Annotated in this window: 101 protein-coding genes and 2 tRNA genes (2 of these 103 cut by a window edge); 65 read left to right on the top strand and 38 right to left on the bottom strand. The window is 67.4% G+C overall.

The features are described 5' to 3' along the window. A protein-coding gene (locus tag F1C10_RS00300; protein WP_185207771.1) for a site-specific DNA-methyltransferase crosses the window boundary here: on the bottom strand, window positions 1-188 show its beginning. Its footprint begins 2527 nt before the window's first position; the window shows 188 of its 2715 coding nt (coding positions 1-188); it begins with the start codon at window positions 186-188; its stop codon lies off the left edge, out of view. Between the two features lie 210 nt (window positions 189-398). Here F1C10_RS00300 and F1C10_RS00305 point away from each other — a divergent pair, with 210 nt between their 5' ends. Continuing rightward, a complete protein-coding gene (locus F1C10_RS00305) occupies window positions 399-1013 on the top strand; it encodes a recombinase family protein (RefSeq protein ID WP_185207773.1) in 615 nt (204 codons plus the stop codon). Here the strand turns inward: F1C10_RS00305 and F1C10_RS00310 are convergent. Beyond that, window positions 970-2199 carry a hypothetical protein gene (locus F1C10_RS00310; protein WP_185207775.1) on the bottom strand — a complete coding sequence of 410 codons (1230 nt, stop codon included), beginning with the start codon at window positions 2197-2199 and terminating at the stop codon, window positions 970-972. The two genes, F1C10_RS00305 and F1C10_RS00310, sit on opposite strands and share 44 nt — an antisense overlap. Before the next feature lie 44 nt (window positions 2200-2243). Beyond that, window positions 2244-3872 carry a hypothetical protein gene (locus F1C10_RS00315; protein ID WP_185207777.1) on the bottom strand — a complete coding sequence of 543 codons (1629 nt, stop codon included), beginning with the start codon at window positions 3870-3872 and terminating at the stop codon, window positions 2244-2246. A gap of 813 nt (window positions 3873-4685) precedes the next feature. Between F1C10_RS00315 and F1C10_RS00320 the strand changes: the two genes are divergently transcribed. Next, entirely contained in the window at window positions 4686-5162 is a 477-nt protein-coding gene (locus F1C10_RS00320; protein WP_185207779.1) for a vgr related protein, read from the top strand. Here F1C10_RS00320 and F1C10_RS00325 read toward each other — a convergent pair. Together F1C10_RS00325 and F1C10_RS00330 are read right to left on the bottom strand one after the other, a co-directional pair. Further along, window positions 5149-5439 (bottom strand): hypothetical protein, encoded by a 291-nt coding sequence (locus F1C10_RS00325; protein WP_185207781.1) that lies wholly within the window; start codon window positions 5437-5439, stop codon window positions 5149-5151. The genes F1C10_RS00320 and F1C10_RS00325 overlap by 14 nt on opposite strands. Window positions 5440-5448: 9 nt before the next feature. Further along, the gene (locus F1C10_RS00330) at window positions 5449-5898 is read right to left on the bottom strand and encodes a copper chaperone PCu(A)C (protein WP_185207782.1); all 450 of its coding nucleotides are present in this window, start codon (window positions 5896-5898) and stop codon (window positions 5449-5451) included. A gap of 223 nt (window positions 5899-6121) precedes the next feature. Here F1C10_RS00330 and dnaK point away from each other — a divergent pair, with 223 nt between their 5' ends. The 5 genes from dnaK (at window position 6122) to F1C10_RS00355 (ending at window position 10634) form a co-directional block, all read left to right on the top strand. Beyond that, on the top strand, window positions 6122-8029 hold the full coding sequence (dnaK, locus tag F1C10_RS00335; protein ID WP_185207792.1) for a molecular chaperone DnaK: 1908 nt from the start codon (window positions 6122-6124) through the stop codon (window positions 8027-8029). Between the two features lie 189 nt (window positions 8030-8218). Then, a complete protein-coding gene (gene dnaJ, locus F1C10_RS00340; RefSeq protein WP_185207794.1) occupies window positions 8219-9340 on the top strand; it encodes a molecular chaperone DnaJ in 1122 nt (373 codons plus the stop codon). Between the two features lie 35 nt (window positions 9341-9375). Continuing rightward, complete coding sequence (locus F1C10_RS00345) at window positions 9376-9747, top strand: hypothetical protein (protein WP_185207796.1); 372 nt, start codon at window positions 9376-9378, stop codon at window positions 9745-9747. Window positions 9748-9803: 56 nt separating this feature from the next. Then, window positions 9804-9880 (top strand) — tRNA-Arg (locus F1C10_RS00350). 163 nt (window positions 9881-10043) lie between these two features. Next, window positions 10044-10634 carry an NADPH-dependent FMN reductase gene (locus F1C10_RS00355; protein ID WP_185207798.1) on the top strand — a complete coding sequence of 197 codons (591 nt, stop codon included), beginning with the start codon at window positions 10044-10046 and terminating at the stop codon, window positions 10632-10634. Window positions 10635-10761: 127 nt separating this feature from the next. On the opposite strand, the gene F1C10_RS00360 is transcribed toward F1C10_RS00355, so the two are convergent. Further along, window positions 10762-10835, bottom strand: a tRNA-Cys gene (locus F1C10_RS00360). 142 nt (window positions 10836-10977) lie between these two features. Between F1C10_RS00360 and F1C10_RS00365 the strand changes: the two genes are divergently transcribed. The 6 genes from F1C10_RS00365 to F1C10_RS00390 all read left to right on the top strand — a co-directional run bounded on the left by F1C10_RS00365 (window position 10978) and on the right by F1C10_RS00390 (window position 20696). Continuing rightward, complete coding sequence (locus tag F1C10_RS00365) at window positions 10978-11646, top strand: protein-L-isoaspartate O-methyltransferase (protein ID WP_185207800.1); 669 nt, start codon at window positions 10978-10980, stop codon at window positions 11644-11646. 37 nt (window positions 11647-11683) lie between these two features. Then, window positions 11684-13189, top strand: a complete 1506-nt coding sequence (locus F1C10_RS00370; RefSeq protein ID WP_185207802.1) for a TolC family outer membrane protein — start codon at window positions 11684-11686, stop codon at window positions 13187-13189. 39 nt (window positions 13190-13228) lie between these two features. After that, a complete protein-coding gene (locus F1C10_RS00375) occupies window positions 13229-13744 on the top strand; it encodes a DUF2497 domain-containing protein (protein WP_185207804.1) in 516 nt (171 codons plus the stop codon). A 68-nt stretch (window positions 13745-13812) separates the two neighbouring features. After that, window positions 13813-15876, top strand: coding sequence for a S9 family peptidase (locus F1C10_RS00380; RefSeq protein WP_185207806.1), 2064 nt, complete (start codon window positions 13813-13815; stop codon window positions 15874-15876). A 145-nt stretch (window positions 15877-16021) separates the two neighbouring features. Then, on the top strand, window positions 16022-18865 hold the full coding sequence (locus tag F1C10_RS00385) for a valine--tRNA ligase (RefSeq protein WP_185207814.1): 2844 nt from the start codon (window positions 16022-16024) through the stop codon (window positions 18863-18865). A gap of 373 nt (window positions 18866-19238) precedes the next feature. Continuing rightward, window positions 19239-20696, top strand: coding sequence for an MATE family efflux transporter (locus F1C10_RS00390; RefSeq protein WP_185207816.1), 1458 nt, complete (start codon window positions 19239-19241; stop codon window positions 20694-20696). Here F1C10_RS00390 and F1C10_RS00395 read toward each other — a convergent pair. Continuing rightward, the gene (locus F1C10_RS00395) at window positions 20693-21586 is read right to left on the bottom strand and encodes a diacylglycerol kinase family protein (RefSeq protein WP_185207823.1); all 894 of its coding nucleotides are present in this window, start codon (window positions 21584-21586) and stop codon (window positions 20693-20695) included. The two genes, F1C10_RS00390 and F1C10_RS00395, sit on opposite strands and share 4 nt — an antisense overlap. A gap of 76 nt (window positions 21587-21662) precedes the next feature. Between F1C10_RS00395 and hemB the strand changes: the two genes are divergently transcribed. Genes hemB through F1C10_RS00415 form a run of 4 tightly spaced genes read left to right on the top strand, consistent with a single transcriptional unit; the run spans window position 21663 to window position 25943 of the window. Continuing rightward, window positions 21663-22655 carry a porphobilinogen synthase gene (hemB, locus tag F1C10_RS00400; RefSeq protein WP_185207825.1) on the top strand — a complete coding sequence of 331 codons (993 nt, stop codon included), beginning with the start codon at window positions 21663-21665 and terminating at the stop codon, window positions 22653-22655. Window positions 22656-22702: 47 nt separating this feature from the next. Further along, window positions 22703-23218: a GNAT family N-acetyltransferase gene (locus F1C10_RS00405; RefSeq protein WP_258042983.1), complete on the top strand. Its 516-nt coding sequence runs from the start codon at window positions 22703-22705 to the stop codon at window positions 23216-23218. Next, complete coding sequence (locus F1C10_RS00410) at window positions 23215-23760, top strand: GNAT family N-acetyltransferase (RefSeq protein WP_258042984.1); 546 nt, start codon at window positions 23215-23217, stop codon at window positions 23758-23760. The genes F1C10_RS00405 and F1C10_RS00410 overlap by 4 nt, the downstream gene beginning before the upstream one ends. Continuing rightward, window positions 23757-25943: a fused MFS/spermidine synthase gene (locus F1C10_RS00415; RefSeq protein ID WP_185207829.1), complete on the top strand. Its 2187-nt coding sequence runs from the start codon at window positions 23757-23759 to the stop codon at window positions 25941-25943. The genes F1C10_RS00410 and F1C10_RS00415 overlap by 4 nt, the downstream gene beginning before the upstream one ends. 3 nt (window positions 25944-25946) lie before the next feature. Here the strand turns inward: F1C10_RS00415 and F1C10_RS00420 are convergent, their stop codons facing one another. The 5 genes from F1C10_RS00420 to F1C10_RS00440 form a co-directional block, all read right to left on the bottom strand. Further along, window positions 25947-28082, bottom strand: coding sequence for a TonB-dependent receptor domain-containing protein (locus tag F1C10_RS00420; RefSeq protein WP_185207831.1), 2136 nt, complete (start codon window positions 28080-28082; stop codon window positions 25947-25949). 93 nt (window positions 28083-28175) lie between these two features. Next, window positions 28176-28391, bottom strand: coding sequence for a hypothetical protein (locus F1C10_RS00425; protein ID WP_185207833.1), 216 nt, complete (start codon window positions 28389-28391; stop codon window positions 28176-28178). A gap of 65 nt (window positions 28392-28456) precedes the next feature. Beyond that, the gene (locus F1C10_RS00430) at window positions 28457-29710 is read right to left on the bottom strand and encodes an N-succinylarginine dihydrolase (RefSeq protein ID WP_258042985.1); all 1254 of its coding nucleotides are present in this window, start codon (window positions 29708-29710) and stop codon (window positions 28457-28459) included. A gap of 34 nt (window positions 29711-29744) precedes the next feature. Further along, window positions 29745-30761 carry an arginine N-succinyltransferase gene (locus F1C10_RS00435; RefSeq protein ID WP_185209978.1) on the bottom strand — a complete coding sequence of 339 codons (1017 nt, stop codon included), beginning with the start codon at window positions 30759-30761 and terminating at the stop codon, window positions 29745-29747. Window positions 30762-30772: 11 nt separating this feature from the next. Further along, a complete protein-coding gene (locus F1C10_RS00440; RefSeq protein WP_185207837.1) occupies window positions 30773-31987 on the bottom strand; it encodes a hydrolase in 1215 nt (404 codons plus the stop codon). 144 nt (window positions 31988-32131) lie between these two features. On the opposite strand from F1C10_RS00440, the gene ndhC reads away from it, so the two are divergent. The 20 genes from ndhC (at window position 32132) to F1C10_RS00535 (ending at window position 50765) form a co-directional block, all read left to right on the top strand. Then, window positions 32132-32506, top strand: coding sequence for an NADH-quinone oxidoreductase subunit A (gene ndhC, locus F1C10_RS00445; protein ID WP_085811068.1), 375 nt, complete (start codon window positions 32132-32134; stop codon window positions 32504-32506). Between the two features lie 2 nt (window positions 32507-32508). Further along, a complete protein-coding gene (locus F1C10_RS00450; RefSeq protein ID WP_258042986.1) occupies window positions 32509-33093 on the top strand; it encodes an NADH-quinone oxidoreductase subunit B family protein in 585 nt (194 codons plus the stop codon). Further along, window positions 33090-33935 carry an NADH-quinone oxidoreductase subunit C gene (locus F1C10_RS00455; protein ID WP_185207839.1) on the top strand — a complete coding sequence of 282 codons (846 nt, stop codon included), beginning with the start codon at window positions 33090-33092 and terminating at the stop codon, window positions 33933-33935. Before F1C10_RS00450 ends, F1C10_RS00455 begins: the two co-directional genes overlap by 4 nt. Beyond that, the gene (locus F1C10_RS00460; protein WP_258042987.1) at window positions 33932-35209 is read left to right on the top strand and encodes an NADH-quinone oxidoreductase subunit D; all 1278 of its coding nucleotides are present in this window, start codon (window positions 33932-33934) and stop codon (window positions 35207-35209) included. Before F1C10_RS00455 ends, F1C10_RS00460 begins: the two co-directional genes overlap by 4 nt. Beyond that, complete coding sequence (locus tag F1C10_RS00465) at window positions 35206-35385, top strand: hypothetical protein (protein WP_185207841.1); 180 nt, start codon at window positions 35206-35208, stop codon at window positions 35383-35385. The genes F1C10_RS00460 and F1C10_RS00465 overlap by 4 nt, the downstream gene beginning before the upstream one ends. Continuing rightward, window positions 35378-36073, top strand: coding sequence for an NAD(P)H-dependent oxidoreductase subunit E (locus F1C10_RS00470; protein WP_185207843.1), 696 nt, complete (start codon window positions 35378-35380; stop codon window positions 36071-36073). The genes F1C10_RS00465 and F1C10_RS00470 overlap by 8 nt, the downstream gene beginning before the upstream one ends. Then, entirely contained in the window at window positions 36070-37389 is a 1320-nt protein-coding gene (gene nuoF, locus F1C10_RS00475) for an NADH-quinone oxidoreductase subunit NuoF (protein ID WP_185207845.1), read from the top strand. The genes F1C10_RS00470 and nuoF overlap by 4 nt, the downstream gene beginning before the upstream one ends. After that, on the top strand, window positions 37389-39389 hold the full coding sequence (gene nuoG, locus F1C10_RS00480; RefSeq protein ID WP_185207847.1) for an NADH-quinone oxidoreductase subunit NuoG: 2001 nt from the start codon (window positions 37389-37391) through the stop codon (window positions 39387-39389). The genes nuoF and nuoG overlap by 1 nt, the downstream gene beginning before the upstream one ends. A gap of 1 nt (window position 39390) precedes the next feature. After that, window positions 39391-40440 (top strand): NADH-quinone oxidoreductase subunit NuoH, encoded by a 1050-nt coding sequence (nuoH, locus tag F1C10_RS00485; RefSeq protein ID WP_185207849.1) that lies wholly within the window; start codon window positions 39391-39393, stop codon window positions 40438-40440. Window position 40441: 1 nt separating this feature from the next. Further along, window positions 40442-40927, top strand: a complete 486-nt coding sequence (nuoI, locus tag F1C10_RS00490; RefSeq protein ID WP_185207851.1) for an NADH-quinone oxidoreductase subunit NuoI — start codon at window positions 40442-40444, stop codon at window positions 40925-40927. Window positions 40928-40966: 39 nt separating this feature from the next. Further along, window positions 40967-41578, top strand: coding sequence for an NADH-quinone oxidoreductase subunit J (locus F1C10_RS00495; RefSeq protein WP_085811060.1), 612 nt, complete (start codon window positions 40967-40969; stop codon window positions 41576-41578). 53 nt (window positions 41579-41631) lie between these two features. Next, entirely contained in the window at window positions 41632-41889 is a 258-nt protein-coding gene (nuoK, locus tag F1C10_RS00500) for an NADH-quinone oxidoreductase subunit NuoK (protein WP_066781550.1), read from the top strand. A gap of 7 nt (window positions 41890-41896) precedes the next feature. Further along, the gene (gene nuoL / locus F1C10_RS00505) at window positions 41897-43987 is read left to right on the top strand and encodes an NADH-quinone oxidoreductase subunit L (protein ID WP_185207853.1); all 2091 of its coding nucleotides are present in this window, start codon (window positions 41897-41899) and stop codon (window positions 43985-43987) included. Then, the gene (locus tag F1C10_RS16595) at window positions 43984-44115 is read left to right on the top strand and encodes a hypothetical protein (RefSeq protein ID WP_258042988.1); all 132 of its coding nucleotides are present in this window, start codon (window positions 43984-43986) and stop codon (window positions 44113-44115) included. The genes nuoL and F1C10_RS16595 overlap by 4 nt, the downstream gene beginning before the upstream one ends. Next, window positions 44112-45665 (top strand): NADH-quinone oxidoreductase subunit M, encoded by a 1554-nt coding sequence (locus F1C10_RS00510; RefSeq protein WP_185207855.1) that lies wholly within the window; start codon window positions 44112-44114, stop codon window positions 45663-45665. Before F1C10_RS16595 ends, F1C10_RS00510 begins: the two co-directional genes overlap by 4 nt. Then, complete coding sequence (gene nuoN, locus F1C10_RS00515; protein ID WP_185207857.1) at window positions 45665-47125, top strand: NADH-quinone oxidoreductase subunit NuoN; 1461 nt, start codon at window positions 45665-45667, stop codon at window positions 47123-47125. Before F1C10_RS00510 ends, nuoN begins: the two co-directional genes overlap by 1 nt. Window positions 47126-47187: 62 nt before the next feature. Further along, entirely contained in the window at window positions 47188-47841 is a 654-nt protein-coding gene (locus F1C10_RS00520; protein ID WP_258042989.1) for a biotin--[acetyl-CoA-carboxylase] ligase, read from the top strand. Window positions 47842-47852: 11 nt separating this feature from the next. Next, window positions 47853-48638, top strand: a complete 786-nt coding sequence (locus F1C10_RS00525) for a type III pantothenate kinase (protein WP_185207859.1) — start codon at window positions 47853-47855, stop codon at window positions 48636-48638. 276 nt (window positions 48639-48914) lie between these two features. Beyond that, on the top strand, window positions 48915-50495 hold the full coding sequence (locus tag F1C10_RS00530) for a ribonuclease J (RefSeq protein WP_258042990.1): 1581 nt from the start codon (window positions 48915-48917) through the stop codon (window positions 50493-50495). A 6-nt stretch (window positions 50496-50501) separates the two neighbouring features. After that, entirely contained in the window at window positions 50502-50765 is a 264-nt protein-coding gene (locus tag F1C10_RS00535; protein ID WP_185207861.1) for a DUF1467 family protein, read from the top strand. Window positions 50766-50817: 52 nt separating this feature from the next. Here F1C10_RS00535 and F1C10_RS00540 read toward each other — a convergent pair whose 3' ends face one another. Continuing rightward, window positions 50818-53121, bottom strand: a complete 2304-nt coding sequence (locus tag F1C10_RS00540; protein WP_185207863.1) for a hypothetical protein — start codon at window positions 53119-53121, stop codon at window positions 50818-50820. An 85-nt stretch (window positions 53122-53206) separates the two neighbouring features. On the opposite strand from F1C10_RS00540, the gene F1C10_RS00545 reads away from it, so the two are divergent. The 4 genes from F1C10_RS00545 to F1C10_RS00560 are packed head-to-tail and all read left to right on the top strand — an operon-like array spanning window position 53207 to window position 57188. Further along, window positions 53207-53500, top strand: coding sequence for an Hpt domain-containing protein (locus F1C10_RS00545; protein WP_185207864.1), 294 nt, complete (start codon window positions 53207-53209; stop codon window positions 53498-53500). A 58-nt stretch (window positions 53501-53558) separates the two neighbouring features. Next, window positions 53559-54749: a hypothetical protein gene (locus F1C10_RS00550; protein WP_185207866.1), complete on the top strand. Its 1191-nt coding sequence runs from the start codon at window positions 53559-53561 to the stop codon at window positions 54747-54749. A gap of 25 nt (window positions 54750-54774) precedes the next feature. After that, a complete protein-coding gene (locus tag F1C10_RS00555) occupies window positions 54775-55851 on the top strand; it encodes a DUF2336 domain-containing protein (protein ID WP_185207868.1) in 1077 nt (358 codons plus the stop codon). 2 nt (window positions 55852-55853) lie between these two features. Then, window positions 55854-57188, top strand: a complete 1335-nt coding sequence (locus tag F1C10_RS00560; protein ID WP_185209982.1) for a HAMP domain-containing sensor histidine kinase — start codon at window positions 55854-55856, stop codon at window positions 57186-57188. On the opposite strand, the gene F1C10_RS00565 is transcribed toward F1C10_RS00560, so the two are convergent. Further along, complete coding sequence (locus F1C10_RS00565) at window positions 57185-58981, bottom strand: AcrB/AcrD/AcrF family protein (protein ID WP_258042991.1); 1797 nt, start codon at window positions 58979-58981, stop codon at window positions 57185-57187. The two genes, F1C10_RS00560 and F1C10_RS00565, sit on opposite strands and share 4 nt — an antisense overlap. Window positions 58982-59093: 112 nt before the next feature. Between F1C10_RS00565 and F1C10_RS00570 the strand changes: the two genes are divergently transcribed. Beyond that, window positions 59094-59516: a GtrA family protein gene (locus F1C10_RS00570; protein WP_258042992.1), complete on the top strand. Its 423-nt coding sequence runs from the start codon at window positions 59094-59096 to the stop codon at window positions 59514-59516. A gap of 1 nt (window position 59517) precedes the next feature. Next, window positions 59518-60246, top strand: a complete 729-nt coding sequence (locus F1C10_RS00575; protein ID WP_185207869.1) for a bifunctional 2-polyprenyl-6-hydroxyphenol methylase/3-demethylubiquinol 3-O-methyltransferase UbiG — start codon at window positions 59518-59520, stop codon at window positions 60244-60246. Between the two features lie 4 nt (window positions 60247-60250). On the opposite strand, the gene F1C10_RS00580 is transcribed toward F1C10_RS00575, so the two are convergent. The 4 genes from F1C10_RS00580 to F1C10_RS00595 form a co-directional block, all read right to left on the bottom strand. Continuing rightward, entirely contained in the window at window positions 60251-61267 is a 1017-nt protein-coding gene (locus F1C10_RS00580) for a glycosyltransferase family 2 protein (protein WP_185207871.1), read from the bottom strand. A 67-nt stretch (window positions 61268-61334) separates the two neighbouring features. Next, entirely contained in the window at window positions 61335-63170 is a 1836-nt protein-coding gene (locus F1C10_RS00585; protein WP_185207873.1) for a DUF885 family protein, read from the bottom strand. A 127-nt stretch (window positions 63171-63297) separates the two neighbouring features. Continuing rightward, window positions 63298-65403 (bottom strand): bifunctional (p)ppGpp synthetase/guanosine-3',5'-bis(diphosphate) 3'-pyrophosphohydrolase, encoded by a 2106-nt coding sequence (locus F1C10_RS00590; RefSeq protein ID WP_185209985.1) that lies wholly within the window; start codon window positions 65401-65403, stop codon window positions 63298-63300. A gap of 103 nt (window positions 65404-65506) precedes the next feature. Next, window positions 65507-65869: a hypothetical protein gene (locus F1C10_RS00595; protein ID WP_185207875.1), complete on the bottom strand. Its 363-nt coding sequence runs from the start codon at window positions 65867-65869 to the stop codon at window positions 65507-65509. Window positions 65870-66044: 175 nt separating this feature from the next. Between F1C10_RS00595 and F1C10_RS00600 the strand changes: the two genes are divergently transcribed. After that, window positions 66045-66521 (top strand): helix-turn-helix domain-containing protein, encoded by a 477-nt coding sequence (locus F1C10_RS00600; protein ID WP_185207877.1) that lies wholly within the window; start codon window positions 66045-66047, stop codon window positions 66519-66521. A 23-nt stretch (window positions 66522-66544) separates the two neighbouring features. Here F1C10_RS00600 and F1C10_RS00605 read toward each other — a convergent pair whose 3' ends face one another. After that, entirely contained in the window at window positions 66545-67270 is a 726-nt protein-coding gene (locus F1C10_RS00605; protein WP_185207878.1) for a dienelactone hydrolase family protein, read from the bottom strand. 115 nt (window positions 67271-67385) lie between these two features. Here F1C10_RS00605 and gpmA point away from each other — a divergent pair, with 115 nt between their 5' ends. Together gpmA and rarD are read left to right on the top strand one after the other, a co-directional pair. Beyond that, complete coding sequence (gpmA, locus tag F1C10_RS00610) at window positions 67386-68072, top strand: 2,3-diphosphoglycerate-dependent phosphoglycerate mutase (RefSeq protein WP_185207880.1); 687 nt, start codon at window positions 67386-67388, stop codon at window positions 68070-68072. 19 nt (window positions 68073-68091) lie between these two features. Next, window positions 68092-69003, top strand: coding sequence for an EamA family transporter RarD (rarD, locus tag F1C10_RS00615; protein ID WP_185207882.1), 912 nt, complete (start codon window positions 68092-68094; stop codon window positions 69001-69003). A gap of 6 nt (window positions 69004-69009) precedes the next feature. Here rarD and F1C10_RS00620 read toward each other — a convergent pair whose 3' ends face one another. Continuing rightward, window positions 69010-70257: a putative DNA modification/repair radical SAM protein gene (locus tag F1C10_RS00620; protein WP_185207884.1), complete on the bottom strand. Its 1248-nt coding sequence runs from the start codon at window positions 70255-70257 to the stop codon at window positions 69010-69012. 66 nt (window positions 70258-70323) lie between these two features. On the opposite strand from F1C10_RS00620, the gene F1C10_RS00625 reads away from it, so the two are divergent. After that, window positions 70324-71562: a glycosyltransferase 87 family protein gene (locus F1C10_RS00625; RefSeq protein ID WP_185207892.1), complete on the top strand. Its 1239-nt coding sequence runs from the start codon at window positions 70324-70326 to the stop codon at window positions 71560-71562. Here the strand turns inward: F1C10_RS00625 and smc are convergent. From smc to F1C10_RS00645, 4 genes are read right to left on the bottom strand one after another with little or no spacing between them, the layout of a single operon-like run. Next, window positions 71504-74920, bottom strand: a complete 3417-nt coding sequence (gene smc / locus F1C10_RS00630) for a chromosome segregation protein SMC (RefSeq protein ID WP_185207901.1) — start codon at window positions 74918-74920, stop codon at window positions 71504-71506. The genes F1C10_RS00625 and smc overlap by 59 nt on opposite strands. A 44-nt stretch (window positions 74921-74964) precedes the next feature. Continuing rightward, on the bottom strand, window positions 74965-75696 hold the full coding sequence (locus F1C10_RS00635; protein ID WP_185207903.1) for a thioredoxin domain-containing protein: 732 nt from the start codon (window positions 75694-75696) through the stop codon (window positions 74965-74967). A 40-nt stretch (window positions 75697-75736) separates the two neighbouring features. Continuing rightward, a complete protein-coding gene (locus F1C10_RS00640) occupies window positions 75737-76411 on the bottom strand; it encodes a thioredoxin domain-containing protein (RefSeq protein ID WP_185207905.1) in 675 nt (224 codons plus the stop codon). Next, on the bottom strand, window positions 76408-76932 hold the full coding sequence (locus F1C10_RS00645) for a DUF721 domain-containing protein (RefSeq protein ID WP_185210306.1): 525 nt from the start codon (window positions 76930-76932) through the stop codon (window positions 76408-76410). The genes F1C10_RS00640 and F1C10_RS00645 overlap by 4 nt, the downstream gene beginning before the upstream one ends. Window positions 76933-76958: 26 nt before the next feature. Between F1C10_RS00645 and F1C10_RS00650 the strand changes: the two genes are divergently transcribed. Genes F1C10_RS00650 through F1C10_RS00665 form a run of 4 tightly spaced genes read left to right on the top strand, consistent with a single transcriptional unit; the run spans window position 76959 to window position 81068 of the window. Further along, on the top strand, window positions 76959-78029 hold the full coding sequence (locus F1C10_RS00650) for an A/G-specific adenine glycosylase (protein ID WP_258042993.1): 1071 nt from the start codon (window positions 76959-76961) through the stop codon (window positions 78027-78029). After that, window positions 78020-79375 (top strand): serine hydrolase, encoded by a 1356-nt coding sequence (locus tag F1C10_RS00655; RefSeq protein WP_258042994.1) that lies wholly within the window; start codon window positions 78020-78022, stop codon window positions 79373-79375. Before F1C10_RS00650 ends, F1C10_RS00655 begins: the two co-directional genes overlap by 10 nt. After that, window positions 79372-80238 (top strand): NAD(+) diphosphatase, encoded by an 867-nt coding sequence (gene nudC, locus F1C10_RS00660; RefSeq protein ID WP_185207909.1) that lies wholly within the window; start codon window positions 79372-79374, stop codon window positions 80236-80238. Before F1C10_RS00655 ends, nudC begins: the two co-directional genes overlap by 4 nt. After that, window positions 80235-81068: an enoyl-CoA hydratase gene (locus tag F1C10_RS00665; RefSeq protein WP_185207911.1), complete on the top strand. Its 834-nt coding sequence runs from the start codon at window positions 80235-80237 to the stop codon at window positions 81066-81068. Before nudC ends, F1C10_RS00665 begins: the two co-directional genes overlap by 4 nt. A gap of 188 nt (window positions 81069-81256) precedes the next feature. Here F1C10_RS00665 and F1C10_RS00670 read toward each other — a convergent pair whose 3' ends face one another. Beyond that, entirely contained in the window at window positions 81257-83380 is a 2124-nt protein-coding gene (locus F1C10_RS00670) for a S9 family peptidase (protein ID WP_258042995.1), read from the bottom strand. 118 nt (window positions 83381-83498) lie between these two features. Continuing rightward, the gene (locus F1C10_RS00675) at window positions 83499-84389 is read right to left on the bottom strand and encodes a prephenate dehydratase (protein WP_185207913.1); all 891 of its coding nucleotides are present in this window, start codon (window positions 84387-84389) and stop codon (window positions 83499-83501) included. A 108-nt stretch (window positions 84390-84497) separates the two neighbouring features. Here F1C10_RS00675 and F1C10_RS00680 point away from each other — a divergent pair, with 108 nt between their 5' ends. After that, entirely contained in the window at window positions 84498-85220 is a 723-nt protein-coding gene (locus tag F1C10_RS00680) for a cytochrome c family protein (RefSeq protein WP_185207915.1), read from the top strand. Between the two features lie 90 nt (window positions 85221-85310). On the opposite strand, the gene F1C10_RS00685 is transcribed toward F1C10_RS00680, so the two are convergent. Beyond that, on the bottom strand, window positions 85311-86195 hold the full coding sequence (locus tag F1C10_RS00685; protein ID WP_185207917.1) for an LOG family protein: 885 nt from the start codon (window positions 86193-86195) through the stop codon (window positions 85311-85313). 11 nt (window positions 86196-86206) lie between these two features. Beyond that, the gene (locus F1C10_RS00690; RefSeq protein ID WP_258042996.1) at window positions 86207-86854 is read right to left on the bottom strand and encodes an extensin family protein; all 648 of its coding nucleotides are present in this window, start codon (window positions 86852-86854) and stop codon (window positions 86207-86209) included. A gap of 257 nt (window positions 86855-87111) precedes the next feature. Here F1C10_RS00690 and F1C10_RS00695 point away from each other — a divergent pair, with 257 nt between their 5' ends. The 6 genes from F1C10_RS00695 to F1C10_RS00720 all read left to right on the top strand — a co-directional run bounded on the left by F1C10_RS00695 (window position 87112) and on the right by F1C10_RS00720 (window position 95535). After that, window positions 87112-88263, top strand: a complete 1152-nt coding sequence (locus tag F1C10_RS00695) for a phosphoserine transaminase (RefSeq protein WP_185207919.1) — start codon at window positions 87112-87114, stop codon at window positions 88261-88263. Window positions 88264-88356: 93 nt separating this feature from the next. Beyond that, on the top strand, window positions 88357-89934 hold the full coding sequence (gene serA / locus F1C10_RS00700; RefSeq protein ID WP_185207921.1) for a phosphoglycerate dehydrogenase: 1578 nt from the start codon (window positions 88357-88359) through the stop codon (window positions 89932-89934). Between the two features lie 109 nt (window positions 89935-90043). Continuing rightward, window positions 90044-91066: a VacJ family lipoprotein gene (locus tag F1C10_RS00705; protein ID WP_185207922.1), complete on the top strand. Its 1023-nt coding sequence runs from the start codon at window positions 90044-90046 to the stop codon at window positions 91064-91066. 63 nt (window positions 91067-91129) lie between these two features. Next, entirely contained in the window at window positions 91130-92233 is a 1104-nt protein-coding gene (locus F1C10_RS00710) for an ATP phosphoribosyltransferase regulatory subunit (protein WP_185207924.1), read from the top strand. A 112-nt stretch (window positions 92234-92345) separates the two neighbouring features. After that, entirely contained in the window at window positions 92346-93635 is a 1290-nt protein-coding gene (locus F1C10_RS00715; RefSeq protein ID WP_185207926.1) for an adenylosuccinate synthase, read from the top strand. A 94-nt stretch (window positions 93636-93729) separates the two neighbouring features. After that, a complete protein-coding gene (locus F1C10_RS00720) occupies window positions 93730-95535 on the top strand; it encodes an acyclic terpene utilization AtuA family protein (protein ID WP_219729769.1) in 1806 nt (601 codons plus the stop codon). 16 nt (window positions 95536-95551) lie between these two features. Here F1C10_RS00720 and rpoN read toward each other — a convergent pair whose 3' ends face one another. The 5 genes from rpoN to F1C10_RS00745 form a co-directional block, all read right to left on the bottom strand. Beyond that, complete coding sequence (gene rpoN, locus F1C10_RS00725) at window positions 95552-97042, bottom strand: RNA polymerase factor sigma-54 (protein WP_185207929.1); 1491 nt, start codon at window positions 97040-97042, stop codon at window positions 95552-95554. A 65-nt stretch (window positions 97043-97107) separates the two neighbouring features. Then, window positions 97108-97884 (bottom strand): LPS export ABC transporter ATP-binding protein, encoded by a 777-nt coding sequence (gene lptB / locus F1C10_RS00730; RefSeq protein ID WP_185207931.1) that lies wholly within the window; start codon window positions 97882-97884, stop codon window positions 97108-97110. 100 nt (window positions 97885-97984) lie between these two features. Further along, window positions 97985-98515, bottom strand: coding sequence for an LptA/OstA family protein (locus tag F1C10_RS00735; RefSeq protein ID WP_185207933.1), 531 nt, complete (start codon window positions 98513-98515; stop codon window positions 97985-97987). Window positions 98516-98521: 6 nt separating this feature from the next. Next, window positions 98522-99160: an LPS export ABC transporter periplasmic protein LptC gene (gene lptC, locus F1C10_RS00740; protein ID WP_185207934.1), complete on the bottom strand. Its 639-nt coding sequence runs from the start codon at window positions 99158-99160 to the stop codon at window positions 98522-98524. After that, window positions 99153-99773 (bottom strand): ribonuclease D, encoded by a 621-nt coding sequence (locus F1C10_RS00745; RefSeq protein ID WP_185207936.1) that lies wholly within the window; start codon window positions 99771-99773, stop codon window positions 99153-99155. The genes lptC and F1C10_RS00745 overlap by 8 nt, the downstream gene beginning before the upstream one ends. 287 nt (window positions 99774-100060) lie before the next feature. On the opposite strand from F1C10_RS00745, the gene F1C10_RS16850 reads away from it, so the two are divergent. Further along, a complete protein-coding gene (locus F1C10_RS16850; protein ID WP_185207938.1) occupies window positions 100061-100897 on the top strand; it encodes a cold-shock protein in 837 nt (278 codons plus the stop codon). A 165-nt stretch (window positions 100898-101062) separates the two neighbouring features. On the opposite strand, the gene F1C10_RS00755 is transcribed toward F1C10_RS16850, so the two are convergent. From F1C10_RS00755 to F1C10_RS00765, 3 genes are all read right to left on the bottom strand, one after another. Further along, window positions 101063-101779, bottom strand: coding sequence for a DsbA family protein (locus tag F1C10_RS00755; RefSeq protein ID WP_185207940.1), 717 nt, complete (start codon window positions 101777-101779; stop codon window positions 101063-101065). Then, entirely contained in the window at window positions 101776-103128 is a 1353-nt protein-coding gene (locus F1C10_RS00760) for a M48 family metalloprotease (RefSeq protein ID WP_185207942.1), read from the bottom strand. The genes F1C10_RS00755 and F1C10_RS00760 overlap by 4 nt, the downstream gene beginning before the upstream one ends. Before the next feature lie 105 nt (window positions 103129-103233). Further along, window positions 103234-106002 carry a ribonuclease E/G gene (locus tag F1C10_RS00765; protein ID WP_185209989.1) on the bottom strand — a complete coding sequence of 923 codons (2769 nt, stop codon included), beginning with the start codon at window positions 106000-106002 and terminating at the stop codon, window positions 103234-103236. A 466-nt stretch (window positions 106003-106468) separates the two neighbouring features. Here F1C10_RS00765 and F1C10_RS00770 point away from each other — a divergent pair, with 466 nt between their 5' ends. The 4 genes from F1C10_RS00770 to F1C10_RS00785 all read left to right on the top strand — a co-directional run bounded on the left by F1C10_RS00770 (window position 106469) and on the right by F1C10_RS00785 (window position 112433). Continuing rightward, a complete protein-coding gene (locus F1C10_RS00770; protein ID WP_185207943.1) occupies window positions 106469-107713 on the top strand; it encodes an N-acetylmuramoyl-L-alanine amidase in 1245 nt (414 codons plus the stop codon). A gap of 88 nt (window positions 107714-107801) precedes the next feature. Beyond that, window positions 107802-110315 carry a penicillin-binding protein 1A gene (locus F1C10_RS00775; RefSeq protein WP_185207952.1) on the top strand — a complete coding sequence of 838 codons (2514 nt, stop codon included), beginning with the start codon at window positions 107802-107804 and terminating at the stop codon, window positions 110313-110315. 149 nt (window positions 110316-110464) lie between these two features. Beyond that, window positions 110465-111592, top strand: coding sequence for a peptide chain release factor 2 (prfB, locus tag F1C10_RS00780; protein ID WP_185207954.1), 1128 nt, complete (start codon window positions 110465-110467; stop codon window positions 111590-111592). Window positions 111593-111596: 4 nt separating this feature from the next. Further along, window positions 111597-112433, top strand: a complete 837-nt coding sequence (locus tag F1C10_RS00785) for a class I SAM-dependent methyltransferase (RefSeq protein ID WP_185207956.1) — start codon at window positions 111597-111599, stop codon at window positions 112431-112433. Here the strand turns inward: F1C10_RS00785 and F1C10_RS00790 are convergent. After that, a complete protein-coding gene (locus F1C10_RS00790; protein ID WP_219729770.1) occupies window positions 112356-112757 on the bottom strand; it encodes a JAB domain-containing protein in 402 nt (133 codons plus the stop codon). The two genes, F1C10_RS00785 and F1C10_RS00790, sit on opposite strands and share 78 nt — an antisense overlap. A gap of 146 nt (window positions 112758-112903) precedes the next feature. Here F1C10_RS00790 and thyA point away from each other — a divergent pair, with 146 nt between their 5' ends. Continuing rightward, window positions 112904-113797, top strand: coding sequence for a thymidylate synthase (gene thyA, locus F1C10_RS00795; RefSeq protein ID WP_258042998.1), 894 nt, complete (start codon window positions 112904-112906; stop codon window positions 113795-113797). A gap of 10 nt (window positions 113798-113807) precedes the next feature. On the opposite strand, the gene F1C10_RS00800 is transcribed toward thyA, so the two are convergent. Continuing rightward, on the bottom strand, window positions 113808-114686 hold the full coding sequence (locus F1C10_RS00800; protein ID WP_185207960.1) for a LysR family transcriptional regulator: 879 nt from the start codon (window positions 114684-114686) through the stop codon (window positions 113808-113810). A gap of 122 nt (window positions 114687-114808) precedes the next feature. On the opposite strand from F1C10_RS00800, the gene F1C10_RS00805 reads away from it, so the two are divergent. After that, window positions 114809-115343 carry the 5' portion of an acyl-CoA dehydrogenase family protein gene (locus tag F1C10_RS00805; protein ID WP_185209991.1) on the top strand. Its footprint extends 605 nt past the window's final position, so the window shows 535 of its 1140 coding nt (coding positions 1-535); it begins with the start codon at window positions 114809-114811; its stop codon lies beyond the right edge, outside the window.

The following is a 115343-nucleotide window of genomic DNA, read 5'->3' on the forward strand; positions in this document are numbered from 1 at the left end:
AACCATTCCGCAAAAGCACGCTCACCATTCTCATCCCATGCCAATTCCGGCGCCAGGCTGGAATCATAGCGATAAGTTTTCGGAGCCTTCTTGTTCGAAAACTGCGCTTCCAATCCGACGTCTGGGCGCTGAACGGCTTCTTTCTCGTGCTTGTAGATCGATGCCGTCTTCCCCTTGTCGGTCGCCATATGTTCCCTACTGCGTTCGATTCATGTTCGGCTGTCAGTCTAGCGAGCAAGATAAGATGAAGGTAGCGAAACTGACGGAGATGGTATCGTTTTTGGGTTTACCCGCCCGAGACGCGGAGCCGAGACGCTACCGGCGTCTCCTTTCGGTTGACGCAGGGCTTCCGAGACACTTGGCCGAGCGGGTCAAACCCATTCGAGACAGGAGATGCCATGATCGTCGGCTACGCGCGCGTCAGTTCCAGCAGCCAGAGCCTTGAGGCCCAGCACGAGCAGCTTGCCGCCGCCGGCTGCGACAAGGTCTTTTCCGAAAAGCGCAGCGGTCGGACGACCGATGGGCGTGACGCGCTGACCGACGCGATCGATTTCGTGCGCGAGGGCGATGTGTTGGCCGTGACCCGGCTCGACCGGCTCGCCCGATCGGTTGTGGACCTGCATCGTCTAATCGAACGCCTGACCGCCAAGCGCTGCGGCTTCCGCGTCCTCCAGCAATCCGGGATCGACACCACCACCAGCACCGGCAAACTGACCCTTTCGATCCTCGGCGCGGTCGCCGAATTCGAGGCCGACATTCGCCGTGACCGTCAGCGTGACGGTATTGAGCGCGCTAAGGCCAAAGGCGTCTATGCGGGCCGCAAGCCCAACATTGACACCGCTCGAATCGAAACACTGATGGCGGCGGGGATGAATCCCACCGCCATAGCCCGCGAGATGGGCATCGGTCGCGCCAGCGTCTATCGGCTGATCCGAGGAACCAATCTCGGAAAAGCGCATATCGCCGTCGCTATATTTTCAGCACATCAGCCATTGCCGGCCTCAGATAGCTAAGCGGATCGTCGGCGAGGCAAGCATTATATAATGCCTGATAGGCGTTGATGACCCAAGCCGGTGCGAGGTCCGTGGCATCCGTCGGATGGAGTTCGACAACGCTGTTTGCGGCATCGATCGCAAAAAATAGCGCCTCGGTATTGTGATGAACTATCAGTTCTTCGCTCAGCTCGTCCCATGCCGTTCGAGCTAGAGACCCGGTTTTCCGGACACATAGATCACCCATCCGCAGGCGGGAACCTATGGCGGTGTGCCGGGCCGGGAACGGAGCATTCACGCGCTCCGGTCTTAGGATGGTCTGTGGACCAAAGCCGGTCGAACGAAACTCAGCTTTCGACAGGTAAGGCAGGCCGTAAGCCTGCCGGTTAGCGGCAATCTTACTCGCCGATGATACATCAAAGGTGATCAGCAGGTCATCGTCGTTGAGCCGTTTTCGCATCCCGCGCTGGATTGCAGAAAGCGCGACGGCGGCGGTCAAGTCCGCCATCCCGAGCACATGAATGCGATTGCGCGCTGGCACGAGCATGTTCTGGTTCGCCAACTTCACGAGCACATCGACAAGATGGGCAAAGTTTTCCCGCATCTTGCCCCCGAACGCCCATCCGCCAGAATCAAACCATTTTACTGCATTGAGCCACCTCAACGCATCGTCGCGGGTTTCACCCTGAAGGACATTGAGAAATCTGGTGCGCCCAACGCGATGCCGGTCGAAATACCGCAGGTTATCAACCGTGATTTGCAGAGCATGATCGAAAGTAGGCCAAGGCGTTCCGGCCGCAATCCCCCGGCTCGGTATATCAAGCGTCATGGCTTCGTCGGTGTGATGCTCAAGCGCGGTCAGAACCCAATGGCGAGTGGCGTCCCCGCGCCAAAGCGCCGGATTGGTGAGAAGTTGAAATCCGCCGCTATCGCCGAGGATCGTTACGCCTTGCCGTGGGCTAAACATGCCTTGCGGCACCGAACCATGAATGTCGTGGCCGATGGAGAACAGCGCACGATCGGTAAAGAAGAACGGATTGTTATGGTCGAGGTAGTCGAGCGCCTTTGGCGTGGGCAGCCAACGGGGCAGCGAGCCGCCTCGAATGGATTGCGGAGACTTCGAAACGAACTTATGGCTCCGTGGTTGGCCCGCGCTGACGAACGTAGCCCGGTCGCGATGCGGCCGACCCGCATATTGCTTGGTCATCTCAATTTCCCGGATAGCCCCGGCCTGAGCCGGGGCGCTGATGTTCAAGCGAGAGCGGACGCGGTCTGTTCGACCTCATCGGATTGCGCGGCAGCGTCTTTTCGCGGACGTTCGATCCGCTCGAACTGCGCCGGGGAACGCGCGCCCCCATCGAGTAACGTGGGCACAAATATGCGGTAGTCCGCCACTCGGGTCTGGCACGCAAATTCAACGGCACCGCCTTTATCGATGCTGATCGTGAGCGCGGTCGGCCGGAGATCGCCTACCGCCCGAATTACCCGGTAAAGATCGATGCTCGCGATAATCGCCGACGCCGTTCGTTCACCGCTTGATGGGACAGAAATGCCTTGGGCCTCGCTCCCCTGTGCCAGCGACAATTCACCCTTTGTGATATTCACCACAGTCGGGTGCCTGCCGGCGGCGGCCTTGACTGCAAACTTCTCCAGCACGTTCGGCAGCCTACCGGGCTCCATCTCGACACGTGACGCGCACGCTGACGCGAAGCCGCGAACGTCGATTGTCCATTGGCTCGAAAACCGCGAGGAGCCGAACGCGGAAATCGGCAAGGTTCTTACCGAAAAAGGTTTGATCCGAGTTGTGCGCGTTGTGAATGACAGCTTCTGCGTATTCCTATCGTAAGATGCGCCGTTGAAGCTCGCTCGCGATACGCCGCCTCCCATATTTGCAAGTAGCATTTTCGTGGCAGTGCCGTTCAGGTGATGCTCCCAAGCGACGTCGGCGGGCAAAACTGTATCCACCTTCGCCGACACATGCGTGACAATGCCGGCAGTGACACGGGACGAAGCGACCGCAAACTCTCTGGAGCTTTTGATCCTTACGATCGGGAGGCTCCGCAGTCGGGAGCTTCCGGCGTGCCGCTCTTCGTTAGGTCGGGCCAGTTCCGAGCTATCGTGCCGCTCATGCATGAGGCAAAGGGTCGCCACATTTGCCCAGAAACGAACCTCATCTGGCAGCTTCGCGTCAAGTGCCGGCAGATACGGTGCAAGCTGCCCAATCAACGCTGTCGGCACGGCGGGCAAGGCCATAAGCTTGATCTCGCCAGTATCAGTCATGCGGCTTATCGCAAGTGTCAGATCCGCAGCGAAAGGCTCATCGGAGGCTGCTGTGATGGCATTCGCTTCAAGCGCGTTTTCGACTTCGGTAAGATCGACTTCATCGACCTCGTCCTCGTCGTCGCCGGCGATCTCTTCTTTGAAGCGTTTGATGACCCCGTCCAGACCGCCATTCGCTTCCACCCAGTCTGTCAGCTCGATTTCGTAGCCGGGAATCTGGCCTTCAAAATGCTGGAACGCGCGATATAGCTTTGCGCCGCGGTCCACGAGATTGCGCGCCTTCTTCTTGGCGTCCTTTTCGGCGATCGTCTCGATGACATAACCCAAGACAAGCTGCGAGCAGTGGTTAAAGGCATCCACTTTGTTCTTGATGTTACGCTGAGCGAGAAGACCTTTGATCGCGTCGCAAACCTCGAAGATGGGGTCGCCGTCCTGTTCGCCAGTCTTAGCTAAGCCTCCCAAGGTCTGAAGGTGCAACCACCCCGCCGATTGAACTAGCAGCTTATCGCGTTCGCTTTTCTCGCCGGCGCGGACGGCGTCCCCGAAACGGTCGTTGAGTTCCAGAAAGGTGCCGAGGGTGGAGTCGTTTGAATTGGTCACGTTGATTACCTCCGAAGCGCGTCGAGCCGACCTCGATACGGAGGAGGTGTCGGAGACGAGCGTGTGCAGAGGCATAGCGCGGGCGTCCCCGGCACCTCATCGGTGTCGAGAAGCCCGCCTCGCGTTCCTGGCGGTTCGCCTAGGCCCGTTTACCTAGGGGCGATCCTTCAGCTTTCGCTGGCCACCAGATATGGCGGCGGTCGGATCAGAGCAAAAACGGCTTCCGCCGCTTCACCAACGCCCCTATCCTTTGGCAGCTTTCGCCCATGCCTTCAACAGCTTCGTTGTCTTAGGCTAAGACCCGGTGTCTCAGCTAAGACGTGGACGCATGATCGGGCGCGGTGGTCGTGTCCGAGTGTGAGATTTTAAATTTTACCGCCAATTTTGGTTCGGAAAATTCGATAAGGATGCGGGGCATCGGAATTAGGCCCTCGCGGTCGGAGAATTCACCGCCAACTCTGACATGATTTCGGTCACATTTGGATAGCCAGCGGAACACAGGTGTTTGCCTAAAAGCATCGATCGTATTCCGCGCTATTTCTCCCCGCGTGGCAGCAGCCGCTTCCTCCCCCGACGCGCCCGCCGCGATACGTGACTTCACTCCAACCAGGAGGCTGTGGCATATGGTAGTCCGGTCGAGCGGCTCCGCGAAAAAATGCAGGCGATTCTCGGGGTTCTTATTAACTCGGAATTCCATTTGGCCACTTCTCGCACGTCACACTTTGTAGTGGTGGTATCGATCATCGGTTAACGAATCCGGCCGTTTGCGAAATCGGTTGGGCACCCGTTCACCGCGAGCGCTATACTGAGTTGATGGATTCGCTCGTTCCCCTTCAGTCCCGCCCGCTAACGGACGCCGAAGAGGTAATAGCGCGGGGGATGTTCGGTGAGGCATTGGACTATTCCGTCATCCAGATATTTCGCCGTAAATGGGCGTTCTTCCAGCCTCGAAAAGTCACGATGGCGCCACGCGGCAACATCCATTTCCATCCCGACGGCGACGCCTACTGCGACTGCTTCGCCAGCAACAGCCGGCACTGGCAAGGGCATCTGATCCACGAGCTGGTTCACGTTTGGCAGCATCAGCAGGGCGTGAACCTCGTTCTGCGCCGGCATCCGTTCTGCCGCTACAGCTATTCAATCAAGCCCGGCTGGACGCTCGATCGCTATGGGATCGAGCAGCAGGCCGAGATCGTGCGGCACACCTTCCTGCTTCGTCACGGTATCACGGTGCCGGGTGCGCCTCCGCTGCCGACGCTGGAAAGCATTCTGCCGTTCAAAACCGCGTAATTCCGAGATTTCCGCCTGTGTGTGCTACTTTATGATAGACGCACATCTCGTGGATGAACAGGCCCTGCTCGCCGAGCGGGGCGGCGGCGAAATCGTCGCTGTAGAGATCGCCGTGCGGATGGAAATGGATCCGCCCGCGCGGCGCCATAACAACGTGGCGCGGCTGGAAGAACGCCCATTTATGGTCGCACAGCTCGACACGCCCATAGTCGATCGTGTCGCCATAGACGGTGCGGGCGAGCGCCACCTCGCCCGCGGTGAGAGGCCGCGCGCCCACTTGATCAGGTTACTTGGTGGCGGGCGGGGGATCGCCGGCGGCGACAACGCGTGCGTCCTGCTGGATCCGCGTCGCATCGGCGAAGGTAAAGGTGAAGGTAATCGTGCCGCCGGGCTTCACCGCCGGATTGAGATCGAACACCATGACGTGCTTGCCGCCCGGCGCGAAGGCGACCTTTGCCTTGGCGGGCACGGGCACCTGGGGAACCGCGTTCATCGTCATGGCGCCGTTCGCAGTCGCCATCGATTCGTGGATCTCGGTACGGATCGCGACATCGGTGCTGACGCTGACCAGCGTCGCGTCGGTCGGCCCGCCGTGGATCGTGAAATACCCCGCTGCCGGCCGCCCCTCGACCGCGGCGAGCCGTACCCACGCATCGCTGACGTAGAGCTGCTTCTCCTGCGCGCAGCCCGCCAGCGCGATTCCGGTGGCGAGAAGCGCGGTGGTGGCGCGGAACATGGAACTCTCCTGAAAGCGCTGGAACAGCCGCCACGCTACGCCCGCGCCGGGTGTGCGACAAGATGCGCCCGGGGTGTCCGCCCAAGGGACGACGCGCGCTTCGGCACGTGTCTTGCGGCACGCCAAGCGCCACCTATATCGCGCTTCGTCAACGCTGTTGCGTCGCCGTAACGGGACGCGGCGGCACAGTTTTTTTGTTCAAGCAGGGGCTAGAAGAGCACTCATGGCAAAAGTTATCGGTATCGATCTGGGCACCACCAACAGCTGCGTCGCAGTGATGGAAGGCGGCAAGCCCAAGGTGATCGAGAATGCGGAAGGCGCGCGCACCACGCCGTCGATCGTCGCCTTCGCCAAGGACGGCGAGCGGCTGGTCGGCCAGCCGGCGAAGCGCCAGGCGGTGACGAACGGCGACAACACGATCTTCGCGGTGAAGCGCCTGATCGGCCGCCGGTTCGACGATCCGATCACCAAGAAGGACACCGAGCTGGTCCCCTATCACATCGTGAAGGGCGGCAACGGCGACGCGTGGGTGCAGGCCGGCGGCAAGGATTATTCGCCGTCGCAGATCAGCGCCTTCACGCTGCAGAAGATGAAGGAAACCGCCGAGAGCTATCTTGGCGAGACGGTGACGCAGGCCGTCATCACCGTGCCGGCATACTTCAACGACGCGCAGCGCCAGGCGACCAAGGACGCCGGCCTGATCGCGGGCCTCGAAGTGCTGCGCATCATCAATGAGCCGACCGCGGCGGCGCTGGCCTATGGTCTGGAGAAGCAGGACGGCAAGACGATCGCGGTCTACGACCTTGGCGGCGGCACCTTCGACGTCTCGATCCTCGAGATCGGCGACGGCGTGTTCGAGGTGAAGTCGACCAACGGCGACACGTTCCTGGGCGGTGAGGACTTCGACAACAAGGTCGTCGAATATCTCGCCGAGGGCTTCAAGAAGGACGAGGGCATCGACCTCGCCAAGGACAAGCTTGCACTGCAGCGCCTGAAGGAAGCGGCCGAGAAGGCGAAGATCGAGCTGTCGTCGGCGGCCTCGACCGAGGTGAACCTGCCGTTCATCACCGCCGACCAGAACGGGCCGAAGCACCTCGTCCGCACGATCACCCGCACCGATCTCGAAAAGCTGGTCGACAGCCTGATCCAGCGCACGATCGAGCCGATGAAGAAGGCGCTCGCCGATGCCGGCGTCAAGGCCAGCGACATCAGCGAAGTGGTGCTGGTGGGCGGCATGACGCGCATGCCCAAGGTGCGCGAGGCGGTGAAGAACTTCTTCGGCAAGGATCCGCACACCGGCGTGAACCCCGACGAGGTGGTCGCGATGGGCGCGGCGATCCAGGCGGGCGTGCTGCAGGGCGACGTCAAGGACGTGCTGCTGCTCGACGTGACGCCGCTGTCGCTCGGCATCGAGACTCTCGGTGGCGTGTTCACCCGCATGATCGATCGCAACACCACGATTCCGACCAAGAAGTCGCAGACCTACTCCACCGCTGACGACAATCAGGGTGCGGTGACGATCCGCGTCTTCCAGGGCGAGCGTGAGATGGCGGCTGACAACAAGATGCTCGGTCAGTTCGATCTCGTCGGCATCCCGCCGGCGCCGCGTGGCGTGCCGCAGATCGAGGTGACGTTCGACATCGACGCCAACGGCATCGTCAACGTTTCGGCGAAGGACAAGGGCACCGGCAAGGAGCAGCAGATTCGCATCCAGGCGTCGGGCGGTCTGTCGGACGCGGACATCGACAAGATGGTGCGCGAGGCCGAGCAGTTCGCCGAGGAGGACAAGAAGCGCAAGGCAGGCGCCGAGGCGAAGAACAACGCCGAGAGCCTGATCCATACCACCGAGCGCCAGCTTGCCGACAATGGCGACAAGGTCGACGAGGCGTTGAAGGGTGAGATCCAGACCGCGATCGACGCTGCCAAGGCGGCGGTCGAGGGTGGCGATCCCGATGCGATGAACGAGAAGAGCCAGGCGCTTGCGCAGGTCGCGATGAAGCTTGGCCAGGCGATCTACGAGAAGCAGCAGCAGGCAGAGGCGTCCCCGGATGCCGACGCCGGCGACGCGCCGAAGCAGGACGATGTGGTCGACGCCGAGTTCTCCGAAGTCGACGACAATCAGAAGGCGTGAGGCGTTCGCCCCTTCCCTTGGAGGGAGGGGGCGGCCGACCGAAGTGAAGGCGTAAGCGATGCATAAGTCCGTCCGTCCCGCGCTTGTCGCAGCACCGGACCTGTCTTTACCGGGTTCGCCGGTGATGACCGGAACGACCGCTGGGCAGGCGTGGGGCGGGCGGCTGCTCGTATCTGCGGGGGCGGATCAGTGACCGAAGTCGATTTCTACGAACTGCTCGAAGTCGAGCGGACCGCGGATGCGGGCACGATCAAGTCGTCGTACCGCAAGCTCGCGATGAAATACCATCCGGACAAGAACGCCGGGTGCAAGGATTCCGAGGCGAAGTTCAAGGCGGTGAGCGAGGCGTACGACTGCCTCAAGGATCCGCAGAAGCGCGCTGCCTACGACCGCTTCGGCCATGCCGCGTTCCGCAACGGCGGCGGCGGTGGTGGCGGCCAGGGCCAAGACTTCTCGGGCTTCTCTGACATCTTCGAGAGCGTGTTCGGCGAGTTCATGGGCGGCCGCGCCGGCGGCCGCAGCCAGGTCCGCCGCGGCGCCGACCTGCGCTACGACATGGAGATCACGCTCGAGGAGGCGTATCACGGCAAGTCGGCGGAGATCACCGTCGACGTTACTGCCGCATGCGACACGTGCCACGGATCGGGCGCGCGCGCCGGCAGCCGTCCGCACGCCTGCAATACCTGCGGCGGGCACGGCAAGGTGCGTGCGCAGCAGGGCTTCTTCGTCGTCGAGCGTGCCTGCCCGGTGTGCAACGGATCGGGCCAGGTGATCGATGATCCGTGCCCTGACTGCCGCGGCGACGGGCGCGTCGAGCGGACCAAGACGCTGACGGTCGAAATCCCGCCGGGCGTCGACGAGGGGACGCGCGTGCGGATGACGGGCGAGGGCGAGGCGGGTGCGCGCGGCGCGCCGCCGGGCGACCTCTACATCTTCCTCCACGTCAAGCGGCACGCGCTGTTCGAGCGTGAGGGGACGACGCTGTTTGCGCGCGCGCCTATCAGCTTCACCACCGCGGCGCTCGGCGGATCGCTGACGATCCCCGGGCTCGACGGGCGCAACCACGAGGTGCGCATCCCCGTCGGCATCCAGTCGGGCAAGCAACTGCGTCAGCGCGGCGCGGGCATGCCTGTGCTGCAGGGCCGCGGCCATGGCGATCTGGTGATCCAGATCGAGGTCGAGACGCCGACCAAGCTGTCGACGCGGCAGCGCGCGCTGCTCGAGGAATTCCGCGAGACCGAGACCGGCGACGAATGCCCTGCATCGCAAGGCTTTTTCGCGCGTTTGAAGAATGCGTTCGCCGGCGAATAGCGTCGATCAGGGCAGGGCGCGAAGGAGTTGGACCGATGCGCACGCTGTTCCCTCTCGCGATCGCCGTCGCGATCATCGCCGCACCCGGCGCCGCGCGGGATCGTAACGCGATCCCCGCGGCGACGCCGGTCGGCAAGCCGCAGAACTGCATCCCGATCCGCAGCATTCGCGAGAGCCTGGTGCGCAGCGACCGGATCATCGATTTCCGCATGAACGGCAATCGCTACTATCGCGTCACGCTCGATCGCGGATGCCCGCAGCTCGGCTTCGAACGGCGTTTCAGCTATTCGACGTCGCTCAGCCAGCTCTGCGCGCAGGATATCATCACCGTGCTGCAGACGACGCCGGTGATGGCGGGGCCAAGCTGCGGCCTTGCGCCATTCCAGCCGGTGATGCTCGCCAAGTAACGCTGTCCGAAAACCGGCTGGCGCGCACGCATTGCGCCTGCTAGGCGAAACGCCACGCACCCGTAGCTCAGCTGGATAGAGCGCTGCCCTCCGAAGGCAGAGGCCACAGGTTCGAATCCTGTCGGGTGCGCCAAGGCTTTCATATCATCCCGTCAGCTGCGGGATTGCGATACGTCGCAGCGGCGCTGTTACACAAGTTGCGCCAAGGCGGATTGGCTGGGCGGCATTGGTCGGTAAGGTGTTCGCTTGGCGCTCCGTGCCAGCGTCGTACCCCGTCAATTGAAGCGCGAGATCCGATGAGCGACCAGATCCTGATCTTTTACGGTTCGTATCGATCCGATCGGCAGGGGATTAAGCTCGCCCGTTGGTTGGTCGAGGCGTTCGCCGCGCGCGGGGCGAGCGCCGAGCTGATCGACGCGAAGGCGATCGACCTGCCGCTGCTCGACCGCATGTACAAGGAATATCCCAGCGGCGAGGCGCCGGCGAAACTCGAAGCGCTGGCGGGAAAGATCAAGGCGGCCGACGCGTTCGTCTTCGTTGCCGGCGAGTATAATTGGGGCGTCCAGCCCGGGCTCAAGAATCTCACCGATCACTTTTTGGAAGAGTGGTTCTGGCGCCCCGCGGCGATCGCCAGCTACTCGGCGGGGAGGTTCGCCGGCGCGCGCGTCGGGTTGCAGTGGCACGGCACGCTATCCGAAATGGGTATGGTGGTGATATCGAGCGCGCTCGCGGTGGGCGGGATCGGCCATGCCTTTGACGCGGACGGCAAGCCGGCCGGCGAGGGCGGTGCGTCGCTGGCCCGTGCCTTTCCGCGCTTCGCCGACGATCTCGCGTGGTGGACCGAGGCCGCACGCGCGCAGCGCGCCCGGCGCGATCCGCCATATTGACACGGCGCGCGACTGCGGCGGAAGCGTCGCTGCGCGGAATGAGATCGATTGTCCCCGCCGATCATCCGCCGGTTATCAACGGGCGGCTTCGACCGCGAAGCGTCGCCAATCGCGCCTGGTAAGAAGATGGAGGCCCGACCGGGAATCGAACCCGGGTGCAAGGATTTGCAGTCCTCTGCGTCACCACTCCGCCATCGGGCCTCGATGCGAGCGAGGGCGGGCTGATGCGGCGCGCGCGCTTCGCTGTCAAGCGCGCCATTGGCGCAACGCTGCCGCCGCGATAAAGCACGCCCTCCGATGACGTGTATTGCCATGATAAAACAGCTGTGCGACAGGTGAACCGATGACGACGACGATCGAACGCCCCGAAGATTTCGCTGCGATGCGCATCGCGATGGTGGCCAGCCAGTTGCGCCCCAATGCCGTGTCCGACCCGCGTGTGGTCGCTGCAATGGCGGACGTGCCGCGCGAGCGCTTCGTGCCCGAAGCGCAGGCGAGCGTCGCTTATCGCGACGCGCTGCTGCCGTTGGGGCAGGGGCGGACGGCCAACCTTCCGATCGCGACAGGCCGGCTGCTGACCGAGGCGCGGCTGCAGCCCGGCGATCGCGTGCTGCTGATCGGTGCGGCGAGCGGCTATACCGCCGCGGTGCTGGCGCGGCTCGTCGCGCACGTTGTGGCGGTCGAGGTCGATCCCGCGCTCGCCGGGGTCGCGCAGCGGACGCTGGCCGGGGAACATCGCGTCACCGTCATCGAGGGGCCGCTCGAGCGCGGCCACGCCGCCGACGGGCCGTACGACGTGCTTGTCATCGACGGCGCGGTCGAGGCGATCCCATCGACGCTGGTGACGCAGGTGGTGCCGGGCGGCCGGATCGTCGGCGGGTTGATCGAGCGCGGCGTGACCCGCCTCGCTGCCGGTCGGCGCAGCGAGGGAGGCTTCGCGATGATCGACTTCGCCGATATCGATTGTGCGATCCTGCCCGGCTTCGCCGCCCCGCCCAAGTTCACCTTCTGACGTCGATCCCCCGTCGATTGCCCGCGTAAGGACCGAAATGAAGCGCGCCGTTCCTCTTGCTGCCCTGCTCTCGCTTGCCGCGACGCCCGCCGCCGCCGACACGCTGCGCGAGGCGCTCGCGCGTGCCTATAAAGACAATCCGACGCTGACCGGCAGCCGCGCGCAGCAGCGCGCGACCGATGAGACGGTGCCGATCGCACGCGCCGCCGGCATCCCGACGCTCGGCACGAACGCGGGCTATAACGAGAATTTCCTGCAGACCGGCAATTCGCTGACCAACCCGGCGCGCCAGCTGACCGCGTTCGCGGGCGTGACCGTTCCCGTCTACCAGGGCGGGGCAGTGAAAAATTCGGTGCGCGCTGCGGAGACGCGAGTCGAGGCGGGGCAGGCGGGGCTGCGCAGCACGGAGGCGACCACCTTCACCGATGTCGTCGCGGCCTATAACAACGTGCTCCGCGACGAGGCGATCGTCGGCCTCAACACGCAGAACGTGCGCGTGCTCGGCACCAATTTGCGCGCCAGCCGCGATCGGTTCCAGGTCGGCGATCTGACGCGAACCGACGTCGCCCAGTCCGAAGCGCGGCTGAGCCTGGCGCGCGCGCAATTGCAAACCGCGCAGGCGAATCTCGTGTCGAGCCGCGAAAATTACGTGCGGCTCGTCGGCCAGGCGCCGGGCGTGCTCGAGCCGCCGCCGCCGCTCCCGAATCTGCCGAACTCCCCCGACGCGGCGGTCGACGTGGCGATGCAGAACAATCCCGCGCTGCTCGCCGCGCAGAAGACGCGCGACGCCACCGCCTATGACGTGCGCGTGGCGCAGGCCGGGCGGCTGCCGCAGGTGGGCGTGACGGTCGGCGAGCAATACAACAATTTCCTCGGCTCGCTGGGGGCGGGGCAGGGGTTCACCACGATCCAGTCGGGTGCGGCGACAACCGTCGGGCTGCAGCTGCAGCTGCCGATCTTTCAGGGCGGGCGCGTCTCGGCGCAGATCCGTCAAGCGCGTGCGCTGCGCGGGCAAGCGATCGAGAATGCGACCGCGACCGAGCGGCAGGTGATCGCCTCGGCCCGTTCGGCGTATGCGATCTGGCGTTCGTCGCTCGAGGTGATCGCCTCGAGTGAGACCGCCGTCAACGCGAACAAGCTCAGCCTCGAAGGCGTGCGCGCCGAGAACAGCGTCGGCAACCGCACCATCCTCGACATCCTCAACGCCGAGCAGGAGCTGCTCAACAGTCAGGTGACGCTCGTTACCGCGCGGCGCGACGCCTATGTCGCTGGCTTCGCCCTGCTCGCTGCGATGGGTGAGGCGGAGGCGCGCGACCTCGGGCTCGACGGCGGGCCGCTGTACGACCCGACGGTGAACTACCGCAACGTCCGTCGCAGCATCTCCGACTTCCGCGACGGTCCGCAGCCGCAGGCGGAAGCGCCCGGTACGCGCAACATCCCGGCGCAGAACGCAACGGTCACCCGCCCGCTCGATCCGGCGCTCAAGAGCGATGTTGACAGGAGCCCGGCGTTGACGACAGGTGAGAACGCACCGAACCGCTGATCGTCGGCGGCTTCGCGGGACCTGGGGTGGATTGCGCGCATGGGGGATGTCAGCGCCGAGCCGTCGATGGAGGACATCCTGTCCTCGATCAAACGCATCATCGCCGAGGACGGCGACGATCGGCCCGCGCGCCCGCGCCGCCAGGCGCCGCCGCGCGGGACCGCGCTTCATGCTGTCGACGACGAGGCGGAGGAGGTGCTCGAGCTGAGCGATCCGATGCCGCCGAGCCCACCGCCCGCGCGCACTGAACCCCGTGCCGCCGCTTCGCCGACGCGCGAGCCCGCGTTGCGCGAGGCGCCGACGCCATCACCTGCCGTCGCCGCGAGCCCCGAACCGACGATCGTGTCCGAGCAGACCGCGCAGGCGACGCGCAGCACGCTCGATTCGCTATCGCGCCTGCTGGTGAAGCCCGAGGCGCCGAGCGACGGCACGCTCGAGGGGCTGGTGCGCGAGATGCTTCGCCCGATGCTGCGCGAGTGGCTCGACGCGAACCTGCCGGCGCTGGTCGAGACGCTGGTCGCGCGCGAGATCACCAAAATCACGCGCGGCCAGTAAGCTCCGGCGCAAGGGCCGCGTCGATCGGCGATTGTCGCGTCCGATACGATCTGCTCTAGTCGCGCGCCATGAGAATGCTCCTTTGCGCGAGCCTGATCGCGCTCGCCGCCGCCCCGCTTGCTGCCCAGACGACAGGCGTGACTCAACCACGCCCGGCCGGTCGCCCGCTCACGATCGAGGACGTGACGATGCTGAGCCGCATCGGTGCGCCGACCGTCTCGAAGGACGGGCGCTGGATGGTGTGGGCACAGCGCGAGACCGACATCGACGCCGATCGCGGCCGCTACGATCTGTGGCGCCTCGATCTGTCGCGCGCCGGCGCGGCCCCGCAGAAGCTGCTGGCGGACCCGCAGAAGGACGAGAACGATCCGCAGATCGTCGACGCGACGGTATACTTCACGATGGACGATGCGATCTGGTCGATCCCCGTCACGGGCGGTACGCCGCGCAAGCTGACGAGCTTCGTCGGCGGGTTCAACGGCTTCAAGGTCGCGCCGACGGGTGACCGGATCGTCGTGTGGGCGGATCGCCTGCCGGGCGCGCCGAGCCTCGAGCAGCCGATGGTCAAGAAGCGTGCCGATGCCGGCGTGGGTCGCACCTATGACAAGCTGTTCGTGCGCCACTGGGATACGTGGGCGGACGGCACGCGCCAGCAGCTCTTCGTCCTGCCGCTGACCGCGGCGGGCGCGCGGGGCAACGGCAAGGCAGTCGTCGGCGCACTTGTCGGCGATACGCCGTCCAAGCCGTTCGGCGGGGCGGAGGAAGTCGCGTGGAGCCCCGATGGCCGCACGCTCTACTTCGCGCTGCGCGAGGCGGGGCGGATCGAGCCGACCTCGACCAACCTCGATATCTTCGCAGTGCCGGCGGACGGCAGCGCTGCGCCGGTCAATCTGACCGATGCGAACGACGCGACCGACAATCTGCCGACCGTGTCGCCCGATGGTCGCAAGCTCGCCTATTTCGCGATGCGTCGACCGGGGTACGAGGCTGACCGCCAGGTGCTGACGGTGCGCGATCTCGCCACGGGGCAGGTCACCTCGCTGACCGAGCGCTGGGATCGCTCGGTTGGCTCGATCGCCTGGGCACCTGATTCGCGTAGCCTCTACGTCACGGCCGACGATACCCAGGAAACACCGCTGTTCCGCGTCGATGCGGCCACCGGCGAGGTCACGCGGCTGACGCAGCAGGGGCATGTGTCGGCAGTGGCAGTGACGCCGGCTGGGCCAGTGGTGGCGATCGATTCGCTCACTGCCCCGGCCGATTTCTACCGCGTCGTGGGCACCGCCGCGCCGCAGCGGCTCACCAGCGTCAACGCCGCGAGGCTCGCCGGCATCGCGATGCCGATGGTCGAGCGGTTCAGTTTCACCGGGGCGAACAACGACACCGTCTGGGGCTATGCGGTGAAGCCCGCGAATAGCACCGGCAAGGTGCCGATCGCTTACATGGTCCACGGCGGGCCGCAGGGATCAAGCAACAACAGCTGGTCTTATCGCTGGAATCCGGCGGTGTTCGCGGGTGCCGGCTACGGCCTCGTCGCGGTCGATTTCCACGGCTCGACCGGCTACGGCCAGGCCTTCACCGACGCGATCCGCAACAATTGGGGCGGCTGGCCGCTGGAGGATCTCAAGAAGGGGCTCGCCGCCGCGACCAGCAAGTTCAGCTGGCTCGATGGCGACAAGGCCTGCGCGCTCGGCGCCTCCTACGGTGGCTATATGATGAACTGGATCGAGGGGCAGTGGCCCGATCGCTTCAAGTGCATCGTCCAGCACGACGGCGTGTTCGACGCCCGCGCCATGGCGTACGAGACCGAGGAATTGTGGTTCGACGAGTGGGAGCACGGCGGCAAGACCTATTACGAGGATCCGCAGGCGTTCGAGAAGTGGAATCCGGTGAACCATGTCGCGAAATGGAAGACGCCGCAGCTCGTCATCACCAGCGAGAAGGACTTCCGCATCCCCTACACGCAGGGGCTGGCGGCGTTCACCGCGCTCCAGCGGCGCGAGATCCCGTCGCGGCTGCTGGTGTTTCCGAACGAGAACCACTGGGTGCTCAAGCCGAAGAACTCGCGGCAATGGTATCGTGAGGTGATCGGCTGGATGGACACGTGGACCGGGAAGGCGTCGGCCAACTGAGCCGCCCGTCTTCCGGGTCTCCGGACTGAGATCGCGCTGCTTTTCTACTGCGATCGCATGGCAGCGCGGTTCGTGACGTTCGGGGCGGCGTGATGGTGGGGCGGGGACTTGGGTTCCCCCCACCGCCCCGCTATGGCCTCGCGGCATGAGCGAGCTGCCCAAGACCTTCGACCCCGCCGCGATCGAATCCCGCTGGTACAGCCATTGGGAGGAAAACGGCCTGTTCCGTCCCGAGCGTCCCGGCGCTGAGCCGTGGACGATCGTCAATCCGCCGCCCAACGTCACCGGCTCGCTCCACATCGGCCACGCGCTCGACAACACGCTGCAGGACATCCTGACGCGTCACGCGCGGCTGAAGGGCAAGGACGCGCTTTGGGTCGTCGGCACCGATCACGCCGGCATCGCCACCCAAATGGTGGTCGAGCGGCAGATGGCGCTCCGCCAGCAGAAGCGCACCGACTTCACCCGTGACGAATTCGTCGCCAAGGTGTGGGAATGGAAGGCGGAGAGCGGCGGCCAGATCACCGGCCAGCTGCGCCGCCTGGGCTGCTCGATGGACTGGGCCAACGAGCGGTTCACGATGGACGAGGGCTTCTCGAAGGCCGTGCTCAAGGTCTTCGTCGAGCTTCACCGCCAGGGCCTGCTCTATCGTGACAAGCGGCTGGTGAACTGGGATCCGGGCCTCGGCACTGCGATCAGCGATCTCGAGGTCGAGACGCGCGAGGTGAAGGGCCAATTTTGGCGGCTGGGCTACCCGTTGGAAGATGGCTCGGGTTTCATCGAGGTTGCGACGACGCGCCCCGAGACGATGCTCGCCGACATGGCGGTGGCGGTCCACCCGACGGACGAGCGCTACACTGCGCTGATCGGTAAGAACGTGCGCCTGCCGATCACTGGCCGCCTGATCCCGATCGTCGCCGACGAACACGCTGATCCCGAGTTGGGCAGCGGTGCGGTGAAGATCACCCCAGGGCACGACTTCAATGACTTCGAGGTGGGCAAGCGCGCAGGCATGAAGGCCGGCGAGATGCTCAACATGCTCGATGCCAAGGCGAACATCGTTCAGGTCGCCGACGGGCTGATCCCCGCCGAGCTGCTCGGGCTGTCAACCGCGGAGGCGCGCAAGGCAGTGGTTGCGCGATTGAAGGCCGAGGGCGTTCTCGTGCCTTATGTCGACAAGGACGGCGCGGAGCACGATGCCGAGCCGCGCACGATCCAGACGCCGTTCGGCGATCGCTCCGGCGTCGTCATCGAGCCGTGGCTGACGGACCAATGGTATGTCGACGCCAAGACGCTGGCGCAGCCCGCGATCGAGGCGGTGAAGTCCGGCGCGATCCGCCTCGTCCCCAAGACGTGGGAGAAGACCTACTTCAACTGGATGGAGAACATCCAACCGTGGTGCGTCTCGCGTCAGCTGTGGTGGGGCCATCATATCCCGGCGTGGTTTGGGCCCTCCAAGAGCGACCTTGGCCTAGAGGTTGTGCATACCGAAGCGCAGGGTCTCAGCCGCCCTAGCTTTGTTGGTATGAGCTTCGAGGAGGTTAGAGCAGAGGCTGCTAAGTACTACGGCGTCCAGCCGGAGCGGATCGTCGAAGCAGCGGATTCGCAGCAGGCGGCGGGATTTGCGCCCGGTTCGGAAGTTCCGGAGCACGTTCTGGCCGAAGGAATACCATCAATCGGTCCGATCTCGTTGTGGCGCGATCCCGACGTGCTCGACACCTGGTTCTCCTCCGCGCTCTGGCCCTTCGCCACGATGGGCTGGCCGGAGAATAGCGATCCCACGCTCGGCGGGCGCTATCCCAACGACGTGCTGATCTCGGGCTTCGACATCCTGTTCTTCTGGGATGCGCGCATGATGATGCAGGGCATGCACTTCATGAAGGATGTGCCCTTCAAGACGCTCTACCTGCATGGCCTGGTCCGCGCGGCGGACGGCGCTAAGATGTCCAAGTCCAAGGGCAATACGGTCGATCCGCTCGGCCTGATCGACAAGTACGGCGCAGACGCACTGCGCTTCTTCATGGCGGCGATGGAAAGCCAGGGCCGCGACATCAAGATGGATGAGAAGCGGGTCGAGGGCTATCGCAACTTCGCGACCAAGCTGTGGAATGCAAGTCGCTTCTGCCAGGCGAACGGCATCGGCGGATCGACCACGCTGGAGCCGCCGGCGGCAACCTCCGCGGTCAACAAATGGATCGTCGGCGAGGCGATCAAGGCGATCCAGTCGGTCGACCTCGCGCTCGGCGAATATCGCTTCGATGCCGCGGCGAACGCCATCTACCAGTTCGTGTGGAGCCAGTTCTGCGACTGGTATCTCGAACTCATCAAGCCTGTCCTGAGCAAAGCCGAAGGAGGTTCGATCGACGAGGAGACGAAGGCGGTCGCCGGCTGGGTGCTCGACCAGATCCTGATCGTGCTCCACCCCTTCATGCCGTTCATCACCGAGGAGCTGTGGCACGCGCTCAGCGACCGCGATCATGACCTGATCGTCGCGCACTGGCCGATGGCCGATGCGCGCGCGATCGATCCGGCGGCGGCGCAGGAGATCGACTGGCTGATCCGTCTCGTCAGTGAAGTCCGCTCCAGCCGCACCGAGCTGAACGTGCCGCCGGGCGCGCGACTTCCCTATGCGGTGACGGATGCGAACGCCGAGACGCAGGCGCGCCTCGATCGCAACGCCGCAACGATCGCGCGCCTTGCGCGGGTTAATCCGGGCGAAGTCGCAGGCGGGACGGCGCAGGTGGTGGTGGAGGAAGCCACGTTCCGCCTCGCGCTGGGCGACGTGATCGATCTCGCCGCCGAACGCGCGCGCCTCGCCAAGGCGATCGCCGCGGCGGAGAAGGAGCGCGACGGGCTCGCCGGCCGGCTCGGCAATGCGAGCTTCGTCGAGCGCGCGAAGCCCGAGGCGGTCGAGAAGGCGCGTGCCGATCACGCCGAGAAGGCAGCGGAGGCTGAGCGGTTGGCGGCGGCGCTTTCCCGCCTGGGGTAAGCTCGCGGACGTCGTTCCTGCCGAATGCACGACGCCGGTGGGCGAGCAGCGCTGTCGTGCCTCGCGCGCGCGGTGGCGCATTGCCGGGCGTTGCCCCGGTCCAGCGTCGACTAGATCGGTATCGGCCGTACAACGCTGCGGGCGCCCGGCCGGTCGGTAGCCGATCCGCGTAGGCCGCGCGGCCTTGGTGTCGCCCTCGACACCACAGCGGCTCGACGCAACCGCGCGCCTGAAGCTGTGGCACGAGCTCTCGGGGCTACGCCGGCGTTCCTGCCTGCCGCCGCGATCCAGTTGCGGCTTGTCGTGCCCGCGCACGTGCCGCAAGGTGGATCGTGACCGGAACAATGCCGGCGCCGGGGATTAGGGGAGCGTGATGGAAGAACCGGTCCCCCAGTTGCGCCCCGGCCAGCGCGATCTCACCACCGGGCCGATCGGATCGGCGCTGCTGATGTTCGCGCTGCCGACACTCGCCTCGAACGTGCTGCAATCGGCGAACGGATCGATCAATGCGATCTGGGTCGGGCGCTTTCTGGGCGAAGGGGCGCTGGCGGCCACCTCGAACGCCAACATCATCATGTTTCTGATGTTCGGCGCGGTGTTCGGCTTCGGCATGGCGGCGACGATCATCGTCGGGCAGAGCTGGGGACGGCGCGACATCGAGGCGGCGCGGCGTGCGTTCGGTTCGGCGATCGGCCTCGTGCTTGCGGGATCGGTGATCGTCGGGGCGCTTGGCTGGGTATTCGCGCCGCAGATCCTCACCGCGCTCGCCACCCCGGCCGATGCCTTTACCCCAGCACTCGATTACCTCCGCGTCATCTTTCTCGCGTTGCCGGCCTCGATGCTGCTGGTGCTGATGTTCATGGGGCTGCGCGGCACGGGTGATTCGGTGACGCCCTTGTGGTTTATGGGGCTCGCCGTGGTGATCGATGCGGGGATGAACCCGCTGCTGATCGCCGGCATGGGGCCGTTTCCGCGGATGGGCATCGCGGGCTCTGCCACCGCGACGCTGATCGCCAACATCGTCGCGCTCGGCGCGCTGGTCGGCTGGATTGCGTGGCGCGATCTGCCCCTGCGGCTGAAGGGGGCGGAGATCCGCTACATCCTGCCTGAACGCACGCTGGTGCGCACGATCGTCGGCAAGGGGCTGCCGATCGGTGCGCAGATGCTGGTGCTGTCGACCAGCGCGCTGGCGATGGTGGGCCTCGTCAACCGCAACGGCATCGATACCGTCGCCGCCTACGGCATCGTCCAGCAATTGTGGGGTTATGTGCAGATGCCGGCGATGGCGATCGGCGCGGCGGTATCGGCGATGGCGGCGCAGAATATCGGCGCGGGGCGGTGGGATCGCGTCGCGCGGATCACGCGATCCGGCCTTTTCTACAACATCGGGCTGACCGGCGTGACGGTCGCGCTGGTGCTGTTCTTCGATACGACGATCATCGGGCTGTTCATCCCCGGCGGCAGCCCGGCGCTGCCGATCGCGCAGCATATCAATCTGCTCGCCACCTGGGGGTTCATCATGTTCGGCGGCACGATGGTGCTGTTCGGCGTCGTGCGCGCGAACGGCGCGGTGTGGGGCCCGCTCGCGATCCTGACGATCGCGATGTTCCCGGTGCGGCTCGGCGTTGCGTTCGCGCTTCAGCCGCTGCTCGGGCCTGATGCGCTGTGGTGGAGCTTCCCGATCGGATCGGCGGCGAACGTCGCGCTCGCCGCGCTATATTATCGCTACGGCGGCTGGCGCGAAGGCGGGCTGCTGGTGCCGGAGGACCATTGCGAGGAACGCAGCCACGCCGATATCGAGCCGGCCGGCCAGTTGAAGCCGGTGAGCTAGGCGGCTTCGGCGGGCGCGGGGACCATCACGCGGATCACCCCGGCGGCGATCTTCGCGCGGATCGGGGTATGCGCCAGCACCTCGCCGTCGATCGATATCGGCAAGCTCGGCCGCGTGTCGACCTTCAAGTCGCAGCCGGTGAACGTCACCGTATCCTGGTGCCGCGACTCCATCCCGAAGAAGCTCGCGAACCAGTTCTTGAACAAGGTGCGCTTGTAGCGTGCAGTGACCGCCTGGACGACGATCTTGCCCGAATCGACGTGCGCCTCGTCCACCAGCCAGGTGCCGCCGTGATACGGCCCGTTCGAGATGCGCACCTCGACCACGCGCATGCGCTGCTCGCCCGTCCCATCGTCGACGGTTAGCATGAAGGGGCGGAACTTGGCGAACTGTAGACCCGCCCAGCCGAGATAGCCGACGCGTCCCAGAACCTTCTTCAGATTGTGCGGCACCGTCTCGGCGATTTGCGGCGAAAGGCCCATCGCCGCGCAATTGGCAAAGTAGTCGTCGTCGATCATGCCCAGATCGATGCGTCGCGGCACGCCGGTGCGGAAGACGTCGATCGCCCCGTCGATGCCGAGCGGCAGGCCTAGCGTGCGCGCGAAGCTGTTGGCGGTGCCGAGCGGGAGGACGCCGAGGATCACGTCGTGCCCGACGAGCAGATCGACCAGCCCGCTGATCGTCCCGTCGCCGCCGCCGAGGATAACGAGATCGGGCTTCTTCTCCAGCGCACGGCGCACCGTGCGTTCGAGATGCTCGGGGTTCTTCACCGCGTGTGCGTCGACCGGAAAGGGCAGGTCGCGCATGCGGGCGCAAGCACGCTTGAAAAGCTTTTGCCCTTTGCGAGACTTGGCGTTGACGATCAGCGCGGCGGACTTGATCTCATTCATGCCCGCCAAACGCGCGAGCGGCAGTTTCGCCCCCGTAACGCTTGCGATGGCGAACGCTGCGGCGCAAGGCGGACGCATGCACGCCCCGTTCCCCGCGCTACGCCTGCGCCGCACCCGGTCCGCCGCGTGGAGCCGCCGCCTCCACCGCGAAACGACGCTGACCCCGGCGGATTTCATCTGGCCGCTGTTCATCGCAGAGGGCGAGGGCGTGGAAGAGCCGATCGCCAGCCTGCCCGGCGTGTCGCGCTGGTCGGTCGACGGCATCGTCGCTCGTGCGCGCGAAGCGCGGGCGCTGGGCATTCCGTGCCTCGCCTTCTTCCCCAACACGCCGGCCCATCTGCGTAGCGAGGACGGGCGCGAGGCGCTCAATCCCGACAATCTGATGTGCCGCGCGATCCGCGCGGTGAAGGATGCGGTACCCGATATCGGCATCCTCACCGACGTCGCGCTCGATCCCTATACCGCGCACGGACACGACGGGTTGGTCGACACGGCGGGCTATGTCGTCAACGACGCGACGGTCGAGATCCTCGTCGGCCAGTCGCTCAACCAGGCGGCGGCAGGGGCGGACATCATCGCGCCGTCGGACATGATGGACGGACGCGTCGGCACGATCCGCGCGGCGCTGGAGGCGGAGGGCCACGCCAACGTCCAGATCATGGCCTATGCCGCAAAATACGCCAGCGCCTTCTACGGCCCGTTCCGCGACGCGGTCGGCAGTCGCGGGCTGTTGAAAGGCGACAAGGCGACGTACCAGATGGATCACGGCAACGCCGAGGAAGCGCTGCGCGAGGTCGCGCTCGACCTCGCCGAGGGGGCCGACAGCGTGATGGTGAAGCCGGGGCTGCCGTATCTTGATATCGTCGCGCGGGTGAAGCAGCGTTTCGAGGTGCCCGTCTTTGCCTATCAGGTGTCGGGCGAATATGCGATGATCGAAGCGGCCGTCGCCGCCGGCGCCGCGGATCGCGACGCGATCGTGCTCGAGACGCTGACGGCGTTCAAGCGTGCAGGTTGCTCGGGCGTGCTGACGTATCACGCGGTTCATGCCGCGCGTCTGCTCGGAGCGTGAGCGGGGCGCGGCTCCGCACGATATCGCCGTTCGACGATGCCCCGATCGTGACGGAGCGGCTAATTCTTCGCGTGCCGCAATCGCGTGATCGCGCCGCGGTGCACGCGATGTGGGCCGACCCGCGGGTGATGGCGGACCTAGGCCCGGTAAAGTCGGCGGCCGAGAGCGACGCCGCGCTGGCCCGCCATGCCGCCTACGCGCCGCTTGGCTTCCGCGTGATCGAACTGCGCGATGGCGGCGCGGCGATCGGCTTCTGCGGGCTCAAGCCCGGTGCGTCCGACACGCCGATCGCCGGCATGATCGAGATCGGCTGGATGCTCGCGACGGATTATTGGGGGCAGGGCTATGCCCGCGAGGCCGCCGACGCGACGCTCGACTGGGGCTGGGCCGTGCGCGACGCCGCGGCGATCGTCGCGATCACGGCGGAGCGCAACGTCAAGAGTCGCGGGTTGATGGAGCGGCTGGGCATGCGGCACGATCTGGCGATGACGTTCGATCATCCGCTGTTCGCGCTCGACGATCCGCGCCGGCGCACCGTCACCTATCGGATCGATCGCCCGTGACCGAGGCGATTGCGATGGAGACGCCGCGCCTTGTGCTCCGCCGCTGGCGCGACACCGATGTCGCGCCGTTCCACGCGATGGGTCAGGACGCGGCGGTGATGCGCTATCTGGGGCCGCCGATGGATTTGGCCGCCTGCGTTGCCACCGTGGCACGCATGAACGCACTGGCGGGCGCTTCGGGGGATTGCTTCTGGGCGATCGAGCGCCGCATTGATGGCGCGTTCATCGGCTTCTGCGGCATCGAACCCGGACCGGCGGGCACGCCGATCGCCGACGCGCCGGAGATTGGCTGGCGGCTGGCGCGCGATGCTTGGGGGCAGGGGTTCGCGCGCGAGGCGGCCGCCGCGTGCCTGCAACGCGCATGGGATCGCTGCACGGCACGGGTTCACGCAATCACCGTCGCCGCGAACGAGCGGAGCTGGGGGCTGATGATCCGACTTTGCATGCGCCGCGTCACCGACGGGGATTTCGATCATCCCGCGCTCGCCGAAGGCGATCCGCTGCGCCGGCACGTCCACTATACGATCGATCGCCTGCGATGATCGCGCGGTCGAGCCGCGGGCTGTTCGTCGCGACGATCCTGACCGGATCGTTCCTGCTGTTCCTCGTCCAGCCGATGGTCGCGCGCATCGCGCTGCCGCGGATCGGCGGTGCGCCGGCGGTGTGGAATTCGGCGATGCTGGTGTACCAGGCGCTGCTCCTCGCAGGCTACGGCTATGCGCACGGCCTGGGGCGGCTCGCCGTTCGGCGGCAGGCGGGCGTTCACCTCGCGCTGCTCCTGCTGGCGATGCTGTGGCTGCCGATCGGCGTGCTCGCCTGGCCGATGCCCGACGGAATTGCGCCCGAATGGTGGGTGCCATGGCTGCTTGCCGCTTCGATCGGGCCACTGTTCGTGATCGTCTCGGCGCAGGCGCCGCTGATGCAGCGCTGGTTCGCCGCCGCCCGCCCCGACGAGGATCCCTATCGGCTCTACGCCGCGTCGAACCTGGGCAGCTTCGCCGGGCTGATCGCCTATCCGCTCGCGGTCGAGCCGCTGCTGCCCGTCGCGGGGCAGCGCTGGCTGTGGAGCGCGGGCTATGTCCTGCTCGTCGCGCTCGTTGCGGTGATCGCGACCGGCCTGCCGCGCACCCGCGCCGCCGCCGCGGAGCCGGCTACGCAGGTCGATGCCAACCCTGCCGGACCGCGCCGCATCGCGCACTGGATCGCGCTCGCCGCCGTGCCCTCGGGGCTGATGCTCGCGACGTCGACCTATATCACCACCGATATCGTCGCGATGCCGCTTTTGTGGGTGATCCCGCTTGGCATCTATCTGCTCAGCTTCACGATCGCCTTCGCCGACGATAGAAGCGTCGCCGATCTGATCGTGCGCATCGCGCCGGTGACGATCCTGCTGTTCGGCGGGGTGATGATCGGCGGCTTCTCGGTCCAGCCGTTCTTCGGGCTCGCACTGGCGATCGTGCTTCTGTTCATGGCGTCGGTTGCGCTCCACACCGCGCTCTACCGGTTGCGCCCCGCGCCCGAGCGGTTGACGGGCTTCTATCTCGCAATGTCGGTCGGGGGTGCGATTGGTGGGCTGTTCGCCGGGCTCGTCGCGCCGGCGCTGTTCGACTGGACCTGGGAATATCCAATCCTGATCCTCGCCGCCGGCGCATTGGTGCCGCAGGTGTTCCTCGCGCATCCGGTCCGCGCATTGTGGAACCGCGGCGCTGGAATGCCGGGGCTGATCGGCGTGGCCGTCGCGCTGGCTGCGCTACTTGCGTTACGGCAATGGGGTCCGGACGCGCTGTTCGGCGAGGATCATCCCGGTACTGTCTTCGCCGCTATCGCGATCGTCGGGCTACTGACCGTGGGGGCGCGTCGCGCGTACCTGATGGTGCTTGGCACGGCGCTGCTGCTGTTCGGCGGGATGGCCGCGATCAAGATCTCGCTTGACGGTACCATTCGCACACGCAGCTATTTCGGGGTCTACAGCGTCGACGAACAGCCACGTAAACGCACGCTGGCGCACGGCACCACCTTGCACGGCGTCCAGCTGCTCGGCAGCCCGGCGCGCGAGCAGACGCCGACGACCTATTACGTGCCCTCATCGGGCGTCGGCCGCGCGATGACGCTCGCGCCCGCATTCTACGGACCGGAAAGCCGCATCGGCGTCGTCGGGCTGGGGACGGGGACGCTCGCCTGCTATGCCTGGCCGGGGCAGCGCTGGACGTTCTTCGAGATCGACCCGACGATGGTCGATCTGGCGCGGACGCGCTTCTCGTTCGTCCGCACCTGCGCGCCCGATGCCACGATCACGCTCGGCGACGCGCGGCTGTCGATCGCGCGGACGCCGCGCGGCGCGTTCGACCTCCTCGCGCTCGATGCCTTCTCGTCGGATGCGGTACCGATCCACCTACTGACGCGCGAGGCGTTCGCCGATTACGGCCGCGCGCTTCAGCCCAAGGGGCTGCTGCTGGTGCACATCTCCAACCGCTATCTCGACCTTTCACCGGTGATCGCCGCTGCAGCGGGGGCGGGCGGATGGCACGCGATCCAGCTCGTCGACCGACCCGCGATGCGCGAGGAGGGCGGATCGATATCGCACTGGATCGCCCTGTCGCGCGATCCCGTCGCGATCCGTCAGCTACGCGGTATCGGCACCGGGTGGGTCGACTTTCCGCACTATCCGGACTTCAGCGGCTGGAGCGACGATTACGCGTCGATCCTGCCGCTGCTGCATCCGTGACGATCAGATCGCGAGCCGCAGGCTGACGCGGATGTCGCGGCCCGCGAGCGGCGCGAAATCCTTGAGCACGCTGGCGTGGCGCCGCGCGTCGACGTCGAACAGATTGTTGGCGCTGACGAGGATCGCGGTGCGCGGATGGTCGGTGAACGGCCGGAACGAGAGCGAGGCGTTGACCATCGTGAACCCGTCGGTCGGCGTCTCGAACGCGGCGATGCGATCCTGCTTGAAGACGCGTTCCACCTCGACGCGTCCGGTCGCACGATCCCCCTGCGCTTCGATTCCGCCGAGCAGTCTCAGCGGCGGGATGCGCGGGGCGGGGCCGGTGCCGATGATCGTCGCGCGGACGTAATCGCCGACGACATCGGCGCTGATCGCATAGCCGCCGATCGTTGCCAGCCGCGCCGAGGCATCGACTTCGAACCCCCAGTAGCGCGCCTTCGACTGCGCATAGGCGAAGCATGGCAGGACCTCGTCGGCGTCGGGGCCGGCCGCCGCCTCGCACACGCCCTGCGGCACCTGGCCCTCGTAAATGAAGTCGTCGAACCAATTATGGTACGCCGATGCATCGAGGCTGAAGCGGTCCGAGTGCGCGTGGAACGTCGCTTCGAGCCCCCAGCTCTTCTCGGTGCGAAAATCGGCGTTGCCGAGTTCGTACGATTGCGTGCCGGCATGATTGCCGTTGGAGAACAGCTCTTCCGCCGATGGCGCGCGCTCGGTGCGCGAGGCGTTGAGCCCGATCCGCGTCTCCTCGCCGATTGCATAGGAGGCGCCGAGAGAGCCGGAGAAGGCGTCGAACCGCTTCTTGGTGCGCGGATAGCGGTCGTCGCCGAACGGCGGACGCGAGTCGAGTCCGGTCCGCTCGTAGCGCGCGCCGCCCTCGGCGCGGAAGCGGCCGAGCGTCAGCTGCTGCAGCGTGAAGACGCCGAACTGCTGCGTCTCGACGGGCGGCAGGAACGCCTCCTCGCCGATCGCGCGCAGCTTGCGATCGAGGTACTGGACGCCGCTCGCGCCCGACCAGCCACCCTTGTCGGCCTGCACCAGTTCGAGCCGGCCCTCGGTGCCCTTGTTGAGGAACGTCGTGCCGATCTCGCCGTCAGGCTCCAGCTCGTAGTGGCGATAGTCGGCATGGCCGAGCCGCAGCCGGATCGCATCGAGGAAGCCGCCGCCGGTCTTCACCTCGCCGCGCAGATCGACGCGGTCCTGCGCAACGTCGATCCGCGGCGCCTCGACCTCCTGGCCGACCGTCGTCGCGTAGCGCAGCGGGATGCCGTACAGGCTGTCATAGTGGCTGTAGGCGACGCCGAGCGATCCGCCGTCGGTGATCAGCGCGCCGCCGATCCCGGCGTTCCACGTCTCGATCGCGCTGTTCGGCAGCCGGCCGCGCAGTTGCGTCGGGCCGACGTAATCGATCGGCTCCTCGACGCCCGCCTGGTCGCCGGCCTCCGCACCCGCGGCCAGCGCCGCCTCGCGTGCGCGGCGCGACAGGACGCGCCCGCCAATGCGCAGATCGTCCGCCTTGAGATACGACCCGTTGACGTTGACGACGAACTGCGAACCCAATGCGACGTCGGCCGATCCGGCGACGTTGCGCTGATCCGCAGCCGAGCCGTAGCCGGCGATCGCGTTGAGCCGGTATCCCTCCGCTGGCACGGTGCGCGGAATGCGCGCGTCGAGCACGTTGACGACGCCGCCGACCGCTGAGGAACCGTACAGCAGCGCTACGGGGCCGCGCAGCACCTCGACGCGGTCGGCGAGGAGCGGGTCGATCACCACCGCGTGATCGACCGAGCTGTTGGCGGCATCGAACGAGCCGATCCCGTCGGTCAGCACACGCACCCGGTCGCCCTGGAAGCCGCGCAGGACGGGGCGTGAGGCACCCGGGCCGAACGATGTCGCCGACACACCGGGCAGCCGCGCGAGCGTCTCGCCGATCGTCGGGCGCAGTTCGCGGTCGAGCTTTTCGCCGTCGAGCACCGACGTGCCCTGCAGGACGTCGCGCTCGCTCTGCCGCACCGGTGCGGTGATGATGATGTCGCGTCCGACCGGGCGATCGGCGTCGGGGGCGGCGTCGTCCGCGGCAATGGTCGCGGCACTGGCTGCCAGCGTCATCGCGGCGAGATTGGCGGTGAGAAGAAGCATCGAGATCTCCGGCAGGAACATGAGCCGGGTAGGCAGGATGTTACATCGTATCAAGCCTCTTTCGTCGAACCGCGGTCGGGCCTCGCAATTCGGCTATTGCCCGTTGCGCTCGACCGACTCGAGGATCCGCGCACCCGCCATGAAGACGGCGAGGGGGCAGACGGCGAACAGCATCCAGCCGCCGACGCCGGGGTAGTCGCGAAGATAGTGGGCTCCACGCTCGGTCGCACCAAGCCCAAGCCCGTAGATCACCATAAAGGCTTCGAACTTGGTGGTGATGGTGAATAGTCGGGCGATACGATCGAACATGCCAAAATATACGCAAATCCTGCGCCAACGGCGGATTTGCGCCATTCCGGCGTTACCATTCATGGTTACCTGTCAATTAACTCGACAAGATTGAGCGCGGTGAGCAGCGCGCGCCGCGCCGCGATCACCTGATCGATCAGCGCCGCATCGCCGATCGCGCCCGCCTCGATCCGCTCGGGCCAGTGCGCCTCGACCACGGCGGCGATGGCGTCGAGCTTCACGTCGTCGACCAGGAAGCGTGGATCGACCAGCGCGGGATCGCAGGCGACGCGCAGCCGCAGGCAAGCCGGGCCGCCGCCATTGGCCATCGATTCGCGCACGTCGACCACCTCGACCGCGCGGATCGGCCGGTTGCCGCGCAGGTGATCCTGCAACCACGACCAGACGGCGGCGTTGGCGCGCGCCTCGGCGGGAACGATCAGCGTCTGCGTGCCCGACGCCGCAGTGACGAGCTGCGCGTTGAACAGGTAGGAGCGGATCGCGTCGTCGAGACTGACGCGTTCCGCCGGAACCTCGACGATCTCCACCCCCGGCATCCGCGCGCGCAGCGCCGCGTATAAGCCGTCATGATCCGCAAAAGCCTGTTCGTGGGCGAACAGCGTCCGCTCGTTCGCGACCGCGACGACATCGTTGTGGAACGCACCCGCGGCGATCGCCTCGGGCGATTGTTGGGCGAACAGCACATGCGCGGGATCGAGCCGGTGCGCGCGCGCGACCGCCTCGCAGGCTTCGCGATGCTGCCGGGCGGGGAAGCGCCCGCCGCTCTCGCCGTAGACGAAGATTTCGATGCCCGGCGCATCGTGCGACGCGGCGAGGCGCATGTGGTTCGCTGCCCCCTCGTCCCCGAAGGATGCGGGCACGGGCGGATGCACCGCGAAGCCCGGATGCGCGAAGGCGAGGCGGAGCTGCGCGAGCGTTTCGGGCCATTCGTGGCTGCGGTGCGGCATCGTCACGAGGTTCGCGACGGTAAGGTGGCAGCGGCCGTCCGCAGTATCGGGCGCGGGCGACACCGTCGCTGCATTGGCCGCCCACATCGGCGAGGCGGAGAAGCTGCGCGCCTTGAGGTGCACCGGGGCGGCGGCATAATCGGTGTGCAGCGCCGCGAGCCAGCGATCGTCGGGGCGCGCATGCGGCGGCAGGATGCCCTGGACAAGCCCGAGCGCGAGGTTCGCACGCATCTTCGCGATTCCCTGCAACGCCGCCGCGCGCGGCCGGGCGGTCGCGCCGGCATTGTGCGTCGCCGCCAAATTGCCGGGGCTGAGCCCGGCGTAATTGTGGCTCGGCCCGATGATGCCGTCGAAGTTAATCTCGCGGATCACGCCACTCTCTCCCGCATGTGCTGGCCGAACCCGTTCACAGGCGGGGAATGTGTAGGACCGCGGCATCCTCCGCGGCGCCGGTTAGCGCGGCGCAGCCCGGATCGAGGACGATCGTCTCGTCGCCGACCTCGCGGACCGTGCCGTAGGCGCAGCGGAAATCGGACAGACTGCCGTGCGCGACCAGCGCCTCGCCGCCGCCGTCGTAGTCGAGCGCGACGATCCGCCGCGCGCGCGCGTCACGGATGGTGCGCACCTGATCGATCCGCGCGGTCATCGTCGGCCCGCCGTCGAAGATGTCGACGTATTTCTCGAACGCGAACCCCTCGTTCTCCAGCATGCGCATCGCCGCGCGCCCGGAGGGGTGGGGGAGGCCGATCGCGGCGCGCGCACTGTCCGACAGCATCGCGGTATAGATCGGGTGCTTGGGCATCAGATCGGCGATGAACTGGTGGCCGTGGATGGCGTTGAAGGCGTCGGCATCCTGGAAGTTCATGCCGAAGAACCGCCCGGCGAGCCCGTCCCAGAATGGCGATCCACCCGCCTCGTCGATCACGCCGCGCAATTCTGCGAGAATTCGTTCGCCGAAGCGCGCGCGATGCGCCTTAATGAAAAGGTACCGGCTGCGCGCGAGCAGCAGCCCTAGCCCGCCCGCGCGCTCGCCGGGATGAAGGAACAGGCCGCCGACCTCGCTCGACCCTTCGAGATCGGTGGTCAGCGACAGCATTTCCGCGCGGAAGGTGCGGTCGAGCGCGCTGCTGTGCTGCGTCAGCGTGCTGATGCGATAGCTGTAGAACGGGTGGCGCTGGCCGACCTGGGTAAAGATCTGGCAGGTGCCGCGCACCTCGCCGGTGGCGACGTTCTCGAGGATCAGGACGAACAATTCGTCCTCGACGCTGTCGGCATCGCGCGCGAAGGCGGCGTGGCTGCGATCGAGCTTGGCTTTCAACGCGCGGCGGTCGGGCGGCAGATTGGTGAACCCGCCACCGGTCAGCTTCGCCATCTCGTAGAGGTGCGCCAGATCCTCGTCGCGCGCCGCGCGGACGACGAACATGCTCGGGGCCGTCACAAACCGTTCTCCGCCAGCCGCAGGATGGTGATCGCAGACAGCGCAGCGCGCTCGGCCAGGCTGTCGACGATCAGGAATTCGTCCGACGAGTGGATCGCGCCGCCGCGCACGCCCATCGTGTCGATAACCGGCGTGCCGGCGGCGGCGATATTGTTGCCGTCGCACACGCCGCCGGTGTCGCGCCACGCGATCGCGAGGCCGAGGTCCGCCCCCGCAGCGCGAACCGTGTCGAACAGGCGGGCGGCGCCGGGATCGATCGGCTTGGGGGGGCGATTGAACCCGCCGTGCACCGTGATCCGCACGTCGCGCGTTGCCGCGATCTCGGCGACGGCGGCGTCGATCGCGCCGCGCGCGCGGGCGATCTCGGCGGCATCCTTCGGGCGGAAGTTGACGCGCAATACCGCTAGGTCGGGGACGACGTTGTTCGGCCCGCCGCCGTCGATCCGCGCCGGATTGACGGCGAGCCGCGGGCCTTTCGCCTGTTCGAGCATCACCGCCAGCGCGGCGGCGGCAGTGATCGCGTTGCGGCCGTCCTCCGGGTTGCGTCCGGCGTGCGCCGCGCGGCCCCTGACGACGATCGAGAAATTGCCGGTTCCGCCACGCGCGCCGGCGAGCGTGCCGTCGGGCAGCGCGGGCTCATAGGTCAGCGCGGCGAGCTTCCCCCGCGCCGCGTCCTCGATCAGTGCGGAGGAGGAGAAGGAGCCCGTTTCCTCGTCCGAGTTGATCACGACGTCATAGCCGATCGCGCAGCCCGCCGCCTCGATCGCCTCCAATGCAGCGAGCATGACGGCGAGTCCGCCCTTCATGTCGGCCGTGCCGGGGCCGTTGATCGTGCCGTCGCCGCGCTCGGTAATGGCCTGGAACGGATGATCGACCGGGTAGACGGTATCCATATGGCCGGTCAGCAGGAGCCGCCGCGTCGCGTCGGGTCGCACCGACAAATGGAGGTGGTGGCCATGATCGAGCGCCGCGACCGTGCCGTCTTCCCTGACGCGCTCCGCCGGCGCCGGCGGCACCAGGCGAACCTCGCCGGGTAGGGCGGAGAAGGCGTCGGCGAGTTGCCCGGCGACCGTCGACAGGCCGGCAAGATTGCCCGTGCCGCTGTTCATCGCCGCCCAGCGGCATATTCTCTCGAGCGAGGGCGCGGCGGCGGTTCGCTCGACCGCAGCTCTCTCCGCGCCGCGCAATCCAGTTTCAGGCGATACGACCATGAATGTTGCTAGCGCACCCATGCGGAGACGGCCAGCCCGCACGTCTGCGAATGATTCTCAACCCTCCTGCGCCTTGCCGTCATGGCGCTCGGAGCCTAAAGCGCCCCGCATCCGTTCGCACCTGCGAGAAACCCGAAAGCGCCCATGGTCGATCTGTCGCAATACCTGCCGATCCTGATGTTCCTGGGCGTCGCGCTGCTGCTGTCGGGCACCTTCGTGTTCCTGCCGATGGCGGTCGCGCGGCTCACCGGGGCGCATAAGCCAACGGTGGAGAAGCTGTCCGAATACGAGTGCGGTTTCCCCGCGTTCGAGGACAGTCGCGCGCAATTTGACGTGCGATTTTATCTAGTTGCGATCCTGTTCATCATCTTCGATCTCGAAGCCGCGTTCCTATATCCATGGGCGGTAAGCGTGTTCGAACTCGGCTGGACGGCCTGGATCAGCATGATGATCTTCATCGGTGAACTCGCGCTCGGCCTGGCCTATGCCTGGAAGAAGGGCGCGTTGGATTGGGAATGACCATGAACTCCGGCCTCATCAATTCCGGCCTGCCGACGTCCGGCCCCGTCGAGCTGCCGCGCGATGCGAGCGCGTCGAGCGTCATCGCGCCTGACCAGGGTTTCTTCAACGATCTGAACGGCGAGCTGACCGACAAGGGTTTCCTCGTTACCTCGACCGAGGAACTGTTCCAGTGGGCGCGCACCGGCTCGCTGTGGTGGATGACGTTCGGGCTCGCCTGCTGCGCGGTGGAGATGATCCACGTCAACATGCCGCGCTATGATCTGGAACGCTTCGGCGCCGCGCCGCGCGCCTCGCCGCGCCAGTCGGACGTGATGATCGTCGCGGGCACGCTGTGCAACAAGATGGCGCCAGCGCTGCGCCGCGTGTACGATCAAATGTCCGAGCCCAAATACGTCATCTCGATGGGCTCGTGCGCCAACGGCGGTGGCTATTACCATTACAGCTACAGCGTCGTGCGCGGCTGCGACCGGATCGTGCCGGTCGACATCTACGTGCCCGGCTGCCCGCCGACCGCGGAGGCGTTGCTCTACGGCATCATGCAGCTGCAGCGTAAGATCCGCCGTTCTGGGAGCATCGAGCGTTGAGGGCGCCCGCACCCGCTTTCGCCGCCGACCTCAACGACGCGACGATCGAGGCGGCGCGCGCGGCGATCCCCGCGGGGCTGGTCGATGCGTTCGCGCAGGTCGGCGAGGTGCAGCTGCACGTCCATCGCGACCATCTGGTGCCCGCGCTGACCGCGCTGCGTGACACGCCGGGGCTCGAATACCAGCAGTTGATGGAGATCGCCGGGGTCGACTATCCCTCGCGGCCCGAGCGGTTCGACGTCGTCTACTGCCTGTTGTCGGTGACGCGTAATCACCGGCTCCACGTCCATGTCGCGGCGAGCGAGGACACGCCGGTACCGTCGGTAACCGATCTGTGGCCGGTTGCCGGATGGCTCGAGCGCGAGGTGTACGACATGTTCGGCGTGCTGTTCGCAGGCAACCGCGACCTGCGCCGTATCCTCACCGACTATGGCTTTCGCGGCCATCCGTTCCGCAAGGACTTCCCGCTCACCGGGCACGTCGAGATGCGCTATTCCGAAGAAGCGAAGCGCGTGATGTATGAGCCCGTCTCGCTCGCGCAGGACTTCCGCACCTTCGATTTCACCAGCCCGTGGGAAGGCGCCGAATACGTCCTGCCGGGCGACGAGAAGGGCGCGCTACCGCAGCAGAAGGGCGCGCAGACGCCGGTGACGGCGGACCAGATCCAGAAGGCGGACGCGAGCGAGAGCAAGGCGAAGGCGCCCGCCGCGTCGAGCGAGCCTTATGCCAAGGCCGACGCGAAGAGCACCGCCGAGACCGGCGCCGGTAAGCCGCATCCGGAGGGCACGCCCAAGCCTGCCGATCCCGATGTCGTCCCCGGCAAGGGAGGACAGAACCAGTGACCGACACGGTGATGACCGATAGCGCGCTGAACGATCGGATCGACCCCGCGGTCGAGCGCATCGCGCACATCGACGCGGACGGGCGTCCGACCGACGACGAAGTCGCGATCCAGAACTACACGATCAACTTCGGGCCGCAGCATCCCGCCGCGCACGGCGTGCTCCGGCTGGTGATGGAGCTCGACGGCGAAATCGTCGACCGGATCGACCCGCACGTCGGGCTGCTGCATCGCGGCACCGAGAAGCTGATCGAGTATAAGACGTATCAGCAGGCGATCCCATATTTCGACCGCCTCGATTACTGCTCGCCGATGTGCATGGAGCATACGTTCGTGCTCGCGATCGAGAAGCTGCTCGATCTCGAGGTGCCGCTGCGGGCGCAGTACCTGCGCGTCTTCTTCGCCGAATTGACGCGCATCATGAACCACATGCTCAACCTGGGCAGCCACGTTATGGACGTCGGCGCGATGACGCCGAACCTGTGGCTGTTCGAGCTGCGCGAAGACCTGATGGGCTTCTACGAGCGCGCATCCGGCGCGCGGATGCATGCCAATTACTTCCGCGTCGGCGGCGTCCACCAGGACGTGCCGCTCAAGCTGCTGACCGACATCGCCGACTGGCTCGACAACCGCCTGCCGGTGTTGTTCGAGGATGCGATCAGCCTCGTTGCGGACAACCGCATCTTCAAGCAGCGCAATGTCGATATCGGCATCGTCTCGCGCGACGATGCGCTGCGCTGGGGCTTCTCCGGCCCGATGATCCGCGCGGCGGGCATTCCGTGGGATCTGCGCAAGCAGCAGCCGTACGACGTCTACGCCCGGATGGACTTCGAGGTGCCGGTCGGCACGCGCGGCGATTGCTACGACCGCTTCATGGTGCGCGTGGAAGAGGTCCGCCAGTCGGCGCGGATCATGAAACAGTGTCTGGCGGAAATGCCCGAGGGGCCGATCGCCAGCCTCGATCGCAAGGTCGTGCCGCCCAAGCGCGGCGAGATGAAGCAGTCGATGGAAGCGCTGATCCATCACTTCAAGCTATATACCGAAGGCTATCACGTGCCCGCGGGCGAGGTGTATGTCGCGACGGAGAGCCCCAAGGGCGAGTTCGGCGTCTATCTGGTCAGCGACGGCACCAACAAGCCGTACCGCTGCAAGATCCGGCCGACCGCGTTCAGCCATCTCCAGGCGATGGACTTCATGAGCCGCGGACACATGCTCGCCGATACCACCGCGATCCTCGGTGCAATGGACATCGTGTTCGGGGAATGCGACCGGTGAATTTTACCTTTCATGGGCCGGCAAAGGCATGCTGGATCATGGGGCTGGTGCTGATCATGATCAGTGCGGTGAATGATGTTCTGGGCGGCCGGCAGAGCCTGATCGCCTTTGTCTTGTTGGGCGCCGTCTCGATCGGCTGCGCCTTCTTCCTCAGGAGCCGTTCGTACCGTGGCTGACGCCCCCCAGATCCCCGACGAGGCCGAAGTCCGTGCCCGCTGGAACGGGTTCCAGTGGTCCGAGGAAAGCATCGCTAAGCGTAACGCGATCCTCGCGCGCTATCCGGCCGGGCGCGAGCAATCCGCCTCGATCCCGCTGCTCGATCTCGCGCAGCGGCAGGTGGGCGCGGAAACGCAGACGCAGGGCTGGCTGCCGGTGCCGGTGATTGAATTCGTCGCGCGCGAGATCGGCGTGCCGTACATGCGCGTCTACGAAGTCGCGACCTTCTACACGATGTTCAATCTCGCCCCCGTCGGCCGCTTCCACGTGCAGGTCTGCGGTACCACGCCGTGTATGTTGCGCGGGTCGGACGACGTGCTGGCGGCGTGCAAGAACAAGGGGCTAATCAAGGGCAAGACGACGCCCGATGGCCTGTTCACGCTGACGGAGGTCGAGTGCATGGGCAATTGTGCCTCAGCGCCGATGGTCCAAATCAACGACGACAATTTCGAGGACCTCGATTACGATCGCACGATCGCGATCCTCGATGCGCTGGCGCGCGGCGAGCAGCCGAAGGCAGGCACGCAGGAGCCCGGCCGCCACACCGTCGAGCCGCTGGGCGGGCCGACGACGCTGACCGCAATGGTGAGCGAGAACCACGATTATCGTTCCGAATGGAACACGCCTGCCGTGGGAGCGAGCGCATGAGCGTCATCACATCCCTGACGGACAAGGACCGCATCTTCACCAATCTCTACGGCTATCAGCCGTGGACGCTGCAGGCCGCACGCGGCCGCGGCGATTGGGACAATACCAAGGCGCTGCTCGATCTCGGGCAGGACAAGATCATCGACGTGATCAAGGCGTCGGGCCTGCGCGGGCGCGGTGGCGCGGGTTTCCCGACCGGCACCAAATGGTCGTTCATGCCCAAGACGCCGAGCCCCGAACGGCCGAGCTTCCTGGTCATCAACGCCGACGAATCCGAGCCCGGTTCGTGCAAGGACCGCGAGATCATCCGCCACGATCCGCACAAGCTGATCGAGGGTGCGCTGGTTGCCGGCTTCGCAATGCGCGCGCGCGCGGCGTACATCTACATCCGCGGCGAATATATCCGCGAGGCGGAGACGCTCTTCGCGGCGGTGCAGGAGGCGTATGACGCTGGCCTCGTCGGCAAGAACGCCTGCGGCTCGGGCTACGACTTCGACGTCTTCGTTCACCGCGGCGCTGGTGCGTACATCTGCGGCGAAGAGACCGCGATGATCGAGAGCCTGGAGGGCAAGAAGGGCCAGCCGCGCCTCAAGCCGCCGTTCCCGGCCGGTGCCGGCCTCTACGGCTGCCCGACGACGGTCAACAACGTCGAGAGCATCGCGGTTGCACCGACGATCCTGCGGCGCGGCGCGGAATGGTTCGCGAGCTTCGGCGCGGAGAATAACCGCGGCACAAAGCTGTTCCAGATCAGCGGACACGTGGAAAAGCCCTGCGTGGTCGAGGAAGCGATGAGCATCCCGTTCCGCGAACTGATCGAGAAGCATTGCGGCGGCATCCGCGGCGGGTGGGACAACCTCCTTGCGGTGATCCCCGGCGGCTCATCGGTGCCGCTGGTGCCGGCGAAGGACATCATGGACGCGCCGATGGACTTCGACGGCCTGAAGGCGGTCGGCTCGGGGCTTGGCACCGCGGCGATCATCGTCATGGACAAGTCGACCGACGTCGTCCGCGCGATCAGCCGCATCTCGTATTTCTACAAGCACGAGAGCTGCGGCCAGTGCACGCCGTGCCGCGAGGGCACCGGCTGGATGTGGCGCGTGATGGAGCGGCTGCGCACCGGCGACGCCGAAATCGGTGAGATCGACATGCTCCAGCAAGTGACCAAGCAGGTCGAGGGCCATTCGATCTGCGCGCTGGGCGACGCGGCGGCGTGGCCGATCCAGGGCCTGATCAAGCATTTCCGCCCCGAGCTAGAGCGCCGTATCATCGAACGTCAGGGCGGCGGCCTCGCCCCCATGCAGGAAGCTGCAGAATAATGCCCAAGCTGAAGGTAGACGGGATCGAAGTGGAGGTGCCGCAGGGCGCCACCGTGCTGCAGGCGTGCGAGATCGCCGGCAAGGAAATCCCGCGTTTCTGTTATCACGAGCGGCTGTCGATCGCCGGCAACTGCCGCATGTGCCTGGTCGAGGTGAAGCCCGGGCCGCCCAAGCCGCAGGCGTCGTGCGCGCTGCCCGCGGCGGACAATCAGGAGGTCTTCACCACCTCGCCGATGGTCAAGCATGCCCGTGAGGGCATCATGGAATTCCTGCTGATCAACCACCCGCTCGATTGTCCGATCTGCGACCAGGGCGGCGAGTGCGATCTCCAGGATCAAGCGATGGCCTATGGCCGCGGCCACAGCCGCTTCCAGGAGAACAAGCGCGCCGTCACCGAGAAGTATATGGGGCCGATCGTCAAGACGATCATGACCCGCTGCATCCAGTGCACGCGCTGCGTCCGCTTCGCCGAGGAAGTCGCTGGCGTTGAGGAGATCGGCGCGATTTATCGCGGCGAGAACATGCAGATCACGTCGTATCTCGAAGAGGCGGTGACGAGCGAGCTCAGCGGCAACGTCGTCGATCTGTGCCCGGTCGGCGCGCTGACCAGCAAGCCCTACGCTTTCGAGGCACGGCCGTGGGAGCTGAACAAGACGCTGACGATCGACGTGATGGACGCGGTCGGCACCAACATCCGGCTCGACAGCCGCGGGCGGCAGGTGCTGCGCGCGCTGCCGCGGGTGAACGACGAGGTCAACGAGGAGTGGGCGACCGACAAGACGCGTCACGCGGTCGACGGCCTCGTCCGTCGGCGGCTCGATCGGCCCTATGTGCGGCGTGACGGCAAGCTCGTCCCGGCAACCTGGGACGAGGCGTTCGCGGTGATCGCCGATGTCGCGAAGGGAGCCGGTGACAGTGTTGCCGCCATCGCAGGCGATCTGGTCGATTGCGAGACGATGTTCGCCGCCAAGGCGCTGCTTCGCGACATGGGCTCGTCGCTGCTCGAAGGGCGGCAGACGGGCATGGACTATGACACGTCCAGCCTCGCCGCGGTCAATTTCAACACGACGATCGCCGGGGTGGAGCGCGCCGACGCGATCCTGTTGGTCGGCACCAACCTCCGGTGGGAAGCGAGCCTCGTCAACACGCGGATCCGCAAGGCGATCAAGCGCGGCGCGAAGGTGTGGGCGATCGGCCCGGAGACCGACCTTACCTACAAGGCGACCTGGCTCGGCAACGATCTCGCGGTGCTCGGCGACCTGCCGGATGCCCTGACCGAGGCGTTCGGCAAGGCCGAGCGGCCGATGGTGATCGTCGGCGGCGGCGCGCTCAAGGGGGCGCACGGCGCGGCGCTCTCGCTCGTCGACACGCTCGGCCTCGTCAAGGACGGATGGAACGGGTTCAACGTCGTTCACATGGCCGCGAGCCGGATGGGCGGGCTGATGCTCGGCTACGCACAAAAGTCCGGCATCTCGGCGCTTTGTGATGCGAAGCTCGCGTTCTTCCTCGGCGCCGATGAGTGCGATTTCACGCGCTTCGCCGGCTTCAAGGTGTATGTCGGTCATCATGGCGACAAGGGCGCAGCGGCGGCGGACGTCGTGCTGCCGGGTTCGACCTATGCCGAGAAGTCGGGCACCTGGGTCAATCTCGAAGGGCGCGTGCAGCGCGGTAACCGTGCGGTGTTTGCGCCCGGCGACGCACGCGAGGACTGGACGATCTTCCGCGCGCTGTCCGAAACGCTTGGCCGCCCGCTGCCGTTCGACACGCTCGGAGAGCTTCGCGCAGCGATGGCGCTCGACTGTCCCGATCTCGCCAACGAAGGCCTGGTGACCTTTGCGTGGAACCCGCCGTCCTTGTCGGCCACTGCGCAGGGCGTGCTCGATAGCTACCCGATCAAGGACTTTTACTTGACCAACGCGATCTGCCGCGCCTCGCCGACGATGCAGCGCTGCTCGGCCGAACTCGTCCACGGCGAGACCTTCGCGGAGGCGGCGGAATAACATGACGCAGTTCTTCAACGCGACGCTCGGGCTGCCCTACGGCTGGGCCTGGTTTCTCGCCACGCTGATTGGCATTCTCGTCATCGCGCTGCCGCTGATGCTGGCGGTGGCTATGATTATCTATGCCGACCGCAAGATCTGGGCGGCGATGGCGCTGCGCCGCGGCCCCAACGTCGTCGGCCCGTTCGGACTGCTGCAGTCGTTTGCCGACGGGCTGAAGGTGTTCCTGCAGGAAACGATCGTTCCGACGGCGGCGAACCGCGGGCTGTTCCTGCTCGCGCCGATCATCACCTTCACCGTCGCACTGATCGTGTGGGCGGTGGTGCCGTTCGATGTCGGCGTCGTGCTGGCGGACATCAACGTTGGCCTGCTCTACATTCTCGCCGCCTCGTCGCTCGGCGTCTACGGCATCATCCTCGCCGGCTGGTCGTCGAACTCCAAATATCCGTTCTTCTCGGCGATCCGCGCCGCGGCGCAGATGGTCAGCTACGAAGTCGCGATTGGCTTCGTGCTCATCTCGGTGATCATGTGGGCAGGCACGTTCAACCTGACGGGAATCGTCGAGGCGCAGCGCAGCGTGCTGGGGACGCCGATCAACGGCTTCTTCCTTAACCCGCTGCTGTTCCCGATGGCGGTGATGTTCTTCATCTCCTCGCTTGCCGAGACGCAGCGCGCGCCGTTCGATCTGACCGAGGCGGAATCGGAGCTCGTCGCGGGGTATCAGACCGAATATTCGTCGATGAGCTTCGCGCTCTACTGGCTGGGCGAATATGCCAACGTGCTGCTGATGTGCACGCTCAATGCGACGCTGTTCTGGGGTGGCTACCTACCGCCGCTCGACTGGGCGCCGCTCTACTGGGTGCCGGGGATCATCTGGCTGTTCGCCAAGATCCTGTTCTTCTTTTTCCTGTTCAGCTGGGTGAAGGCGACGGTGCCGCGCTATCGCTACGATCAGTTGATGCGGCTGGGCTGGAAGGTGTTCCTGCCGGTGTCACTGTTCTGGGTGTTCCTCGTGTCCGGCGTGCTGATGCTGAACCGGGTTGGGATCTGATATGGGTATCGCTTCGACGATCAAGGCCTTCACCCTCTGGGAGTTCGTGAAGGCGCACGCGTTGACCTTGAAGTATTTCTTCAAGCCCAAGGCAACGATCAACTATCCGTTCGAGCGTAATCCGCTCTCGCCACGGTTCCGTGGCGAGCACGCGCTGCGCCGCTATCCCAACGGCGAGGAACGCTGCATCGCGTGTAAGCTGTGCGAGGCGGTGTGCCCGGCGCTGGCGATCACGATCGAGGCCGAGCCGCGCGACGACGGCAGCCGCCGCACGACGCGCTACGACATCGACATGACGAAGTGCATCTTCTGCGGCCTGTGCCAGGAAGCCTGCCCGGTTGATGCGATCGTCGAGGGGCCGAACCTCGATTATTCGACCGAGACGCGCGAGGAGTTGATCTACGACAAGGCGAAGCTGCTCGATAACGGCGACCGCTGGGAGCGGACGCTCGCAGCGAACATTGCCGCCGACGCGGCATATCGGTAGGCGACGCGCGATGATTCACCGCACCCCCGTGGTGATGGCATGATCCAGGCCATCGCCTTCTATCTCTTCGCCGTCGTCGTGCTCGTGTCGGGCGCGATGACGATCGGCTCGCGCAACCCGGTGCACAGCGTGCTGTGGCTGATCCTGGCGTTCTTCAACGCCGCCGGGCTGATGGTGCTCGTGGGGGCTGAGTTCATCGCGATGCTGCTTGTCATCGTCTATGTCGGGGCGGTGGCGGTGCTGTTTCTCTTCGTCGTCATGATGCTCGATATCGACTTCGCCGAGCTACGCGCTGGTTTCGTTCGCTATTTCGGGCTTGGCCTGGTGCTCGCGGTAGCGCTGGTGTGCGAGATCCTGATCGGCGTGGGCGCGTGGAGCGCGGGCGGGGTCGATCTCGCGCGGCGCGCGGCGCCGACCGATGCGACGCTGCCCAACATCCAGGCGATCGGTAACCTCCTCTACACGCGCTATCTGTTCGTGTTCGAGGGTGCGGGGCTTGTGCTGCTCGTCGCGATGATTGGCGCGATCGTGCTGACGCACCGCCAGCGCCACGGCGTGCGCCCGCAGAACATCGCCGCGCAGATCGCGCGCCGCCCGCAGGATGCGACGCGCAACATGCGGCCGGAGATCGGGCAGGGGGTGCAGCTGTGAACGGGGCGATCGGCCTGATCCACTATCTCGTCGTGGCGGCGCTGCTGTTCACGATGGGCGTGCTGGGGATCTTCCTGAACCGAAAGAACATCATCGTCATCCTGATGGCGATCGAGCTGATCCTGCTCGCGGTGAACATCAATCTCGTCGCCTTCTCCGCGGCGCTGAACGATCTCGTCGGGCAGGTCTTCGCGATGTTCGTTCTGACCGTCGCTGCCGGCGAGGCAGCGATCGGGCTCGCCATTCTCGTCATCTTCTTCCGCGGTCGGGGCTCGATCTCGGTCGACGATCCCAGCCGGATGAAGGGCTGAACGACCCGTGACCTCGATCCTCTTCATCGTCTTCCTGCCGCTGCTCGCGGCGGCGATCGCCGGGCTCGGCAATCGTGCGATCGGCAACGTCGCTGCGAAGGGCGTGACGACCGCCGCGTTGTTCATCGCCTGCGCGCTGTCGTGGCCGATCTTCATCGGCTTCATGACGGGCAGCCTCTCTGCCACCGTCACGCCGGTGCTCCACTTCATCACCTCGGGCAGCTTCGACGTGTCGTGGGCGCTGCGCGTCGATGCGCTGACCAGCGTCATGCTGGTCGTCATCACCAGCGTCTCCGCACTCGTCCACCTCTACAGCTGGGGTTATATGGAGGAGGATCCGGATCAGCCGCGATTCTTCGCCTATCTGTCGCTGTTCACCTTCGCGATGCTGATGCTGGTGACGGCGGACAACCTCATTCAGATGTTCTTCGGCTGGGAAGGCGTCGGGCTCGCGAGCTACCTGCTGATCGGTTTCTGGTTCAAGAAGCCGAGCGCCAGCGCCGCGGCGATCAAGGCGTTCGTCGTCAATCGCGTCGGTGATCTGGGCTTCATGCTCGGCATCTTCGGCACCTATCTCGTGTTCGACACGGTCTCGATCCCCGCAATCCTCGAGGCCGCGCCCGGCATGGCGGGATCGACGATCGGCTTCCTCGGCTACCGCTTCGATACGATGACGGTGCTCTGCCTGCTGCTGTTCGTCGGGGCCATGGGCAAGTCGGCACAGCTCGGCCTGCACACCTGGCTGCCCGACGCGATGGAAGGCCCGACCCCGGTGTCGGCGCTGATCCACGCCGCGACGATGGTCACCGCGGGCGTGTTCATGGTCTGCCGCCTGTCGCCGATGTTCGAAACGTCGCAGACGGCGCTCCACGTCGTCACCGCGATCGGTGCCGCGACGTGCATCTTCGCCGCGACGATCGGCACGACGCAGACCGACATCAAGCGCGTGATCGCCTATTCGACGTGCTCGCAGCTCGGCTATATGTTCTTCGCCGCGGGCGTCGGCGCCTATGGCGCGGCGATGTTCCACCTGTTCACGCACGCTTTCTTCAAGGCGCTCCTGTTCCTTGGTGCGGGCTCGGTGATCCATGCCATGCATCACGAGCAGGACATGCGCTTCTACGGCGGCCTGCGCCGGCACATCCCGATCACCTTCTGGGCGATGCTGCTCGGCACGCTGGCGATCACCGGCGTCGGCATCTACGGCGTCGGCGGTTTCGCCGGCTACCATTCGAAGGACGCGATCCTCGAGGTCGCCTGGGCGTCGGGCCGCGGGCAGGGCGCGTTCTGGGTCGGCACGATCGCCGCACTGCTGACGAGCTTCTATTCTTGGCGGCTGATGTTCCTCACCTTCTGGGGCGCACCGCGCTGGGCCGGGTCCGAGCATATCCAGCACGCCGTCCACGATGCGCATGGTCACGGCCATGATGCGCACGGCCACGGGACGCACGGGCATGACGATCCCGCCGCAGAAGACGCAGGCCACGCGCCGCATGCACATGGCCGCGACGCCGAGACCGTGCCGACGGGCACCGCGGGCTATCATCCGCACGAGAGCCCAGTGACGATGCTGGTGCCGCTCGTCGTGCTTTCGCTCGGCGCGGTGTTCGCCGGCTATGTCTGTAATGGCTGGTTCATCGAGCCCGAGGCAGGCGAGCGGTTCTGGCGCGGCAGCCTAGCGTTCAACGAACATCTGATGCACGAAATGCACGCCGTGCCGCTGCTGGTGAAGCTCGCCGCGACGATCGTCATGCTGATCGGTCTGTTCGGCGCGTGGATGGCGTACATTCGTCGTACAGATTGGCCACGGCGCTTCACGACGACGTTCGACGCGCTGTACGATTTCATCGCGCACAAATGGTATTTCGACGAGCTCTACAATCTGCTCTTCGTCCGGCCGGCGTTCGCGATCGGCCGCCTGTTGTGGCACAAGGGCGACGAGGGCACGATCGACCGCTTCGGCCCGAACGGCGCGGCTTGGGTGACGCAGGTGACCAGCCGGGTCGCCGGCCGGGTGCAGACGGGCTATGTCTACACCTACGCTTTCGTCATGCTGATCGGGCTTACCGCCGCGGCGACGTGGGTGATCGCAGGATGATCCGCGCGGACACCATTGCGCGCGTCCTGGCCGCTCGCGCCGCGACGCTTGATCTCATCGCCCCGCTGTTCGGGGAAGGGCGTGGCGCATCGGCGCGTTGCCCGAACGGCCTGCTGGGGGCGAAGTGACCGGTTTTCCCATCCTATCGCTGATGCTTGCGATCCCGGCGCTCGCCGCGATCGCCTGCCTCTTCCTGTCGGCACAGAGCGCGCGCTGGCTCGCGCTGGCGGCGACGCTCGCCGATCTGGCGCTCGGCGTCATCCTGTGGCTCAGCTTCGACGTCGGCGGGGCGCAGTGGCAGTTCGTCGAATACGCGCCGCTGTTCGGCCGCTTCGCCTGGGCGCTGGGGATCGATGGCTATGCGCTGCTGCTGATCGCGCTCAGCGTGTTCCTGATGCCGATCTGCATCGGCGCATCGTGGGACGCGATCGAGAAGCGCGTTCCCGAATATATGGCAGCGTTCCTGCTGTCCGAAGTGCTGATGATCGGCACGTTCGCGGCGCAGGATGTCTTTCTGTTCTACATCTTCTTCGAAGCCGGTCTGATCCCGATGTTCCTGATTATCGGTATCTGGGGCGGCGCGAACCGCATCTATGCGTCGTACAAGTTCTTCCTGTACACGCTGCTCGGCTCGCTGCTGATGTTCATCGCGATGCTCTACATGAGCATCACTGCGGACACGACGTCGATCCCGGCGCTGATGGCGTATGATTTCCCGCCAGACGTGCAGACCTGGCTGTGGCTCGCGTTCTTCGCCTCCTTCGCGGTGAAGATGCCGATGTGGCCGGTCCACACTTGGCTGCCCGATGCGCACGTTCAGGCGCCGACTGCGGGATCGGTGATCCTCGCGGGCGTGCTGTTGAAGCTCGGTGGCTACGGTTTTCTGCGCTTCAGCATTCCGATGTTCCCGGAGGCGTCGTCGCAGCTCGTCTGGCTCGTCTTCGGGCTCAGCGCCGTGGCGGTGATCTACACCAGCCTCGTCGCGCTGGTGCAGTCCGACATGAAGAAGCTGATCGCCTATTCGTCGGTCGCGCACATGGCGATCGTGACGATCGGCTTGTTCGCGTTCAACGCGCAGGGGATCGAGGGCGCGATGATGGTGATGCTCGGCCACGGGCTTGTCTCTGGCGCGCTGTTCCTATGCGTCGGCGTGATCTACGATCGCCTGCACACCCGCGAGATCGCGCGCTACGGCGGGCTTGCCAGCAACATGCCGCGTTACGCCGTCTTCTTCCTGCTCTTCACGATGGCGTCGATCGGTCTGCCGGGGACGAGCAACTTCGTCGGCGAGCTGCTGGCGCTGATGGGCACCTACAAGGTGTCGACGACGATTGCGCTGCTGTGCACCACCGGCATCATCCTCGGCGCGGCCTACATGCTCTATCTCTACCGCCGCGTGGTGTTTGGGGAGATCAAGTCGGAAGAGGTCCGCGCGATGTCCGATCTGTCGCGTCGCGAGCTCTGGCTGCTCGCGCCGATCGCAGCCGTCGTGCTGTGGATGGGCGTCTATCCCGAGAGCTTCCTCGCGCCGATGCGCGCTGACACCGCGCGGCTGCTCGCGCGTATCGAGCGTGCGCAGCCCGCCGGTGACTCGCAGCCGACGCCCGGCACCGGCATCGTTCCCGCAGCGCATGCAGAAGGCGCCGCGCACGCCACCGCCCCCGGAAAGGCGCACTGATGGACTACGCATCGCAGGTCGCGATGACCCTTCCCGAAGTCGTGCTGGCGCTCGGCGCGTTGGCGCTGATGATGGTGTCCGCCTGGGCGCCTGCCACGGCGACGCGCGCCATCTCGTGGACCGCGGTGGCGGTACTCGGCGGCGCGTGCCTCGCACTGATCGGGCCCGCGACGAGCGGCGCCGCCGCGTTCGACGGCATGTACCGCGCGGATGCCTTCGCGGGCTTCGGCAAGGTGCTGATCTACATCGCCTCGGCGATCGCCATCGTCCTCGCACCGAGCTTCTTCGAACGTACGGCGGGTGACGATCTGCGGCCCGAATATCCTGTGCTGATCCTGCTGTCGGCGATCGGCATGGGGATCATGGTCTCCGCCGGCGATCTGCTGACGCTCTATATTGGCCTCGAGCTGCAGAGCCTCGCGGCGTACGTCCTCGCCAGCTTCATGCGGCAGGACGCGCGTTCGGCGGAGGCGGGGCTCAAGTATTTCGTGCTCGGCGCGCTCGCCAGCGGCATCCTCCTCTACGGCATCAGCCTCGTCTACGGCTTCACCGGTTCGACGATGTTCGGCGAGATCGCCGGCGCGTACGGCGCGGCGACGCTGACGGGCGAGGCGAAGTCGATTGGCCTCATGTTCGGGCTCGTCTTCGTCTTTGCCGGTATCGCCTTCAAGATCAGCGCAGTGCCGTTCCACATGTGGACGCCTGACGTCTACGAAGGCGCGCCGACGCCGGTGACGGCGTTCTTCGCTTCCGCGCCGAAGGTGGCGGCGATGGGGCTTGCCGCACGCGTCGCGATCGAGGCGATGGGCCCGGCATCGGACCAGTGGCGCCAGATCGTCATTTTTGCTGCGCTGGCATCGATCATCCTCGGCGCGGTTGCCGCGATCGGTCAGAGCAACATCAAGCGCCTGCTCGCCTATTCGTCGATCAACAACGTCGGCTTCGCGCTGATCGGTCTCGCGGCTGCAACGCCCGAGGGCGTCGCGTCGGTGCTCACCTACATGGCGATCTACATCACGACGACGCTCGGCGCGTTCCTCGTCGTGCTGCAGATGCGCGACGAAGCGGGGCAGCCGATCGAGTCGATCGCGTCGCTGTCGGGCCTGTCGCGCAGCCGGCCCGGCCTTGCCGCGGCACTGGCGATCTTCATGTTCAGCCTTGCCGGCATCCCGCCGCTGTTCGGCTTCTGGGCGAAGTTCGCGGTGTTCGATGCCGCCGTGCGCGCGGGGCTGTTCCCGCTCGCCGTCGTCGGCATCGCGGCAAGCACGATCGGCGCCTATTACTATCTGCGCGTCGTCAAGACGATGTACTTCGACGAGCCGTCTGCGGCGTTCGGCGCGGGTGATCGGCTTGAAGGCGGGCTGATCGCGGTTGCCGCGGTTGCGGTGTCGCCGCTCGGCTATCTCGCCATCCCGGTGCTCGGCGGCTGGACGATGGCGGCGGCGCAGGCGCTGTTCTGAGCCGAGCAGCACTGCCGGCGATCCTGACGGTCGCGGAGACCGGCTCGACCAACGCCGATCTATTGGCGCTCGCCTCCGATGGCGCCCCCGAGGGCAGCTGGCTGCGCGCCGAGCGGCAGACGGCAGGACGCGGGCGCCAGGGCCGCACTTGGGCGTCGCCGAACGGCAACCTCTACGCCAGCACGCTGGTTCGCATCGCGCCAACCGATCCGCCCGCAGCGTCGCTCGCGCTCGTCTCCGCGGTCGCGCTTGCCGATACGATCGCGACACTCGGTTGCCCCGCGGTGACGATCAAATGGCCCAACGATCTGCTGCTCGACGGCGCGAAGCTTGCTGGCATCCTGCTGGAGCGCAGCGGCGGCGCGGTCATCGCCGGCTTCGGCGTCAACCTCGCGACGCACCCCACGATCAAGGGGCGCAAGACAGCAAGTCTTGCCGGTCGCCTGTGGATCCACTCCGCAGCCGAGCTCTTCGATCACCTGGTAAGCGATTTCGCGCGCTGGCTCGGCATGTGGCGCCGCGACGGGCTCGCGCCGGTCATCGCACGGTGGGCGGGGCAAGCGCACCCGATTGGCACGCCGCTCGTCGCCAATCTGTCGGACGGCTCGTCTGTTGCCGGCACGTTCGACGGCCTCGCTAGCGACGGGGCGCTGCGGCTGCGCTTGGCGGATGGCGCGGTCCGTGTCATCCACGCCGCCGACGTGTTCGTGGTTTAGGGGGGAAGATCATGCTGCTCGCGGTCGATGCGGGGAACACCAACATCGTCTTCGCGCTCGTCGACGGGCGCGAGATCAAGACGCGCTGGCGCATCGCCACCGATCCACGCCGCACCGCGGACGAATATGCCGTGTGGCTGAGCCAGCTGCTCGCGCTCGAAGGGTATCAGCGCAGCGATGTTGACGCGGTGGTCGTCTCCACCGTCGTCCCGCGCGCGCTGCACAATCTGCAGGTGCTCTCGTCGAAATACTTCGGTTCCGACGCATTGGTCGCCGGGCGCGCGCCGCTCGAATGGGGCGTCGCGCTTGACGTCGACGAGCCGCAGAACCTTGGCGCGGATCGTGCGGTGAACACGATCGCGGCGCACGCGCTGCACGCCGGCGACCTGATCGTGATCGACTTCGGCACCGCGACGACGCTCGACGTGTCCGACTTCAACGGCGCCTACAAGGGCGGAATCATCGCGCCGGGCATCAACCTATCGCTCGACGCGCTGGTTAACGCCGCGGCCAAGCTGCCGCGTATCGCGATCGAGGCCCCCAAGAACAACCTGTCGGTGATCGGCCGCAACACCGTGGATCAGATGAACATCGGCATCTACTGGGGCTATCTTGCGATGATCGAGGGGTTGGTCGCGCGGATGAAGGCGGAGATCGGGCGTCCGGCAAAGGTAATCGCCACCGGCGGCCTCGCCACGCTGTTCGAACAGCATACGGGCGTATTCGACGCGATCGAGCCCGATCTGGCGATCCAGGGGCTGGCGATCATGGCCGAGCGCGCCCATATCATCGCATGAAGGATTTCACCGCCGCATCCGCCGAACCGTTGCTGAAAAGCGCCGTCGCTGGCGCGTAGCAACGACCGCTCGCGACGCGGCGGGCTGACCGCCCGGCCAACCGGCTTGGCGACGAGATTGGGGCATGGGCTTCCCCCAAATATTGAAGCCTTGATCATGAGGCGCCCCGGCGCCCGCACTGCCGCCACATCGCGGCGGTGTTGCTGAAGGACGAATACGATTTCCAAGAACGACGAACTTCTCTTCTGCGCCCTCGGCGGCTCGGGCGAGATCGGCATGAACGTCAATCTCTATGGCGCGCAGGGCCGCTGGGTAATGGTCGACTGCGGCGTCACCTTTGCCGATCATCAATATCCCGGCATCGATCTGGTGCTACCCGACCTCGCGTTCATCGAGGAGCGGCTCGATACGCTCGACGGCATCGTGATCACGCACGGGCATGAAGATCATATCGGCGCGCTGCCGTATCTCGCCGACGATCTCGGCGTGCCGATCTATGCGACGCCGTTCACCGCCGGCCTCATCCGCCACAAGCTGGAGGAGGAGCGGATCGCCGACCGCATCGACCTGCGCGTGATCGAACCGGGGAAGACGTTTCGCGTCGGCCCGTTCGGGTTCGAGTTCGTGCCGATGTCGCACTCGATTCCCGAGGCGAACGCGCTTCTCATCGACACACCCCAGGGGCGCGTGTTCCACACCGGCGACTGGAAGCTCGATCCCGATCCGGTGATCGGCAAGCCCGCGCGCGCGGAAGAGCTGAAGGCGATCGGCGATCGCGGCATCGACGTGCTGGTGTGCGATTCGACCAACGTGTTCAACGACACCGCGTCCGGCTCCGAGAGCGACGTGCGCGGCGGGCTGATGGAGGCGATCGGCAAGGCGAAGGGGCGCGTGCTTGTCACCACCTTCGCCTCCAACGCCGCGCGGCTGCAGACACTTGGTGAAGTCGCGCGTGAGACCGGGCGCACCCTGTGCGTCACCGGCCGCTCGCTCGACCGCATCATCAAGGTCGCGCGCAGCTGCGGCTATCTGCGCGACTTCCCGGCGACGGTATCGCCCGACGAGGCGATGCGCCTGCCGCGCGACAAGGTGCTGATCGTCGCCACGGGCGGGCAGGGCGAGCCACGCGCCGCGCTCGCCCGCGTCGCGGAGGGCCAGCATCCGATCAAGCTCGACGCCGGCGATACCGTCGTCTTCTCGTCGAAGCAGATCCCCGGCAACGAGGTGGCGATCGGGCGCATCCAGAACATCCTCGCCGGTCGCGGCGTCGCGATGGTGACGGAGAAGCAGGCGCACGTCCATGTCTCCGGCCACCCCGGTCGGCCCGAGCTCGAGCAGCTCTACGGCTGGCTACGCCCACGCGTCCTCGTGCCCGTCCACGGCGAGATGCGGCATTTGATGGAGCAGGCGCGCTTCGGGCTCGCGCGCGGCATCCCGCGCACGCTGGTGCAAACCGACGGCGATCTGGTGCGCCTCGCGCCCGGTGATCCGGCCAAGATCGGTCACGCGCCCGTCGGTCGCCTCGTCCTCGACGGCGATGTGATCCTGCCGGCGGACGGCGGGACGATCAACGAGCGCCGGCGCCTGGGCGTCAACGGCCAGATCTCGGTTGCGTTCGCACTGGCGCAGGACGGCCGGCTCGCCGGCACGCCGCAAGTGCGGCTGCAAGGCATCCCGGTCGAGGAAGAGCGCGACGCGTTCATCGCCGAAGCTGAGGACGCGGCGGCGGAGGCGGCGCGCGGCCGCAATCGCGATCGTAATCGCGTACGCGAGGACGTGCGTCTCGCGGTGCGCCGCTGCGCGACGCGCTGGACCGGCAAGAAGCCGGTCGTCGACGTCCTGATGATCGAGGTGTGACGCGCCATGCGCTGGTCGTCCGCGCTCGCGATCTACATTTTGTTCTGGTCGTTCAGCGTCTTCCTGGTGCTGCCCTTCGGCGTCCGCACCACGGAAGAGGCTGGCGGCGACCGGATCCGCGGCCAGGCGGATAGCGCGCCGCACGAATTCTCGCTGAAGCGATTGATCGTGCGCGTGACGATCGTCGCGACGATCCTGTTCGGCCTGTTCTACGCCAATTATGTGTTCGACTGGATTACGCCGGCGATGGTCGACCTCACCAAATACTGAGGCACCGCCGGCGGCGAGCGGCAGGCGGCGGTGGCCGCTGCCCGCCACGTCGCTAGCGCAGCCGCTCGATCGCCTGCGCCAGTGCGACGTACAATTTGCCCATGTCCGACGACAGCAGCGTGACGCCGAGTGGCGAGCCGTCGCGCTGCGTCAGGATCGTGCGCAGCATCGCCTCGAAATCGTGGATGTAGCGGTTGACCTGGTCGCGGAAGCCGAGATCGTCGTCGTACAGGCGCGCGATCTCGCGCTGCTCGACGCCATCGAGCAGCCGCACCGCGCGCCGCGTGAAGACGCCGCGGTCGCCCTTCAGATACGCTGCCCAGGCACTGTCTGCGACGTCGGGCGCGAAGCTGCGCGTAATGTCGATCGCGGCCGAGTTGAGCGCCTCGATCAGCAGCGACGCGCGGCGGGCGAAGCTCTCCTGACTCGCTTCCTCCTGTTCGGCGCGCGCCACCTCGAGCCGCGTATCGACCGAGGCTGCCGCCGCGTCGATCGCCTTGATCTGCTCGTCGAGCCGCAGTGCGGCGCGGTTGGCTGCCTCCACTGCCGTCTCCGCACTGACGGCGATCTGCGCGATCTGACCGTCGAGCCCGGCGTCGACCGCGCGGCGCAATGCCGCCGCGCCCGATTGCTCCAGCGCCTCCGCCGCTTCGGGAATGACGCGCGCCAGCACCTCGCGCGCGTGATCCGCCGCCTGTGTCGCGGTGTCGCGGACGCGCAGCAGCGCCTCGAGCAGACGCGGCGCGGCTTCCTCGGCGAAGCGGTTCGCGCGGTCTGCCGCCTCGTCGACCATCTGCCCCATCGCATCGGCCTTGGCGCGGCCGGTCGACAGCGTCTCGAGCAGCGTACCGCTCAACGTGTCGACGTTGCTGCGCTGGTCCGCCACCACCTGCGCCACCGCCTCGATCGCGCTGTGTGTGCTCTCTGCCGCAGTGACGAGCGCGAGCAGTTCGGGTTTCGCCGCCACGACCACCGCCTTCGCCGCGATCACCCGCGCGTCGAGCCGGTCGACCGCGGCCGGCAGCGTCTCGTCGATCTCACGCGCAGCCGCGTCGAGCGCGAGCAGCAGCGATTCGGTGGTCGCGATCGCCTTGGTCGCCATCATGTCGCCGGCGACGAGCGCCTCGGTCATCGCGCCCGCCGAGCCGCCCAGCGCGCTGATCGACGCGGCGAGATGCTGCGACCGCTCGACGCCGAGCCGGTGCAGTTCGTCCAGCTCGCTTCCGACGCGTGCGATCCCCACTTCGAGGTCACCGACCAGGCCGTCCGCGTTCGACCGCTGCGCATCGAGCCGCGCGGTGATGCGGTCAATGACGATCTCGATCACCCCGATCCGCTCGGCGAGCGATTCGGCGCTCTCGCGCGCCGCGGCATCCAGCGCGGCCTGATTCGCGCCGACCATCGCGAGCATCGCGTCGCCCTGCGCGGCGATCCCCTTGCGCGATTCGTCGACCGCATCGGCGGTGCGCGACAGCAGGGCGTCGACCGCACCCGTCATCTCCGCCGTGACGGCCTCCAGCCGGACGCCCGCGGTCTCGCTGGTTGCCTCCATCCGCGCGATATGCGCGGCAAGCTTCTGTGCCGCGCCGCCGGCCATTGCTTCTGCCTCGCGCCCGCGATCGGCGAGGGCGACGATCTGCGCGTCGAGCGCTGCCGCCTGCTCGCCTGCGGCCAACCCGGCGCGCTCGATCTTGCCCGCCATCGTATCGGCCTCGGCCTGCGCGCGCGGCATCGTGGCGAGCAGCACCGACAGATTGTTCTGCGCATTGCCTGCCGCCTCGGCGAGCGAACGTGCGTGGACGTCGGCCTGGTCGATTTCTTCCGACAGGCCGCGACCAATCGCCGACAGCCGCGCAGTGGCCGCATCGCCGATCGTGCCCAACTGTTGCACCTGTTCCGCCAGCCGCAGGCGATTGTCCTCCAGCGCGGCGGCGAGCGCCCCTACCGTTTGCTCTAGCGCGGCGGCTTCGCCACGCATCGCCCGCGCGGTGGCGGCGAAGCGCATCGCCTCCGCCCGGCTCGTCCGCAGTGCGACCAACCACACCACGCCGGCCAGGACAGGTACCGCGACGAGCGCTGCGGCGAATTGCGCCACCGCCAAAGCCGTCATCGCCGCGAACTGCCCGCGCGCCAGCCAGATCAGCGCGACGACCCAGCCCAGCGATACCGCAGCAAGCGCGATCGGCCCGATATTGCGGAGCAGGGAGGGCGCGACATAGCCGTCCTCGACCTCTTCCGCAGGCTGGTCGAAGGCGAAATGCTCCGCCAGGGCGACGGGCGCCTCGGCCTCGGTCGGCTGCGGCTGATCGCTTGCGTCACGCGAGCGAAAATCGATCACTGATGGCCCCCCGGTCATGCCGCCGGGTGTATCACGATTCGATCGCGCCGAAAGCGAATAGCGGAAACTTGCGATTAAGCGTTGCCTGCTAGCGACTTGCTCCATGGCCTATGATCCCGGAGCTATCGATGCGACGCTCGCTGCGGCCGTGGGGGACGATCCGGCGTTGATCGCCGAGCTTCGCGCCTCCTTCGTCGAGAGCGCCAAGCGTGGGTTCGAGGCGCTCGCCGCCGCGTCGGACGACGAGGCGTGGCGGGCGGCGGCGTGGCGGCTGAAGGGGCTGGCCGCGAGTTTCGGCGCGGTGCGGCTGATGGCACTCGCGACCCAGGCGACCGCGCTCTCGCCGCAGGACGCCGCGATGCTGCGCAAGCTGCGCCGCGCGATCGACCGGCTGTAGCCGTATCGCTTGACGGGCGGCGTTGCCCAAGGGCGGGACAGCGCCTAAGCGCGCGGCAATGCTCGCCGGGCTAATCTTTGCCGTACAGGATGCCGAGGACCGGCCCGGCGCGCTTGCCGCCACCCTGCCGTTCGCCGGCATGACGGTGATCGAATATCAGGCACGGCTGCTGATCGAGGCGGGCGCGTCGCAGATCGTCGTCGTCGTTGCGCGATTGACGCCCGAATTGCTCGGCGCGGTCGCGCGGATCGGGCGGCGCGGCGTGACGATCGATACGGTACGCAGCGCGGCTGAGGCGTCCGCGCGACTGCACCCGCTGTCGCACCTGCTGGTTCTCGCCGACGGACTCGTCACGACGCAGGCGGTGTTGGCGCCGGTGGTGCGTACCCCGGGCGACGTCATGCTCGTCGTTGCAGAGAGTGAGGCTACCGCCGGCTACGAGCGTGTCGGCGGCGGCGATGCATGGGCCGGCCTTGCGCGGCTCGACGGGCGGCGTCTCGCCGAAGTGGCGGCGATGCCGCGCGATTATGACGTGCAATCCGCGTTGCTCCACGCCGCCGCGCAGGCAGGCGCGCGCCGGCTGGTGCTGCCGGATGACGAGGCGCAAGCCGGGCACGGCATCGAGCGGCGCCGCGATGCGCTGGAGGCACGCAGCCAAGCTGTGGTGTCCGCCACGCTGGCCGCGCGGACCGGCTGGTTTGATCGCTGGATCGTGAAGCCGCTCGCCCGGCTTGCTTTGCCGCCGCTGATGCGCCGCCACGTGCCGACGCCGGCGCTGGCGGGCGCCGCCGCGCTCGTCACGCTCGGCGGGCTCGGCGCCTTGTGGGCGGGGCAGATGACCGCGGGGCTGCTTGCCGCGCTGGCTGGCGTGGCAACCGCCGCGCTTGCTTCCAGCTTCGCCTGGCTGCGCGACGAGACCGCGCTGGCGCGGTGGCTCGGCTGGCTGAGTCTCGGCACCCCTGCCGCCGCCGCGCTGCTGCTCGGCCACATCCTCGACGCCGAGACCGGAGAGCGGACCGCAACGGTGCTCGCGCTTGCGCTGATCGTCGCGGGCGGGCTGGGGACGCGCGCGATCGGTGAGGCCCGCGAGCCGTGGTGGGGCGATCCGCCGGGCTACCTGCTGCTCCTTGCCGCTGCGACGATCCTCGGCCTGCCGCTGCTCGGGCTCGCACTTACCGGCGTTTATGCCGCCGTGACGCTTGGCCATGCGATCGAGCGGCTTCGTGCGCGAGGCTTAGCAGCGCTTTAACGCAACGCTTGCTAGAGCCGCCACCATGTCGGCCGATCCCAACGACGCCTTGCGCGCGCCCCAGGTGACCGTCGCGCCGCTCGTCGCGCGCGCGGCGGTGGCCGATCGTCGTGCCGATCGGCGGTTGCAGACCGCGATCGAGGACTTCTTCCTGGCCGAGAACGATCGCCTCGACGATCGCACCCGCGCCGCGATCGGCACGCTGCTTACCGATGCGATCGGCGCGATCGCGGGTGAGATCGTGGGTCATGCGGCGCGGCAACTCTCGGGCCAATGGCCGCGGCCCGGCGGGGCAGGGCTCGTCAGTCGGCTGAGCGCGTCGGGCCTTCTGCGCGACGCGGGATTGATGAGCGAGCTGCTCGGACAGACCCGGCAGGATCTTCTCGCCGATGCTCTGCGCAGCAATCGTGCGCCCGGCGCGCAGCCTGTGCTGCTGGCGCAGCTCGCCGGCTGTGGTGACGGGGTGATCGCCGCCGCCGCCCGGCTGTATCTTCAGACGGAGAACCGGCGTCGAACCGTGGGCGGCGCGCATGGCAGCGATTTTCCCGCTCACCTGCATCGCCAGCTGATCTGGTGGACCGCGGCGGCGGTACGCGAGCAGCTGATCGCCGCAGGCGGACGACTTGACCGGCTCGATCGCGCGCTCGTTGCCGGGGCGCAGCGCAGCATCGCCGCGCACGACGACGATGATCGGCTCGACGCCGTCGCGCTGCGGCTCGCCGCCGCGATCGACGCGCGGCCGGAGGAACTGCCGGATCTGCTCGCCGGTGCGCTTGACGAGGGATATCCGGCCCTGTTTTGTGCGATCCTCGCACACGCACTCGGCATCGATTTCGGCGAGGCGCGCGCGCTGGTGCTAGATCCTGAGGGCGACGTGCTGTGGTTTGCCCTGCGTGCGCATCACGCAGATCGCGCGTCGATCGCGCGGGTCGGGCTGGCGCTCGCCGACGCCGATCCGCGCCGCGACATCGAGGCGTTCGCCGACGATCTCGACGCGATCGCCGCGATAACCCCCGATGATGCGCGCGTCGCGCTCGCCACGCTGTCGCTGCCGGCAGATTTCCGCGCCGCGGTGCGCGCGCTCGGGCGGATCGGCGCGTGATGATGATCGATCCACCGATCGTGTCGGCGAAGCTCGACGCCGCCGATCGCCTGATCGACGCTGATCCCGCCTTCCTCGCGCTCAACGAGCGTGCGGGTGGCGCGATCGGCGCAACGCTGGCGACGCCGCAGCTCGCCACGATGGTGCGGCTCGCCCGGCGGCTGCGCATCCTCGTCTCGCGCGCCGTCACGATCGCCGACGCCGACCTCGATCTCGACTGCTGGGTGCGCGCGACGCCGACCGACCAGGGCGTGTCGCTGGCAATCTCGCCGACGCGTGAACGGCCCGCGTGGCGGTCACCCAGCGCGAGCGGCGCGGTGCCGCCGCCCGCCGATGCCGATTGGATCTGGGAAACCGATGCCGGCCTGCGCCTGCAGCGCATCGCACCCGATGCCGGCGCCCGCTTTGGCTTCGATGCCGACGCAGCGCTCGGGAAGCCGTTGACCCGCCTGTTCGCGCTCGAAGGCGGCGACGACGGCGTGCTGACGCTGCTCGAGGCGGTGGCGGCGGTCGAGGATTTCGACGGCCAGCCCGCCGTGCTGCGCGAGAGCGGCGCGGCGGTGACGCTAGCCGGGCACGTCCGCCGCGACGGCAGCGGGGCGTTCGCCGGGTTCGTGGGTGGCACGTTCCACGAATGCGTTTCGTCCGCGCGGGAGGTGGAGGCGCTCGGTGACACGTTCAATCGGCGGCTCGACACGATCCTGCGCGGCCCGCTAGGACGGATCGTCGCCAATGCCGACAGCATCAATGCCGGCACCGAGGGCCCGATCGATCCGCATTACGCCGATTATGCCGCGGATATCGCCAGCGCCGCGCGTCACCTGATGGGACTGATCGACGATCTGGCCGACATGCAGGCGATCGAGCGCGACGACTTCACCGTCGAGGACGAGGGCATCGACCTTGCCGACGTGACACGGCGCGCCGCGGGTCTGCTCGCGGTGCGTGCCGCGCACGGCGACGTCACGATCGACCGCGGCGATCTCGATACGCCGCTCGCCGCGCACGGCGAGTTCCGCCGCACGCTGCAGATCATGGTCAATCTGATCGGCAACGCGGTGCGCTACTCGCCGCGCGGCGCCACGATCTGGCTCAAGCTGCAGCGCGACGGGGACCGCGCGATCGCGATCGTCGCCGATCAGGGCAAGGGGATCGCGCCCGAGGATCACGAGCGTATCTTCGGCAAGTTCGAGCGCGTCGATCCCGCCGAAGCCGGCGGCAACGGCCTCGGCCTCTACATCGCGCGCCGCTTGGCGCGCGCGATGGGCGGGGACCTGACGGTGGACAGCGCCCCGGACGCCGGCGCGCGCTTCGTGCTGACGCTGCCCGCCGCCTAGCGGATCCGGTACAGCCGCAGCGGCGACCCCTTCGGCATCGGTACCGACTGGAGCCAGTCGAACGTCTCGCCATGCGCCAGCCGATCGTAGAAGCCCCCGGGCGCGCGATCGCGATAGACGGTCGACTCGGCCATGTTCGGGCAAACCAGCATCAGCGTCGCGCCATGCCGCTTCATGATCGCGCGCGCCTCCGCCGGTGAGCGCTTGAAGGCGTGCTGCACGTCGAGGATCGCGTCGCCGTTGCGGTGATACGGCCCGGCGATGGCATTGTGATGTGTGAGGGTGATCAACCGCGGCCCGAGATCGACGAAGGTGAAGATCGTCTGCCGCGGCAGGCGGTTGAGCGGGTCCATCGCCGGCAGCGTCAGGCACCGCCCGGTCGCCCGGTTGACGCGCTGGACGTACGGTTTGGGACGATCGATCGGGAACCACTGGAGCGCCAGCCCGGCGAACAGGCCGGAGATCGCGATGAATACCGCGACGGTGCCGAACACGCGCACGAACAGCGATCGGTGCCGCAGCAGCCACGGCAGGATCAGCCAGCCGAGCGCGGTGACGCCTGGGATCGCGAGGACCTGTGCCGCCGGCCCTGCGCGCACCTGCCACAGCAGCATCGCGATGGCGAAGACAGCGAACAGCGTGACGCACGCCCAGCCGAGTGCGCTGGGCGTACGTCGCGCGCGCCACGTCGCGATCAGCGCGCCGATCAGCCCCATCGTCGGCAGCGCCATCAGCGGCAGCCCGACGCGAAGCGGGTGGCGATAGATCGGCTTCGCCTCACGCACGTTGCCCAGCCAATTGTTGTAGAGCTCGTCGGACACCTGCTCGGGCCGGCCGAGGCATTGCGGGAAGAGCAGGGCGAAGCCGATGACGATGATCGCGCCCGCCGCCACGGCCAGCGCCAACCGCACGCTGCGACGGCGCGGCGAGGCCATCGCCAGCAGCGCGAGCAGCGCCCCCGCCGCGACGAAGACACTGAGCCAGATCGGGGTCAGCGCGTCGCAGCGCATCACGCGGTTCGCTTCGGACGCGAAGATCGCGAAGCCCGCCGCGCACCCGCCGCCGAGCGCCAGCGCGTAGGTAAGCAGCCGCTGCCGCTCGGCCGCGTCCCATACCCGGCGCAACGCGATGATCGCGCCCGCCATCGCGCAATAGGGTAGCATCTCGAGCCCGATCGTCAGCGATACGGCGCTCGCCAGGCCGACCATCGCACCGCCGCGCGGGCCCCTGGGATCGCACAAGCCGGCTACCGTCAGGCTCAGCATCGCCAGCTGCCAGCCGTGATGATCGATGCGATCGGGCATGAACATCAGCAGCGCGACGGTTGATCCCATCATGAAGACGATCGCGAGCGGCCAGGCGGTCGGCGCGACCAGCCGCCGCACCGTCGCGCCGATGCCAAGCAGCGTCACCGCGAGCGGGATCAGCGGGGCGATGCCGCAGGCCAGCTTCTCCGCCTCCGCGTTGCCGACGAACGGCCGCAGCAGCAGGATCAGGCCTGCGATCGGCAGATCGACGATGCGCGACCAGTGGATGTCGAACCCGCCCGGCGGATTGAGGCGATAGTTGCGCAGATCGTACCAGCCCTGGCCGCCGAGCAGCGCGCGCACCTGCATCAGCCGCATATTGTCGTCGGTATCGCCCAGCGACAGCCAGTGGATCGCGCTCCAGCGCTGCCACACGTAGAAGATCGCGACGACGACCCAGGCGATCAGCGTCAGACGGATCCAATGACGGTCGAGTTCGGCGGCGAGCGCCGGGGGCAGGGCGGGTGCGCCCTTCGTATCGTTCAAAACTCTTCCCTCGATCCGCCGCGCACTTTAGGAGCCCCGCCACCACCCGTTTCCCTGGCCAGGCCGGAAAGCGGTGCATCGCCTCTAATCCGGGGGGCACAAAGGGCAAGGCGTGGACGCGGTTCGCAACAAGTTCCTGACGGCGCAGAACCGGGAGACGTTCTGGCAGATCGTCCGCTTCGGGATCGCCGGCGGGCTCGCCACCATCTGCTATGCCGCGGTCTATTCGCCGCTCGCGGCGTTCAAGATCACGTCGGAACAGGTCGCCAATATCGCCGGCTACCTTGTCGCGATGCTGTCGGGCTACGTCCTCCACAGCAAGTGGAGTTTCCGCGGCCACAATGCTTCCGCCAGATCGTCGGCGCCGAAGTTCTTCGCCGTCTCGCTCGTCAGCTACGCGGTCAACACCTTCTGGGTGTGGCTGTTCACCGACGATGCGATGCTGGCCGGGCCGTGGTGGTGGCCGCTGATCCCGATCGTGCTCGTCACGCCGCTCGTCACCTTTGCACTCAATCGTCTGTGGGTATTCGCCTGATATGGATCGCCGCGTCTACGATCGCATGGCCGAGCACGATTCCACCCATTGGTGGTATCGCGCGCGCCGCGACATCCTGGCCGATTATCTGACGCGTGAGGGGCGGCTGCCGGCAAAGGCACGCATCCTCGAGATCGGCTGCGGCACGGGGCACAATTTGCCGATGCTCGCGGCGTTCGGCGAGGTTGACGCGATCGAGATCGATCCCGCGGCACGTGGCATCGCCGGCCGGCGGCTCGGCAAGCCGGTGGGCGACAGCCCGCTGCCGTCGCTACCCGGCGTACCCGACGCGCATTACGACCTGATCGCCGTTCTCGACGTGGTCGAGCATATTGAGGACGATGTGGCCGCACTCGCCGCGATGCGCGCGCGGCTCGCACCCGGCGGGAAGATCCTGATCACCGTGCCCGCGCACCAGTGGATGTGGAGCGCGCACGACGTCGTCAACCATCACCATCGCCGCTATTCCAAGTCGACGCTGGTAAAGGCGATCGAGGCCGCCGGACTGCGCCCGCGCAAGCTCGGTTACTTCAACTCGCTGCTGTTCCCGCTCGCGGCGGGCGCGCGGATCGCGGGGCGGCTGACGGGGCGCGACGACAGCGACGATTCGCCGCCGCCACCGCTGGTGAACAAGCTGTTCGAGACGATCTTCCGGTTCGAGCGGCACATGGTCGGCCGACTGCCGATGCCGCCCGGCGTCTCGATCGTGACGCTCGCCGAACCCGCCTGATCGCTCAGCCGCGTTCCTTGCGGGCGATCGCGCTGTCGGGAATGCGCGTGTGCTCCGCCTGGAAGCCGAGCGTCGCGCGGCGATGCACCGCGCCGGCGATATCGGCGACGAGGTACAGCGGGCGTCGCTTCGATTCGATGTACAGCCGCCCGATATATTCGCCGATCATGCCGAGCACGAACATCTGCACCGCGCTAAGCACCGTCACGACGAGCATCGTCGACGTCCAACCCTGCACCGGATCGCCCTCGAAATAGCCCCAGGCGATATAAACGAGCAGCAGCAGCGACAGCCCGGCGAGCGCGACCGACGCGTGGCTCGCGAAGCGCAGCGGCGCGGTGGAGAAGCCCGTCACCGCGTCGAACGCCAGCCGCAGCATCTTGGAGATCGGATAGTTGGTCTCGCCCGCGTGCCGCTCGGCGCGGTCGTAGGGGAAGGGGACCTGGCGGAAGCCGACCCATGCCACCATCCCGCGAATGAAGCGCGCCTGTTCGGGCAGCGACAGCAGCGCGTCGAGCGCGCGGCGCGACATCAGCCGGAAATCGCCGGTGTCGAGTGGTATCTCGGTATCGGTCAGCCGATCGAGCAGGCGGTAGAAGGCAGCGGCCGTGGCCTTCTTGAACAGCGTCTCGCCGGCGCGCTTGCGCCGCACCGCATAGACGACGTCGGCGCCCTCGCGCGCCATCACGGCGCGCATGTCGGAGAGCAGCTCGGGCGGGTCCTGAAGATCGGCATCGATGATCAGGATCTGCTCGCCCGAGCACAGGTCGAGCCCGGCAGTAAGCGCGAGCTGGTGGCCGTGGTTGCGCGACAGGTTGATCGCCACCAACCGCGGATCGCTGGCGGAGAGATATTGCATGATCGACCAACTGTCGTCGCGCGACCCGTCGTTGATAAGCACGATCTCATGGTCGTCACCGACCGCAGCGGCGGCGGCCGCCGCCACCCGCTGGTGCAGCAGCGGCAGGTTGGCGGCTTCGTTGTAGCAGGGAATGACGATCGAGAGGGCGGGACGGTGCATGATCGGGGCGGTCTTACAGACCGCCCCGCCTGAAATCACGTGGAACTTCGGCGGCAACGCCCGCCGATCACGCGAGCCGTGCCTGCTCCTCGACCAGCCGCTCGAGGATCGTCAGCGGCACCGCGCCGTAACGCAGCACTTCGTGGAACTGCTTCAAGTCGAAGCGGTCGCCGCGGATCTTCTGCGCGGTGGCGCGGGCGCGCTGCCACGCCGCATGGCCGACCTTGTAGCTGCATGCCTGCCCCGGTTGTGTGCAATAGCGCTCGACCTCACGCTGCGAGCGCGGGCGCGCGAAGCCGACCGTCTGCACCATGTAGTCGGTCGCCTGATCGCGCGTCCACCGCTTGGTGTGCAGCCCGGTGTCGATCACCAGCCGCGCGGCGCGGAACAGATAGCTCTGCAGGAAGCCCGCGCGCTCGAGCTCGCTGGCATAGCCGCCGAGCTCGTCCGCCACGCTCTCGGCATAGAGCGCCCAGCCTTCGGAATAGGCCGAGAAGAAAGTGAGGTTGCGCAGCAGCGGCTGCGGCGCCTTCTGCGCGATCGAGATCTGGAGGTGATGCCCCGGCACGCCTTCGTGATAGGTGAGGCTGGGCAGCGAATATTTCGGCCAGTCGCCGACGCTTTTGAGGTTGATCCAGTAGATCGCCGGGCGTGAGCCATCGAGCGCGGCGCGGCTGTAATAGCCGTTGGATGCGCCGTCCTGAATGTCGACCGGCACTGCGCGGATCTCGAGCGGCTCGCTCGGCGGATTGATGAACGCCTGCGCGAGCTTCGCCGTCATCGCGGCATTGCCCTCGTTCAACCCGCGGATCAGGTCCGCACGCCCGGCGGCGGTGTCGGGATAGACCTGATCGGCGCGCACGTTGAGCACGTTGAGCCGCTCCGCGACGCTGCCCTGCGTCAGTCCCTGCTTGCGCAGGATCGCGTCGAGCTCGGCGGAGATCTGTGCGACCTGCTCGAGCCCCATCTTGTGGACCTCGTCGGGCGTGTACTTGGTCGTCGTCGCCTGTTCGAGCGCGGCGGCGTAGATCGCGTCACCCTGCGGCACGTCCCACACGCCCGCCGAGCTGCGCGCCTTCGGGCGCAGCGACTTCATCAGCGCGATCTGCCGGTCGAGCGCGGGATACACCTGCGCCTCGACGATCTTCGCCGCGCGCGCCTGCCAGTCGCCCGCGATGTTTTTCGCCGCCGCGCGCTTGGCCACCGACTGTGCGAGGCCGCTGTCAGCCGCCGGCTGACCGCGCAGCTTCGCCATCTGCCCCAGCGTCAGATCAAGCGAGAAATCGGGCGCGAGATAGCCGCGCGCCGCCTCTTCCTTTTGCTCGGCGCTATCCTGATCGAGCCGCGTCGCGAACGCCGACAGGCGATCGAGATACGCCTCGCAATCGTCCGTCGTGTTGATCGTGTGCGCCGAGTTCAGGAAGTCGGGCGTCGAGAAATAGGCGCCGCCCTGCTGGAAGATGGTGAACGGGCGCTGCACCGAATCGAGCTTGAAGCGATCGTAGGGCAATGCGTAGCTGTTGAGCGAATAGAGGATCACCTCCCGGTCGAGCTTCGAGCGCGTCGACAGCGGCGCGGGATCGACCGCCTGGATCGCGGCGATCGACTGCTTGAGTTCGGCCTGATCGCGCGCCTTCGCGGCGGGCGAATTGTCCGACAGCTGGTGCTTCAGTCGTGCGTTCGGGCCCTTGTCCATGCCGAGCGAGGTCGCGAGTTCGGGCGAGCGCTGCAGCGTCTTGGCGAAGACCTGATCGAAGATCGCGTTGAGCTTGGCATCCGCCGGGCTAGCGGGCGCGGCGCCGGGGGCGGCGCGCGAGGCGGCGGCTTGCGCGCGGAGCGCTTCGGGGATCAGCGCGATCGCGGAGGCGGCACCGGCAGAGGCGAGGAAGGAACGACGATCCAAGAACTTGGCCCTTTCGTTGGGGAGGCTGGCAGGGTTCTAGGCGGCGCGATGCGTTAGTCGCAAGTGACACAAATCAACGCCGCCGCCGTGCGCGTGAGCAAGCGGCGAAGGCCCGCGCTCGCGAGGGTCAGACGCGCTCCGCCGCATTTACTGCGTCGGCGGCGCGCAGCGCGGCGAGAAGACGCATCAGCTGGTGCGCATCGTGCACCTCGACGTCGATGATGTTGGTGTGGAATTGGGTGTCGCGCGTATCGAGCCGCAGGTTGATGATGTTCGCCTTGTGCTGGCCGATGATCGTCGCCAGCACGCCGAGCGCGCCGGGTTCGTTCTTCACCTCGACCGATATGCGTGCCGTGGCGCCTTCGGTCTTGTTGCCCCATTGCACGTCGATCCAGTCGGTCTCCTCGTTCGACCGATCGGCGAGCTCGCTCAGCGTCGCGCAGTCGATCGCGTGGACCTCGATCGACGCGTCGGGCCGGCGCAAGCCGACGATGCGGTCGCCGGGCACGGGGTGGCAGCAATCGCCGAGTTCGTAGGCGACGCCGGGTGCCAGCCCTTCGATCGAGATGGCGGAGGATTGCGGCGGTGCGTGCGCGACGTCGGCGCCCGCCGAACCGGGCATCAATGCCTCCATCACCTGCGCGTCGGTCAGCGTGCGGCGCGCGATCGCCTGCATCAGCTGCGCCTCGTCGGCGAGCTTGAGCCGCTTCAGCGCCTGCGTCAGCGCGTCGGGGCCGAGCGGGGCGGGGAGGCGCGTGACGATATCGTCGTATAGCTTGCGTCCCAGCGCCACCGTCTGGTCACGCTCTACCTGACGCAGGTGACGGCGGATCGCGGCGAGCGCCTTGCCGGTGATCGCGAAGCCGAGCCAATTGGGTTGCGGCGTCTGCGCCTTGGAACGCAGCACCTGCACCTGATCGCCGTTCTCGATCGGCGTGCGCAGCGGCACCACGCGCCCGTTGATCTTCGCGCCGACCGCCTGATCGCCGAGATCGGTGTGGACGGCATAAGCGAAATCGATCGGCGTCGCGCCCTTGGGCAGCTGGATCAGCTCGCCCTTCGGCGTGAAGGCGAAGATGCGATCCTGGTACATCGCCATGCGCGTGTGTTCGAGCAGCTCCTCTGGGCTGCCCGCGGTGTCGAGGATCTCGACCAGATCGGCGATCCAGCTGTGCTGCGATTGCGGGCTGACGCGGCTGCCCTGCTTGTACGCCCAGTGTGCGGCGAGCCCGAATTCGGCCTCCGCGTGCATCTCCTCCGTGCGGATCTGGATTTCGACGCGCTTGTTCTCGGCGTGGATCACCGCGGTGTGAAGCGAGCGATAGCCGTTGCGCTTGGGGGTCGAGATATAGTCCTTGAACCGCCCCGGCACCGTCGGCCAGCGGCGATGGATATGGCCGAGCGCGGCGTAACAATCGTCCTCGCTCTTCACGATCGCGCGGAACGCCATGATGTCCGACAATTGCTCGAAATCGATGTGGCGTTCCTGCATCTTGCGCCAGATGCTGTAAGGGTGCTTCTCACGCCCCGATATCTCGACGTCGAGACCGTGGCGCGACAGCAGCAGCTTCAGCCCGGAGCCGATCTTGGCGATCTTGTCGCCGCCGCCAGCGTTGAGCTGCTCGAGCCGCCGCGTGATCGATTCGTACGCCTCGGGTTCGAGCTGGCGGAAGGCGAGCGTCTGCATCTCCTTCATGAATTCGTACATGCCGATCCGCTCGGCGAGCGGCGCGTAGATATCCATCGTCTCGCGCGCAATGCGGCGGCGCTTCTCTTCCGATTTAATGAAGTGCAGCGTGCGCATGTTGTGCAGCCGGTCGGCGAGCTTCACCAGCAGGACGCGGATATCGCCCGACATCGCGAGCAGGAACTTGCGCAGATTCTCCGCGGCGCGCTCGCTCTCGGTCTGCGCCTCGATCTTCGACAGCTTGGTGACGCCGTCGACCAGCCGCGCGACATTGTCGCCGAAGATGCGGCGGATCTCGTCGCTGGTGGCGACGGTATCCTCGACGGTGTCGTGCAGGATCGCGGTGGCGATCGTTTCGTCGTCGAGGTGAAGCTCGGTCAGGATGCCGGCCACCTCGATCGGGTGGCTGAAATACGGATCGCCGCTCGCGCGCTTCTGCGTGCCATGCGCGTTTACCGAGAAGACATAGGCGCGGTTGAGCATCGCCTCGTCGGCGCTCGGATCGTAATCGAGGACCCGATCGACTAATTCGTATTGGCGCAGCACCATCAGGGATTTGGGGCAGGCGGGGCGTGCAATGCAACAAAAAAGGGCCCGCGCCAAAGGCGCAGGCCCCCTCGTTTATCGGCGGGAGTGCCGATCGGTGGAATTAGTTCGCGGTGGCTGGCGCCGCATCGGTCTTGGCGACCTGCGTCTTGGCGACCTTTGCCTTGGCGTTGCACGCGTCGAGCTGCGCCGCATCGAACGCCTTGCCGTTGGCGGTGAAGCCCGACAGCAAGCCGGCGTCGCGTGCGACGAGCTGGCACGCGGCCATCTCACGCATCGGCGCATTGACGGTGACGAACGCGCCGTCGCGCAACTTCCACGCGGTGTCGCGCGTCATCAGCGTGGTCTTGGCCGGTGCGGCGACCGGGGTGGCGACATAGGCGCCGTCGATCGGCTGCGCGGAGGCACCCGCTGCGGCGAGCAGGGCGGCGGAAACGAGAACGGACTTGGCGATCGTGCGAATCATGTGGACCTCCCAGAAAGGGTTGCTGAACGCTACCTAGATATTGCAGATGCGAGTTGCAAGAGAAAACTCGCATCTGCGAGTTGCGAATGGAAACCTTTATTTCTGAGCAGTTGGCGCGTATTGCGGTGCGCTTCACCGGCGCGATGCGTTAGGGTGGCGATCAGAAGGAGTTGGAATGGACAAGCTGCGCGAGCCGCTTCAGGAATGCAGCCTGCCGGCGGCGCTGGAGGCGATGGGGGAGCGCTGGGCGTTCCTGATCCTGCGCGCGGCCTTCAACGGCCTGCAGCATTTCGAGGAATTCCAGTCGGAGCTCGGCATTGCGCGCAACATCCTCGCCAACCGGCTCGCGCGCTTCGTCGAACACGGCATCATGGAACGCCGCTCGCTGCCCGAGGATCGCCGCAAGATCGCCTATGGCCTGACTGAGAAGGGCTATGCACTGCTGCCGACGATGGTCGCGCTGCGGCAGTGGGGCGAGCGGTGGGAGACGGGCTGCCCCGCCTTCCCGATCCTCGTCGATGCGCGCGACGGGCGCCCGATCCAGCAAGTCGCGGTGCTCAGCCACGACGGCCGCGTGCTGGGCAAGGGCGACATGATCTGGGCGCTGCCGAGCGACGTCGAGCGCGCCGAGCACCGCGACGCCGCCGAATAGCGCGGTTCGCTCAGCGTCGGGCTCTAGACGAACAGCTCCGCGAGGAAATCGGCCATCGCCTTCCAGCTGCGCCGGTCGGCGCGCTCGTCATAGGCGACGCCGGGCGCCGCCGGCTTGACCAGCGCCGTATCGGTAAAAGCATGGCCGGCGTTGCCATAGGCGTGGATCTGCCAATCGGCATGCGCGTCGGTCAGCTCACGGCCCAGCGCCACCATCTGTTCGGGGGTGGCGAGCGGGTCCTCCCAGCCGTGGCAGATCAGTAGCTTCGCCTCCATCGTCGGCACGTTGGCATAGTCGGGCCGGTCGTAGACGCCGTGGAAGCTCACCCCGCCCAGGATCGGCAGCCCGCTGCGTGCCATGTCGAGCACGCACTTGCCGCCGAAGCAGAAGCCGACGGCGGCGACGCGCGCCGCATCCACGGCGCCGAATCCGCGCAGCGCGTCGAGCGAGGCCGCCAGCCGATCGCGGAGCAGCGCGCGGTCGGCATTCATCTGGTTCATGTAGAGGCCGGCGTCCGGACTCTCGCGCGTCGTGCGCTTGCCCTGGCCGTAGACGTCGCAGGCGAGCGCGACGTAGCCGAGCTTCGCCAGCGCTTCCGCCTTCTGGTTGTCGGATTCCTTCTGACCGAGGATGTTGGGGCAGACGAGCACGCCCGGACGCGGCGTCTCCACCTCGTCCTCCCACGCAACGACGCCCTCGAACGGACCGCCGGGCCCGTCGTAGATCAGCGTCTGCCGTACGATCGCCATTACTTGCTCCTCACAAACCGTGCGTCGCGCGCTTGTCGAACGCCCGCGCTTCTCTCTATCAGCGCGGCATCAAAGGGAAGTCCGCGCTTGTGTCGAGCGCCAACGGGAGACCATCATGCCCACGCTCGTCCTGATCCGCCACGGCCAGTCGGCCTGGAACCTGGAAAACCGCTTCACCGGCTGGTGGGACGTCGACGTAACCGAGAAGGGCGCGGCCGAGGCGCGCACGGCGGGCGAGCTGATGGCGGCGAAGGGACTCGATTTCGACCTCACCTTCACTTCGCTGCAGACGCGCGCGATAAAGACGCTCAACCTCGCGCTCGAGGCGATGGGGCGGCTGTGGCTGCCGAGCGAGAAGCACTGGCGGCTGAACGAGCGCCACTATGGCGGGCTGACCGGGCTCGACAAGGCGGAAACGGCGGCCAAGCACGGCGCCGAGCAGGTGCACATCTGGCGCCGCAGCTTCGACATCCCGCCCCCCGCGGAGGAAGCCGGCAGCGCGTTCGACATGACCAACGACCGGCGCTACGCCGGCATCGCGATCCCCAAGACGGAGAGCCTGAAGGACACGATCGCGCGCGTCCTGCCCTACTGGGAAGAACGCATCGCCCCCGAGCTGCGCGCGGACAAGCGCGTGCTCATCTCCGCGCACGGCAATTCGCTGCGCGCGCTCGTCAAGCATCTGTCGAACATTCCCGACGACGAGATCACCTCGCTCGAGATCCCGACCGGCCAGCCGATCGTCTACGAACTCGACGCGAACCTCGCCGCCACCGACCGCTATTATCTGAGCGAGCGGTGATCGCGCGTCAGGCTGCCGCATGACCGACGCGTCGGATCGGTCGGTGGCGCGCGGCGGGCTGCTGCTCGGGCTGGGCGCCTACGCCTTCTGGGGCGTGCTGCCGCTCTATTTTCGCTGGCTCGGCGGGTTGCCCGCGCTGGAGATCCTCTCGCACCGCGTCGTCTGGTCGCTGCTGCTGCTCGTCGTCGTGGTGACGGCGCTGCGGCGCTGGCGCACCGTGCGTGCGGCGATAACGCCGCGCACGCTGGCGATGCTGGCGGCGAGCGCGACGCTGATCGCGGTCAACTGGCTGGTCTATATCTGGGCGGTCAACGCGCATCAGACGCTGGCGGCGAGCCTAGGCTATTTCATTAATCCGCTGGTCAACGTCGCGCTCGGCGTGGCGGTGCTCGGCGAGCGGCTGCGGCGGTGGCAGGGGGTGGCGATCGCGGTCGCCGCGGTCGGTGTCGTCGCGATGGCGCTGGGCGCGCTTGATACGTTGTGGATCTCGCTGACACTCGCGGTGTCGTTCGGTGTCTACGGGCTGGTGCGCAAGGTCGTCGCGATCGATTCGCTTGGCGGGCTGATGGTCGAGACGGCGCTGCTCACGCCGCCCGCGCTGCTCTATCTCCTGCTACTCGCCCAACGCGGCGCGGGGGCGTTCGGGGCGGGGGCGGGCACCGATGCGCAGCTCATCGTGCTCGGCCTCATCACGGCCGCGCCGCTGCTGATGTTCGCGGCCGCCGCGCGCCGCTTGCCCTATTCGTCGCTCGCGCTGCTCCAGTATCTCGCGCCGACGCTGCAGTTCATCGTCGCGGTGGCGGTGTTCGGCGAGGCGCTGCGTCCGCTGCACTTCCTCGTCTTCGGGCTGATCTGGGCAGGATGTGCGATTTTCGCATGGGACAGCGTGCGCGCTGCCCGTCAGCGCGCCGTCGCCACGCAGCCCGCCTGACGGGGATCAGGCGGCGAAGAGCTCGAGCTGCTGCTTCTTGGGCGCCACGATCGGGCGTAATTCGGCCTTGTCGGTCAGAGCCACTGGGCGCCAGTCTGCGGTAACGATGAACGGCCGGATCTTGGCGATCGACACCGTCAGGCGTGCGACGTCCTCCAGCCGCAGCTTGCGCCACCGCCGGCTTGTCAGGATGTTCGCCACCGCCTTGGTGCCGAGCCCCGGTACGCGCAGCAGCAACTCCCTGGGCGCGCGGTTTACGTCGACCGGGAAGCTGTCGCGGAACTTGAGCGCCCAGGCGAGCTTAGGATCGATGTCGAGGGGCAGCATGCCCGTGCGCTCGTCCGCCGCTGCGACCACTTCCTTAGGCTCGAAGCCGTAGAAGCGCATCAGCCAGTCCGACTGGTACAGCCGGTGCTCGCGCATCAGCGGCGGGCGCTGCAGCGGCAGCACTGCGGAGGCATCGGGGATCGGGCTGAACGCCGAATAGTAGACGCGGCGCAGCTCGAACCGATCGTATAGCCGCGCCGCCTTGGTCACGATGTCGCCATCGGTCGCGGCATCGGCCCCGACGATCATCTGCGTCGACTGGCCGGCGGGCGCGAAGCTCGGCGCCGAACGATATTTCTTCTTCGCGTCGCGCGTATCGATGATCGACGTGCGCAGACCCTTCATCGCGCCCTCGATCCGCCCATTGTCCTTCTCGGGCGCGAGCCGCTTCAATCCGCTGACGGTGGGCAATTCGACGTTGATCGACATGCGATCGGCGTAGAGCCCGGCCTGTTGGATCAACTCGGGGTCGGCATCGGGAATCGTCTTGAGATGGATGTAGCCGCGGAAATGATGATCCTCGCGCAACGAGCGCGCGACCTCGACCAATTGCTCCATCGTATAGTTGGACGAGCCAATGATGCCCGACGAGAGAAACAGACCCTCGATATAGTTGCGCCGGTAAAAGGACAGCGTGAGGTTCACCACTTCCTTCGCGGTGAATCGCGCGCGGCGGACGTTCGAGCTCTTGCGGTTGATGCAATAGTGGCAATCGAAGATGCAGCTGTTCGTCAGCAGGATCTTGAGCAGGCTAATGCAGCGGCCGTCGGGCGCATAGGCGTGGCAGATGCCCATCCCCTCGGTCGACCCGATCCCTTTGCCGTCGCGCGAGTTGCGCTTGGCTGTGCCCGACGACGCGCACGACGCGTCGTATTTGGCGGCATCAGCCAAAATCTCCAGCTTCTGTTGGACGTCGAGCTGCGCCATCCGTTCTATATAGGTTCTCATGCGCCAAGTGTCGACCTGAGCGCCCCGCCGGGTTAACCGCGGTCAATGCGATTGCCCCGCGTCGACCATTCCGGCCCCTATGCGCTGCTCGCGCTGACGTGCGTTCTCGGTTGGTGGTTCAAGGCGCATTGCGGCGCCTCTTGGACCGGCGACGAGCAGTATCTCACCGGCTGCTACTCCGATGCCGTGCCCTTCTGGGGCTTGCGCGGCGTCGCGGCGGGGCAGCTGCCCTATGTCGAGGCGCGGATCGAATATCCCGTGCTTACGGGCGTGCTGATCTGGCTCGAAGGGCTCGTCGTTCGCACGATCGGTGGCGCGCGCGGCGACGCGTTCGATTTCCTGCTGGTCGTCTCGCTGGTCAATGCCGCGCTCGCCTTTGCGGTGCTGTGGATGATGCAGCGCGCCGGCGTACCGCGCACGCGGCGTTGGTGCTGGGCAGGTGCACCGCCGCTGGTGCTCTATCTCGGGCACAATTGGGACATGCTCGCGGTGGCGCTGGCGGTCGCGGCGCTGCTCGCCGCCCGGCGGGGGACGCCGCGCACCAGCGCCATGCTCGCTGCGATCGGTACCGCCGCGAAGCTCTTTCCGGTGCTGCTGCTGCCGCTGCTGGGCCTCGGCGCGCTGTTTCGGCACGGCGCGACGTGGCGCACGCGTTTCATCGGCGCCGCCGGCGTCTCGATCGTCGCGATCGCTACCTGGACAGCGATCAACCTGCCGGTCGCGCTGGCGGCGCCGGCGAATTGGGCGGAGTTCTACACCTTCAGCCAGGCGCGCAGCGGCACCGCCGCGTCGATCTGGGAGATCATGGCGACGCAAGGCTGGTGGATCACCGATCTGCCGACGCGCAACCTATGGTCGTTCGCTGCCTTCGTCGTCGGCGCCGCGGCGATCGTGCTGTATGGCTGGCGTCGGCATAGCGATCGAAGATGGGTGGTGTTCACCCCGGTGCTCGCGTGGTTCCTGCTCACCAACAAGGTCTATTCGCCGCAATTCGACCTGTGGCTCTATCCCTTCCTGCTGCTCACCAGCCGCCGGCTGTGGCCGGTCGCGTGGTTCGTTGCCGGTGACCTCGCCGCCTATTGGGCCGAATTCTGGTTCTTCGCCTCATCCGGCGGCAGCGGCCCAGGCATCACACAGACGCATATCGCGTTTGCTGCCGCGTTCCGCGCCGCGGCGATGCTGTGGCTGATTGTTGATGCGGTACGCGCGCCGGCGCCGACGTGGCTCATTCCGCCGCCAGCAGCGTCTCCGCGGCCTGCAGGTCGACCGATACCAGCCGGCTGACGCCGCGCTCGATCATCGTCACGCCGAACAGGCGGTGCATCCGGCTCATCGTCACCGCATTGTGCGTGACGATGAGATAGCGGGTCTTCGTCTCCCGGCTCATCCGGTCGAGCAGGTCGCAGAAGCGTTCGATATTGGCGTCGTCGAGCGGCGCGTCGACCTCGTCGAGCACGCAGATCGGGGCGGGGTTGGTCAGGAACAGGCCGAAGATCAGCGCTACTGCGGTCAGTGCTTGCTCGCCCCCCGACAGCAGGGTGAGTGATTGGAGCCGCTTGCCCGGCGGCTGCGCCATAATCTCGAGTCCCGCCTCGAGCGGATCGTCCGAATCGATCAGTTCGAGATGCGCCTGCCCGCCGTCGAACAGGGTGGTGAACAAGCGGCGGAAATGGCCGTTGACCGCCTCGAACGCGGCGAGCAGCCGCGCCCGGCCTTCGCGGTTGAGCGTCCCGATCGAGCCGCGCAGCCGGTTGACTGCCTGGCCGAGCTCCGCCCGCTCGGCGGCGTTGCCGCTCGCGCCCGCCTCCAGTTCGGCGAGTTCCTGCTCGGCGACGAGATTGACCGGCCCGATCCGCTCGCGATCGCGCATCAGCCGGTCGTGCGCCGCGGATTCGTCCTGCGGGGCGCCGACATCGTCGGCGGCAAAGCCGATCTTCTCCGGCAGGACGGGGGCAGGGCACTCAAACCGCTCGCCCGACACCCGCCCGATCTCGATCCGCCGCGCCTCGTGGCTCTCGGCGCGCGCGACCGCGCCGGCGCGCGCCTCGCGCGCCTGCGCCAGCGCTTCGCCCGCGCGGCGCGCTTCGTCCTCGGTCCGGCGTAGCGCGGTTTCCGCAGCGCTTTCGGCTGCAACGAGCGCCTCCGTGGCCTGCCGCGCCTCGTCATGCGCCGCAATTGCCTTGGCGAGGGCGGCCTCCAACGCCGCCGGTCGATCGGCCAGCGCTGCCGTTTCCGTCGCAAGGTCGCGCGCGCGTTTGTCCATGTCGGCGATCCGCCGCGCGGCATCGCCCGCCCGCGCCCGCCAGCTCTTCGCCTCGGCGACTGCCGCGGCGAGGCGGGTGCGCGCCTGCTCGCCGGCGCGCGCCGCTGCCTCACGCGCCGCCCGCCCGGTGGCGATCGTCTGGCGGCACGTTTCGGCTGTGCGCTGCCTCTCGGATACTGCCGCCGCAGAAGCGCCAGTATCAGGCAGCGCAGCCACCGCATCGGCCGCCGCCGTCTGGTCTCGCGCGGCCTCACCGCGTTCGTCCGTGATTCGCGCGGCGCGTGCCGTCAGATCGGCGCGCAGCCCGTCGAGCCGCTCGAGCTGCGCCGTAGCGCGGTCCTGCCGCACGCGCGCCTGACGCACCTGTGCTTCGCGTTCCGCGATCGTGGCCCGCGCTGCGCCCGCTTCGGCTCGCGCTGCGGCGATAGCCTTCTCCGCCGCCGCCACGGCGGCTTCGGAAGCCGCCGCCTGATCCCGCGCCGCCGGCAGGGCGGCGTCGATCGCGCCCAGCCGGTTGCGCCGTTCGAGCCGCTCCGCCGCGGCCGCGCCGCCTCGGGTGACGACCAGACCGTCCCAGCGCCGCATCGTGCCCGCGCGTGTCACCAGCCGCTCGCCCGGCACGAGTGCGCGACCGTCGTCCTCGTCGGTCACGATGACGTACGACAACCGGCGACCGAGCCACGCTGGTGCCTGGACGTGCGTGATCAGGCGATCGCGTACGTCTGCGCCTGCCGTATCCGGGGTCACGTGCGCCGTACCTGACGTCGGCGCCCCATCCCAGAATGCAGCGGCTGCGCGATCGAGGCCGATATCGAGGTCGTCGCCGAGCGCCGCAGCCAGCGCCCGCTCATAGCCTGCGTCGGCCGCGACGTGATCGAGCAGCCGATCGCGTCCGGCGCGCTCGGTCGAGCGCCGCAGGACGGCCGCTTCACTCTCCAGCGCCGCCAGTTCGGCGCGCGCGGCGGCACGCTTGCCCTGTGCGTCATCGCGTGCTGCGATCGCGTGCCGCTCCGCCTGCTCGGCGTCGGCAAGGCTTTGCCGTGCTGCGACGATCTCACGCTCGGCAACGGCAATCATCGCTGCCGCTTCGCTACGCTCGTGCTCCAGTGGTGCGGCATCGCCCAGCGCCGCAAGCTGTGCCGTCACCTGCGCCGCGTCACGCTCGGCGCGATCGAGCCGACTTCGCGCCGCCGCCGCCGCCGCTTGCGCGACGCGCGCCTCCGCCATGTCGCTTGCCTGACGCGACAGCGCTTGTGCCAGCGCGACTTCCGCATCCCGCCCCTGACGCTCGGCGTCCGCGAGCGCCGCGTCGTGCCGAGGCAGCTCTGCGGCGGCTGCCGTGATCGCGGTGTCGAGCGCCCGGCGCTCTTCCTCCAGGCGCGCGAGTGCCGCCGCGGCATCGCGCGCCAGATCCCCCTCGCGGGTACGGTCGTCGGCGATACGCGCCGCCGCCTGCGCCAGCTCGTCGAGCCGACGCTTTGCCGCCTGCGCCTTCGCCCGCAGCGCCGACACGTCGTGCGCCGCCGTCGCACTGCGATCGCGCGCCGACAGCGCCGCGGCGCGCGCGGCGGCAAGGGTCGAGGCAGCCTCCGCCTGCGCCGACTCGGCTGCCCGAAGCGCCGCACCGGCGGTGGCGACCGCGCGCTCGGCCTGCTGCGCGACACGTGCCGCGTCGTCCACTGCTTGCGCCGCCTCGCGCCAGCGGGAAAAGATCATGCGCGCCTCGGCGAGGCGGATCTGCGTCGAGAGCGTCCGGTAGCGCGATGCCTGCCGCGCCTGCCGCCGCAGCGCCGCCGCGCGCGCTTCCTGATCGGCGATCACCTCGTCGAGCCGAGCGAGATTGGCCTCGGTTGCCCGCAGCTTCTGCTCGGCATCGCGGCGGCGTACGTGGAGCCCCGCAATGCCGGCCGCCTCCTCGAGCATCGCGCGCCGGTCGGCGGGCTTCGCCGCGATCACCGCGCTGATCCGCCCCTGGCTAACGAGCGCTGGGGAGTGGGCGCCCGTCGCGGCATCGGCGAACAGCAGCGATACGTCCTTCGCGCGCACGTCCTTGCCGTCGATGCGATAGGCACTCCCTGCGCCGCGCTCGATCCGGCGGACGACTTCGGTCTCCGCACCGTCGATCTCGGCGAGCAGCGACACTTCGGCGAAATCGCGCGCGGGGCGCGTCGCGGTGCCGGCGAAGATCACGTCTTCCATGCCCGCGCCGCGCAGCGATTTCGCGCTATTCTCGCCCATCGTCCAGCGCAGCGCTTCGAGCAGGTTCGATTTGCCGCAGCCGTTGGGGCCGACGACCCCTGTCAGCCCCGGCTCGATCCGTAGATCGGCGGGGTCGACGAAACTCTTGAAGCCGGACAGCCGCAGCCGCTTGATCTGCACGTCAGTGCAACCCTGGCATCAAGCGGCGCGGCGGATGCGTCGCCTCAGGCGCCGGCGCCTTTCAGCGCCGATTCGACCTGCTCCCAGCTCGCCGCGTCGAGCTTCTCGCCGTTGAGGAAGAAGGTCGGCGTGCCGGTGACTTCCTTGTCGCGCATCGCGACTTCGGAAACCTTGGCGAGCGCCTCGATCCGCTGCGGATCGGCAAGGCACTGGCGCGCCTGCTGCTCGCTCAGCCCGCGCTGCTTCACGAAATCGATGTAGCCGAGATGCTCGACCCAGGCGGTCGCCTGCTGCGCCGGCGTCATCGCCTGCAGCCGCTGCTGGAAATCGGCGGGCACCTTTTCGAGCTTCTCGAGGAAGCCGTTCTGCTCCTGGAACATCTGCTCGAGGATCGGGAAGAACGGTGTCTCGCCCGCGCACTGGCCGAGGATCGCGACGCCGAGATCGGGGGCGTGGACCAGGAAGTCGCGGAATTCGAACGAGACCTTGCCGGTCTTGATGTAGTTCTGCGTCAGCGGCTCGGTGGCGGTACGGCCGAAATTGCCGCACGTCGGGCAGGTGCGCGAGCCGTATTCGACGAGCTTGAGCGGCGCGTTGGGGTTGCCCATGACGAAGCCGCCATCAGTCGTCTTGCTGACGGTCTGCGACCAGTCCTGCCCGGCCGGGGCGGGGGCGGCGGCGACTGAATTGGGTGCGGCTGAGCCGGTCGAGCCGCCATCCCCGCACGCGGCGAGGAAGGTAAGCGCGATGGCGGTGGCGGCGATACGCAGGGTCATCAATCTACTCCGTTGAGATCGTGCTGAATGGGCGGACGGGTCAGCGCGCGCCGGCGGCGCGCAGCATCGGCTCAAGTTTCGCCCAGTCGGTATTGTCGATCAGCTTGCCGTTCAGTTCGAACGTCGGCGTGCCCTTGATCTTGTCCTGCATGCCTTGCGCGACGGCGAGCGTCCGGGTGACGTTCGCCTCGTTCGCGAAGCACGCGTTGATCGACGCGTCGGTCATCCCGGCCGCCTTGGCGATGTCGCTCAGCCCCGCGCCGTCGGCGAGGCTGCGCATCTTCTGCGCCTGCGTGGTGCCGGCGGGGTTCTGCCCGCCGACCGGATCGAACGCGACAGCCTTGTCCAGCCATTCGTCCTGCCGGGCGAAGAGCGCCTCGTGCATCTTGGGGAACAGCGCAGGGCCCGAGCAGCGCGCCAACGTCGCGGCGACGAGATCGTAGCGATCGTGCACCGAACTGCGCACTTCGAGGCTAGTCGAGCCCGACGCGATCATCCGACCCTTCAGCACCGCCGCCGAATCGCGCGCAAAATGTGCGCAGTGCGGGCAGGTGTAGCTGACATATTCCACCAGCTTCACCTTCGCCTTGGGATTGCCGATGACGTAGCTGCCCTGCGCCGCCGGCGTCGCCACCAACGGCCACGGCTTAGGCGCGGCGGCGGTGAGCGGCGCGGCGAGCGAGACGGCGAGCGTGAGAGCGAGCAGCTTCTTCATTTGATGATGGGCAATCCGCTGGAGGCGCCGATGCCGGCGGCGAGCGCCTCCAGAACGGCCTTGAGTTCGGGGTCTTCGATGGTCTTGAGGCTTTGGCCGAGTTCCGCGGGAACCGGCTGGGGTGCCGCTGCGACGCGCGGCTTGGGACGCGCGGCTACCTCGCCTTGGCGGATCGTCACCTTGGCGACCGCGGCATAGCCGAAGAACCGGTTCACCCGCTCGACGATCTCGGGAATGACGTGCTGGATCATCACCGCATGCGCGCCGCGCGCGACGAGCGTCAGTGTGCCGTCCTGCTTCTTGCCCATCGGAAACTTGATCGATTCGGGCGCGCTCGCCGCCGCCAGCCGCTCGCCGACGATTTCCGGCCAGCGCGTCACAATCGACGATTGCACGAAGCCGAAGCGCCGAAATGCCGCGCCGCCGACGTGCGGCAGCAGTTCGGACACTTGGCGCGAGCGGTTCGATCGCACGGGCTCGACGACCGGGCCGGTTTGGGGGGCGCGCAGGCGCTTGCTCATGGCGCGCCTCATGCCATAGCCGGGGCGTGGACGCCAAGCGCCTCATCACCGACCCTCTGCTCGCCTGGTACGATCAGCACCGGCGCGCGCTGCCGTGGCGCGCACTGCCGGGCGCGGCGCCCGACCCGTATCGCGTCTGGCTGTCCGAGGTGATGCTGCAGCAGACCACCGTGGCGACGGTGCGGCCGCGGTTCGCGGCGTGGGTGGCGCGCTGGCCCGACGTGGCGAGCCTCGCGGCGGCAGAAGAAGCGGACGTGATGGCCGCGTGGGCGGGGCTTGGCTATTATGCGCGGGCGCGCAATCTGGTGAAGGCGGCGCGCGCGGTGGTGGCGGATCACAGCGGCCGCTTTCCGGATAGCGAGGCGGCGTTGCGACGCCTGCCGGGGCTCGGCGACTATACCGCGGCGGCGGTCGCTGCGATCGCCTTCGGCCGGCGCGCGGTGGTGATCGATGCGAACGTCGAGCGGGTCGTCGCGCGGCTGTTTCGCGCCGTCGGCAAACCCGCCGTTCGCGCCGCTGTTGAGACGATCACGCCGGACACGCGCGCAGGTGACTTCGCGCAGGCGATAATGGATCTGGGATCGGCGATCTGCACGCCGCGGCGTCCGAAATGCCTGCTGTGTCCGCTCGCCGATCGCTGCGCGGCGAAGGCGGCAGGCGAGCAGGAAGCCTTTCCGGTCAAGGCAGCGAAGAAGCCGCGCCCGACACGCTACGGCACGATCTTCTGGCTCGAGCGGGAGAAGGATGACGGAAGCCGTGACGTGTTGCTTGTCCGGCGGCCGGAAAAGGGTCTGCTCGGTGGTATGCGCGCGTTGCCTACCGGGCCTTGGCTCGCGGACCGGCCCGGCCTCGTCGATGCGCCGGCAGCGGCGGCGGACTGGACGGTGCTGAACCACGAGGTGAGCCATGGCTTCACCCATTTCACGCTCGAACTCGCGCTTGCCGTGGCGTGCGTTGGCGCGCATTCAGCGACCGACGTCGACGTCGACGTGAACGGGGACGCGAGCTGGTGGCCGGTCGATCGGCTGGCCGAAGCCGGCCTGCCGACCGTGTTCGGCAAGGCGGCCGAGGCGATAGGGAGGATGCGATGCGGATGACGTGGTTTGCCGGCACGGGCGCGACGATGATCCTGCTGGCGGGCGGGCTTCACGCGCGGCAGGCACAGCCGGTACCCGCGCCGACACCGTCCACTGCATCGGCCTCGTCATCCCAGCGCGGCAACCCGATCCTGCCGGCGACGCAGGCATTGTTCGACGGCCTTGTCGCGTCGGACAAGATGCCTGGCATCGTCGGGGCGTTCGGCGTCGGCGATTTCCCGACGCAGTTCGTGTCAGCCGGTCGGATCGCCGACGCGCCGACCGCGCCTGCTGCGGGGCCGGACAGCCTGTGGCGAATCTATTCGATGACCAAGCCGATCACCGGCATGGCAGCGATGCTGCTGGTCGAGGACGGCAAGCTCAACCTCGACGATCCGGTGAGCAAGTATTTCCCCGCCTTCGCCACGATGCGCGTGCTGACGAGCCCGGACACGTCGCTGAACAGCGTACCCGCCAAAAACCCGATCCTGATCCGTCACCTGCTGACGCACACCGCCGGCCTGTCGTACAATATCTCGGCGAAGGGCCCGCTGCTCAAGGAATATGAGCGGCTCGGCATCCTGCCAGGCCAGGTCAACGCGCAGGTCGAGGTGCAGGCGCGGCGTGCGCGTCCGACGACGCTCGCCGAATTCGCCAACCGCGTCGCCAGCGTGCCGCTGATCGCCGAGCCGGGCACCAAGTGGAGCTACTCGATCGGGCTCGACGTGATGGGCGCGGTGATCGAGAAGGCGAGCGGGATGCCATTCGACCGCTTCGTGCAGACGCGGCTGCTCGATCCGCTCGGCATGCGATCGACCTACTGGAGCGTGCCGGCCAGCGCGGCGGGGCGATTGTCGACCAACTACGTCTTCGTCGGCGATACGCGCAGCCCGCTCGATCCCGGTGCGACGTCGGTATACCTCTCGCCGCCCAGCTTCCCTTATGGCGGGGCGGGGCTGGTATCCAGCGCGCGCGACTATGATCGCTTCCTCCACATGCTCGCGAACGGTGGCACGCTCGACGGGCGGCAGGTGATGAAGCGCGAGACGGCGGCGCTCGGCATGTCGAACCTGCTGCCCGCCGGCGTGACGTTCGGCGGGATCGGCGGCGGAACCGGGGGCGCGATGTCCGCCCGGATGGGCTTCGGCGCTGGCGGTTCAGTGTACCTGGAGGATACGCCCAACGGCGGACCGTCGAAGGGCACCTATGGCTGGGGCGGCGCGGCGGGAACGATCGCTTGGGTCGACCCTGCGCGAAAGATGCGAGGAACGGTGATGGTGCAATATTTCCCGGCAGAGAAATGGGGGCTGCGGCAGAGCGTGCCCGCCGCGCTCGCGCGCGATATGGCGCGGATGATGCCGCGATGATCGTACCCGGCTTCACCGGCGGTACGCTCGATCGCGCCGATCGCCTGCGGCACGATGACGATGCGCTCGCCAGCGCGATGGGCAATTGGCAGGCGCGGCTGCTCAAGCTGCACAATTATGAGCCGGAGGTGACCGACGACGGCCGGCTCGCCTGGACGATGCTGACCGAAGCGCCCGACGAGGCGGAATTCATCCTGCTCGGGCTGGAAGACGGCAAGCCGCGCTTCGCCGCCTTCGTGCCGGGGGAGGCGGCGCCCCCACCGTTCCGGTCACCCAATCTATTCGGCGTGCTCGACCAGCTCCGCCCCGGCGAGGGGGCGACGTTCGCCGCGGCGCGTAGCGTGATCGACTGGCACGCGCGCCACGGCTTCTGTGCCAATTGCGGCAACCCGACCAGGCTGTTCCGCGCCGGCTGGGGCCGCAAGTGCGGATCGTGCAAGACCGAGCATTTTCCGCGCGTCGACCCCGTCGTGATCATGATCGCCGAGCATAACGGGCGGGCGCTGCTGGGGCGGCAGCCGGCGTGGCCACAGGGGCGGTACTCCGCGCTCGCCGGCTTTCTGGAGCCGGGCGAATCGATCGAGGAAGCGGTGGCACGCGAGATCGAGGAGGAGGCAGGCGTACGCGTCAGCGGCGTGCGGTATCTGTCGAGCCAGCCGTGGCCGTTCCCTTCGCAGCTGATGATCGCCTGCGTCGGCATCGCCCAGGACGACAAGATCACGCTCGACGAGACCGAACTCGACGCGGCGGACTGGTTCACCCGCGACGAGGTGCGCGCGGCGCTTGCCGGCGACGGGCCGTTCGTCTCGCCGCCGCCGTACGCGATCGCGCACACGCTGCTGACGATCTGGGCCGCGGAATGAGCCAGGTCCGGTACGAGACGCCGGCGCCAAGGGTGGCGCGGATCGTCCTCGACCGGGCCGAGAAGCGCAATGCGCAGGGCGCGGCGATGACGCACGCGCTCGACGACGCGTTCACCCGCGCCGCGCGCGACGACGACGTGTCGGTCATCATCCTCGCGGCAGAGGGCGACCATTTCTGCGCGGGGCACGATCTGTCCGATGGGCCGCTCGATCCAGCTGCGGCGCGCGGTGCGTGGGGTGACTTCGGCGGCGCGGGCTGGGAGGCGGGCTATTCGCGTGAGCGCGCGCTATATCTCGACATCACCGAGCGATGGCGCAACCTGCCCAAGCCGACGATCGCGGCGGTGCAGGGGATCGCGATCGCCGGCGGCGTGATGCTCGCCTGGGCGTGTGACCTGATCGTCTGCGCCGAGGACGCGCGCTTTCGTGACAACAGTGCCGCCGACATGGGCGTGCCGGGCGTCGAGCTTTTCCACCACCCGTTCGAGCTCGGCGTGCGCAAGGCGAAGGAGTGGCTGTTCACCGGCGACTGGCTCGCGGCGGACGAGGCGCTGCGGCTCGGCATGGTCAACCACGTCGTACCGCGAGACGCACTGGCGGATTTCACCCTCGCCCTCGCCGAGCGGATCGCGCGCACCAATCGCTTCACGCTGAAGCTCGCCAAGGAATCGATCAACGCCGCCCAGGACCGGATGGGGCGCGCCGATGCGATCCGCACTGCTTTTGCGAACCACCAGCTGGCGCACGCACACAACCAGCTGGTGCACGGGCTGCCGATCGATCCGAGCAACCTGCCTTCAGCCATCCGCACCCGGATGGGCAGGGAGTAGCGGAACCCGGTCCCGGCTTCCTGGTCCGCAAGCAGGAATCCGGGCTCGACCCGCGACAACGCGTGCCTTGCAGCTTTCGCCAGCCCGGATTCGCGCCAGCGAATAGCCACGTCGGCTCGAGTCGAAATCGGCGCGCCTGACGATCGATGCGCCGATTCAAGGCTGCGGTGCGGGCGTTCGTCCGCCCCTCAGCTTGCCACGTTCAGTTGCTGCAGCACGAACGCGCCCCATTCGGCGTTCTGGCGGTAGCGCTCGAACCGGCCCGACTTGCCGCCATGCCCGGCCTCCATGTTAACGCGGAAGAGCAGCGGATTGGGGTCGGTCTTCATCTCGCGCAGCTTGGCGACCCATTTGGCGGGCTCGTAATATTGCACCTGGCTGTCCCACAGCCCGGTGCCGACGTACATCGCCGGATAGCCCTTTGCCGCGACCTGATCGTACGGCGAGTAGCTCAGCATGTAATCATAGTACGGCTTCTGCGCCGGGTTGCCCCATTCGTCATATTCGAAGGTGGTGAGCGGAATCGACGCGTCGAGCATCGTCGTCACCACGTCGACGAACGGCACCTGCGCCACGATCACCTTGTAATCCTGTGGCGCCATGTTGGCGACCGCGCCCATCAACAGCCCGCCGGCCGAGCCGCCCATCGCCGCGACGCGATCCTTCGCGGCATATTTCTGCGCGACCAGATAGCGCGTCACGTCGATGAAATCGGTGAAGCTGTTCTTCTTGTTGAGCAGGTGCCCGTCGTCGTACCAGCCGCGGCCCATTTCCTGCCCGCCGCGGATATGCGCGATGGCGTAGACGACGCCTCGGTCGAGCATCCCGATGCGGCCGGGATCGACCGCCGGATCCATCGACGCGCCGTAGCTGCCGTAGCCGTACTGGAACAAAGGCGCGGTGCCGTCGCGCTTGACGCCCTTTTTGTAGACGACGCTGACCGGCACCTTGGTGCCGTCGCGCGCCGCCGCCCACACGCGTTCGGTGACGTAATTCGCTGGATCGTAGCTCGGTACCGGCGCGACCTTGAGCACGCGCCGCTCGCCCGATTTCGCATTCACCTCATAGGTGGTCGTCGGGGTGACGAGCGAGCCATAGGTGTAGCGCACCCAATCGGTCTTCGGCTCCTCATTGACGTCGAGCGCCATGCGGTACGCAGGCTCGTCCGCCTTGACGGGGAGCGACTTGCCCGCCGCGTCGAGCAGGCGGATCATGCGATTGCCGCCCTCGCGCTGATCGATCGCGACGAAGCCGGCGAACGGCTTGAACCCTTCGATGAACACGCTGTCGCTGGCGGGCGTCAGGTCGCGCCACGCTGCCGTTCCCTTCGCCACGTCGGCGTCGGCGAGCGTCATCAGCGTATAATTCTTGGCCTTGAGGTTGGTGCGCAAGATCCAGCGCCCGTCCATGTGATCGGCCTCGTAGCGCAGGTCGCGCTTGCGCGGCGCGATGACTTGGAAGGCGGTGGGCGTAGCCGCGGCGGCGCAACGCTGCTCGGTGCTGACGGTGGACTGCACCACGACGCACACGAAACGATCGTCGCTGGTGCGACCGATGCCCATCTGGAAGGTGTCGTCCTTCTCCTCGTACAACAGCCGGTCCCGCGCCGCAGGTGTACCAAGAACGTGGGCCATTACCTTGTAGCCGCGCAGCGTCGTCGGATCCTTGGCGACGTAGAGGATCGTGCGGTTATCACCCGCCCAGATCACATTGGGTTCGGCGTTGGTGATCGTATCCGGCAACAGCTGCCCGGTCGTCAGATCCTTGACCTTGAGCACATATTGCCGGCGGCCGACGGTGTCCTCGGCATAGGCGACGAGGCGATTGTTGGGGCTGACGCTCCAGTCGGACAGCGCGAAGAAATTGTGCCCCTTCGCCATCGCCGGCTGATCGAACATCACTTGCGCCGGCGCAGCCTTGTCGCCCTTGCGCCGCTCGATGACGGGATAGTTCGCGCCGGTATCGAAGCGCGACTGATACCAATAGCCGTTCTTCAGATACGGAACCGAGCTGTCGTCCTGTTTGATGTGGCTCACCGTCTCGCGGTACAGCGTATCCTCGAGCGCCTTGAGCGCGGCGAGCTGCGTATCGGCATAGGCGTTCTCGGCAGTGAGATACGCCAGCATTTCCGGATTTTTGCGCGTGTCGTCGCGCAGCCAGTAATAATCGTCGGTGCGCGCGCCGTTGGGCGACGTCACCTGGAACGGCTTCTTCGCGGCGCGCGGCGGCGTCGCTTCGGTAGGAGCGGCGGTCTGCGCTAGCGCACCGGTCGAAACGGCCAGCGCAGCGCTGGCGAGCAACATCTTCCGCATCATCATCCCCACGTCGATTTGTCGCAGGTGATACGACAGGCGCGGGGCGGCGCAAGGGGTGGACGTGACGATTGTCTGCGCTCGCGCGGATCAGATACCCGCGCTTGCGCGGCGGGGACTATCCGCGCTTGCGGGCCTGGCGATAGGTGCCGAGGACGCGCACCCATTTGGAGTGGAAGCCGACCTCCTCCAGCGCGCGGTCGACGTTCTCGTCGCCCGGCTTGCCCTCGATATCGGCGTAGAAATCGGTCGCCGCGAACGTGCCGCCGCGCTGGTAGCTTTCCAGCTTGGTCATGTTGACGCCGTTGGTCGCGAAGCCGCCGAGCGCCTTGTAGAGCGCGGCGGGAATGTTCTTCACCTCGAAGATGAACGTCGTCATCCACGGACCGTCACCGATCGCCGGCTGGCCGCCGCGCGCCAGCGTGACGAAGCGTGTCATGTTGTGATCGGCATCGGCGATGTCGGTGCCGAGCAGATTGAGCCCGTAGATCTCGGCTGCCGCCGGTGGGGCGAGCGCGGCGACGCTGCGATCGCCCCGCTCGGCGACCATCGCGGCGGCGCCGGCGGTGTCGGGATAGGCGACCGGCAGGATATCGTGTGCCTTCAACCAGTGGCGGCACTGGCCCAGTGCCTGCGGGTGGCTCATCGCCTCGCGCACCTCGTCGCGCGTGCCGATGCCTATCAGCGCGTGGCGGATCGGCAGGAAATGCTCGCCGGTAATGACCAGCCCCGATTCGGGCAGCAGGAAATGGATGTCGGCGACGCGGCCGTGGAGCGAATTCTCGATCGGAATGATCGCGCAGTCGGCCTTGCCCTGCTTCACCGCGTCGATCGCGTCCTCGAACGAGAAGCACGGCAGCGGCAGCCCGTCGGGAAACGCCTCGACCGCGGCGACGTGGCTGTTGGCGCCTGGCGCGCCCTGGAACGCGACGGCGCGCTCGGGTGCGGCGGCAGCGGCATCGGCCATGCGGGCGACGATCGGGCGGGCGGGGGCGGCGAAGTTTTCCATTCTGGGTTTCGGGCGTTAAGCGAGCATACCGACCCTCTCAAGCGCGCTTGCCGTCGTGGGCACGCTTTTCTATGGGACGGCCAAACGTTTCAGGGGCGACTGCGCAAGATGGACGATCGGAACAACACGATTGCAGGCTGGGTGCTGGCTGCGTGCGGTGCTGCACTCGGGCTCTCGATCGCTGGCGGCATGATCTTCCACTCGGGCGAGGTCGAGAAGTTCGGCTATCCGGTCGAGGCGGCGGAAGAGGCCGGCGGTGGCGGGGCGGCCGAAGTGCCGATCGCCTCGCTGCTGCCGACCGCCGATGCGGCGAAGGGCGCCGACGTGTTCAAGAAGTGCGGCGCGTGCCACACGATCAACCAGGGCGGCGCGAACGGCATCGGGCCGAACCTGTACGCGACGATGGGTGAAGGCGTGGCGCAGGGCAAGGGCGGCTACGCCTTCTCCGACGCGCTTAAGAAGGTCGGCGGTAGCTGGGACTTCGACAAGATGAACGCGTGGCTGACGAGCCCGCGCAAGTTCGCGCCCGGCACCAAGATGACCTTTGCCGGCCTGTCGAACCCGCAGGACCGCGCCAACATCATCCTGTATCTCAACCAGCAGGGATCGAACCTGCCGCTGCCGGCCGCCCCGGCAGCGGGCGCGGCGCCGGCGGCGGCCGAGGGCGGCAATGCCGTCGAGGGCGCAGGCGCGGCGCCCGGCGCGGCGAATGCGGTCGACGCGGTCGAGAAGGACGTACGCGGCCAGACGGGCGACATCGCTAACACGGCGACGCCGGCGAGCGGCGCGCCGTCGGTCGACCCAGCGGCGGCGAAGCAGACCGGCAAGTAAGCCGCGCTTCAGCACATAATGAAAAAGGGGGTCGGCTCGAAGTGAGCCGGCCCCCTTTTTCATTGTTTGGGCAACGAGCGCGCCGGCGCATCACACGGGCGGCGCGGGATCCTTCTGCGCGCGTTCCTGATAGAAGCGCTGTACCACCGCCCAGCCCTCAGCGGCGGTCTCGACATAGGTGAAGATGCCAAGGTCGCGCTCCGACACGACGCCTTCCTCGACCAGCGCCTCGAAATTGACGACGCGTTCCCAGAATTCGCGGCCGAACAGCAGCACCGGGATCGGCGCCACCTTGCCGGTCTGAATCAGCGTCAGCAGCTCGAACAGCTCGTCGAACGTGCCGAACCCGCCCGGGAAGGCGGCGAGCGCACGGGCGCGCAGCAGGAAGTGCATCTTGCGCAGCGCGAAATAGTGGAACTGCATCGATAGCGACGGCGTCACATAGGGATTGGGCGCCTGCTCGTGCGGGAGGACGATGTTGAGTCCGATCGACTCGGCGTGCACGTCGGCCGCGCCGCGGTTCGCCGCCTCCATGATCGACGGGCCCCCGCCCGAGCACACGACGAAGTGGCGCTGCCCCTGCTCGTCGCGCGGGAAGTTGCTCGCCAGCCGCGCGAGCTCGCGCGCCATGTCGTAATATTTCGACTTGGCGACCAGCCGCTCGGCGACGGGGCGATGCGCCTCGTCAGCCATGTCGAGCATCACCTGCGCCTTGGCCGGCTCCGGAATGCGCGCCGAGCCGTAGAAGACGAAGGTGGAGCCGATATGCGCTTCCTCGAGCAGCAGTTCGGTCTTCAGCAGCTCGAGCTGGAACCGCACCGGGCGCAGGTCTTCGCGCAGCAGGAAATCCATATCCTGGAAGGCGAGCTTGTAGGCCGGGTTCTCGGTCTGCGGGGTGGAAATGCCGGTCTTCGCCGACTCGGCATCCTGGCGGGCGCGCGGAAAGACGCGGCTCGGTACTCTGGTCTCGGTCATTTCGGCAGCCATTAGCGGCAGAAATTCGCCTTGTCGTCCTCGAGATGCAGATGGTTGCGGTGCGCCGCATTGTAGTTGGGGCCCAGCACGGTGCCGAAGCGGCGGCATGCCGATGCGCTGACGACCGCTAGGAAACGGCGCACCTCGGGATGGGACGAGTTCCAGTCGTGCAGCACGCTGATCCGCCGCCCGTCCTTCAGCTGAAACGCGCCGACGTCGATCGCATTGGCGATCGCGTGGCCCGATCGCCGGCCCGTCCCCGCAACGTTGCGGCAGGCGTAGCTTCCCATGCTCTCGACCTTGGCAAGCTCGCTGCCGAGGATCTGATAGGCCGCCGGGGCAACCGCATTGCGTGCCCATCGCGCGTAGGTGCGTGCCTGGCCGCAGCGTACCGCGCCGAGATTGGTCGTCGGCACGCCGACGTCGAGCAGCTTCACCGTGCCGAGGATCGCGCAGCCCGGCCCGAACTGGCGATCGGGCAGGGGTTCGAAATCAACGCCTAGCTCGCGCAGATCGCGCTGGCACATCGCGGTCTCGCGCGGCGACGGGCCGTCGACCTTCGCCGTCGCTGGCCGCGTGGTGGCCTTGCGCGGCGGCTCCGACCGGCCACAGGCGGCGAGGCTCGCGACCAAAGCGAGCAGCATGACGATACGCAACACATCCCCCGTTCGCGTCGCTCAGCGGTCGGCGCTGCCGTTCCTTCCTTCGCTGCCGTCTTAAAGGGAAGCCTGCCAAGAGCAGGGGCAGGGCGAGTGGTGGCAGGAATTCGGCAAACGGTGCCGCCCTGGCGTTGTGTATGCGGGGTGCGCGCAACCCTTGGCGGTGCAGACGGTTGTCACGCGACCAACGCACGTCTAGGGCCGTCGACGGGCCACGCGGTCCCAACGCCGCGCGTGCTCTCTGTGAGGAGAGTTATATGACTGATACGACGCTCGCCGACGCGACGACTGCGCCTGCGAAACCTGCGACCAAGCCGGCGCGCCCCTATTTCTCGTCGGGCCCGTGCGCCAAGCCGCCAGGCTGGGATGCCGCCAAGCTTGCCGACGCCTCGCTCGGTCGGTCGCACCGTTCCAAGATCGGCAAGCAGCGGCTGCAATATTGCATCGACCTGATGCGCGAGCTGCTCGCGCTGCCAGACACGCATCGCATCGGCATCGTCCCGGGCTCCGATACCGGCGCCTACGAAATGGCGATGTGGACGATGCTCGGTGCCCGCCCGGTTACCGCGTTAGCCTGGGAAAGCTTCGGCGAGGGCTGGGTGACCGATGCGGTCAAGCAGCTCAAAATCGATCCAACGGTGATCCGCGCCGATTACGGCCAGCTGCCCAATCTCAGCCAGGTCGACTGGTCGACCGACGTGCTGTTCACCTGGAACGGCACCACCAGCGGCGTGCGCGTGCCGGACGGCGACTGGATCGCGGACGATCGCGAGGGGCTCTCCTTCGCCGATGCGACCAGCGGCGTGTTCGCGTACGACCTGCCGTGGGACAAGATCGATGTCGCCACCTTCTCATGGCAGAAGGTACTCGGCGGGGAGGGCGCGCACGGCGTGCTGATCCTCGGCCCGCGCGCGGTCGAGCGGCTGGAGAGCTACACGCCCGCGTGGCCGTTGCCCAAGGTGTTCCGCCTTATCTCCAAGGGCAAGCTCGCCGAAGGCGTGTTCAAGGGCGAGACGATCAACACGCCATCGATGCTCGCGGTCGAGGACGCGATCTTCAGCCTCGAATGGGCGAAGTCGCTCGGCGAGCGCGGCCTGATCGCGCGGTCGGACGCGAATGCCGCGGCGCTCGACGAGATCGTCGCTGCGCGTGACTGGCTCGGGCACCTTGCGACCGATCCCGCGTCGCGCTCGAAGACCAGCGTCTGCCTCACCGTCGATGCCGACGAAGCGGTGATCAAGAAGATGGTCTCGTTGCTCGAGGCGGAGGGCGCGGCATACGACATCGGCGGCTATCGCGATGCGCCGCCCGGCTTGCGCATCTGGTGCGGCGCGACGGTCGACACGGCGGACATCGTCGCACTCGGCCCGTGGCTCGACTGGGCCTATGCGACCGCCAGGGCGGGCTGATCGCGCTTCTTCAAACGTAGAGCCTCCACATTCTAGTCGTCGACGAAGCTGCGCTTATCCGCGCGGGTGACGGCCGTACCTAGGACAATACCCATGCCAAAAGTTCTCATTTCCGACAAAATGGATCCCAAGGCTGCGCAGATCTTTCGCGAGCGCGGCGTCGAGGTCGACGAGATCACCGGCAAGACGCCGGACGAGTTGAAGGCGATTATCGGCGACTATGACGGGCTCGCGATCCGCAGCTCGACCAAGGTGACGAAGGAGATCCTCGACGCTGCGACCAACCTCAAGGTTGTCGGGCGCGCGGGCATCGGCGTCGACAACGTCGATATTCCCGCGGCCAGCGCCAAGGGCGTGGTGGTGATGAACACGCCGTTCGGCAATTCGATCACCACCGCCGAACACGCGATCGCGCTGATGTTCGCGCTCGCCCGCCAGTTGCCAGAAGCCGACGCCTCGACGCAGGCGGGCAAGTGGGAGAAGAACCGCTTCATGGGGGTCGAGCTGACCAGCAAGACGCTGGGGCTGATCGGTGCGGGCAACATCGGTTCGATCGTCGCCGATCGTGCGCGCGGCCTGAAGATGAAGGTCGTCGCGTTCGATCCCTTCCTCACCGAGGATCGCGCGATCGAGCTCGGCGTCGAGAAGGTCACGCTCGACGAGCTGCTCGCGCGCGCCGACTTTATTACGCTGCACACGCCGCTGACCGATCAGACGCGCAACATCTTGTCAGCCGAGAACCTCGCCAAGACCAAGCAGGGCGTGCGCATCATCAACTGCGCACGCGGCGGGCTGATCGATGAGGCGGCGCTGAAGCAGGGGCTCGACAGCGGCCATATCGGCGGCGCGGCGCTCGACGTCTTCGTCACCGAGCCGGCCAAGGAAAGCCCGCTGTTCGGCACGCCGAACTTCGTCTCGACGCCGCACCTCGGCGCATCGACCACCGAAGCGCAGGTCAATGTCGCGATCCAGGTCGCCGAGCAGATGGCGGACTATCTCGTCTCGGGCGGCGTCACCAACGCGCTCAACATGCCGAGTCTGAGTGCCGAGGAGGCGCCGAAGCTGAAGCCCTATATGGGGCTCGCCGAGAAGCTCGGCAGCCTCGTCGGCCAGCTGGCGCACGGGGCGATCGATCGGGTGTCGATCCACCGCGAAGGTGCGGCGGCGGAGCTCAATCCCAAGCCGCTGACGAGCGCGGTGCTGAAGGGGTTCCTGGGCACGCAGACCGATACGGTAAACATGGTCAACGCCCCGGTGCTCGCGCGCGATCGCGGGACGGAAGTGCGCGAGATCCGCACCGAGCGGGCGGGCGACTATCACACGCTGTTGCGCGTGTCGGTGCGCACCGCCGACGGCGAACGCTCCGTCGCAGGCACGCTGTTCGGCGACGAGGCGCCGCGGCTGGTCGAGCTGTTCGGGATCAAGGTGGAGGCCGACCTCAGCGGCGCGATGCTCTACGTCGTCAACGAGGACGCGCCGGGCTTCATCGGTCGGCTGGGCACGACGCTGGGCGAGGCGGGGGTCAATATCGGCACCTTCCACCTCGGCCGGCGCCAGGCGGGCGGCGAGGCGGTGCTGTTGCTCAGCGTCGACGAGCCGGTGACGCCCGCGCTGCTCGCGACGGTGAAGGCGCTGCCGGGCGTCAAGACGGCGATGGGTCTGCGTTTCTGACCAGCGCCCGCGGGCAAAGGATGCGCGACTTAACGGTTGTCATCGCCCGCCCGACCCGCCACGGTTCCGCTCCATCGCGAAGGTGGAGCGGAACCGCCGGGGACTGAATGTGAGTGCGTTGATCTTTGCCGGGGCGCTGCTCGTCGCGCCGCCGCCGCTCGCGCAGCCGGCGCTGCCCCTTGGCCCCGACATCACCAATCTGGCCGACGTTACCGCCCTTATCGACGTTCCGCTTCACGCCGATCTGCCGGCTATCGCGCCAGTCGCGGATTTCGTTCCGGGCGAGATCGCGCCCCTCGGCGATGCTATCCCCGTCGTTGCCGGGCAGGCCCCGCCGGCATCCCCCGAAGCCGCGCAGGACATCGTCGTCACCGGACGCGGCGCATGGGAGGCGCCGGATCCCTTTGCCGACGTCAATACCGCCGCGTTCGAAGCAACGATGGCGGTCGATAGCGCGATCCTCGCGCCGCTCGCGCGTAGCTACAAGAGCATCCTGCCAAAGCCGGTGCGCGACGGCATCCACAACTTTCTGTACAATTTGCGCGAGCCGGTGGTGGCGCTCAACTTCGCGCTGCAGCTCAAGATCGGGCGCGCGCTGGAAACGGTCGGGCGCTTTGCGATCAACACCACGATCGGCATCGCCGGCCTGTTCGACATGGCGAAGCGCAAGCCATTCAAGGCCAAGCGGCGCAGCAACGGCTTCGCCAACACGTTTGGCTTCTACGGCATCAAGTCGGGCCCGTTCCTGTTCCTGCCGATCGTCGGCCCAACGACGCCGCGCGACCTGATCGGCGGCGCGCTCGACCGGTTGCTGTTCCCGTTCGTCTATGGCTCACGCATCACCAAGCCGGAGTTCGCCGTGCCGTTTGCGGTGCTCGGCGCGCTAGATCACCGCGCCGAGTTCGACGATACGCTGAAGCAGCTGCATGACGGCCAGTCCGATCCCTATGCCCGCTCGCGCGATTTCTACCTCCAGCGTCGGCAGAACGAGATCGACGAGCTGAAGGGGAAGGCGCCAAAGAACTCGAGCCCGATGTCGGAAGCGCCGACCGCGCCGATCGTGGTGCGCGAACGGTCCGGCACGACGCTTGAGGACGCACCTGCAACCCCAGAGGCCGCCCCGCCGCGCTGACGGCGCGTCGCGCATCTCAGCGCACGTCTTTTCCCGTTCCGGCTTCCAAAGTAGAGGCGCCGCATGACCCGTACCAGCCTGCTGCCCGAAGGTTTCCGCGATTCGCTGCCGCCGCACGCCGATGGGGCCGCGGCGGTGGAAGCGCATGTCCTCGGTGTGGCGCACGGCTACGGCTATGAGCGCGTCGATCCGCCGCTCGCCGAGTTTGCCGACGGCCTCGCGTCGCGGTTGAAGGACGGCGGGCTGTTCGATGCGGTGCGCTTTGTCGATCCGGTAAGTCAGCGGACAATGGCAATCCGCCCCGACATCACCGCGCAGATCGCGCGGATCGCGGCGACGCGCATGGCGCACCATCCGCGCCCCGTCCGCCTCAGCTACGCCGGATCGGTCTTGAAGCTGCGCGGCGGCGCGCTGCAGCCCGAGCGCGAAACGCGCCAGATCGGATGCGAGCTGATCGGGCTCGATACCGTGGCGGCGGCACGCGAGGTGGTGACGGTAGCGGTCGAGGCGCTCGCCGCGGCGGGCGCGCAAGGTGTCTCGCTCGATTTCACGCTGCCCGATCTGGTGCCGACGCTGGCTGCCGGCGCGTTGCCGATCGACGACGTCGACCAGCTGCGCGACCGGCTCGATGCGAAGGACGCGGGCGCGGTGGCACAGATCGCGCCCGCCTATCTGCCGTTGATCGAAGCGGCGGGCCCGTTCGACAGCGCGATCGGCCGGTTGCGGCAATTCGACGTGGCGGGGGTGCTGGCGTCACGGCTCGATGCGCTGGAGGCGATCGCCGCCGCCGTCGGCGACCGGGCGACGCTGACGCTTGACCCGACCGAGCGGCACGGGTTCGAATATCAGACGTGGCTTGGCTTCTCGCTGTTCGCGGAAGGATCGCCGCGCGAGGTTGGGCGCGGCGGCACGTACACGCTGATGCACGAGGGCGGGGCAGAGGAGGTGGCGACGGGCTTCTCGCTGTACGCCGCGTCGATCGCTGGCGCCTATGCCGGCGCGCGCCGCCGGCTGTTTCTACCGGTCGGCACCCCGCCCGAGACCGGTGCGGAACTGCGCAGCGCGGGATGGGTGACGGTCGCCGCGCTCGAGCCGGGCGACACGCCCGAGGCGCAATTGTGCACCCACGTCTTCGCCGGCGGCCAGGCGCGGCCGCTCGGCGGTTGACAGTGCGCGGCCCGCGCCGCTACCGGCGCGGCGCACATTCCAGCCATCCCCCACGTGCCGAGTCCTGTCGAAGGGCGCGCGGGGTCATTCCGGCAGGGGAGCAACCGTATCCATGGCGAACGTAGCGGTGATCGGCGCCCAGTGGGGCGACGAGGGCAAGGGCAAGATCGTCGACTGGCTGGCCGAGCGCGCCGACATGGTGGTGCGCTTTCAGGGCGGCCACAATGCCGGGCACACGCTGGTCGTCGGCGAGAACGTCTACAAGCTGTCGCTGCTGCCGTCGGGAATCGTGCGTGGCACGCCGTCGGTGATCGGCAACGGCGTGGTGCTCGATCCCTGGGCGCTGCGCGACGAGGTAGCGAAGCTGGGCGAGCAAGGCATCGCGATCACCCCCGATACGCTGCGCATCGCCGATAGTTGCGCGCTGATCCTGCCGTTTCACCGCGATCTCGACGGGCTGCGCGAGGATGCGAGCGGCGCGGGCAAGATCGGCACCACGCGGCGCGGCATCGGCCCGGCGTATGAGGACAAGGTCGGTCGCCGCGCGATCCGCGTGTGCGATCTCGCGCATCTCGATGATCTCGCGCCGCAGCTCGACCGGCTGACCGCGCATCACGATGCGCTGCGCGCGGGGTTCGGCGAGCCACCGATCGATCGCGACCGGCTGATCGCTGACCTGCGCGAGATCGCCGACTTCGTCCTGTCGTTCGCCAAGCCGGTGTGGCGCGATCTGAACGAGGCGCGCGCACGCGGCCGCCGCATCCTGTTCGAGGGCGCGCAGGGCGTGCTGCTCGACATCGATCACGGCACCTATCCGTTCGTCACGTCGTCGAACACGATCGCCGGTACGGCGGCGGGCGGTTCCGGGCTTGGACCGGGTGCGGTCGGCTTCGTGCTCGGCATCGCCAAGGCCTATACGACGCGCGTCGGATCGGGCCCGTTCCCAACCGAGCTCGACGACGAGACGGGCGAGCGGCTGGGCACGCGCGGGCGCGAGTTCGGCACGGTGACAGGGCGCAAGCGCCGCTGCGGCTGGTTCGACGCGGTGCTGGTGCGCAAGGCGGCGGCGGTGAGCGGGATCACGGGCATTGCGCTGACCAAGCTCGACGTACTCGACGGGTTCGAAGAAATCGCGATCTGCACCGGCTACACGCTGCACGGGCAGGCGATCGATTATTTCCCGTCGCACGCGGCCGATCAGGCAGCGGTGCGCCCGGTGTACGAGACAATGGAGGGCTGGTCGCAATCGACTGCGGGCGCGCGCAGCTGGGCCGATCTGCCGGCGCAGGCGATCAAATACATCCGCCGCATCGAGGAGCTGATCAACTGCCCCGTTGCGCTGGTGTCGACCAGCCCGGAACGCGAGGACACGATTCTGGTGCGCGACCCGTTCGCCGATTGATTGGCGTGACGCCCGCTGCTCGATGCGGCGGGCGATCTTGCCTGACGGGCCAAATCCTGTAGCCGTTCCCGCAACATAAAGCGGGAGAGGCATGATGGCGAAGATCGTCCGCATCGGCGGCGCTGGGGGTTTCCTGGGCGACAGTTCGGTGGCCGCGCCGCAACTGCTCGCCGGGGGCGGGCTCGATTACATGATCCTCGACTATCTTGCCGAGGCGACGATGGCCCCGCTCGGCCAGCTCAAGCGGGTGCGCCCCGATCAGGGCTATGCCCGCGATTTCACCGAATGGGTGTGGAAGGACAATCTGCGCGAGTTCAAGGCGCAGGGGGTGCGCGTCGTCACCAATGCCGGCGGCGTGAACCCGGCCGCCTGCCGCGCGCGGATGGAGGAGATCGCAGCCGAGGCAGGGGTCAGCTTCCGCATCGCGATCGTAACCGGGGACGATCTGCTGGATCGCGTCCCCGCCTTCGCCGCCGAAGGCACGCCCGAGATGTTCGCCGGCACGCCCTTCCCCGATCCGGCAAAGGTGTGGACCGCCAACGCCTATCTCGGCGGTGGTCCGATCGCGGCGGCGCTTGCCGCGGGGGCCGACGTCGTCATCACCGGCCGCGTGGTCGACAGCGCGCTGACGCTCGGGCCGCTGATGCACGAGTTCGGCTGGACTGCGGACGATCATGACCGCCTGTCGGCGGGATCGCTCGCGGGGCATGTGATCGAATGCGGCGCGCAGGCGACCGGCGGGCTGTTCACCGATTGGGACAAGGTGCCCGACTGGGCGCATATCGGCTATCCGGTGATCGAATGCTACGCCGACGGCGATTTCATCGTCACCAAGCCGGCCGATACCGGTGGGCTCGTCTCGGTCGCCGCGGTGTCCGAACAGATCCTCTACGAGGTCGGCGATCCGCAGGGTTACGCGCTACCCGACGTGGTGTGCGACTTCACGCAGCTGCGCGTCACGCAGGAGGGCGAGCACCGCGTCCGCGTGTCGAATGCCAAAGGCTATCCGCCGAGCGGCAAGCTCAAGACGTGCGTCACCTACGAGAATGGTTTCCGCTTCATCGGCATCATGCCCGTCGTCGGCCGGGATGCGGCGCGCAAGGCCGCGGCGCAGGCGCAGGCGGTGATCACCCGCGTCAACGAGATGCTGCGCGACCGCAACCTGCCGCCGCTGCGCGACACCCGCGTCGAGCTGCTCGGGACCGAGGCAAGCTACGGTGCGCAGGCCAATCCGGCGCTTTCGTCGACGCGCGAGGTGATCGCGCGGATCGGCGCCGAGCACGACGACGAAGCCGCGCTCGGCATCATGATGCGCGAATTCGATTCGCCGACGACATCGATGAGCGTCGGTTCGACCGGGTGGTTCGGGGCGCGGCCGACGATCTCGCCGGTCTCGCAGGTCTTCTCGTTCCTCGTCGACGGCGCTTCGGTCGCCGCGTCGGTTTCGCTGGGCGAGAAGAGCATCGCGGTCGCCAATCCAGAGCCAGCGACTCCGTTCGCTGCGGAGATGGTCGTGCGGCCATCCGTCGACGACGGGGCAAGCGACAACGACGATTTGGTCGAGGTCGCACTGATCGACGTCGCCTGGGCACGGTCAGGAGACAAGGGCGACGCGTTCAACGTCGGGGTGATCGCGCGCCGGCCCGATCTGCTGCCGTGGATTCGCGCTGCGCTGACGGAGGAGGCGGTAAAGGCGTTCTTCGCGCACGAATTCGAGGGGGCCGCGCATCCCGAGGTCCGGCGCTACGAGTTGCCGGGCATGGACGCGATCAACCTCCACTGCATCCAGTCGCTCGGCGGGGGGCAGTTTGCGAGCCTCAGGCTCGATCCGCTGGCGAAGGGGAAGGGGCAGCAGCTGCTCGACATGAAGCTGAAGGTGCCGCGCCGGCTGGTCGCCTGACGCGGACGGGGATCGCCTAGCCGGCCAACGCGCGTTGCCGGCGGCGCTGCACCGAGCTGCCGATCCCCATCGCCTCGCGATACTTCGCCACCGTGCGTCGCGCGATGTCGAACCCCTTGGCGTTGAGCAGCTCGACGATCGTGTCGTCGCTCAGCACCTTTGTACCCTCGTTTGCGATCAATGCCTTGATCGCGCTCTTCACCGCCTCCGCCGATACCGCGTCGCCGCCGTCGGCCGCCTGGATCGCGGAGGTGAAGAAGTATTTGAGTTCGAAAAGCCCGCGCGAACAACTCAGATACTTGTTCGACGTCACGCGGCTGACGGTCGATTCGTGCATCTCGATCGCGTCGGCGACCTGGCGCAGCGTCAGCGGGCGGAGATGCGCGACACCCTTGAGGAAGAACGCCTCCTGCTGGCGGACGATCTCGGTCGCGACGCGGATGATCGTCTTCTGCCGCTGATCGAGCGCCTTCACCAGCCAGTTGGCGCTCGCCAGCATATCGCCGAGCCACGCCTTCGACGCCTTGTCCTGCGGCCCGGCCGACAGCTCGGCGTGATAGCGGCGGTTGACGAGCACGCGCGGCAGCGACGCGGCGTCGAGCTCGACCACCCAGCCGCCCACGGTGCGGCGGACGTGGAGATCGGGCGTCACCGACTGCGCAGGCTCGCCGCCGTAGCGGCAGCCCGGTTTGGGATCGTAGCCGCGCAGCTCGCGGATCATGTCCGCCATATCCTCGTCGTCGACCTGGCACAGACGCTTGAGCCGCGGCAGATCGCCGCGGGCGACGAGATCGAGATTGTCGATCAGCCGCGCCATGCACGGATCGTAGCGGTCGGCCTCCTTCGCCTGGAGTGCGATGCATTCGGCAAGGTCGCGCGCGCCGACGCCGGTCGGATCGAACGTCTGGATCACGACCAGCACCTGTTCGATCTGCGCGAGCGGCACGCCCAGGCGCGTCGCCACGTCGAGCAGGTTGGCGGTGAGATAGCCGGCCTCGTCGATCAGATCGATGAGATGCTGCGCGACGAACAGATCGCCGCCGGCAAGCGCTTCGCCTGCTTGGCGCAGCAGATGGTCGGCCAGCGACAGGTCGGCGCTGGCCATCGCGTCGAAATCCGGGCCGTCCGCGCTAGCGGGCCCGCTCGCACCGTCGAGGCCGAGCCCGTCGCCCGCCGCCCGCTCGCTATTCGCCGCGTCACCAGGGCCGTCGTCGAACCGCTCGGCAGCAATGTCGACGTCGAGTGTCTCGCCCGCCGCCTCGCCGGCGATGACGAGTTCGTCCGCGGGCGCCGGCTCGTCGCGCTCGACCGGGGTGTCGCGCTCGGCCACCGGGCCATCGTCGTCAGCGGGAGCGCCCTCGAGTAGCGGGTTCTTCTCGATCTCCTCGGCGATGACGCTCTCGATCTCGAGGTTCGACAGCGCGAGCAGCTTGATCGCCTGCTGCAGCTGCGGCGTCATCACCAATGACTGCGATTGCCGTAGGTCGAGACGTGGGGCGAGGCTCACGGCCGGTCGTTGCGCATCGGCGTGCGTTCAGGCGCCGGGGGGAGGGGGGGCGAACGGCCCATCGGTCAGAGCGAGAACCCTTCGCCGAGATAGAGCCGGCGCACATTGGGATCGGCGACGAGATCGTTCGGCGCGCCGCTGAACAGCACGCGGCCGTCATAGATGATGTAGCCGCGATCGACGATTTCGAGCGTCTCGCGCACGTTGTGATCGGTGATTAGCACGCCGATGCCGCGGCGCTTCAGATCCTTCACCAGATCGCGGATGTCGGCGATCGACAAGGGGTCGATGCCTGCGAACGGCTCGTCGAGGAGGATGATCGAGGGATCGGCGGCGAGCGCACGCGCGATCTCCGCGCGCCGGCGCTCGCCGCCCGACAGCGCCATCGCGGGCGCATCGCGCAGCCGCGTAAGGCCAAATTCGTCGAGGAGCCGGTCAAGCTTGGTCTGCCGCGCCGCCTTGTCGGGTTCGGACAGTTCAAGCACCGTCAGGATGTTTTTCTCGATCGTCAAGCCGCGAAAGATCGACGTTTCCTGCGGCAGATAGCCGAGCCCGAGAATCGCGCGGCGGTACATCGGCAGGCCGGTGATATCCTCGCCGTCGAGCATGATGCGGCCCGCATCGGGCTTCACCAGCCCCATCACAGAGTAGAAGCAGGTCGTCTTGCCCGCGCCGTTGGGCCCGAGCAAACCGACCACCTCGCCGCGCCCGACCGAGACCGAGACGTCGCTGAGCACGATGCGCTTGTCGTACGACTTGGCGATCGACACGACCTGCAATCCGCCCGTCACCGGCGCCTCGCGAACCGGGTTCGCCCGATCGAGCGGCATCACTTCGTCCATCGCCTGTATCAATCCCGTACGTGCGATCGGGCGGTCAGCCCGCTACCGATTGGCAGGATTCATGCATGAGCAGCGCGCGCGGGGGAAGCCCCCTTTGCGATCAATTGCGCTTGGGCACCGAGAAGGTGCCGGTGACGCGGCCCGATGGCGCGGTCGTCACGGTGCCGCCCGTCGTCGCCGCACCGCCGCCGCGGACCGACGAACCGTCGATCACCGCCTTGCCGGTATCGAGGTTGATCGTCAGCCGGCCGCCGTTCACCGTGTTGCCCGCCTGCGTCAGCGTGACGCCGCCGACCATCGTGATGACGCGCCGGTTGAGATCGTACACCGCATATTGGCTGCGTGCCGTCTGATCGGGACGGCGTACGATCACGCCCCCCGCCGCGTCGAGCCGCGAGACCTGCGGGCTGCCGCCGACGACCTGGCCGGTATAATTCACCGTCATGCGCGCGGCGTTCAGCGACATTTCGGCCTGCCGCACCGCCACGTTGCCCGACAGCACGGCGCGGTTCGCGCGATCCTGCAGCTCGATCGTGTCCGCGCCGAAATCGATCGGGGCGGCGGAATTGTGACGCGTCTGCGCGCCAGCGCCGGTGGCGAGCAGAAGCAGGAGGAGCGACGCGCGTTTCATGGCGCGCTATCTCGTCGCTCGCGGGTTCACACGCAAGCGGGCATTGCCGCGCAACGTGACGGTTCGCGATTCGAGATCGGCGTCGAGCCGGTCGGCGCTGAACGTCCCTTGCGACACCGTACCCGTCACCGCGCCGCCCGACTGCATCCGGCGGGTCTTGAGATCGACCGTCGCATCGTTGGTGTCGAGCGAATAGCCGTCGGGTCCGCGAAACGCGATCGGCCCGTCGACCGCGACGCGCTCGCTGCGCATGTCGTATCGGCCCTTGGGCGCGGTAAGCGTCGCCGGACCGTCCTGCAGCCGGATCTGCGCCGCGAGCGCGTTCAGCTGTACGATCGGTTCGGCCGAGCTTTTCTGCAGCGCCGAGCCGGCGTTGAGGACGAACGGCTGCCCTTTGGCATCGGCCCCGCGATATTGCGCGCGCTGGATCTTGAGCCGCTCCTTGGCCACTTCGACCTTGTTCTTGTCGAGCACGAACGAGACATCGCCACCCGTCGTCAGCGGCGCCATGACGAGGAACGCCGCGAGCACGCCGATCAGCACGGGCAGCAACCAGTGCGTGATAGCGATCAGCCGATCGTGCCGGCTGCCCGGCGCGGCCCAGCGCTGGCGGTTGGTCCGCTCGCGGAGCGCGATCTCAGACATGCGCGAAGATGTCGGCCTCCGGCCAGCCGGCGAGATCGAGCTCGGCGCGGTGCGGCAGGAAATCGAAACAGGCCTGCGCCAGCGCCGTACGCCCCTCGCGCGCGAGGCGACGGTCGAGCTCGTCACGCAGGCGGTGAAGGAAGCGCACGTCGGACGCGGCGTAATCGCGCTGCGCCTCGCTCAGGACGGGGCCGCCCCAGTCGGACGACTGCTGCTGTTTCGAAATATCCTGCCCGAGCAGCTCGCGCACCAGTTCCTTCAGTCCGTGGCGATCGGTGTAGGTGCGCACCAGCCTTGAGGCGATCTTGGTGCAATAGACCGGCGCGGCGACGATCCCCATATAATGGCGGATTGCGGCGATATCGAAGCGGCCGAAATGATAAAGCTTGAGCCGTGTCGGATCGGCGAGCGCGGCGCGCAGATTCGGCGCCGCATAGTCCGACCCCGGATTGAAACGGACGAGATGCTCGTCGCCGAGCCCGTCCGAGATTTGCACAAGGCACAGCCGATCGCGCGGGGTGATGAGCCCCATCGTCTCGGTATCGACCGCGAGCGGGGCGCCGGGTGCGAAGACGTCACCGGGCAGATCTTCTTCGTGAAAGTGAACGGCCATGACGTGCCCTAGCGTGCGCGCGCGGCGGGCTCAACCGGCTCCGAGCGCCGCGCAGCGGTGGTTTGCTAGCCTTCGTATGCGACGGATTGTGCTTTCAGCGCGACAGTTACGCAATCAACCGGCCGTTTCACTTGCAAATCGCGACGATTCTGTTCGCGACCCGCGACGCGATGCGCTATGACGAGTCGTGTGGCGCATTGGCTTTGGCGCTGCGAAGACTTGCGCAGGCCGTCCAGCGCGCAGGCCTTGAACGATCGGCGGGCGGAGCGGGAAGACGAACAGGGTTTATGAGTTACGACAAAGGTGGCCGCGGCAATCGTGGCGGACGCGGACGCGACAAACGCGATGATTTCGGTGGCGGCGACTTCGGCGGCGGCGGCGACTTCGGTGGTGGTGGCTTCGGCGGCGGCGGTTTCGGCGGCGGCGGCTTTGGCGGCGGTGACCGTGGCGGCTTCGGTGGCGGCGGCGGGTTCCGTGGCGGCGGTGGCGGCTTCGGCGGCGGCGGCGGTGGCGGCGGTGGTTTCCGCGGCGGCGGCGGTGGTGGCGGTTTCGGCGGTGGCAACCGCATGCCGCCGCAGGTCGTCGGTGAGGGTACCGGTGTCGTCAAGTTCTTCAACGCGCAGAAGGGTTTCGGCTTCGTCGTGCGCGATGACGGCGGCGAGGACGTGTTCGTGCACATCTCGGCGGTCGAGCAGGCCGGCCTGACCGCGCTTGCCGAAGGTCAGCCGCTCGGCTTCACGCTGGTCGATCGCGGCGGCCGCATCTCGGCGACCGACCTCAAGATCGAGGGCGAGCCGCTCCCCGTCACCGACCGCGGCCCGCCGCGCGACGGCGGCTTCGGCGGCGGCGATCGCGGCCCGCGCGCTGGCGGTGCTGGCGGCGCCGGTGCGCCGCAGCGTCAGCTGACCGGTGAGAAGGCGACCGGCACGGTCAAGTTCTTCAACGCGATGAAGGGCTTCGGCTTCATTCAGCGCGACGACGGCCAGCCCGACGCGTTCGTCCACATTTCCGCGGTCGAGCGTGCGGGCATGTCGAGCCTCAACGAGGGCGATCGCCTGACGTTTGAGATCGAGGTCGATCGGCGCGGCAAGTATGCAGCGGTGAACCTCGCCTCGGGCAGCTAATCCGCTCCTGCGATTGGCGAATAGAAAAGGGCCGTCCGGGTAACCGGGCGGCCTTTTTTCATGGTGCTTTCCTGGCGGCGCGGAAATGAAGCTCGGTAGGGAGGGCGCAGTAAACGCGTCTGCAAACGGCCATGCGCCCTTCGGTCAGACAGCTACGCTAGCTGCCTAACGCATGCGGGCCGCGGCGATCGCTTCCTTGAGCTTGTCCAGCGGCTGTGCGCCGGAAAGGACGCGGTCGCCTACCACCCAGGTCGGCGTGCCGGTTATCCCAAGCTTCGCGGCGAGCGCTAGGTTGGCGGCAATCTCGGTATCGGCGTCGTCCGGCAGGCGCGACGCGTCGACGCCGGTACGCTGCGCGGTTGCGGCGATCGTCGCGGCGCTTACCGGACCGGCAGCGTAGAGCGCCTCGTGAAAAGCGGGGAACTTGTTTTGTGCCGCGGCGGCGAGCGAGGCGCGCGCGGCATCCCGGCTCTCCTCGGCAAGGATCGGCAGTTCGCGGAATACGACGCGCAATTGCGGATCGGCCGCGATCAGCTGGCGGATGACCGGCAGGCTCGCGCGGCAGTAGCCGCAGTTATAGTCGAAGAATTCGACCAGCGTCACATCGCCTTTGGGGTTGCCCATTACCGCGCCGCGATAGGGCGTCTCGATCTTCGCACGATCGCCGCCGATGGCGCGGGCGCTTTCGCGTTCCTGAAGCTTCTGCATCGCCTGCGGGATGAGTTCGGGATTGGCGAGAACATAGTCGCGCACGATCCGCTCGACGCGTGTCCGGTCCGCCGGGCCGAGATCACCAGGCGCGGCACGTTCGGCGATCCACACGCCTGCGGCGCCGAACAGCGCACCGAGTAGGACAAGGCCGAGAAGTGCGATCCTGCTCATCGCCGCTTCCGCTTGCTGCCGAGTTCGTTCTGCGACGTCATCGCGATGTCCTGTGCCCTGATCCAGTCGGGTGTGTTCTGCGGAATGCCCGCCATCGCGTTGCGCGCGCTCATCGCCGCAGTGCTCGCATCGCCCATCATGCTCGCGCGCTCCGCCGTGGCGAGCGCGGCCCGCGCGCTGTCGCCGGTCATCTCGTAAACCGTGCCGAGCTGCTGCCAGGCGAAGGGGTTCTGATCGTCGCGCGCAACCGCGGTGCGCAGCACCTGCCGTGCCTCCGCCAGATTCGCCTTGTCCTCGGTCGCGATCAGCGCGTGGCCGAAGGTTGTCGCGATCAGCGGATTGTTGCGCGATCCGGCGGTGGCGTCACGCAGCGGTTCGAGCGCCTCGCGCGGCTTGCCCGCCTCGAGCAGGATCTGCCCCTCGATCTCGAGGAAATAAGGGTCGTCGGGCTTGGCCTTGACGAGCGCCGCGGCCTCGACGTCAGCCTTCTGCGGATAGCCGCTGCGGTGATAGGCGTAGGCGCGCGCGTAATGCGCATAGATCGACTGGTTGCTCTCAGGATATTTCTGAAGCGCCTGCGCAGGCGGCAGCAGGTAGCCGTCGAGCTTCGCCTGCACGCGGCGGAAGCGCTCCTCCCACTCGGCATTGAGCGGCTTGTTCCAGGCAGGCGAGGATTGCAGCGTTTCCGAGATCGCAGCGACACGCTCCGACGACACCGGGTGATCGAGCATGAACTCGACCTTGCGCGTGATGCCGTAGCGATATTCCATCTGCTGCATCGTCTTGAAGAAATTGAGGTAACCCTTGCCGGTGATGCCGGCGGCGTTGAGATATTTCGCGCCGGCGGCGTCGGTCGACGCTTCCTGCTGGCGCGAGAAGGCGAGATACTTGCCCATCGCCGCCTGCTGTCCCGCCGCGAGAAGCCCGGCACCGGCTTCGCCCGCGCCAGCCGCCATCGCGGCGATGCCGAGCACGACCGAGAGAAGGGTGATGCCGGTGGCTTCCTGAAAGCCGCGGCCCGAGAGCGACACATGGCCGCCGGTGATGTGGCCGAGCTCGTGCGCGATGACGCCCTGCACCTCGTTCGCGGTCTTCGCCGCCTGCAGCGTGCCCGAGTGGACATAGACGATCTGCCCGCCCGCGACGAAGGCGTTGATCGACCCGTCGTTGACCAGCACGACTTTCACATCGCGCGGGCTGAGCCCCGCCGCGGTGATGAGCGGCGCGGTCATGTCGGCGAGCAGCGCCTCGGTCTCGGCGTCGCGCAGGATCGATTGCGCCTGCGCCGGCTGCGCCCACACCAGGCCCGCGAGCGCGATGCCGACGATTCGACGCGTGAGGCGCGGCATCGTCATGCGTTCGGACGGGGAGGGGTGGGGAAGGGGACGGTCATGCGCCGGGTTCAGCACGCAGCCGGCTGAACTGCCGCTGAAGCCCGGCGCACGACCATGCGATCACGCCCCGAAGGTACGCTGCCACCAGCCGCGGCGCGGCGCGGTGTCAGCCTGTTCACCCGTCGTCGAACCGGCGTCTGTCGATCCTTCCGCGGCATCGTCGGGCGGCGCAGCGCCATCGGTCTGCGTCGGCGCGAGCGTCGCCGTCTCGGTCGCTTGTGGGACGGGGAGATCGGCCGAGGGCACGTCGACCGCCGGTACGTCCGCCTTCTTGCGCCGCGTCCGCTTGGGTTTGGCGGGCGCTTCTGCGGTTTCGGCCGGCGCGGGCGCGTCGCCAGCCGGCGTCTCCGCCGTCTCGATCGCGTCGACCTTCTTGCGGCGCGTCCGCTTCGGCTTGGCGGGCGCTTCCTCCGCCGCCGGCGCGATCGCCTCGATGCCCGGCGTCTCGATCATTGGCGCGTCGACGGCAGGTGCCGATTCGGCCGGCGCGTCGGCGGTGACCGCCGGCTCGGCCGCAGCCTTGGCGCGCGGACGACGACGCGTGCGCGGCGTCGGCGCTTCCGGCTCGGCAGCGTCGGGCGCGGCGGCATCCTTCGGCTCGATTGACGCTTCGACCGGTGCCTGCATCGCGGCGGCGACGGTTTCTACCGGCTGTGCCTCGTCAGGCACTGCCGCGTCCTGCGCCTCGGAGACGTCCTGCGTACCCGCCTCGCCATCACGGCGGCGGTTGCGACGGCCGCGACGGTTGCGGCGGCGACGGCCACCTTCGCCCTCTCCGGTCGATGCACCTTCCTCACCCGGCGCGGCGGCGGCGATCGCGTCGCCGTCATCATCGGCGTCACTTTCGTCCGCGAGGCTTTCGTCCGCACCCTCATCGAGATCGGCGTTGGACGACGGCGTCGCCTCGCCCTCGGCGCCATTGCGACCGCGACGGCCACGCCGCCGGCGACGCTTGCGGCCGCCCTCGCGCGATTCGTCGCCGCCACGCGGTTCGTCGGTGCGCGCGGTTTCCTCGGTGTCGACGAACTCCTCGTCCTCTTCCTCCTCGATCTCGTCGGGGATGTCGTCGTCGATTTCCTCGACCGGCGGATCGAAGCGCGGCGCATAGGCCGGCGGCGGGCCCGCCGCCTCGACCGCCATGCGCGCGCCTTCCTGCTCACCGTCGGGCAGGATCTCGACCTTCACGCCGTAGCGCTCCTCGATCTCCGCGATGTCGGCGCGCTTGCGGTTGAGCACATAGACCGCCGCCTCGACGCTGGCGCGCAGCGTCAGATACGATCCGCGCCCGCGCGCGGCCTCGTCCTCGATCAGGCGCAGCGCGCTGAGGCCGGCCGACGAGGCGGTGCGCACCAGCCCGGTGCCCTCGCAATGCGGGCAGGGGCGGGTAGAGGCCTCGAGCACGCCGGTGCGCAGCCGCTGGCGGCTCATCTCCATCAGCCCGAAGCTCGAGATACGGCCCACCTGGATGCGCGCGCGATCGTTCTTCAGCGCCTCCTTCATCGCCTTCTCGACCTTCCGGACATTGGAATTGTTGTCCATGTCGATGAAGTCGATGACGACGAGGCCGGCCATGTCGCGCAGTCGCAGCTGGCGTGCGATCTCCTGCGCCGCTTCGAGGTTCGTCGCCGTCGCAGTCTGCTCGATATTGTGCTCGCGCGTCGAGCGGCCAGAGTTGATGTCGATCGAGACGAGCGCCTCGGTCGGGTTGATGACGAGGTAGCCGCCCGATTTCAGCTGCACCACCGGGTGGTACATCGCGGCGAGCTGATCCTCGACGTGGCTGCGCTGGAACAGCGGGATCGGATCGCTGTAATGCCTTACCCGCTTGGCGTGGCTCGGCATCAGCAACTTCATGAACTCGCGCGCCTGGCGATAGCCTTCGTCGCCCTCGACGATCACCTCGTCAATGTCCTTGTTGTAGATGTCGCGGATCGCGCGCTTGATGAGATCGCTGTCGCCGTAGATCAGCGCGGGCGCCGCGCTCGACAGCGTGTTCTCGCGAATCCCGTCCCACAGCCGGGCGAGGTAATCGAAGTCGCGCTTAATCTCGGTGCGCGTGCGGCTGAGCCCGGCGGTGCGCACGATGCAACCCATCGACGGCGGCAGCGCGAGCTCCGCCATGATCGATTTCAGTCGCTTGCGATCCGACGCGTTCGAAATCTTGCGGCTGATCCCGCCGCCGTGCGACGTGTTAGGCATCAGCACGCAGTAGCGGCCTGCAAGCGACAGATAGGTCGTCAGCGCCGCGCCCTTGTTGCCGCGCTCTTCCTTGACGACCTGGACCAGCAACACCTGACGGCGGCGGATCACGTCCTGGATCTTGTAGCGGCGGCGCAGGTTCATGCGGCGCTGGCGCAGCGCCTCGACCTGATCGTCGTTGATGCCGGTCGACGACGGTGCGCGCGGCGCATCGCCCTCCGCGTCGCCGTCGCCCTCGTCGGCGGCGTCATCGCCGTGATCGGCATCGTCCTCGACGTCATGCTCGGCGTCCTCGACATCGCCGTCGTCCTCGTGCGCTTCCTGCTCGGCGCGCAGCTTCGCCTCTTCGGCGGCATGCTCCGCTTCCTCACGCAGCAACGCCTCGCGATCCTCCTTCGGGATCTGGTAATAGTCCGGGTGGATTTCGGAGAAGGCGAGGAAGCCGTGGCGGTTGCCGCCGTAATCGATGAACGCGGCCTGCAGCGACGGCTCGACGCGCGTTACCTTGGCGAGATAGATGTTCCCCTTGAGCTGCTTGCGCTCGGCACTCTCGAAATCAAATTCCTCGATCCGGTTTCCCTTGACGACGGCCACGCGGGTTTCCTCCCGGTGGCGTGCGTCGATCAGCATACGCATGGTCATGTAAGTGTCTCCGCGCGCGGCTCGCGCCGCCGGACGGCGGGTCCGCGCGATGATAAGGCGCCGCCGGCCCCCTGAGACCGGCTGGGCGAATGGTGGTGAATAGTGCCTTCGTGCGCGGCGCAGCTCCGGGCAGCCTGCCCTGGAGCGATCCCGTGTCCGCGCCGCCGGCGGGGGCCGGTCGGAACTGCGGTGCGGGAGAATGCGGCATGCGAACGTCAACCTGATGGCCCACGCCGGCACGAACGGCCGGGCGGGCGGTGGGTCGGGCAGGCGCCGATTGGGCGCGCACTCCGATCAAGGTGATGGTTAGCAACTCCATCGTCATTCGGCAACTGGAACAAGGTTGCCGGCCGGCCGGCAAAATATTGCCGAACGCGCCGTTAACCGCGCCCGGCAACCGCGGCTTGAGAGCCGCCCGTTACCGCTTGCCATACAAGGCAAAGGGTTTGCATTCATGGCTTTTCGCTGGACCGGGGGGGCACCCGCGCGGCATGTGCGCCGCGTGTCGGTCGTCGCCGCTATTCTGACGGGTCTGTTGTTCGGTGCCCCCGGCTGGGCAGCGACGATCGAACGCGTCGAGATCGGCGAGCGCCAGGTGCGCATCCATTTCGATGCCGCGGTGCGCGGCGCGTCGAGCTTCATTCTCGATACGCCGCAGCGGATCGCGGTGGACGTCGAGGGCGCGGGCCCGGGGCGTCGCAGCGACGGCGACGGCGTCATCACAGCTGTGCGGCAGGGCTGGCGCGGGCAGGACGGCGCGCGCGTCGTGCTCGATCTCGCGCAGCCGATGATCGTCGAGAGCGGCGCGTTCGAGGACGACGGGCGTACGCTCAACCTGTCGCTGCGCGACGTCAGCGAGCGCCGCTTCAACGCGGCGAGCAGCGCCTCGCCGCTCAGCTTCCTGCCGTTCCGCTGGGGCGAGGCGAGGCCCAAATACAAACTGTCGATTCCGGTGCCGCCGGCGCGCAAAAGCGCGCTGCCGCGCGTGCGCGGCGACGAGAGCCGGCCGCTGGTGGTGATTGATGCGGGCCACGGCGGCAACGATCCCGGCGCGATCAATCCCGAGACGGGCCTGCGCGAGAAGGACGTGACGCTGGCGATCGCCAAGGCGATCCGCGACGAGCTGATTTCATCTGGCCGTGCGCGCGTGGCGCTGACCCGCGACGACGACCGCTACATCCTGCACCGCGAGCGGTTCGGCGTAGCGCGGCGGCTGCGCGCGGATCTGTTCATCTCGATCCACTGCGACAGCGTAGGGACCGGCGACGCATCGGGTGCGACCGCCTACACCCTGTCCGACGTCGCGTCCGACAAGGAAGCCGCACGGCTCGCCTCGCGCGAGAACAAGTCGGACATCATCGCAGGCGTCGATCTCGACGAGAGTTCGGACGTGTCGTCGATTCTGATCGACCTGACGCAGCGCGAGACGATGAACGCGTCTGCCGGGTTCGCGCGGCTGCTCGGCCGCGAGGCGAAGCCGCTGATGCCGGTGAAGCCCAATTTCCACCGCATGGCGTCGCTGCTGGTTCTGAAAGCGCCCGACATGCCGTCGATCCTGTTCGAGACAGGCTATATCTCGAACCCGCAGGACGCGGCGTTCCTCGACAGCCGCGAGGGGCGGCAGCGGATCGCGGAGAGCGTGCGCCGTGCGGTGGAAGTGTATTTCGCGCGCCGGCTGACGCAGACGGCCTCGCGTTGAAACCGTGCCGGGTAAGCGTTTTGCGCGGCGTGCCGGCCGCAGCGTTGTTGCCAGTAGCGGGGGCGCTGCTTAAACACCGGCGCCGCGTATGGCGTCCACATCCCCCGAACCCCTGAAGCTCCGGCTGCGTCGTATCGGCGGCGGCATCGGTAACACCGCGGCCCGCCTGTGGGCGCGGACCTGGGTAAAGGTGCTTGCCGGACTTGCCGCGCTCGGCCTCGTTGCGCTGGGCGGTTTCTGGTTCGTCGTGACGCGCGATCTGCCGTCGGTAGAGCAATTGCGCACCTACGAGCCGCCGTTGCCCACCAACGTGCGCGCGATCGATGGCGGGCCGATCTATTCCTACGCGCGCGAGCGGCGCGTGGAATTGTCGTTCAACGAATATCCTCCGCTGCTCATCCGCGCCTTCCTGGCGGCGGAGGACAAGACCTTCTTCGAGCATCACGGCGTCGATTATCCGGGGCTCGCCGGCGCGGTGTTCGATTACGTGTCGAAGCTGGGCTCGGGCCGGCGCGCGCGCGGCGGCTCGACGATCACGCAGCAGGTGGCCAAGAACCTGCTGATCGGCAACGAATACTCCCCGACGCGCAAGATGCGCGAGGCGATCCTCGCGTGGCGGATCGAGGATACGCTCACCAAGCCGCAGATCCTGGAGCTCTATCTCAACCAGATCTTCCTCGGTCGGAACGCCTATGGCGTCGAGGCGGCGGCGCACGCCTATTTCGACAAGGAGCTCGACGAGCTCTCGCTCGCCCAGATGGCGTATATCGCGATCCTGCCGAAGGGCCCGGCCAATTACGATCCGTTCCGCAACACCGAACGCGCGCTCGAGCGACGCAACTGGGCGATCGGCGAGATGGAGCGCAACGGCTTCATCACCGCGGCGCAGCGGTCCGAGGCGCAGGCGCAGCCGATCGGCGCGATCGTGCGGCGGGTGCCCAAGTTCGAGCGGATCGGCGGCTATTTCGTCGAGGAAGTCCGCCGCCGGCTGATCGACAAGTTCGGGGAGAGCGCACGCGACGGGCCGTACAGCGTCTATTCGGGCGGGCTGTGGGTGCGCACCTCGCTCGATCGCAAGGTGCAGGACGCCGCCGCCGAGGCGCTGCGCGCGGGGCTGCTGCGTTACGATCGCGGGCGCGGCTTCTCCGGACCGCTGCGCCACGTCGAGATCGCCGACGATCGCTGGCAGACTGCGCTGATCGACAGCAACATCATGCTCGACTACGAGGACTGGCGCGCTGCGATCGTCATCTCGCGCGACGCGTCTGAGGCACGGATCGGTTTCGCCGACGGCAGCGAGGGTAGCCTGCCGCGCTGGGGCGCGCAGATTCCGCTGCGCGGCAAGGGCACGCCGGCGTTCGGGACGCTCAAGGTGGGCGATATCATCGCCGTCGCGCCGTCGGGCGGTGCCTTCGCGCTGCGATCGGTCCCCAAGATCTCCGGCGGCTTCGTCGTGCAGGAACCGCAAACCGGTCGCATCCTGGCGATGCAGGGCGGATTCGATGCGTCGCTTCAGTCGTTCAATCGCGCGACGCAGGCGATGCGGCAGCCGGGATCGACGATCAAGCCGATCGTCTACGCCGCGGCGCTCGAGCGCGGCATGACGCCCGCGTCAATCATCGTTGACGGGCCGTTCTGCGTCTATCAGGGCGCGCGGCTGGGGCAGAAATGCTTCCGCAACTTCGGCAATTCGCGCGGCGCGGGCCCGCACACGATGCGCTGGGGCGTCGAACAGTCGCGCAACCTGATGACGGTGCGCGCGGCGGCGCAGACGGGCATGACCAACGTCGTGCGGCTGATGAAGGCGATGGATGTCGGCGACTACCAGCCGTATCTGTCCTACGCGCTGGGTGCCGGCGAGACGACCGTCACCAAGATGGTCAATGCGTACGGCGTGCTCGCCAACCAGGGTCGCTGGCACGCGCCGACGCTGATCGATTTTGTGCAGAACCGGCGCGGGCAGGTGATCTGGCCGGAGAATTGGCGCGCATGCGATCGCTGCAACATGCCCAATTGGGACGGCAAGGCGATGCCGCGCCCGTCGGTGCGCGGCAAGCAGGTGCTCGACGCGATGTCGGCGTATCAGATGGTGCACATCGCCGAGGGTGTGATCCAGCGCGGCACCGCGACGGTGCTGCGCGATCTCAACCGGCCGATCTTCGGCAAGACCGGCACCAATTCGGGGCCGAAGGACGTGTGGTTCATCGGCGGCACGCCGCAGATGGTGGCGGGCGTCTACATTGGCTACGATTCGCCGGTGAACCTCGGCGGCTATGCGCAGGGCGGGACGCTGGCGGCGCCGATCTTCAAGCAATGGGCGACCAAGGCGTATGAGGGGATGGAGGTGCTGCCGTTCCGCGCGCCCGCCGGCATCCGCATGGTACGGATCGATCGCGCGAGCGGACGGCCCGTCTACGGCACCTTCCCGACTGACAGCGATCCCAAGGCCGGGGTGATCTGGGAAGCGTTCAAGCCGCAGGCGGAGGCGCGCCGCGCCCCGCGCCGCCCGACCGCGGCCCCCACCGCGGCGCCGACCGCGGCGGCCACCAAGGCAAAGGCCACGGATAGCGACTTCCTGCAGCGCGAAGGCGGCATCTACTGATCGCCGCCTGACGCCCGGCGGAGGTGGCGCGGCACGGCATTGTCCTGCCGTGTTTCTCGCCCTAAGTCCGCGACCCGTACGATCATACGCCGCACCTGCGCCGCGCACCTCTGGCGCCGGCAGCTCGCTGCGACGGTTGGAGAACTATCATGCGCGCCGAAGCGCACGCCCATGTCGAGACGATCAACGAGGCCCTCGCGCTGCTGCGGCGCAGCCTCGATTGGGATCGTGCGCTTCGGCGGCTCGACGAACTCAATGCGCGCGTCGAGGATCCGACGCTGTGGAACGATCCCAAGGCCGCGCAGGACGTGATGCGCGAGCGCCGCCGGCTGGACGAGGCGATCACCGCTGCGCGTAGCATCCAAACCGAAATGGCGGACACCGCCGAGCTGATCGAGATGGCCGAGGCCGAGGGCGACGAGGAGATGGCGTCCGAGGGGACCGCCGCGCTCGCGCAGCTCGCCGAGCGCGCGCAGAAGGACAAGGTCAAGGCGCTGCTGTCGGGGGAGGCGGATCACAACGACACCTATGTCGAGATCAACGCCGGCGCCGGCGGCACCGAGAGCCAGGACTGGGCCGAGATGCTGCAGCGGATGTACACGCGCTGGGCCGAGCGGCAGGGCTACAAGGTCGAACTGATCGATTATCACGCCGGCGAGCAGGCCGGGATCAAGTCCGCGACGCTGCTGGTGAAGGGCGAGAATGCCTATGGCTATGCCAAGGTCGAGAGCGGGGTGCACCGCCTCGTCCGGATCAGCCCCTACGACAGCTCCGCGCGCCGCCACACGAGCTTCTCGAGCGTGTGGGTCTATCCGGTGATCGACGATTCGATCGATATCGAGGTCAACGACAGCGAGCTGCGCATCGACACCTATCGCGCGTCGGGCGCCGGTGGGCAGCACATCAACACGACCGATTCGGCGGTGCGCATCACGCACTTGCCGACCGGCATCGTCGTCGCCTGCCAGAACCAGCGCTCGCAGCACAAGAACAAGGCGGAAGCGTACAACCAACTGCGCGCGCGGCTCTATGAGCATGAGCTGCGCAAGCGCGAGGAAGAGGCGAACGCCGTCAACGCCACCAAGACCGATATCGGATGGGGGCACCAGATCCGCTCCTACGTGCTCCAGCCGTATCAGTTGGTGAAGGACCTGCGCACCGGCGCCACTTCCACTTCGCCGGGTGACGTGCTCGACGGCGATCTCGACGAGTTCATGGCCGCCGCGCTGGCGCAGCGCGTGACGGGCGAAGCGGTCGACGTCGAGGACGTGGAGTAAGCGCGTGCCCCACGCCGCTTCCCCGCGTGCAACGCCCCGCCGCGTCGGCACGTGTTCGGCCGGGGCATCGGCACTCCTCGTCCTATTGACGGCGTGCGATGGCGGCGCGCCGCTGATCAAGCGCGAACCCAAAGAGCCGGGCCCGTTTCCCGTCGCCGACCGCCCCGTCGCGCATATCGTTTCCGCGCGCTGGTCGAACGAGGAGGCGCGCGATCGGTTGAACGAGGCGGAGACGGTGATGGCACGCGCCGCGATCCGGCCGGGCATGACGGTTGCCGACATCGGCGCTGGCGAGGGTTATTACACGATCCGCTTGGCGCAGAAGGTGGGTGATGACGGCCGCGTGCTGGCGCAGGATATCGTGCCGGCGACGCGCGACATGCTCGCCGATCGCGTGGCGCGAGGAAGGCTCGACAATGTCAGCGTGAAGCTCGGTGCACCGGCCGATCCGAAGCTGCCCGAGGCGAGTTTCGACCGTGTCTTCATGGTGCACATGTACCATGAGATCGAGCAGCCGTACGAGTTCCTGTGGCGGATGCGCCCCTCGCTGCGCCCCGACGGGCTGGTCGTGGTAGTCGATGCGAATCGACGCACGGCCGATCATGGCACGCCGCCCGCGCTGCTGCGCTGCGAGTTCGCGGCGGTCGGCTACAAGATGATGACGCTGACGCCGATGCCGTCGGCTGGGGGCTATTTCGCGACCTTCAGGACTGAGGGGCGGCGGCCTGAGCCCGAGCAGATCCGATCGTGCCGGCTCGACACATCACAGCAGCCCGCGCGCGCGAAAACTGACGCAGCCGCCCGGCGCCAGCACGAGGTGATCGACCAGCCGAATTTCTAGCGCGTCGAGCACGGTGGCGAGTTGCCGAGTGAAGCGCAAGTCGGCGGCGGACGGCTCAGGATCGCCCGATGGGTGGTTGTGCGCCATCACGACTTGCGCCGCCTCGAGCGCGAGCGCGCGGTTGACGACCGAGCGGATGCGGACGGCGACGACCTCGGGATGATCCGACGATTGGCGATGCCAGCCGAGCGCGTCGCCGCCATGATCGAGGAACACGAAGACGGCGGTCTCCACGTGGTGTCGGGCAAGCTCGTCGAGAAATGCCGATATCGGTTGCGCCAATCCGTGCATCGCGCGCCTTTGCCCAAGACCGGTGATGCTCACGTCGTATCTCCTCCGTTTCGAACCAAATTTGAATTCATGAGCCAGTTGAAAAGTTGCTTTACTTGGCGGCGCGATCGCGGATGATGCGAAGCAGTGCGACGGCTACGAGCGAGCCCCACGCCTCGTTCACGCTTCCGGAGTCGCCCTTGTCCAGCGCCGACGACCAATATGCCGCGATTCTGCGGTCGATCATCGACACGGGAGAGGAGCGGATCGACCGCACGGGCGTCGGCACCCGATCGATCTTCGGCGCGTCGGCGCGATTCGATCTGTCGGACGGGACGGTGCCGCTGCTGACATCCAAGCGCGTGTCGTGGAAGACGGCGGTGAAAGAGATGCTCTGGTTCCTTACCGGAGAGACGAACATCCGGCCGCTGGTGGCGGCAAAGGTCGGCATCTGGACTGATTGGCCGCTCGCCCGCTACCGTCGCGAGACGGGCGAGGCGATCAGCCAGGCGGCGTTCGAGCAACGCATCGTCGACAACGCCGATTTCGCGGCGCGCTGGGGCGATCTGGGGCCGGTCTACGGCAAGCAGTGGCGCCGGTGGGACGATGGCCGCGGCGAGACGATCGACCAGATCGCTGAGGTAATCCACCTGCTGCGCACCAATCCGTCGAGCCGGCGGATCCTGTTTCACGGCTGGAACGTCGCGGACCTCGAGGGCATGGCGCTGCCGCCGTGCCACATGGTGTATCAGTTCCACGTGCGCGACGGGCGCGTGAGCTGCCTGCTGTTCCAGCGCAGCGCGGACCAGTTCCTCGGCACGCCGTTCAACTGGGTCGGTGCGAGCGCGCTGCTGATGATGATCGCGCAGCAGGCCGATCTCGCCGTCGGCGAGCTGATCTGGCACGGCGGCGACGTTCACCTGTACCTCAATCATCTCGAGCAGGCGGAGACGCTGCTCGGCCGCGCGCCGCGTGCCGCGCCGACGATGCGGCTGGTCCGACACGCGGCGTCGATCGATGACTATCGGATCGAGGATTTCGTGGTCGACGGCTATGATCCGCACCCTGCGATCAAGGCCGACGTCGCGGTTTAGGCGGGCTGGCTCACGTCTCGATCGCAGCAACGGCCGCGATCAGCGCGGTAATCGTTGAGCTGCGCGCCATCACCGCCGCGTCGTGGTGCGGCGCGAAGACCAATCCGAGCGCGCGCACGAAGTCGAACGTGTCGAGCGGTACACGGGCGATGCCGGGCTCGCGAAATCCGTTGGGCATGACGGTGATGCCGAGCCCGGCGCGCACGTGCGCCAGCGCCTTGTCGTCGCTGGTCGTGCGCGCGGCGAAGAACGGGCGGACGCCGCGCGCGATGAAGAAGCGGCTCGTCTGCGATAGGAGTTCGCAATGGCGGCGCACGATCATCGCGTCGTTCGCCAGTTCCTCGGCCGCCACGATCGTGCGGCCGGCAAGCGGGTGCGTGATGGAGAGGGCGAGCGAATAGCCTTCGCTAACGATCGCCGACGCGCCTGCCGAAATGTCGGCATCGCGCAGCGCCAGCAGCGCGACGTCGATCCGCCCGCGCGCCAGCCGCCCGCGCAGGTCGCGATCCTGCCCCTCGACGATTTCGACGCGATCGCCGTCGCCGCGCGATAGGCGATCGACGAGGAAAGCCTCAATCGTTCTGCGCGAGATCGTCGATAGGACACCGATGCGCACCGTCCGCGTCGCCGCGGCGCCAGCGACGGCGCGTTCGGCGGCCGCGAAGCCACCCTCGATCATGCGTGCGTGGTCGAGCAGCCGCGCGCCCGCCTGCGTTAGCGCGACCCGCCGATTGGTGCGATTAAACAGGGGATGGCCAAGCGCTTTCTCGAGCTTCGCGATGCCGACTGACAGGGTAGGCTGCGACACGTTGCACGCCGCCGCCGCGCGCGAAAAATTGCCGGTATCGACCACCGCGAGGAAATAGCGCAGGTGGTAGCGATCGATCATAGACGTGCTCTATGCAATCGTTGCGCCGCTTTCAATTTTGCACGGGCTGGGCGCGCGCCTATCATGGTCGCAACGGCTGACAGGAGAGCGATGTGACCGACCTCAACCACGGGCTCGGCGAGATGGCGGATGCGATCCGCGAGACGACGCGGCGCTTCGCGCTCGACCGGATCGAGCCGATCGCCGCGCGGATCGACGCGGAGGACGCCTTCGCGCGCGAGCTGTGGCCCGAAATGGGCGCGCTGGGGCTGCATGGCATCACCGTCGAAGAGGCGGACGGCGGGCTCGGGCTCGGCTATCTCGAACACCTCATTGCGTGTGAGGAGATCAGCCGGTCGTCCGCGTCGATCGGCCTTAGCTACGGCGCGCATTCCAACCTGTGCGTCAATCAGATCCGCCGCTGGGCCTCGCCCGAGCAGAAGGCGAAATATCTGCCCAAGCTGATCTCGGGCGAACATGTCGGCAGCCTCGCGATGTCGGAGGCGGGCGCCGGTTCGGACGTCGTGTCGATGAAGCTGCGCGCCGACAGGGTCGACGGCGGCTGGCGGCTCAACGGCACCAAATTCTGGATCACCAACGCGCCCGAAGCGGACACGCTGGTCGTCTATGCCAAGACCACGCCCGATGCGGGATCGCGCGGGATCACCGCGTTCCTGA

Origin of the sequence: Sphingomonas sp. NBWT7, assembly GCF_014217605.1 — a bacterium.
Taxonomy (GTDB): Bacteria; Pseudomonadota; Alphaproteobacteria; order Sphingomonadales; family Sphingomonadaceae; genus Sphingomonas.

What these genes read in the sequence shown, in the direction of transcription:
- F1C10_RS00375 (WP_185207804.1), top strand. Translation starts at nt 13,229, where the DNA reads ATGGGGGATGTCAGCGCCGAGCCGTCGATGGAGGACATCCTGTCCTCG.
- F1C10_RS16850 (WP_185207938.1), top strand. Translation starts at nt 100,061, where the DNA reads ATGAGTTACGACAAAGGTGGCCGCGGCAATCGTGGCGGACGCGGACGC.
- nuoN (WP_185207857.1), top strand. Translation starts at nt 45,665, where the DNA reads ATGGACTACGCATCGCAGGTCGCGATGACCCTTCCCGAAGTCGTGCTG.
- F1C10_RS00600 (WP_185207877.1), top strand. Translation starts at nt 66,045, where the DNA reads ATGGACAAGCTGCGCGAGCCGCTTCAGGAATGCAGCCTGCCGGCGGCG.
- nuoG (WP_185207847.1), top strand. Translation starts at nt 37,389, where the DNA reads ATGCCCAAGCTGAAGGTAGACGGGATCGAAGTGGAGGTGCCGCAGGGC.
- nuoK (WP_066781550.1), top strand. Translation starts at nt 41,632, where the DNA reads ATGGGCGTGCTGGGGATCTTCCTGAACCGAAAGAACATCATCGTCATC.
- F1C10_RS00655 (WP_258042994.1), top strand. Translation starts at nt 78,020, where the DNA reads ATGCGGATGACGTGGTTTGCCGGCACGGGCGCGACGATGATCCTGCTG.
- hemB (WP_185207825.1), top strand. Translation starts at nt 21,663, where the DNA reads ATGCACGCCCCGTTCCCCGCGCTACGCCTGCGCCGCACCCGGTCCGCC.
- F1C10_RS00495 (WP_085811060.1), top strand. Translation starts at nt 40,967, where the DNA reads ATGATCCAGGCCATCGCCTTCTATCTCTTCGCCGTCGTCGTGCTCGTG.
- F1C10_RS00305 (WP_185207773.1), top strand. Translation starts at nt 399, where the DNA reads ATGATCGTCGGCTACGCGCGCGTCAGTTCCAGCAGCCAGAGCCTTGAG.
- F1C10_RS00715 (WP_185207926.1), top strand. Translation starts at nt 92,346, where the DNA reads ATGGCGAACGTAGCGGTGATCGGCGCCCAGTGGGGCGACGAGGGCAAG.
- F1C10_RS00435 (WP_185209978.1), bottom strand. Translation starts at nt 30,761, where the DNA reads ATGTTCGTCGTCCGCGCGGCGCGCGACGAGGATCTGGCGCACCTCTAC.
- F1C10_RS00605 (WP_185207878.1), bottom strand. Translation starts at nt 67,270, where the DNA reads ATGGCGATCGTACGGCAGACGCTGATCTACGACGGGCCCGGCGGTCCG.
- lptC (WP_185207934.1), bottom strand. Translation starts at nt 99,160, where the DNA reads ATGTCTGAGATCGCGCTCCGCGAGCGGACCAACCGCCAGCGCTGGGCC.
- nuoH (WP_185207849.1), top strand. Translation starts at nt 39,391, where the DNA reads ATGACGCAGTTCTTCAACGCGACGCTCGGGCTGCCCTACGGCTGGGCC.
- F1C10_RS00545 (WP_185207864.1), top strand. Translation starts at nt 53,207, where the DNA reads ATGGCCTATGATCCCGGAGCTATCGATGCGACGCTCGCTGCGGCCGTG.
- F1C10_RS00345 (WP_185207796.1), top strand. Translation starts at nt 9,376, where the DNA reads ATGCGCACGCTGTTCCCTCTCGCGATCGCCGTCGCGATCATCGCCGCA.
- F1C10_RS16595 (WP_258042988.1), top strand. Translation starts at nt 43,984, where the DNA reads ATGATCCGCGCGGACACCATTGCGCGCGTCCTGGCCGCTCGCGCCGCG.
- dnaK (WP_185207792.1), top strand. Translation starts at nt 6,122, where the DNA reads ATGGCAAAAGTTATCGGTATCGATCTGGGCACCACCAACAGCTGCGTC.
- F1C10_RS00595 (WP_185207875.1), bottom strand. Translation starts at nt 65,869, where the DNA reads ATGATTCGCACGATCGCCAAGTCCGTTCTCGTTTCCGCCGCCCTGCTC.
- F1C10_RS00685 (WP_185207917.1), bottom strand. Translation starts at nt 86,195, where the DNA reads ATGACCGAGACCAGAGTACCGAGCCGCGTCTTTCCGCGCGCCCGCCAG.
- F1C10_RS00670 (WP_258042995.1), bottom strand. Translation starts at nt 83,380, where the DNA reads ATGCGGAAGATGTTGCTCGCCAGCGCTGCGCTGGCCGTTTCGACCGGT.
- F1C10_RS00720 (WP_219729769.1), top strand. Translation starts at nt 93,730, where the DNA reads ATGGCGAAGATCGTCCGCATCGGCGGCGCTGGGGGTTTCCTGGGCGAC.
- nudC (WP_185207909.1), top strand. Translation starts at nt 79,372, where the DNA reads ATGATCGTACCCGGCTTCACCGGCGGTACGCTCGATCGCGCCGATCGC.
- F1C10_RS00575 (WP_185207869.1), top strand. Translation starts at nt 59,518, where the DNA reads ATGGATCGCCGCGTCTACGATCGCATGGCCGAGCACGATTCCACCCAT.
- F1C10_RS00765 (WP_185209989.1), bottom strand. Translation starts at nt 106,002, where the DNA reads ATGCTGATCGACGCACGCCACCGGGAGGAAACCCGCGTGGCCGTCGTC.
- F1C10_RS00555 (WP_185207868.1), top strand. Translation starts at nt 54,775, where the DNA reads ATGTCGGCCGATCCCAACGACGCCTTGCGCGCGCCCCAGGTGACCGTC.
- F1C10_RS00735 (WP_185207933.1), bottom strand. Translation starts at nt 98,515, where the DNA reads ATGAAACGCGCGTCGCTCCTCCTGCTTCTGCTCGCCACCGGCGCTGGC.
- F1C10_RS00395 (WP_185207823.1), bottom strand. Translation starts at nt 21,586, where the DNA reads ATGAATGAGATCAAGTCCGCCGCGCTGATCGTCAACGCCAAGTCTCGC.
- F1C10_RS00330 (WP_185207782.1), bottom strand. Translation starts at nt 5,898, where the DNA reads ATGTTCCGCGCCACCACCGCGCTTCTCGCCACCGGAATCGCGCTGGCG.
- F1C10_RS00560 (WP_185209982.1), top strand. Translation starts at nt 55,854, where the DNA reads ATGATCGATCCACCGATCGTGTCGGCGAAGCTCGACGCCGCCGATCGC.
- F1C10_RS00680 (WP_185207915.1), top strand. Translation starts at nt 84,498, where the DNA reads ATGGACGATCGGAACAACACGATTGCAGGCTGGGTGCTGGCTGCGTGC.
- F1C10_RS00390 (WP_185207816.1), top strand. Translation starts at nt 19,239, where the DNA reads ATGGAAGAACCGGTCCCCCAGTTGCGCCCCGGCCAGCGCGATCTCACC.
- F1C10_RS00710 (WP_185207924.1), top strand. Translation starts at nt 91,130, where the DNA reads ATGACCCGTACCAGCCTGCTGCCCGAAGGTTTCCGCGATTCGCTGCCG.
- F1C10_RS00355 (WP_185207798.1), top strand. Translation starts at nt 10,044, where the DNA reads ATGAGCGACCAGATCCTGATCTTTTACGGTTCGTATCGATCCGATCGG.
- F1C10_RS00440 (WP_185207837.1), bottom strand. Translation starts at nt 31,987, where the DNA reads ATGGTCGTATCGCCTGAAACTGGATTGCGCGGCGCGGAGAGAGCTGCG.
- gpmA (WP_185207880.1), top strand. Translation starts at nt 67,386, where the DNA reads ATGCCCACGCTCGTCCTGATCCGCCACGGCCAGTCGGCCTGGAACCTG.
- F1C10_RS00695 (WP_185207919.1), top strand. Translation starts at nt 87,112, where the DNA reads ATGACTGATACGACGCTCGCCGACGCGACGACTGCGCCTGCGAAACCT.
- F1C10_RS00645 (WP_185210306.1), bottom strand. Translation starts at nt 76,932, where the DNA reads ATGAGCAAGCGCCTGCGCGCCCCCCAAACCGGCCCGGTCGTCGAGCCC.
- lptB (WP_185207931.1), bottom strand. Translation starts at nt 97,884, where the DNA reads ATGGACGAAGTGATGCCGCTCGATCGGGCGAACCCGGTTCGCGAGGCG.
- F1C10_RS00385 (WP_185207814.1), top strand. Translation starts at nt 16,022, where the DNA reads ATGAGCGAGCTGCCCAAGACCTTCGACCCCGCCGCGATCGAATCCCGC.
- F1C10_RS00755 (WP_185207940.1), bottom strand. Translation starts at nt 101,779, where the DNA reads ATGAGCAGGATCGCACTTCTCGGCCTTGTCCTACTCGGTGCGCTGTTC.
- F1C10_RS00640 (WP_185207905.1), bottom strand. Translation starts at nt 76,411, where the DNA reads ATGAAGAAGCTGCTCGCTCTCACGCTCGCCGTCTCGCTCGCCGCGCCG.
- F1C10_RS00530 (WP_258042990.1), top strand. Translation starts at nt 48,915, where the DNA reads ATGAACGTCAATCTCTATGGCGCGCAGGGCCGCTGGGTAATGGTCGAC.
- F1C10_RS00550 (WP_185207866.1), top strand. Translation starts at nt 53,559, where the DNA reads ATGCTCGCCGGGCTAATCTTTGCCGTACAGGATGCCGAGGACCGGCCC.
- F1C10_RS00540 (WP_185207863.1), bottom strand. Translation starts at nt 53,121, where the DNA reads ATGACCGGGGGGCCATCAGTGATCGATTTTCGCTCGCGTGACGCAAGC.
- F1C10_RS00620 (WP_185207884.1), bottom strand. Translation starts at nt 70,257, where the DNA reads ATGGCGCAGCTCGACGTCCAACAGAAGCTGGAGATTTTGGCTGATGCC.
- prfB (WP_185207954.1), top strand. Translation starts at nt 110,465, where the DNA reads ATGCGCGCCGAAGCGCACGCCCATGTCGAGACGATCAACGAGGCCCTC.
- rarD (WP_185207882.1), top strand. Translation starts at nt 68,092, where the DNA reads ATGACCGACGCGTCGGATCGGTCGGTGGCGCGCGGCGGGCTGCTGCTC.
- F1C10_RS00380 (WP_185207806.1), top strand. Translation starts at nt 13,813, where the DNA reads ATGAGAATGCTCCTTTGCGCGAGCCTGATCGCGCTCGCCGCCGCCCCG.
- F1C10_RS00535 (WP_185207861.1), top strand. Translation starts at nt 50,502, where the DNA reads ATGCGCTGGTCGTCCGCGCTCGCGATCTACATTTTGTTCTGGTCGTTC.
- ndhC (WP_085811068.1), top strand. Translation starts at nt 32,132, where the DNA reads ATGGTCGATCTGTCGCAATACCTGCCGATCCTGATGTTCCTGGGCGTC.
- F1C10_RS00580 (WP_185207871.1), bottom strand. Translation starts at nt 61,267, where the DNA reads ATGCACCGTCCCGCCCTCTCGATCGTCATTCCCTGCTACAACGAAGCC.
- nuoF (WP_185207845.1), top strand. Translation starts at nt 36,070, where the DNA reads ATGAGCGTCATCACATCCCTGACGGACAAGGACCGCATCTTCACCAAT.
- F1C10_RS00310 (WP_185207775.1), bottom strand. Translation starts at nt 2,199, where the DNA reads ATGACCAAGCAATATGCGGGTCGGCCGCATCGCGACCGGGCTACGTTC.
- F1C10_RS00770 (WP_185207943.1), top strand. Translation starts at nt 106,469, where the DNA reads ATGGCTTTTCGCTGGACCGGGGGGGCACCCGCGCGGCATGTGCGCCGC.
- serA (WP_185207921.1), top strand. Translation starts at nt 88,357, where the DNA reads ATGCCAAAAGTTCTCATTTCCGACAAAATGGATCCCAAGGCTGCGCAG.
- F1C10_RS00625 (WP_185207892.1), top strand. Translation starts at nt 70,324, where the DNA reads ATGCGATTGCCCCGCGTCGACCATTCCGGCCCCTATGCGCTGCTCGCG.
- F1C10_RS00775 (WP_185207952.1), top strand. Translation starts at nt 107,802, where the DNA reads ATGGCGTCCACATCCCCCGAACCCCTGAAGCTCCGGCTGCGTCGTATC.
- F1C10_RS00415 (WP_185207829.1), top strand. Translation starts at nt 23,757, where the DNA reads ATGATCGCGCGGTCGAGCCGCGGGCTGTTCGTCGCGACGATCCTGACC.
- F1C10_RS00745 (WP_185207936.1), bottom strand. Translation starts at nt 99,773, where the DNA reads ATGGCCGTTCACTTTCACGAAGAAGATCTGCCCGGTGACGTCTTCGCA.
- F1C10_RS00320 (WP_185207779.1), top strand. Translation starts at nt 4,686, where the DNA reads ATGGATTCGCTCGTTCCCCTTCAGTCCCGCCCGCTAACGGACGCCGAA.
- F1C10_RS00635 (WP_185207903.1), bottom strand. Translation starts at nt 75,696, where the DNA reads ATGACCCTGCGTATCGCCGCCACCGCCATCGCGCTTACCTTCCTCGCC.
- nuoI (WP_185207851.1), top strand. Translation starts at nt 40,442, where the DNA reads ATGGGTATCGCTTCGACGATCAAGGCCTTCACCCTCTGGGAGTTCGTG.
- F1C10_RS00665 (WP_185207911.1), top strand. Translation starts at nt 80,235, where the DNA reads ATGAGCCAGGTCCGGTACGAGACGCCGGCGCCAAGGGTGGCGCGGATC.
- F1C10_RS00675 (WP_185207913.1), bottom strand. Translation starts at nt 84,389, where the DNA reads ATGGAAAACTTCGCCGCCCCCGCCCGCCCGATCGTCGCCCGCATGGCC.
- F1C10_RS00800 (WP_185207960.1), bottom strand. Translation starts at nt 114,686, where the DNA reads ATGATCGATCGCTACCACCTGCGCTATTTCCTCGCGGTGGTCGATACC.
- F1C10_RS00425 (WP_185207833.1), bottom strand. Translation starts at nt 28,391, where the DNA reads ATGTTCGATCGTATCGCCCGACTATTCACCATCACCACCAAGTTCGAA.
- F1C10_RS00450 (WP_258042986.1), top strand. Translation starts at nt 32,509, where the DNA reads ATGAACTCCGGCCTCATCAATTCCGGCCTGCCGACGTCCGGCCCCGTC.
- F1C10_RS00420 (WP_185207831.1), bottom strand. Translation starts at nt 28,082, where the DNA reads ATGCTTCTTCTCACCGCCAATCTCGCCGCGATGACGCTGGCAGCCAGT.
- F1C10_RS00370 (WP_185207802.1), top strand. Translation starts at nt 11,684, where the DNA reads ATGAAGCGCGCCGTTCCTCTTGCTGCCCTGCTCTCGCTTGCCGCGACG.
- F1C10_RS00760 (WP_185207942.1), bottom strand. Translation starts at nt 103,128, where the DNA reads ATGCCGCGCCTCACGCGTCGAATCGTCGGCATCGCGCTCGCGGGCCTG.
- F1C10_RS00525 (WP_185207859.1), top strand. Translation starts at nt 47,853, where the DNA reads ATGCTGCTCGCGGTCGATGCGGGGAACACCAACATCGTCTTCGCGCTC.
- F1C10_RS00365 (WP_185207800.1), top strand. Translation starts at nt 10,978, where the DNA reads ATGACGACGACGATCGAACGCCCCGAAGATTTCGCTGCGATGCGCATC.